A 115,343-nucleotide genomic window follows, 5' to 3' on the forward strand; every position below is an offset into this window, starting at 1 on the left:
GCTAACCCTTCTTTAAAGTAGAAGGGTTAGTTTTTATATATTAAATTCCTTCAGTAACCGCTTTCATTTTAGCCAGCCCGGTTTTAGCAACCAGCAACGCGTCCTGCGCGTAATAACTTTGATTAAATACTTCCAGCGATATAATTACCGGTTTCTCCGGGTTTTTAATAATTTGTAATATTTGCTTAAGCGGAGCAATACCATCGCCGGGGTAAACACGGTCAGGTTCTGATATTTTTGCAGGGGCTATGGCCGCCGGATAATCATTAACATGGAATACTTCAATAGCGGTTTTACCCACAAATGGTAAACTATCCAGGCTTGAGCCGCCTTTGTAGATATGGAAGGCATCTAAAAGTACAAGGGCGTTTTTATGCTCACTTTCTGTAGCTACGTATAATACCTGGCTTATTTTTTTTAAGTTTTGTGATGATCCCCACATTTCAATCATTGGTGTAACCCCTGTTTGATTGCCTATTTGTAGAATTGTGCGGTATCTATCGGTAATTACATTCAAGTCTATCAATGGCAATCCAGTGGCGCCGGATGGCGGTGCCGCAATACGGTGACAGCCAATTTGGGCCAACTGCTCCATTTCATGCTGTAACTGGTTTAATGCCGCTTTTCGGGTGGCTTCATCGTCAACCATCCATTTGGCAAAGCCTATGGCATTTTCAATCTTTATGCCTAAACCTTCAATTATCTTTTTGACTTCGGTTGTTGTGCCTCCATTTTTAAGATAGGTTTGAAAAGTATCTATCCATATCTCGACCGAGGTAAAGCCGGCTTTTGCAGCTACTTCCAGTTCTTTAATAAAGCCTAATTTCTGCCCGCGTATGGTGCTCATATTCAGCGAATACTTAAAAGTGAAATTAGACTTTTTAGCAGTTGTCATGGCTGATAATGGTGTGTTTAATAAAGAGGCACCAGTAGCCAAACCTAAAGTTTGTAAAGCTTGCCTGCGATTTAATGATAGGTTGCCCATATTTGGAAAAAGCATGTTTATAAAATGCGGTAAACAAAAATATACTATTTTAATAAAATAAGGCTTTGTAAATTGAAGGTAAAATCGTAAAATTGCAACCTGAAATTTAACAAAGTTTCTGCGCGCCTATAGCTCAGTTGGTTAGAGTAGAAGACTCATAATCTTTTGGTCCCTGGTTCGAGCCCAGGTGGGCGCACAAAGTGGAAATTTCCCACCCCCGAAAACCCTCTAAGTCGCTGATTTAGAGGGTTTTTTCATTTATTATCCCCTCAACAACCGTCAAGAAAGCCAAAGTTCTCGTTACCTATCCGACTACCTGTTTTTAATTTTTAACTTAGGTAACGCAAACCCATTCAATGGATTGACATACAGTTAATTACAGCGATAAAAGTTTGTTTTAAATCAGTCTTTTTAGACGATTCTGTGTTACCTTTTTGTTACCTAAAAACAGGGTGTTTATTGAGCATTTTAAACTTAAAAATTAAATTTTATGCAAACATCACAGTCATTCGGTATCCATTTTACCACGCGCCCGGACAAAGCCAGGGACGGAAAAGAACCAATTTACGCTTGCGTAACCGTAAATAAGCAAAGGGCTTACATTGCGCTCAAACATAATGTCGATCCAAAAAATTGGGATAGCGGTAAGGGAACAGCTAAAGGCAATAAGGATGAAGTTAAATCCATTAACAATTATCTGGGAGAGGTCCGTAACACGATCAGCAATAACTACAAGCAGCTACAACTTAAAGGTAAAATGCTTTCAGCCAAAGCAGTGAAAGATCTGTATTTGGGAGCTGAAGAGGAAGTTTATACCCTCAGCCGTCTTTTTATCTATCATAACGAAACTTCCACTACGGATTTGAAGTGGAGTACCCTTAAACATTATTATGTCACCCAGCGGTATTTGGTGAAGTTTCTGGACGAACAGCATCAATCGTCAGATATTTACCTTCATCAGCTCGATTTTAAATTTGTGAAAGACTTTGAAGTTTACCTACGTAACCATAAACCAAAGGACCACCAAAAGCAGATCAATAACAACGGCGTGATGAAGCACATCATTCGGCTTAAAAAAATGGTCAACCTGGCGATGAACTTGCAATGGATCGATAATGATCCTTTCGCGGCTTATAAGTTGAAGATACAGAAGGTAAACCGGGAACAACTCTCCGAAAAAGAGTTGGCTGATATGGAAAAGAAAGTATTTACCATAGAACGCCTTGATATGGTTAGGGATTTGTTTGTTTTTTGCTGCTATACAGGACTATCCTATGTGGATGTTATCAATTTAACACCCGGCCATATTGTTGCCGGTACTGATGGCGAAAAGTGGATCAGGACATGCCGTGAAAAAACAATGATACCGGTTAATGTGCCACTGTTACCGCAAGCACTAAAAATATTGGATAAATACAAAACCAATATACGATCACTATCCGGCGGTAAAGTTTTCCCGGTAATGTCCAATCAAAAAGTCAATAGCTATTTAAAGGAGATTTCAGAAGTATGTAACATTACTAAAAATGTCACCTTTCACTTGGCCAGGCACACTTTCGCTACTACCATTACACTCTCAAACGGTGTACCCATTGAAACAGTGAGCAAAATGTTAGGGCATACAAAAATTACCACTACGCAGATTTATGCGAAAGTTGTTGAAAGGAAACTGAAGGAGGATATGCAAAATTTGAAATCACGATTGGAAGAAAAACTGTAATTACAGTATTAAATTAGAGAAAATGGTGACATTGATCATCGCTATTATACAAAAGCCTATAATATCTACGGAATTTATTCAACAATAAAAACCCCCATGGAATCGCTCTTTGGGGAGTCTAACCTAAGTATTATGATTTGAAAAACACCCGGGCTCATAAAAATGTAGTACATAGATAATCAACGGAGGATATTTATGAAACAGAGAATTATTGAAGATGTAAACATTATGCCTCAATTGGACAGAGCCTGCGGTCTTGACATGCACAAGGATAAGATCGTTGGCTTTATCTCCGGGAAAGATGGCAGCAACCAGGAGTTCAGGGAATTTGGGACTTACACTTGTGAACTCAAAGAGATCAGAGACTGGTTGCAGGAGAATGATATTCAGCATTGCCTTATGGAAAGCACGGGTATTTATTGGATGAGTTTATACGCTATACTTACTGAAGCCAATATTAAAGTCATTGTGGCGAATCCAGTTCATATCAAGCAGATGCCTAAGCGAAAAACGGATCGAAAAGATGCCAAATGGCTTTGTACATTATTGCTGCACGGATTAGTGCGGCCAAGTTTTATGCCTGATAATACCCAGCGAATAATCAGGGATTATTGCAGAAATCGATTGTTCTATACGTGGCAACTAAACAGAATTAGGAACCGCCTGCTTAAGATATTAGAAAGTAATAACATCAAACTACGCTCTGTAATCAGTTCAATCCATACATTATCTGCTATGGATATGATACGATTATTAGCCAAAGGAGTTACGGATCAGGAACAATTACTTAATTGTGCCCGAGGTAAAGTAAAGTTGAAGAAAGAGCTATTGATCAAAGCGTTGGATGGTACGCTTCAAGGCTATCACCTTACTCAACTACAAATGCTGTTGGAAGATTATGATCATGTTCAAAAACAAGTCGATTTTTTAGATAAATCAATTACTGAAATAATCAGTGAACATTATGCACAGGCATTCGAATGCCTCGATAGCATCAGCGGTATAGGTATTAAATCAGCAGAAATCATTATTAGCGAGGCCGGAAAAGATATGAGCCGTTTTCCAACGGCTGATCATTTTACAGCTTGGTGCGGTATTGCGCCCGGTAACAACGAGAGTGCGGGTAAGAGAAAAAACACATCTATTAAAAAAGGTAACAGCTATTTACGAGTTGCAATTGTTGGCGCAGCGTGGGCTGCTGTTCGCATGAAAGATTCCTATTGGCATGCCTTATTCGATAAGCTACGCAAGCGCATGAAGGCGCAAAAAGCAATTGTAGCTGTTGCAAGAAGATTGCTTAAAGTGGTATATAACACATTAGAAACGCTAACTATTTACATAGAAAAGGGCATAGCTCACTTTGTTGACTTGCAAGCTAAAGCGGCATTATATCATACCGCGAAACTATCATGGCCTCAAAACAATATTGATTAAAAACACTAAAAGGACGGAAAAGGTAATAGAATAAAGAGTCTGAAACCTAAGCTGCCAAAACTGTAGATAGCACCCAGGCTTGTCCTTGAGAACGCAGAGGAAACTTATTTTTTTAACAGTTATTAAGGTAGCCATTTATAGTTTTAAACTATCTTTAATCCAAGTTATGCATTCATTCGCATCAACTATATTCCAGGAATGCGGATGCCGTGTGCCGTCTAAACGATAGCCTTTACCAAGTGCATTAATAAATTTTGCATTAGTATTACCTTGCAGAGTTAATTCGATAATCAATGCGGATTGGTCGGGAGCATTCATGTCATACAAATCGCGTTGCCTGTTCTTCATTGCCCAGTCGATATCGGGGTCTGAATAAATACGAAATGGAACATTATGTAAAAACTTTGCATTGCCACCTTGCTTTTCAGATCGGGAGTAAACAGAATTCTTAATATAGTTAGCAGGATTTTCAGACGGCGTGCCTTTGAAATACTTGCGCATCCCATCCAGATAATATTTGGCTTCATTTACAGCCATTGTGGAAACATTCTTTTCAATTTCTCTTTCGAACTGGCGGTACATATTTGCAAAATCGACAGGTCCGTCCACGCTATAGACGGCAGCAGGAATAATTGCAGTATGATTATGCTCAAAAGCTACCTCAGCATATCTGAGACTGATAATGCCACCGAGCGAATAACCTCCGATCACAAATTTATCTTTTGGTATTTGATACCGCTGTATAGCATCATTAAATACTAAATTCAAAAAATCCGTTACAGGCTCGTCAAGGTATATATGCATATTGGTTGACGGTACAATGACTACCAAGCCTTCCTTCAATGCAAGCTGACTTAGCTTCGCATTATTGTTTAATACGCTTTCAGGCCTTTCCCAAGTGCTGGGCAATAATACTAATGCACCTTTCATTCTTATTTGAGGGGTTAAGGCATAATAGAAAGGGGATTTGTCTGGCAAAAAGTTGTCGAAAATGTGGGTGCTATCATTTATCGCAATCGCATTTCTTTTGAGCAGTTTTATAGATGAGCTATCTAAACCTGTTACTTCTCCGTCAATGAAGTATCCTTTACTGCTTTTTCCTCCATTAAAGCTGAATATCCCGTATCCATTCTGAAGCCCTTTATTCATTTCTCCAGTGTAGCGGGCTACCTCTTTTCCTTCTATAAGCCAAGTTAAAGTACCTTTACCAGAAGCGAACCCTTCTACACAATTACCAGACCAGGTAGCTTTATGAGTCGGGGCATAGGCAACATCCCATATCTTGCAACCATTTTTACTGTCTGCAATGTATTGCTGAGCAAAGATTAAAGTATGGATAAATAGCAGGAGGGAAATAAGTGATAAGCGTTTCATGTGCCTTTTCTAACTGATTGACGAATCTAAGCATAGGCTTTCAGTGTTTAATTAAAACCCTTGTTAAATTAAGTTAAACATAGATCAATTTTATTGCTTCTAATGTTTTTTAGAGGAAACCTTATCACAAATAAGCAAGTAAGAATACCTGCTGATTGAGTTAATCAATATACAAAAAAAAGTTAAAATAAAAACGCAGAAAAAGTAAATTTTCAAAGATCCTTGATATGACTAACGAATTTTTAATTCTCAGAAAAATACACACAATAACAATCAGTAAGGTAAAACGCTTTGTTTAATTAGTCGTGCGATTTGACAGACAAAATGTTCATGACTTATAATCATTTTGAATAAAAAATTAGGATACTACATTTCAGTTAATATCGCCAGGTTCATCCATTTATCAGCAGATTGGATATTTTAACCAAAAATAATTTTCATAAAAACGCCTAAAAAACTCATTTGTCTAATGATGTCTCGACTGTTATCATTAACTAAACGTTTTCCTCCTCAAAGTCTAACCCCAGCTGTTTACTTGCTTCTTTTGCAGATTTATATTGTTGCTTGCTTTCATCCAATAAACTGCCATCGTTTGATTTAATCTTGAATTTTACCTCTATATCAATTTTATTTCCATTCATGGCGAATGGTGTAATAAAATAGTTGAACAGTTCAGTATAGCGTTCCAATGGAACTTTACCGGAAATTGTAATGGATTTGAAATGTTTTATAGCGTCTAATATATTACTCCCGTTTGATTGAACAGGTTGTGTGGCGCCTTCGGGCGGTGACAAAGGATCTGTCTTACCGCCATTCGGATCTTTTATTGGATCTTCGGGCTTTGGTTTTAGGGATTTATCCAGCAACCAGTATGAAATATCAGCAGCGTCAAAAAATGGAACGTTTTCACTTAAATAATATTTACTAAACGTTGTTCCGTCTCCACTTGCAACACAGTAATGCCCTTCATAACAGTATTTGGTAATACTTTTATTGATCGCCTCCAAACCTGTAATCATTGGTTTATCGTCAAACCTAATAAATGCTTCATATATATCTTTGGCTTTTATGGGTTGATCAATGGTTGGTAACAAATTATTATTTCGTAAAACATTCAATCCTACAGATTCCAATAACCACTCTTCCTCTTTTAAGGCACCGATTATATTTTGGTTGACTTGATTCTCAAATGTGTCTTTAAATTGCTTAATTGTCAATAATTCTATTCCGTTTTTAACGGAATACTTGGCTAATACTGAATATGCTGCAGCTAAGGCCCCGATGGCTTGCTTTTCTGCATCTTCCATTCGTTTCCTTACTTCTAACTTTTGATCTTGTTCTAATTGTCCCTGGTATTCAGAATATATTTTTTGGCACGCAAGGTAATCCCTAACATCAGCATTAAGTTTTGAAATGCCAACTTCCGAACATAATAGAAACAACAACGTATTTCGATAAATACGCTCACTGTTCCCTTTCTTTGTAGACAGTTTTTCAATTATAAAACTTGCTTGCTTACTTAATTCTTTTCCACCAAGAAAATACTTAGGACTTAGGATAAGTAATGTAGGTTTTTGTTGTTCGGGAATATCCTCAGATGGATCGATTAAGGTGTTGAAAAGTTGAATGTGTCTTTCCTTTTCCTTGGTTTTTTTAATTATTTCGGCTTCAATACTTTCAATTTTGATATCGGCTTTTGCCTGATTTATGAGAATGTTGATATTGGGTTTGGTATGGAACCAATACCTTTTCCCGTTCCCGCCAGACTGAGCATAGTATAAGTAATAGGCGTCATTTTCTAATTCGTCTAACGACCCATTTATGCTGTTATGGTTAAATCCGCCTGGGGTCAGTAATTGTAATTTTATTTCGGGAACTGATATTCCTTTATTTGATCCTTCATTGCCAAAGGAATTCATTAATATAACCGATGCAATGGACTTGGTAAGATTCCATAGTCCATATTCTTTTTTTTCAACGTCAATTTTAAAGGCATTGGAAGTAGAACCAGCAACGTCAGCGGTAATAACAGCGTCATAACCATTGCCATATAGCCTCTTTAACTGTCCACTCATGGCATCAAGGTTAGCAAAGTTGACTTCACCCGAGTGAATTAGTAAATTGGCACCTGGTAGCGTTTGCTGACGTTTCCACAAATCACTTACTATCGCTGCCAATAAACGTAAAGCGCCCCTTGTACGCTGAAAGTCATGATGACTGGCCCAACGTACTCTAAAAACATCTATCAATTCGGGATGAAACGGATAAGCTTTAAGCAACCGTTGCTTATACTCCATTTTATTAGCATTGCTCGGCAATTCGGTCCATGAACTTTGATACAGCTCTAAATATTTTGACGATACTGCCTCTATCATTTGTGGACTGCCTATATCTTCAAATAGTCGCCGTCTTATAACCTCATATATTTCATCATCAGCAACGGGTTGTGTATCGGCACCAACCCGACTAACACGTTTCTGAAGACTATTTAAAATTGATTGTGCTTCCGCCGTATTACCGACTTCTTGCGGGCTTGCAGGTAACGTAATTACGGCAACGCAATTGTTTGTTGCAGCTATGGCTTCTGTAAGTTCCTGAACAAAACTTATTGTTTGATCGGCCAAACTACTATTACCCGTCATCTTTGCAGAAGCTTTAACGCAATAGTCCGCAAGCTCATCTATTAAAATTAAAGCTGGAGTACATTGTTGTAATACTTTCTTAAACAAGCCGGCGGGGGCAATTAATTGTTCGTCGTTTTTACGAATTATTTCATAGGCCTTTGGTCCACCTAATTGATAAGCCAGTTCTCCCCAAATGGTTTGAATATGCAAATTTTCTGCGGTAGTTCTTCCGTTTGCCGGGTCATTTGTGGTGTTCGTAAATACAGCAATTCTCGCTGTATCAAACGTAGGATTGCCGGTATATGCTAATAATTCCTGCGTATATTGTGACTGAATGGATTGCTTACCCCATTTGCATAAATGGTATAAAGAAATTAAAGTGTGTGTTTTACCACCACCAAAACCTGTTTGTAGCGATATTATACGATTTTCCGCATCTTCATTACCGTTTAAACCATTGATAACAGTTTTTGCAATACTTTTTAACCCAGCGGTAAAGAAGGTTTTTGAAAAGAACACAACTGGATTGTTATATATTTCCCGTCCGGTATTTAAAGCAACTTCAGCGAGATTAGCAGCAAATACTGATTCATCCAATCGTCCCTGGCGAATATCCATATGTGGAGTTACGACTCTAAACCAAGGCTGTAAATCGCCCGATTGTTGAATTGGTGCTATGGGGTGTTGTATTGTTGCTTTTAATTCCTGCAACCCCGCTAACTCCGTCTCAAGCTCATCCATGTTTAGCGATTTTGCAATGCTTTTCATTTGGATGAACGTTTCAACGAATTCATCTACGGAAATTGCCTGAAAATGGGCCAATTTATTCCTTGTATCATATATAGTTTCTAATCTCGTAGCCAGTTTATTAACGTCCTTTCCAAAATCTACTTTTAATAGATCTTTGTATCTTAACGAAAAGGCTTTTAAATAAGGGTAATCAATAAGTGTTTCTGGCGACGAACCCGCTTTCAATCCCAAATTCCAACTGTCTTTCTGACCTGGGTATAACGCCTCTACAAACAATGCTGGCCATTTATCATCAGCCTCCTGTTGTAAAACACTCACAACGTACGGTCGAAATGCTTCAATGAACAAGCCAAATGCTTTGAATAAATTATCTTGTTGGTGTTGTGCTATTGCCATTATATTTTTTTATAGTTATAATTCGAGGGCTGTTTGCTCTGAATTATCCTTAATCACTGTTTTACTTTCCCTTATTAGACTTTCCTTATTAGCCTGTAGACCAAGTGCTTGTTCGTAATCTTGTGTATCTGTTGGTAGAATTTCGCAAAGCGAAGTTATAACTCGCCAAAAACTATCATCTGCATTAGGGGCTACATTACTGATATATTGCAGTAAAAGTTGCCTATTTGCACTCTTATACAAAGCCATCCCTCTATGAACTTTGTCGATTAAGATGCTTTTTGTTTGTTCACCAAGTTTAGTATTTATAACTAAACGAGCTGCAAATCCTCCTAAAGCTTGTTTATTGAATTTCTTAATTAGGATATGGGAAGAGAATAAATCCTGAACATCGATACTTAAGCCAATCCTACTAAACTTTGCGGCATCGTCAAAGTCAGTTTCCATAAAACCATAAAGTTGTAACCAACCAATATAAAACTTAGTAAATTCATCTCCTTCGAAACCTTTAAGCAAAGCATTAAACGCGCTTTCTCGTGCCATTTCTAATAATTCTGCAACAGTTACTTCGCTTCCATCTGCTTTTTCGACCTTTTCGTATTTACCAAATTCGCTAACTGCTTGGCCAAAGCAGGCGGTTAATAAATCTGCACCTCTAAAACCTAAGTGATATAATTCATCAACCTCTTTGGCTACCGTTTTTTCTATCGCTTTTTTTACTTGTTTATATTCACCATACCCTTCTCGGATCATTGGACGACACGATACAGTAACTGACGATTGCAAGGCAGCGTTGTCCATAGCGACCATCCTGGCACCCATTTCTGTATCAATAGCCCAACTTCCGGTAATATTCATTCTTGAGTCTAATATAGAATTACATAACGTTGTCCATGCTTCTGTACTTTGGTGAGCAAACATAATACTGACGATATTCTTAGTTTGCTTCTCAATCGCCGAAAATATCTCTAATAGTTTTTTTTCAAAATGATGTTTGGCTTCCCCCATATTTCCATTATGATGATGTTTCAATGCAGTGCATTCATCCGTTTTGGGAGTTTGCGGAACCGCAAAATTTAAATAAAAAACATCTCCAATCATTTTTTTTAACCAAGTGTAGAAAAAGTCAGACAGGTCAGCATAAGCAATTGCATCGTAATAAGGCGGATCGGTTACAACACAATCTAAAAATTTGGGAGGAAACTGAGATTCATCTCCACTTGTTGCATTTTTCAAAGTTGTTTCAAACGGATGGTTACATTCACTTTCAATATACCTTGTAATCCAATCTAACTGATTTAGTGCACTTCCTGTAGAATTAGAAAATGGATTAGATTCAGGAAAATCAAGCATGAAAGGAATCGCTTGGCGACTAAAAGGTGTTTCTAATTTTTCTCCTGCTACATGCCATCGCCCAAACGCTGTATTAACGGCAGCTATTCTGTCAATAAAGATTGCCAAATATGTCAAAATCGCTTCATGATAAAGTGAATTCTCAAATATATTAATCTTGTAAATTGCTAATTTAGAAACTAAGGTGTTCATGAGCATTAATTGTCTTTCTGTAAACATATCTGCCCATTCTTCAACCCCCCAGCCCATACAATGTAAATCTCTGTTATTCCCGATTGGCATTTTACCTATGGGACGGTCAATGTTTGTTGGCAATTCATTTAATATGTCAATCTCCGCCGTTGTGGGTAGCCGATAATTTTTTGAATTATTACCTTCTTCAATAACTGCAATTAAGACTTTTTTAGGCTCTTTAGCATTAAATTGCCTTTTTAATTCACCAATACTTGTTATATTACCGCATACTGGACATTTTAAATTCTTTCTTTGAATCCATGTTTCGGCATCATATTTCCCATATTTAATATCGAAAGAAATATTCTTTTCATTTATTATGGGGTTTAAATAGACTTTTTTATCAGGTTTATTGACTAAATAAAATTGCTTAATCAGGGGAACCTTGGCTTTGCAGGATGGGTTGGAACACGTGCCTTGGTAAGCCCAATAATAAGCAACCGGCTTTTTTCCTTTTTCGTTTGCTGGATAAAATGATCCTATTTCCTTTTCAGCAAAACTCAGTAACTGTCTAGCGTAAAATGCAACATCAAATGATAATCTATTTGAGATTTTTATAGCTACTGCTTCGCCATCGATTATAATCTTGGAAATTTGTTCTTGACGGTTCCATTCATATTCTCCATAAAGTTTTACGAATTCAGTCTTAGTGTAAATAATTGGTTTCCCAAATTTCTGTGGATATGATAAACTCCCTTTTTGAATAATATGCGCAACAGGGTTTATATCATTACCGAAACTTCGACACCCTAATCGTGCAGCTTCTAATGGGATAGCACCGCCACCAGCGAACGGATCGAAAACTTTTGGCATTCTATCTAAAAAGGCGTCTATTACCTTCTGCAACTCAATTTCCTTTTCTTTAACTTCTTGACTTTCTAAATGTCTATTTGTTAAGCTATATAATCGATATTCAGCAGTTTTTATTGCTTTGTTTAATTCGTCAAATTCAGACAATAATACAGCGCAAGATTTATTAGTATTTGCGTTGTGTGATACCCATATTAACTTACGTGCTTTTTCAAGTATGACTTCATTATCCTTATTATCCCATTTAATTAGACTTGCATCATTTAATTTATCCTTTGAAAGCGTTTTCTCTCCCAATAATGTATACTTATCTGAAAATTTTCCTATGAACATCAATAACCTATTACGATAATTATCGTCCATTTTGTCAATCGATGCGGTATAAGGTATATTTATGTAAGGTTTATAAGGATCCCCTAAATTGTTTTCTTTTCCTAATAAGATACCAACTGCATCTATAAATGCTGTTGGACAATTATCATCTAAAGGGTCTGGTACCAAACTTGCAAACACTACAGCACGACAAACAGGTAGAGGTCTCCTGGCCCACCAAATGTGTAAAGTGGAAATATGGCCATGCCTAATAGATTTATCTCTCACACTTTCAGCCGATATTTCTTTTATCGGCATTGCTACTTCTATGAGTTTTTTTGGTTGCCCCATTAATTTATTACTTTATTTTCCCATTCTGCCATAGGCAAAAAGTATTGTATTCCCTTTGTTTTTAATTCAAAATTCAATTGTTTTGCAGGGTTTTGAATTCGATAAATTTCGGGAGTACTTTTACAATTCATTATTATATATAACCAGGCCGCATCGCCCAATTGAGCTAAACGGTTCATTTCATTTTCACTCAACATTACACTTCCATCAGCTCCGCTTCTTCCTTTTACTTCAATATATCGCTTTAAATTTTCGGGACTAATGCTCCTAATATCATAGCCTTCATTGTTTGCAGAAACGTCTTGTGGCTTCCACCCTTGTTCTTTTTCAAATTCCATCGCTTTTTGCATAGCAATGGCTTCAGCTTCGTCATCACGGCTCATGCCGTAATGGCCCAGATATTCAATTTTTGACAAAGGTACAACATATGCACAACCCAATATCTCAGGTTCCTTTGGACTTAATTGCTCCATCAGCGCTAAACTTTCTAACCTGAGTGTCTTTTTCTCAATCTTATCGTCAATGTGTTTCTGCAATTTAGAAATCTTTTCCTGCACCTTAATATCGCCTATAAGGATCTTACCCTGTAGCTCCTGCATTTGCTTTTGCAAATCCAATATCACTTGGGTAAAAGCCGACTCCAAATATTTTTTACGATCAGTCGAGTCTTTTTTTACGTGCGCTTTAGTATCTTCAAATTGCTGAATGGTTATATTCTCGAAGCTCCACTGCACTACATTGTTGTTGTTTACCACTTCAGGCAATTCAATAGGCTTGGTAAAATCAGCCGGGGCATGTAAGTCGATAAATTTCGCAGGAGATGTTACATGAAATGAACCATCCCTTGTTTGAAAGACCATTACTAACCGTTCGTCGGCAATACTATCTTCTTTCTTACTCTCCCTATTGTCAACAATTTGAGATTTCACAAAGAAAGCAAAGTAAGCTTCGGAGTCATCCGGAGAAATCAGTATAGTTCCTTTCAACATATCCTCACGGTATTGATGGCGAACTACTTTTATTAAGCTATCAAAAACGGGGTTACCCGGGTTTATATAATGAACCTTCCCCAAATCGCCAACATTCTGATAATCTAAAAAAACCTGTTTGTCAAAGCAGAATTGAATTTGTCTTAAGTTATCTGCATATATCGTATAATCCTTCCGCAAGGTTGCTGATATTAAATCCGGTAATTTGTCAATTCGGTAAATGGATGGTCTTAATTCTGTAAAATCACCACCTATATGCTTAAATGCTTTTTCAAAAAACAACCGAATGTAAATTGGCTGAAGCCGTTTTTCATCCGAATTCTCTTTGAGGATACGAGCATCCTTGTAATCAACAACGCTGTGCGCTAATTTCTCCTTTTGTTCCTTTATTTTTTCAGAGAACTTAAGTTTTAAGATTTCATTATCCTGCGCCAAAAATTCATCCAAAGCAGATTCTTTTCCATTGAAAACCGAGTTGATAACAGCATCAAGGCTAACATTTTCTAAAACGTCCTGTATTACGTCATAAACCCTGTCATCACCCATTCCTTCCCGAATAATGTCCAATTTGGTGAGCAGCCTTTCTAACACTTTCCCCTCCTTAGTATTGCTAGCCACCATATTAAACACCAACACATCCGCTTTCTGGCCATACCTATGAATACGTCCCATACGTTGCTCTAAACGGTTAGGGTTCCAGGGTATGTCCCAATTAATTAACAGGCGGCAAAACTGCAGATTTATACCTTCACCAGCGGCATCAGTGGCAATCAAAATTTGCGTATCGGGTTTAGCAAAATCAGCCTGTGCTTTTCTGCGTTCATCAACTTGCTTGCCGCCATGAATGGTAGCCACGTTGTAGCCTCCACTTTTGCTTAATCTGTCTTCAAGGTAAATTAATGTATCCTTATGTTCAGTGAATATTACAAGTTTCTCCCCGTGTTCTAACACACCGTTTGATTTTAACAAATCCTGTAATTGCTGAAATTTCTTTTCTTCCTGTTTGCGATTATAAAGTATTTCGGCCATTTCGAACAGCCTCTTAACTTCTCTCGCTTCCTGGTGAAGTTCTTGAGGATTTTTGGCAGTAGTGAATAATCTGAATTTTTTAGGGTCAGATAAGATCCCTTCTAATGCCTCTCTTTCATCATCTTCTAAATCTTCAAAATCATCAATATCGTTTATTTGATTAAAAGCAGCATCCATTTTATGCCGCTGGCTCCAAAGATTTGGATTTAAAGCTAAGTCATCCACAATACTTTGCAATGCTTTCCACCTTCTTTCCAACGTGTTTTTTATAGCATAAATGGAGCTTACTAATCGACGTTGCATTACCGTGAGTGCCAATGAAACGTGGATGTTTTTGGATTCGGAAGCTTCTTCCTTTTTTGTAGTCAGATATTTAGTTACGGCATCATACAAATCTTTTTCTTCAGGGGTTAGTTGGTAGGCTACTGTTTTTGTAAAGCGTTCTTTAAATAATGGCATTCCTTTCCAATCCTTCATATCTTCCTTTAAACGGCGTATAAAGAACTTATTGATACCATTATGTTCAAACTCCTTAATTCTGGTCGATGCAATTTCATCAGTCGCAAAAATATCTGGATCTAAAAGTTGAAGGAGTTTTTTAAATGTATCGGCGCGGCCACGGTGCGGAGTCGCGGTTAGCAATAAAATATGCTCGCATTGTTGTGATAATACTTCAGCGGCCTTATAACGTTGAGACAAATATTGCTTTGCGCCATAATCATAAGCAGAAAGCTTATGACACTCGTCAAATACGATCAAATCCCAGTGGTTGTTACTTGCAGTATTTAAAACATCCTCCCTTGAAATAAAATCGATCGATGTAACTATTCTTTTTTCAGATTGAAAAACATTAGGATCAGAAGCGAAGCGCGCGCGATTTACAAGCGTAAAATTAATATTGAACTTTACGCCCATTTCGTCCTCTTGCCATTGTTTAGTTAAACCACCTGGAGTTATTATTAATATCCTCTCAGATAGTCCACGCATCATTAGCTCTTTTATTAACAAGCCGGTCATGATTGTTTTACCAGCACCCGTATCATCTGCTAAAAGGAACCGAATTTTTGGCAAGGGTAATAAAAACTTGTAAACAGCTTCAACCTGGTGAGGGAGCGGGTCCACAATGCTACAATTAACTGCAAATAACGGGTCAAATTGGTAAGCTGAATTAATACGCTCGGCCTCTGCAAACAAAGCAAACTTATTGGGATCTCCTTTAAAATTGAAAGTACCTTCTTCTGTAAGTATTTCTAACCGGTCAAAATCCTCAATAGAAATAACTTTTGAATTAGCGCGATTAGAATTTACACCTGTAAATTTCAGGGAGACCATATTTCCCAATGGTTGAATTCTATCTACAGTTACAGCTTCAGATGGAATTAGGTTCTTTACAATTTGACCAGCTTTTATAGGCATAGGGTAATCGAAATATTAGGGATTGAATTAATCGTCTAATATAGTATAAGCCAACGGAACAAATGGGAGAATCTTGAAAGTTTTTGTTTTCATTTTAATGATAAAAGATGCCGTAACGATACACAAAATCCTTAGATTAGTTTAGCACCTTTTTAACTTCAAGACCATACTCCTTGATCTTGTTTCTCAGTGTATTAATAGAACCGTAACCGAGAACTTTAGACGCTTGATTTTGATTTCCTTTAGCAATTATTAATACTTTCGCGATAAGCTCTTTTTCAACGTCCATCCATTTCATGGAATTTTGCGAATCGGGTTTCAAAATCCGCTCTGGCAAATCATTAATTGAAACATCTCTTTCAAAAAAAACATATAGCTGTTCTATTAAATTTTCCAATTCCCGTATATTTCCAGGAAAATTATATAATAACAAGGCCTTACGAGCTTCCTTTGATAGCTGTATCTGATGATCCCTTTTAAAAAGTGATTTTTTGGATTTTATAAAATATTCGATCAATTGTAACTTGTCATCAAGTCCTCTTTCATTTAAAGATGGGAGGCTAAGTTCGGTAACTGTAAGCCTATAATAAAGGTCCCATCTAAAATGACCTTGACGACACATTTCTGCTAAATTTTTATTGGTAGCAGCGATAATTCGCACGTTAATTTTAACAGGCTTGTTAAACCCTAAGGGTAATATTTCCTGCTCCTGAAGAACGCGAAGTAAGCTTTGTTGCATATAGGTTGATATATCTCCGATTTCATCCAAGAAAATTGTACCACTGTCGGCTTCCTCAAATAATCCTTTTTGATCCTTATCTGCACCGGTAAATGCATTTTTCTTAAACCCAAACAACCTTGCCTCTAATAGATTCTCATTAAAAGCGGAACAATTAACAGCGATAAAGCTATTGTTGTGCCTGATGGAGTTATCGTGTATATATTTGGAAAGATGCTCTTTACCAGTACCGCTATCTCCTATTATAAGTGTTGTTACTTTATCTGTTTGGGCTATTTTTAGCGCTTTGTCATAAGCCGGTTTAATACCGTCGCTTATCAAATATGAACTGTCGGTCTTTGCAGCATTTGAAATATTTTGCTCACGAATTATGGCTGTAACAGGTACAGTTGAAAACGATGTAGATATTTCTAAAAATTCTGGCTGTTTTGACTTTGAGAATCGCGCAGGTCTAGATTGGATTAACTTCGTTTTTAACCCTAAAGTTGTGTGGCAAATATACCATGATACCTGCATTGCCGAGGTGCCGGGTGAAAAAAAGATATCAATTTCATCGTCCTGAAGATTGAGTAATACTTTTTCTACTTTGGTTTTTATCAAATTAATATCTATTACGTCCTTCACGTCCATGTATTTAATCTCTAAATGACCTTGGCGAGACGGGAATTCTAACAACAAGGCATTAAGTAATTTTTCAGCCATCAAATTGCTTTCGGCTGCAGTACTTAATATAATGTGTTTGTCGTAATTATAATTATATCGGTGATAATTAAAAGTTGGCCCATCCAATAAAACTTCACTGTTAGTAAAGTCGTTGTTAAAGGCAAGCCAAGATATTAATATTCTCATATCATTATTTGATATATATAATCAAATAAAGATATTAAAATGTAATGAATTATGCATTTTTTAATATAAAATATCATTGGCAAGGTTTTGGCCTAAGCAGAATATCGCTAATTAAAACATTGATTATGGCTAATTTGAATTACACACGACGACTTGAAAACTTACAAAACAGAAGGTATGACCCATTAGAACATCGGGTTGTTAATTTATCAGAATCTTTTTCTAAGGCTTACATACCTGAAAATCTGAAATACCTAATCGAATCTATGCGGCCGATTGATAAAAAGTATAACGATAAAACGTTAGAGGCGGCAGATAATGTAATGGGGCATTTAGAACGTGGTCTGCAATTATCATTTAATAGGGACTATCGAAAACAAGGCTCCGTTATGGCTGGCACCCACATCAAGTTATATAGTGATGTTGACTTATTAGCTATTATAAATGACTACTGTTTTCTTGAACCAGCGCTGTGTCCTCCGCAATCGCCATATCAAGGCGTTCCCAGCAGCGACATAGAAAGTTTACGTACTCAAGCCACGGCTATTTTAAAGCGGCAATACGATGATGTAGATGATAGCGGCACGAAATCAATTGCCATTTTCAATAAAAACCTTCGTAGAAAGGTGGATGTGGTTTTTAGTTTTTGGTATAACACTACGGAATATGAGCAACGCCGGAACGAGTACTTTAGGGGCATTTATTTGTTTGACTTTCCGAAAAAGAGCAAAATATTAGATTATCCTTTTGCGCATATTAACAACATTAATCAAAAGGGTGACAGTACCAATGATGGTTCCCGTAAAGGGATTCGCCTCCTAAAAACTTTAAAAGCTGATAGTGAGGCTGATATTAAACTGAATAGTTTTCAGCTTACAACCATAGTTCATAACATCGACAATTCATCATTGTATTATTACACAAGTCGCGAGTTAGATATTGCTAAAGTTATGTCTTTAGAAATGAATCGACTTATTACCGATTCCACCTATCGCAAATCTGTAAAAAGCCCGAACGGCATTGAAAATCCATTATCGGACGATGCTTGCATCACATGCCTAAAAGCATTAAAACGTGATTTGGATTTGCTAATTGAGGACTGTAATGGTGAGGCAAAAAATTTATTCTATTAACTTATTAACATGGATTTAAAACCAAGGATTTTTATAGGTTCTTCAGGGGAAGGGCTTGAGGTAGCCAAATATGTTAAAAGCTATTTGGATCTCGATTTTGATTGTTATTTATGGACAGATGATATCTTTAAATACAATGAAAGTGTTTTAGAAACTTTGCTAAAAGAAGCCAGTTTATTCGATTTTGGGCTATTAATTGCTACTAAAGATGACTTTCTTCAATCTCGAAACAATGCGTTTGATGTTGCGAGGGATAATGTTGTTTTTGAATATGGCTTATTTCTGGGTAGGGTTGGTTCGTCAAGGGCGTTTGTCATTCAGGAAGAAGGAACTAAGCTTCCATCAGATTTATTTGGTATAACAACACCGCGATTCAAAAAAGAAATCGACTTATCGCAATCGCAAAGCCTAAACAACGAACTACGTAAAATACGCAATACTATACTGGAAAAAATGTCTTTGGGCGAATTAAGCTTATTGCCGTCCACCGCTTTGGCGATTGGGTATTTTAACAATCTTGTTGCTATAACTTGCGAAACACTGTGCTCCAAAGGAAAAGTTGAAGTAAACGGTAAGATATTCAACCAATTTGAATTTAATATTGTAATGCCTGGCGATTTGGATGCAGATATTAAAAAAAGAGCGGCTTTGTTTTTTCGTAAAAACAACCTGCATCAGGTTCCCTTAGAAACGCATGGCAGGAGCTATCCGATTTTTGTTACTTATGGTGACAACCAAGATATTTTAAAAATATACGATATGCCAACAACCTTGAATGGCATTGACAAAGCCATTGAAATGTTTATGCGTAAAGGGCATATTGGCAAATCTGCACAACAAAAACTACTTGAAGAAAGGGAGTTAAGGAACTTTCAGCGAACGCTTCAACTATTAATCGATAATGATGCTTACTGCAAGCATATAGTTAAAATAATAGACGAATAATAAACTAACCTATCAAAAAGACCTGAATGGGGGTATAAAGATTATGGCAAGAAATGCACCAACTGATGATGGACATAGAATTGGAGATGTTAAAGATCGCGTAGAAGTATTCACTCCAGGTAATGAAAAATGGACGAAGATTGATACAAATACAAACAAGTTTATGGATCAAAAATCAGACGAAACCCCTTTTAAGGGTGTTACCCAAAAGTAAAAAAAAGAGCCGATACGGATAAAGAGAAAATACCGATGGCGTTTAATTAATTTCTCAGAGGGTTTATGTGTTCCTGCCCTAATTCAACAAGGAGAATTAACACTTATGAGTTATGAAAAGCCCAATAGGTACTACAGCAAGTACCGGTCATTCATGTCCTGAAAGTGGTGTGTGGCGCGTAGTTGATACTCCTACGACAACTGCACCGATTGCTAAAGGTAACACTATGCCCCCTTATGCTGGCAAAGCTGTAACCTGGCGATTAGAAGCTTATGCTTAACCCGATAATGGGGAGATTCCATATCTCCCCATTATTTAACATTTAATCACTTTATCCCCTTACTATAGTTTATTTAATTTCCATATTTGCAATAAATTTACTCTTCGCTTTTGATTCTAATAAATATGTGATATTTATTGCTGTAATATTTTTTATTTTAAAAATTTAACTATTATTGCATGAAACTAAATCACTTTTCTTAGGCATGTCGATTTTAACTACTAAATCAGATGAAAGTATTATTGCCTCAAACAAACTCATTAAAGCTTCGTTGTTCTCTTCAAGTATTCATTGTGCATATTACGGATGTGTACAATTAATGCTGCACTTATTACGTTCGCATTTTGGGAAGACTGAATTGCAAATTTATAATGAAGGCAAAACCGGATCAAAAGAAAGTGGTTTCCATATTTGGTTACAAAATGAAATTTTTGTAGAGTTTATGAGACTAAATGGCACAGATGCCGCAAAATTTAATTCAAAAATAAGAAGCCTTAGTACAGCACGTGCTAAAGCTGATTATAGAAATGAAACAATTATAGATAATGAAGCTCTAAAAGCGTACGATATGTCAGTAGACGCAAAAAGGCTTTTAGTTAAACATTTTGTATTATGAACTCAAAGGAATATATAGTATCTCGAATTGATGAATTAGCTGAAAATTTCCCACTGGTGAAATTTAGCTATCAGTTAGATAATTATAGTGAAACTCATTTTATTGAGGTATTGCCGAAGGATTTTTTTGAGCTTTATGATGATAGTTTTGTAAATCAGCAAAACAAAATTGTATTGGCTTTTATAAAAGAGTTTCCAGATGAGGCATTGGCTTTTATTACTGAGGATGACCTTTTCAAGGTTGACCAGCCTTCTTATGTAAAATGTGGTGCAGCCTATAAAAACTCATTGGAGAACTTATCATGGAATCATGAGAATTTGAATGATTTGCTGACCGATTTCACGCCAGATATTCAAAACTCATTTGTATTTAAACAGGAAATCCGACAAATTAAACAAAACCCGGTTAATTGTACTTTCAGTTTTCATGAAAATCTTGAGCATACCGATTTTCAGTCATTTACAAATAACCTCCCATCTGAATCAAAAAATACAGATACTGTTATCAATGACGGAATTACTGATGAATCAACGTACTATTTAGCGGCGTAATTATGGCAGGCCAGTCTATGTTCCGATTGTCAGAAATTTATTTATTGGAAAGTATATTTAAACGAGTTGCAAATGTTGATTTTAAGGAGCCGACTTTTAAAAACAGTGCTAATATTTCTGTTGAACATCAGGTTCTTGAGAACGACTCCCTGCAAATCACAGTGACATTAGATTTCAAAGCTGGTAAAAGTCGTGTAAAAGAAATTTCTGCAAAAATAAAAATGATTGGTATTTTTATATGCGATACAGACCCCATAATACCAATTGATCAATTTGCTGTAGCGAACGGTCCAGCAATAATGTTCCCTTTTTTGAGAGAACACCTGGCATCAATAACGTTAAAAGCCGGGATCAGTCCCATTTTGCTCCCATCCGTTAATTTTATAAGGCTATCCACAGAAAATAAAGCTAAAAAGAAGCTTCCTAACGCGTAGGTAATATATCAACTAAAGTATAACTCCAAAGTTCATCAGAATTTCCTCATACACACTTCGTAATAATAAAAACACCTACCTCGTACATGAGGTGTGATAAACATATTTTAGCCTTCCCCACATTTGCCACAGTAAAATTTAAGCTATGGCAAATTACAATGAAACTCAGAACGACTTTCCAAAAGTTCACAGGGATCAATTGATAACTGTTCAGGACTTGATTGATTTTAAACAGCAACTTATTGGCGACATTAAGAAATTGCTAAAAGAACAATCCGGGCATCCGGGCCACCAATGGCTCAAAGCTTTTGAAATTAAAAGAATGCTACGCTTGTCGGAAAGCAAGCTTCAAATCCTACGGGATAAAGGCGTTATTCCTTTCAAAAAATTGGGTGGTGTAACGTACTATAATCTGGAAGAAATCGAAAACCTGATGCACTCAGGGACATTAATTGATCAGATGAAAATGGCATGAAGCGGAAGGCAAAACGGATCATTCAGCACCTACCAAAAGCGTCCCAGGCTAACTTCAAAATCAGGGGTCAAGACCCGAACGGATTTGGTGTCAATGTGCCTCCGGACAGGTTTGTGGTACACGTCTATTTTGATCAAAAAGATTTGGCGGAATGTGCAGAGGTGTTCTTATCGGAGCAGGAATTATTGCAATGGAAAACGATCAAAGGCGCGCCAATTCGGAACTGGAAAGTCTGTGCGGCTGACTGGATTTTTGATCATCGGCAGCGAATGAAGCGGAGGTCCAGACTATCGCCATATTATTGCGAATCAATATGAGTAGGGATGTTTAACAAATCCAATCGAGGACTTTGAAAAGAGGAGATTGCCTCTTTCAGCAATCAGCAAGATGTACGTTTGTAATACAAACGAAATCTTGCCCTCCCTTCCGAAGTCAGTCCGGGACATGGAAAAATCCTCCGAAGTCGGATTTTTAAAGATTTTGATAATGGAAAATCAAGGAGAAAATAGGTCAAGAATATTGCTAACGAGATTGAAACCGGCAGAGTTTACTTTGCTGGACAGCCGGTTTAAGAAGACACGGTTCCGAAAGTTAAGTGAGTATATAAGGAGCGTGTTACTCGAAAAACCGATAACCGTAACCTACCGCGATAAGTCAATGGATGAGGTGTTGGAAGAGCTTATTTTGTTGCGGAAAGAACTCAACGCTATTGGTAATAATTTGAACCAGGCGGTACGTAATATCAATAGCGCCCACGGCCATGCTGACACCCGGTTGTGGGTCAATTTGCTTGGTGTAATTAACAGTAAACTGGAGCCGTCCATCATCCAAATTAAAGATCGGATGAACAAATATGCAGATATATGGTCGCAAAAATTATAAACGGAAAAAGTCTTGTCGGCGCATTGAATTACAATGAAAATAAATTGCGAAATGATAAGGCGCAGCTTATTGAGGCGAGCGGGTATTTCAAGGATTTGGAAGATCTGAATTTCTATGACAAGCTGTTACGGTTGACAGATTTGGCATCAAGGAATGAAAGAACTAAAACCAATACCGTCCATATTTCTTTGAATTTTGCTATCGGTGAGCAGCTTGAAAAGCACCTGCTTCAGCAGATTGTTAGTGATTATATGGAGCAGATCGGGTTTGGTAATCAGCCTTATTTGGCCTATCAGCATTCTGATGCCGGGCACCCACACGTTCATATTGTTACCACCAATATCAAAACATCGGGCGAACGGATAAGCCTGCACCTGTTGGGGAAAACCAAATCAGAAACAGCAAGGAAAGCGATAGAAATTCAATATGGCTTGCAACAGGCCGGCAACAAATCCAATGAGCTAAGGCTGCCGGAAAGGATACCATTAAAACAGGTTAGCTATGGGAAAACAGAAACTAAAAGGGCCATAACCAATGTGGTTAGTGAGGTAATGAAAAGTTATAAATTCACCAGCATACCCGAATTAAACGCAGTACTTAACCAGTTTAATGTAACCGCAGACAGAGGCTCTAAAGATTCAAGGATGTATGAAAAAAACGGACTTGTTTATTGGATACTGGATGAAAAGGGCAACAAGCTTGGCGTACCAATAAAAGCCAGCAGCATTTATGGGAAGCCCACTTTAAAAACACTGGAAGATCGTTTCAGGCTAAATGAAGTATTACGCAAACCATTGAGGGAGCAATTAAAAAATGCCATTGATGCAGTGTTGTCTAAACCTATTAACAAAGCAAAATTCCGACAAGATCTTCATCAAAAAGGGATACAGGTAATATTCAGGCAAAACGAGGAAGGCCGATTGTATGGGGTAACTTTTGTGGATCATCAAACTAAATCTGTTTTTAATGGCAGTGATCTCGGTAAAGCCTATAGCGCGGCCTCATTTATAGATCGCTTTGCCAATACAGATAACCTCAAAAATCAGCCTTCTACCGTAGCTAAAGATACTGGTAGCAGTAATGACAATATGAATACCATAAAAGATAATTCAGGCAGCCAGGGCGACTTTAATTCAGGTAATACATTACTGGATAATCTCTTTCAGGAAGAACATCAGGATATGTCTGCTTTAGGACGGCTACAACAAACAAAAAGGAAGAAGAAACGAAAAGGACACTCACTATAATTCAATTATTATGCAAACAGGTGAAAACGAACAGGCACTAAGAAAGATCATTGATTTTACCAGGCTACTGAGTTTAGGGGTATTGCTGATCCACTTCTATTTAAGCTGTTATCCGGCATTTATGCAATTGGGGCTAACAAAACCCATAATAAATCACGTACTGCTGCCCATTTCTAAAATGTTGATTTTCAGGGAGGTGATGTATGCGAAGCTTTTTGCTTTGTTTCTACTACTGGTTTCATTAGTGGGCAGTAAGGGTAAAAAGGATGAAAAAATCAGGACAAAAACGATAATTACGTATTGCATTACCGGGTTGTTGTTATACTTCATCAGTAATCTAATATTGACATTAGATTACCCGGCTTATACTATTGCCATCCTTTATATTGGTTTGACTTCATTAGGATATATTCTCTTGCTTTCGGGTGTTAGTCTGCTTTTTAGAATGTTGAAACTGACCTTAGGTAAAGATATTTTCAATAAGGACAACGAATCGTTTCCCCAAGAAGAAAGGCTACTTGAAAATGAATACTCCATCAATCTACCGGCTATCTATAATCTAAAGGGTAAAAGCCGCAAAAGTTGGATCAACATTATAAACCCTTTCAGGGGAACGTTAATTGGCGGCAGCCCAGGATCGGGGAAGTCATATTTTGTAATCCGGCATGTGATCACGCAGCATATTCAAAAGGGTTTTACCATGTTGGTATATGATTTTAAGTATGATGACCTTTCTAAGATCGTTTACAATGCCCTGCTAAAATATGGGCACCTGTATAAAGTAAAACCATCACAATACATCATCAACCTGGAACAGATCATGCACCGTGCGAATCCGTTAGAACCGGAAACCATGCTTGATATAACCGATGCGATAGATTCCAGCCGTACTATCATGCTGGGCCTTAACCGGGAATGGATAAAGAAGCAAGGCGACTTTTTTGTGGAATCACCGATCAATTTTATTACCGCTATTATGTGGTTTTTAAAAAAGTATGAGGGTGGCCGCTATTGCACCTTACCCCATGTTATTGAACTGGCAGAGGTCGAATACCAAGAACTTTTTGAAGTTTTATTACAAGAGCCTGAAATTGAGGTGTTGATCAATCCCTTTGTTTCAGCATGGAAAAATGAAGCTTACGAACAATTGGAAGGTCAGGTGGCCAGCGCGAAGATCAGTTTGGCCCGATTGTCCTCACCGCAATTATACTACGTATTGAGTGGTAATGATTTTTCATTGGATATTAATAACCCCGAGGAGCCTAAAATAGTTTGCCTGGCGAATAATCCGGTAAAATCACAGGTCTATGGTGCCGTTCTGTCTTTATATATCAACAGGATCAATAAGCTGGTCAATCGTAAGAATCAGCAAAAGTGCAGCATGATCTTCGATGAGTTCCCTACCATTTATTTTAACGGGATAGATAATCTCATCGCGACAGCAAGATCAAATAAAGTCGCTGTCACATTAGCTGTACAGGATTACAGCCAGTTAAAAAAGGATTATGGGCGTGAACAGGCAGAAGTAATCTTAAACATCGTAGGTAACGTGATTTTTGGTCAGGTAACAGGCGACACCGCAAAACAACTGTCAGAACGATTTGGCAAGATCAACCAGGAGAAAGAAAGTATTTCTATTAATAGTTCGGATACCTCTGTTAGTAAATCTGTGCAATTAGATTGCGCTGTACCAGCTTCTAAAATATCAGGGCTTTCATCGGGTGAATTTGTGGGGATGGTTGCTGATGACCCGGATAACAAAATTGACCTTAAAACTTTTCATAGTGCTATTCAAAACGACCACGATGCCATAAAAAAGGAAGAAGAATTGTATCAGCCGATCCCATCGGTGAGGGAGGTAGATCAAGCAGAGGTCTTAGCCAATTACCACCAAATTAAAGAGGACATTAAAGTGTTGGTAGAAACGGTTTTAAGTCAGCTTTGTTGAATAAAGCAAATATTTCGCTTATATATTCACAAGCAAGAAACCCATAGTACTTGTCTATTTCCGATATTTAATTCAACTATGAATTCTTTAATAGGTCCTATCGAGAAGGAATAATAATAAGTCATATTCATGAACGAATCCTAGCTGCCAAAACGAAAAGATCTTACAGTAAAATAACTTACCATTTAAATCGTTAATAGTCAGTAGTTTATTCATGTCTTGAATAACTTCCACTTTGCAAAGCAAGATTATAACTTAAAGGATTACTTTCCTCCCTAACTCGTAGTCTTTTTATTTATGTTAAAGCATATTAAATATAGAGCCTATAGCATCAGACATTACTCCATATAATATTTCTTTCACCTGATACTATTATCTATGAGAAAATTTGCGGAGCGGTTAAATAGCGCACTTGAAAACCAATTAAACGAGGTTTCTTCAAACGGGGAAACATTAGCAGAGCGATACAGGGCTTCTATTATGCTTTCAAAAAAAGCGTTAGCCAAGCTTAAGAACTATATCCATAGCTATTCCTTTGAAAATACAGAGGACGAAATTCATTTCTTTAAAAAAGTAAAACCTCAGTTTTATAACCGGTACATTTATTTTATAAATGTATATAATCTCATTATGCAAAAGCCGCTTGGTGGAGATGAGATCTTGAAAGAATACATCAACATTGAATTGACTGATTTAAAACGGTTTTTTGACCACAATCAAGCATTTTATCAATATTACAGGTCCGGGTCATGCAAAATGGATGAAGTCTATTTTACCCGTGGTGGATTCGATGTTCATGTGGAATTAGATGATTTTGAAGATGATGAAGTTTATTCTACCAGTCATGATTATAAATTATCTAAGATCATAGCTAACGAAAAATATCAGGATTATCTCAACCTTGAACTGGTGAATATAAATAACAATGTCAATCATGCACAGGATATCACTCTTGAACTTCCCCTTACGTGGACTTCTAATAAAACGGACATGGTAGAGCTGATCTATGCTTTGGTTGCTTTGGGAGTATTTAATAACGGGAATGCGGAAATTAAATCAGTGATCAATTTCTTTCAGCATATTCTACAGGTGGACCTCGGGGCCTATTATCATAAATACACGGATATTACCCGAAGGAAAAAAGAACGCACTTGCTTTTTGGATAAACTCAAAGTTGCACTTTTAAGGCGAATAGATGAAAAATTCGCCCTTGATGAACCCATTCAGCAATCAATGCACTTTAATTAAAACCTAATTGCCATAAAATAGTCGGTTTAATAGGTTGATCTAAGCATAATCTCCTAATATTTCAAATAAAAAACACCTACCTCATGTACAAGGTGTGAATTTTAAAATGTTGACGGCCGCACCTTTGTTTCCAGGTTACCGCATGGAGTGGCAACTTTTAAACTAAAATCCTATGTTGTCTTCAATTTCCTGGCAGCACTATTTGGCAGCCATAATTATTCTCGCCCTCATTTATTACGGGTATGTAGTACTTCGTTATTACCAAAAAGAAATTAGCAACTTGTTTAATCGCAAGCAACCTGCCACTGCATTATTCTCAAATGCTCAAACCGGCTCCTATCAGGTTATGGGCAATGCGAAATTAGATAATGGAGTAACCATAACCGAATCTCAGGACTTGGTTTTTTCCGAACCGTTAGAGGATCATCCGGCAGCAGGTGCAACCAGTGCAGCGGACATTACCCCATCGCAGGAATTAGCGGTTGAGGCCGGTAATTTAATAGACGCTTTTAAAGAGATTGATAACAAGCCGGAGTTTATAACCCTGCTTCGGATATTGATCGGATCTTATAAAAGATATAAGGATGAAATTGATTTGCCCACAACGCTAAACCGAGTTGTGGAATTATCCAAAGAAAAACTAATGTTTCCTATTGCCTTGACGGATTTGCAAGTTAGCTGGGCATAACGCTTATTAAATCTATAACCCATTTAAAATTGATCATTATGGAATCTCAAAAAACAAACCTCCGTTTTAGAACGGTAGCCTTTTTCAAGCAGGTAATAGCAATAATCTCCTTTTTACTGATTAGCCTGTCACTTTACGCTCAAGATGGTAACGCTGGCATAACCCAGGCTACGACACAGGTTAAGGGTTATTTTTTAACCGGCACCAGTTTAATGTATGCTATCGGGGCGATCATGGGCTTAGTTGGTGCAATAAAAGTTTTCAAAAAATGGAATGATGGTGAGCATGATACGGGCAAGGTAGCTTCCAGTTGGTTTGGTAGCTGTATTTTCCTTGTGTTAGTGGCGACAGTTTTAAAATCTTTTTTTGGAGTATAAGCTAAATAATAGATTATGGCAATGTATCAGATCAACAAGGGTATTAACAAACCCTTAGAGTTTAAAGGACTTAAAGCACAATATATTGGTTATCTCGCAGTAGGGCTGGTTATACTATTAATTGGTTTTGCGGTCATGTACCTGATAGGCGTACCTGTTTACTGGTGCATTATTATAGTTGCTGGATTAGGGAGTGCCTTATTTTACCAGGTATTCAGGTTAAGCCATAAATACGGAGAGCATGGTCTCATGAAGAAAGCAGCCAAACATTATCTGCCCAACCATTTAAAATTCAGCTCCCGGAGGATTTTTTTACGATTAAAACAATAATCATGGCTTCACATAGCAAAGCGGAACAAGTATTCCCGATTTATAAAGTTGAACATCAATGTATGATCTCAGCGCAAGGCGATTTGACAATTGGTTACAAAGTCAATCTGCCGGAGATATTTACATTATCTAATGACGAGTACCATGCTTTCCATGAGGTATTGATCAAGGCCCTGAAATTGCTTCCTAAAAACAGCATTTTTCATAAACAGGATTGGTTTATAAATGACCAGTATGAAGCCGTCTTTTCACAAGATAGCCAGGAAAATGTTAAAACATTTTTATCTCATTCGAGTGAGCGATATTTCCATGAAAGGGCGTATTTACATCATCATTGCCATATCTATTTGACTAAAAAGCCGGATAAATTTAAGCGGTATTCAAGCGGGGTGAGTTTGCTGATGCGTAAACGCATTGTTCCTGTTCAAACAACTTGTGAGGAGTTGTTTAGGGATTTTGAAGACAGCGCAGGTCAATTCATAAGAGTTTTGGAAGATAGTGGGTTAATATCCTTAACAAGGTTAAATGATGACGAACTGACCGGAACGATGAAGGTGCCCGGAATTTTAGAGCAATATTGTTTCCTATTGAATAAAAATCAAGCCCCTGTTTTAAAGGATATTCATATCGAGGACGAGATCAGGATCGGCGATAATCATTGCCAGCTTTACACGCTAAGTGATGCGGAAGACTTGCCCGCGCTTTGCGGCCCGAGGATAACCTATGATAAATACAGTACCGATAAAACGAAATTCAGTACCGGTTTTGCTACACCTATTGGCACCCTGCTTAGATGCAATCACTTGTATAACCAATATATCTTTATTGGCGATAGCCAACAAACCTTGAAAAAACTGGAATCCAAAAAGCTTCGGCTTCAATCCCTGTCAGCCTATTCGCGGGAAAATGCGATTGGACGCGATGCTACACACGAATTTTTAAATGAAGCAATTAGTCAGCAACGGTTACCTGTTAAAGCACACTTTAATATTTTAGCGTGGACGGATAACCCGGCCAATTTAAAAGATCTTAAAAATAGGGTGAGTTCTTCGCTGGCTCAAATGGATGCGCAGCCGAAACAGGAAACAGATGGAGCGGCGCAGATCTGGTGGGCGGGATTACCAGGTAATGAGGCCAGTTTTCCAATGAATGACACCTTTGATACCTTTGTTGAGCAAGCTACCTGTTTTCTTAATCTCGAAACTAATTATCAATCCAGCATTAGTCCTTGCGGTATTCGCCTGGGCGACCGCCTATCAGGTAAACCTGTTCACGTTGATATTAGTGATGCCCCTATGACCAAAGGGATAACCACTAACCGCAATAAATTTATTTTAGGTCCATCCGGCAGCGGCAAATCATTTTTTACCAACCACATGCTGCGCAGTTATTTTGAACAAGGCTCCCATGTGGTTATCGTAGATGTTGGACATAGCTATCAGGGTTTATGTGAATTTGTGGGTGGCTATTACTTCACCTATACCGAGGATGAGCCGATCAGCTTTAACCCATTCTATGTTCCCGAAGGCGATACCCTGGACACGGAAAAAAGAGAAAGTATAAAAGCCATGATCCTGGCCTTATGGAAGAAGGAGGACGAGGATGTGCAAAGGTCTGAATATGTAGCTATATCAGATGCGCTGTATCATTATTATGAAAAGCTAAAAATCGAAACGGACATATTTCCTTGCTTCGACAGCTTCTATGATTTTTTATCAAATGAGTTTTATGAAACAATGAAGCAATCAAAAGTGAAAGATATTCGTTTTGATATTGACAATATGCTGTTTGTATTAAAACCATACTATAAAGGTGGGGAATATGCCTATCTGCTAAATGCAAAAGAGAACCTTGATTTACTACAGAAACGCTTTATTGTCTTTGAATTAGATAACATTAAAGATCATCCAATTTTGTTTCCAGTTGTTACCCTAATTATCATGGAAACATTTGTTTCTAAAATGCGGAAACTCAGTAAGGAGACCCGCAAAATGATTTTAATTGAAGAAGCCTGGAAAGCGATTGCACGGGAAGGCATGGCAGAATATATCAAATACCTGTTTAAAACAGTCCGCAAATATTTTGGTGAAGCAATCGTGGTAACACAGGATATTGAAGATATCATAAGTTCACCGGTAGTTAAACAAGCCATTATCAATAACAGCGACTGTAAAATATTGCTTGACCAGCGTAAATATCAAAATGACTTTCCTAAAGTTCAACAGCTATTAGGGATCACGGATAAGGAAACAGCGTTAATAATGAGTATGAACAGGAATAACGATGAGAAACTACAATATAAAGAGGTATTTATTAGTCTAAATGGCCAATTATCCAAAGTTTACCGTACTGAGGTAAGCCGGGAGGAATACTGGACTTATACAACGGAATCGTCTGAGAAAGCAAAGGTGCAGGCCTACACTAAAAAATTAGGAAATGTTCGCTTGGCTATCGCAGCCATTGTAAGAGAAGAATTAGAAAAAGCAGCTTAATTAAAACTAACCATTATGAAAATATCAACCATTTTAATCGTCCTTACAACATTGTTATTTTACAGTTGTAGCAGTAACAATACAGCAACTGACATTTCAGGCACTTATGTTACACATTTCAAAAACGAATTTAATATTACCGATGACACATTGATTGTAAGTACTTATAGCCTACAAGACAAAATTTATAATATAGAATCCCGTACTGGTTTCCATAAAATAAGAAATGGTTCAGTGCAACCTAAGCAATATCAAATCGAAAATACCAAAGCAAAATGGGATGTGGATAAGAAAGTTTTGGAAGAAACGGAATTAGGTCACCAAATACAATTTATCGCACAAAAATCCATTTTATTGATTGGTAATACTGAATACCATAAAATAAACTAACACATCAATTATTTTCTTTAAACAATTGTTTATCCATGTAATTATGGATGATTAGGGAGGTCTATATGAAAATTTTAAAGATAAAAATCGTTTATGGGCTTGTGTTAATGCTCTTATTTACAACGATTAATACAGTTAAAGCGCAATTTGTAATAGGCGAAGTAATTAAGCTAACGGTTACTAAAGTGATAAAAGCGATTGATCTGAAAGTACAGCGTATGCAGAATAAAACAATATGGTTGCAAAATGCTCAAAAAGTCATTGAAAATCAGTTGTCTAAAACAAAACTGAATGAAATATCCGGCTGGACAGATCAGCAAAAACAACTATATAGTAATTATTATACCGAATTATGGAAGATCAAATCAGCCATATCCTATTACCAGCGCATCAAGGATGTCACTTTAAAACAGGCATCGTTGGTCGCAGAGTATCATCAGGCCTGGGGCCTGTTCCGTCAGGATAGCCATTTTAATGCGCAAGAATTGAATCACATGCAGCAGGTTTATTCCGGGATATTAGATGCCAGCGTTAAAAATCTCGATGAAATATTATTGGTGGTCAATGCTTACAAAACGCAGATGACAGATGAACAAAGGTTAGAGCTGATTAATCACGCTGGCGATCATCTGGATGAGAATTATAGCGACCTACACCAATTTAACAATCAGAATATCCAATTGAGTTTGCAGCGCAGTAAGGATTTAAATGATACACACTCAATCAAAAGGCTTTATGGAATCAATTGATCTGGCCCGTATTCGGGCTGATGAGATCCGCCGGAAAACTAAAAAACTGCTTGCTTTTACTTTAATGACCGTTGTTGCCTCCGCTTTTGCTGCCAAAGTACAAGCACAGACTTTTGCGGAATGGTTCAATCAAAAAAACACGCAAAAGAAGTATTTATTACAACAGATAGCCGCCTTACAAGTGTATTCCACCTATTTAAAGAAAGGTTATAATATTGCTCATAATGGGTTAGGTTCAATATCCGGCTCATTGAAATCGGAAAATGGTTTGCACACAACCTATTACCACAATAAGATTAATATTAATCCTGTAGTCAGAAATAACAAGCAGGTGAATTATATACTGCAATGGCAGAAGGACATTCTTACCCGCATGAGCGATTTAGATAAAATCGCCAACATAACCAATGATGAAAAAAAGTATATCGTGCAGGTGAAGTTTGCCCTGCTTAAGGATTGTGACGAACAGATCACTGAATTGCAAAATGTGATAACGGACAGCAAACTACAAATGAGTGATGAAGAAAGATTGAACCGTATTGGCAAAATACACCTTGCGATGCAGGATAACTACCGTTTTTCAGCTGCTTTTTCAAATCAGGTAAAAGTATATGCCGTGCAACGGGTGCGGGAAAGTAACGATGCGGCAACGGCGAAAAGTTTATATGGTATTCAATAATAAAGCAGGGTTATGAAAAAGTATTTAAAATATATCATAGGTGTGCTGGTCGTACTTGTTTCGGTTAGCAATGCTGTCAAATGCAAGGCGCAGGCACAGGAAATGCAGCAATTGATTTTGAATATCGAAAAGCTGACCCAATTAAAAGGTATCCTATCCGATATGAAAACAGGCTATCAAATCTATCAGCAAGGGTACGGTTCAATTTCATCCTTATCTAAAGGAAACTTTGACCTGCATAGCGTTTACCTTAACGGCTTATTAGCCATTAGTCCGGCAGTTAGAAATTATGGAAGAGTTGCCGAAATTCTTATACAGCAAGCCAGCCTGATTAGTGAATATAAAAGTGCTTATAGCAGGTTTAAACAAAGCGGTACTTTCAGTACAGGTGAATTGAACTACATGAGCGATATTTATGTACAGTTGGTCAAACAAAGCCTTGAAAACCTGGATGAACTGGCCAATGTGCTGACTGCCGGAAAACTCAGAATGTCCGATGATGAACGGCTGCGGGCAATTGACCGCATATATGGCAGTAGTTCAGAAAAGCTTCAATTTCTTCGGCACTTTAACCGGCAAGGGGCCTTGCTTAGTATCCAGCGAAGTAAAGATATAGGCGACACGCGAACGCTCAAACAGCTTTATGGTATAATTAACTAATTCGAATTTTTATGAAACCTCCATTTTTGGAAGCTTCATCACCTTAAAAAAACAATCAAATAAGATGAAAAACAAGGTTTATTTAACCGCAATTATTGCGGTAACGGGGATTGCTTTTCCTTTATTTTCCAAAGCAGAAGGGCTTGCAACTGATATTCAAGGCCTTCAGGGAACACTAAACGGCGTATATAATGATATGCTGCCGATGTGTAGCCAGTTGATCGGTGTAGGCCGGGCAATAGCTGGTTTTGGTGCACTATGGTATATTGGCAGCCGTGTTTGGCGACAGCTTGCATGTGCCGAACCCATAGATTTTTATCCTTTAATGCGCCCCTTTGCCCTGGGGTTGGCTATTCTTTTATTTCCGACAGTGATCGCCGTTATCAATGGCATTATGCAACCGACCGTTAGCGCGACAGGTGGCATGGTACAAAATTCAGATAATGCTATCGCTGCCTTACTGAAAGCAAAAGAGGCGGCAGTAGAAAAAACAGATACCTGGCAAATGTATGTGGGTTCTGATGGTGACGGTGACCGGGATAAGTGGTATAAATATACGCATCCAAAAAGTGAGGATGGAAAAGGCGAAGGCATCCTGGAAAGCGTAGGCAATGATATGAAGTTTGCTATGTCAAAGGCCTCTTATAACTTTCGCAATACGGTTAAACAATGGATGTCAGAAGTATTGCAGGTGCTCTATGAAGCTGCCGCCCTATGTATCAATACCATTCGAACGTTTTATTTGATCATTCTCGCCATTTTAGGGCCTATCGTGTTTGGGCTGGCGGTTTTTGATGGTTTTCAGCATACACTCACCGTATGGCTGGCAAAATATATCAATGTTTTTCTCTGGCTGCCTATAGCTAATATTTTCGGTGCCATTATTGGCAAGGTGCAGGAAAATATGCTCAAACTGGATATTTCACAGGTTCAAAATGCAGGTGATACCTTTTTTAGTGCAACAGATACGGCCTACCTCATTTTTTTAATTATTGGAATCATCGGTTATTTTACCGTACCAAGTGTAGCCAATTATGTAGTTAATGCGGGTGGTGGCAACGGGTTACTGCAAAAAGTAAACAGTATCGTAAGCAGCACTAGCCAGTCCGTTGTTGGCGCGGCAAGTGCGGGCGGCGGTATGGCCGCTGATGCTTTTGGTAATCAAAAGGAAAATACCAGCCAAAGCATGGCATCTGGGGCCGTTTCAAAACCTTACTTCCAGGATAAAGGGCAGGCGGCAAATAGTTATCAAGCCTCAAAAATTGACCCTCAAAAATCTTAATTAAACTCATCTCTTAATCTCAGTCTTATGTTCGCACATCTCAAAAATATTGAAACAGCCTTTAAGCATATAAAGCTGTTTAGCTACTTGTTCATAGGGGCATGTACCTTAATTTCCTGCTTTGCTCTTTTTAAAAGTTACCAGGCGGCAGATCTTGCCGGAAGGCATATATACATATTGGCCAACGGGAAAGCATTAGAAGCTTTTGCGGCAGATCGAAAAGATAATATCCCTGTAGAAGCAAGGGATCATATCAGGATGTTCCATCACTATTTCTTTACGCTTGACCCGGATGAAAAAGTCATTGATGCCAATATCGGCAAAGCCTTATATCTCGCCGATGAAAGTGCTAAAAATCAATACAATAACTTAAAGGAAAAAAGCTATTACAACAACCTGATTTCCGGCAATATCAGCCAGGAGATAACCGTAGATAGCATTCAACTGGATATAAATCAATATCCTTATTATTTCAAATGCTTTGCTACGCAAAAGCTGATCCGTTCTACCTCAACGGTGAACAGAAGCTTAATTACACAGGGATACCTACGCAACGTTACCCGTTCCGATAACAACCCCCACGGCTTTTTGATCCTGCATTGGGAAACATTAGCCAACCGGGACACCACTATTCAACACTAATGATGATGAAATTATTTAAAAACAACAGATCAAAAGAGGCCAGCGATAAAGTCAGTGACCAAATAGCGGCAGTATTGGCAAACCGACTTATTAAAATACAGTGCCGCATCGCCCAATGCCTGAATGCCTGGTTTAATGCCTATTCGGTTAATCAAAAGAAATGGATACTGGTTTCATCGGGATTATTGGTAGCCGGACTTTTAATAACAGGCGTATTCAGTTCATTTTATAGTATCCCGCTTTGGTCGCAGGGTAATTATACATCCGCTCATATCGGCATGGCTTCCGAAATACCCAAGCCAAATTTTAGTAAACATCAATTAATAGATTCTTTAACCATAAAAAAGTAGATCATGGAAACACAACAGGTAAGCGGCCAAACGCCGCAGCACTCGCAGGAGTTTTTAAAAGAACGCAAATTTTTAATGATTGTCCCTTTATTGATCCTGCCATTCTTAACAATGGGATTTTGGGCGTTAGGAGGGGGTAAACAGGTAAACGGCCCGTTTGATACTTCAACTGTTAAAGGGCTGAATACCTCGCTGCCCCAGGCACAGTTTAAAGATGAGAAAGCTGAAAATAAAATGGGGGTCTATCAAAATGCCAAACGGGATTCAGCAGGGTCGGAAAATAGCGGGGTTAATCAAAACTTCGTCCGCTCAATGGGGTTTGATGCCGCGAAAGCCAACCACATAGATTCTATGGGTAAAGGGAATGTGATCAATCCCGGCGAGCCACAAAATATGGCAGATGCCAACGAGTTGAAAATTCAAGCCAAACTTGCGCAGATCAACCGCCAAATCAGCCAGCCGGAGGCATCGCAATATTCAGTCGGGGTAACACATGACCAGCAATCGGGGCCGGATGTAAAAAGGTTGGAAATGATGATGAAAACAATGAACAGCGGTGGCAACGACCCGGAAATGCGGCAGCTCAGTCAAATGTTGCAGCAGATCAATGATATTCAAAATCCGGGGAATGAAAATAGCCGCATACGCAGCCAATCCTTAAAAAACCGTCAACGGGCATATCCGGTAATGGCCGCTAAAGAGGATGACGAAGATGATAACGGTGTATCAAACGATCAGCTATCCGTTAGCTATGCCTCTTATGATGGCGGGGGTAAAAGTAAAAAACGTCATACCGCAAATACGGGGCAGGCACCGGGTAATACCATTCAGGCGGTGGTGCATGAAGATCAGACACTGGTAAGCGGCGCGGTTGTCAAACTACGTTTGGTGGACGGTATTTATGTTAATGGCCGGATGATCCCCAAAGGCAGCTTTGTATATGGGACTTGTGGATTGAATAATGAACGGCTTATCATTAAGATCGCAAGCATCCGCTACTTAAATAATATACTCCCGATTGCACTTTCTGTATATGACCTGGACGGCATGGAGGGTTTATATGTGCCGGGTTCTATTGGCAGAGATGCCGCTAAGAACGGTGTGGGCGATGCTGTCCAATCCGTACAGTTAATGTCCATGGATCAGTCCGTAGGCACACAAGCTGCCGGGGCTGGTATTGAAGCCGCTAAAGGTCTATTTGGCCATAAAGTAAAACAGATCAAAGTTAAAATTAAGGCAGGTTACGAAGTGTTGCTAAAGGATAGCAACGAGAGAGACAATTAAACAGATCATCATGAAAACATTAATCATCATCATATTTCTTGCCACCATAGGGACAGTTTCCTTCGCGCAGGATACCGCATACATTAGCCGGGATAAAACAACGGCCTTATTTTTCAAATCATCCGTTAAGATCATTGGGAAAACACCACCGGATTTTGAAGTCAGGCAGGTTGAAAACGGCTTAATAACGCTAAAGGCGATAAACCCTGATTTCAAATCCGTTAAGCTGAATATACAAGATCAAAATACAAATCAGGTTTATCACATACCAGTGGAGTATTCTTATGGTCGGGCTGGACGGAGAATAGACGTTGCCGGAAGCAGGTCCATAATTACAGTTATCAGATCCCCTGTAAATAACTATGCAGCCATTGGAAGTCAGCTTGCATCCGGCAAACGCTCGGATGTGGTTGACCGGAAAAAGACGGGGGGCGTTAAAGTTTGGGTAAACAAATTATCGCTTGCAAATAATAAGGTGTTTTTCAGGCTGGATGTTCGCAACCGCTCTAACCTGCCTTATGATGTCGATTTCATCCGTTTTTATATCAGGGATTTAAAGACCGTTGCCCGGATGGCAACTCACGAGCAGGAAATTGTCCCTATATATTCAAACCTGAACAAACGCACCACCATATTAAAAAGTAAAGAGATCGCTAAAGTATTTGGCTTCCACCGTTTCTCCCTATCGGAAGATCAGGCATTGAATATTGAACTCTACGAGCGGAACGGCAATAGGCACCTCTATCTTCAAATCAAACAAAAAGACCTGGACAATCTGGAAACGATCAATCCGGCTCCGCCAGCAGCAGCGGTTATACTTGCTGCAAACTAATCAATTAACAGTAAATATTAACTTAAAACTAAGTGAATTATGAACAAGCAAAATTCTGAATTTTTGAAAAAAAGCTTGCTGAACCTGGGGTTTGGCGACAAATTAAACGCTGACCTGGACAAAGAAATGGAGGCGAAAACACCCGAATTTATGTTGGGTATGCAGCAGGAGTTTAACCAGAAAACGATTGATTACACGCTTCATTTCAAGGCTGGCGATAACCAAGATATGTATTTCTTTAATAAATACGATGCGACGATCAGCCACAAGGATGATCCGGCCAAAGATGTAAACCAATCATTTTTTATCAATAAAGGTAGTGGTATCACCGCAAAAGAAGCCTTTAATTTAATGGAAGGTAGAGCGGTTCACAAACAACTGTACAACCTGGAAGGGAATAAATACCAGGCATGGTTACAACTCGATGATAAGAACCTGACCGATAACGGCAATAAAAAAATTAAGCACTACCATGAAAATTATGGCTATGATATAGATAAAGTGATTGCCGGTAAAGGAATAAAAGAACTGAACGACCCGAAAGGTAAAGAAGAATTAATGCGCTCACTCAGAAAAGGTAATGCCCAACAGGTTACCGTTGACCGTGATGGCTCCGAGCAAAAATATTTTATGGCCGCCAATCCGCAATTTAAAACAGTAGATCTGTACGACCATCAAATGAAAAAGATAAAACGGGAAGAAATATTGCAGCCGGAACAGAAGGCAACTAAAAGTTTAAAACAACGTGAGCAGCCAACGGAGGAGCTGCTAAAAAAAAAGCAATCGCGTAAAGCGAAACTGAAAGTTTAATTTACATAAAGAAACAGGTCAAATTTGGCCTGTTTCTTTTTTAAACTTATCTCTGTGAATTTTACTCAAATGGCAATATTAATAGCAACAGCTTTTTAAAGAAGGTAGTACCGAAAACTTGTCTAAAAACATGATGGCTAAAAAGCAAAAACACGAAATCGTATTAAGTTTTACCTCCATACATCATCCTGATAAAGGCGGGGATGATAGACATGATTAATTTTCTATAATATCTTCCGGTAATTTAGAAAATGAAAAAAACATATGATAAACATGGATCACAGTGTTGTCAGCCCGTTTGTGGGAACTTAAAAAGCTACTTTTAATATGAGGCAGCGTTGATGAACTAAAGTCTGATTCGATGTAGTCATACGTTTTTACCGAATTACTTAATGTGGTTAAAATGTTATCCTCTTTGTTTGAGGTAACAAACCCGATCATCCCGGCAAATTCATCCCCTTTACTATATTTTGTGGAAGTAAAGCGGGTTAAACCCTCGTCAAAATATTGCTTATCAGCGAATTTCAGACGTTTGCACTCTATTATAAATTCGAAGCCTGTAATTTTAAACGATATATCTGCCCGTGCTAAGCTCAATTCCGGGGTAAAAACCCAATTTTCCCAATTTAGGTAGATGACCTTTAATTGCAACCAATTTTTCAGCGTCGAATCAATAGTGTAAAGGTCGAGCATGAAACGATCCCTGATGTCATTCTCGGTCGAAACTGTTTGTTCGACCCTATGGTAACTTTCTGCAATAGATTTTAAATAAAGATTTTCGATTAAATCTCTTTTAGATGTAAAACCTAATGCGGATGTGTTTGCCTTGATAAAATCTGACTGAGAAGACATTTATTAATCCTTAAGCTGTTTAATAAATTGACTGACTTCTTCCCTCGCATCTTTTATAGCTTGCCTTACCGTCCAGTCTTTGAATTGATTACTTTTAATAATATAAATCTTGTTTTCTTCATAAAGCTTAACTTTCCCCTCATTCAATACATTAAGTGCATCAGCATTTTGCATTTGCTTCGATTTTACGAAGTTTAATATCTTCAAATTTTCGTCTACAGCTATCGTAGACACTTTATTTACAGGAACAATAGATGCGGATATGATAGCCCCAAAATTTGATGAGATGTGATAACTAAAATTCAGGGTATGTGCATCTGACAAAATCAGCGAAAATGTCTTTTTAAAATTGGCAATGTAATTCTCAATGTCCTTGTGATTGGCTACAGACCTTGAATTGTTGGCTCTTTCAACCCGTATCTGATAAAACTCGTTAATGATCTCCTTTTCATAATCCAACAGATTACTGTTAGAAAGCAGGTAACTGTTAATATGTGCATCCAGATTACGAACATCCACCTCGCTATCCGCTGTATTGATCTTACCTATCAATTTGGAAAGATTAGCTTTTAGGCTGTTCGTTAAGATCAGATCGTAATTAAACGCTTTAATGTCATAGGTCCTTAAGGCTTCTCTTTTTAAGCCCCCATCCCATTGAGACGATATATTATAAATAAAATAGCCGAATAATGATGAGTTTAATAGCGCCAGGTAAGGAGTATGATCTGTGACACCTTTATATTTGAAGCAAAGGACGTCATTCCTAAAAACCATATCTTCGATTACTTTTATACACCTGAGCCTAAAATTATCTTTCCGCCCTGGTCTATAGGCAATGAGTATCCTATCGTGATTAAATAATTCGTTTTCAGTTCGTCTACGTAAAGTTTGATTCCAATTAAATACGCCCAATCTTTTCTTGATCTTGTACCGATCAAAGTCTTCTGACTTGATTAAAGTCCGGTTATGAGGAACTTCACTGGTAGCAACCATATTTTTAGATGGTTCAAAGCCCCTGCTACATATAATGTTTTCATTCGTGGATTCGTTTCTTAATTTGCTTATTAACTCAAAATCCTCATATTCCCCATCAACCAATACCTTCCATAAAAGGTCATGCTTAATAAATTCTGTTTGGTGTATCTCGAATTTATCGCGGCTGGTAAACTGGATAAGATCAAAATTCTCCGCGAAAGGTGTTAGTTTAGGCGAAACATAAAACATATTAGGATCGCTATTTTTATCACTAAACGGGGAAAAAACTAAAACGGCACAAGGCTCACTGGCACCTAATTCTATCTTCTGATCGCCGATGTAACCTATTTCTGTCTTCTTAAATAGAATTTTATTTAAATGCGATAATTCATAAAAAGTATCAATTTTGTATTTTGTCAATAATTCCCGCCTAAAATCTAAAGCATTATCAGTTAAAAAAATGGAATTTTTAACGACCATAACAACCTCCGTTAAAGGGTTGCACCAGCGATTAACGCCTATCAAAAAAGCTTGAGACCGCTCGTAGTTAGCTACATTTTTATATTCAGGATAATCTTGTTCTATGTTATCAATAGCCTCCCTTTCTTTCCTGTTTTCGCCGTTCTCCCCTTCCAAATCTTCAGTGGTAACAGGTACACTTCCCCAAGGCGGGTTCGAAACGATATAATCAAATGTTTGAGCTGAAAATAACTTATCCGTGATTGCATTGCCGTGGATAAGGGTTTTACCTATTAAGCTTGGCAGTATAGGGTGGGCGTGCTTAATTTCGTCGCGAATAAACACCGGGTCTTCTGTTTCCAGTAAAGCAAGATAAAGGCTAAACGCAGCTATTTGAAGCGCCTTGCGGTCAACATCTATACCAAATAGCTGATGCTCTAAAATCCGCTTCTTATCCTCAAAACTCAATGGCCCTTTGTGCGACCTTTGTATTATTCTGAAACTTTCCACTAAGAACGCCCCCGAACCCACGGCGGGATCAAGCACCGTAAGGTTTGAACTTAGATCAGCGTTTGCTTCCAGCGTTTGGGAAAGCATGAACCTGACCAGGAAGGGCGGGGTATAATATATTCCTTTACTTTTCTTATTATCCTCTTTTAAAAACGCTTCATAAACATGGCTTATTAATTGAATGGGTATCTGATCAAACTGATAGGGGAAAAGGTATTGCTGGCCAGATCGGTAATCTGATTCAAAAAACAGCGCAAGTTCGGTAAGAAATTTAGGCAGGATACTGTCCAGTTGAAATTCATCGTATTTGAATACATCGCCATTGATCTTCTTTATCTCGTCAAAAGCCGCCGATAAATTCCCCGGCACTCCGCTCTTTAGAATATTCAGCAGGTAATGCTTTTCAAAAATACCCCTATCCTCCAGGTATTTGATAAACAGGCATCGCAATATCAGTAAATGTATTATATCCTCGTTCCCTGCCCCAGCTAAATTGTTTTTTAGTGCTAATAAGTTAAGTAACAAATCTTTATCTACCTGCTGCCCCCGCTTTTTGAAAGTACTTATAAAATTGAAAAAGTAAGCTGAATCAATATTGGTTTTCGTTATTTCCGATGGAATAACATTTTCAAAGCCAAGTGAGTTAATGCCATAATCAAATGTTTTTAAGCATGTGCTTTTCTTTAGCGGTTGGTTGATGTCCGGCTTATCGTTTACATTGATTAAATAAGTCTTATGATCGGATACTGCTAAGAAAACATTATCCTCACTTTTGTTCCACAATAGCTTGTGGGCGTTATAAACATCCTGTTTAGTTAAGGTTAATATATATTTTACAGGAAGTTGTTTTTTACTATCTGTTGCGTACACGAAAGTACTGTCATCAATACTACCTGATGAAATTTCACTTTGTGTATACCCCAGGGTATTTAAATAGTTATAAAAGTTATTTCTTGGCATTTAATTTTCTACTTACATTAAGTAAAGTTTGAAGCCCTCAATACCTATAAATGTATCAAAAATCGCCGCAAACGTAATCATTAATTATCAACATGTTAGACTTTGGCTGTCCTATTCAGCCGTGGTCAATATATTTACCGGGGTCGCAATACCCTACTTTTATTTCAGCATCAATTGTTTTTTCATATCCATAAGCATTGTTTTTAATTCATCCATCTCGGTGGGTTGATGTGGTAATTCCTGGCTGATAAATCGTTCAAATTGCCATATCTCCAAAACGGCGGAAACATGAACGGTATAAGGTTTATATAGCCCATTATTCGATTCCAACAATAGAACACCATCCGATTGCTGCGTTATATTTTTAAATACAAAATCCTGTTCGCTATTGAAAATAACGATACACGGCGTAGCTTGTTTAATGGTTGTCCAATCGCCTACATAGGAAGCCAGTATGTCGCTACCTTCGGGAATAGGCAGCATCGAATCGCCTATTGTTGGAAACATTCTGAATGTGCGACCTTTCGGCAAGCCGGGAAAGCTATATTTAGGCAAAGCTGCTATAAATTCAGGATCGTGGCAGCCCGCCCGGTATCCCGCTTTTGCTTTGACCGGCACATATTCAATGTTTTCCTTGTTTTCTCTATCAATACTTATCGCCAGCACCCGTAAATTATTACCTTTTGTATAAGGTTCATTCCCTGCAATAAGTTTGTTCAGCTCATCAACCGCCAGTTCTCCAAGTTTTGTCTTTAATAGGTCGTCAATACTGATTCCAAAATAATCCGAAAAGGCAAGTAGGTCTTCTACTGGTGGGTTCACCGTGTGCCCATTTTCATGCGCATTCAACTTTGACCGGCTAATGTGCAATTCCTGCGCCATAGCATCCTGGCTTAAGCGCCGGTGCTTACGTAAAAACCTTACATTATTGCCCCAATTTACCATCAGTCCACTTTGATACCTATGGTATCATTTTAATTTGATACCATAGGTATCAAAAGTAATAATTGTTCTATATATTACATCATTGTTTGAAAAAAAATATCACTAATACTATCAATTTCTTTTCAAGCGAATATGTTCTGATAGTGGTACTTTTGCGATAACCAATCATTCATCATGAGTAATATTTCATTGCTATTAGGTGCTGGGTTTTCCGTTAACAAGGGATATCCTACGGCAAACCAACTAAACAACAAAATCACTTCGTTAAGGGGAGATGAGTTTACGGTCGCACAACAAGGTTCGGTTTGTTGGCTGAAAAAAGGCCAGGTTGACCCGTATATACACGATGCGTCTCACACTTATAAATTGTTCACGCTCGAACTGATCGCATTTTACGTCGCTAACCACGAGTCTTTCAACTATGAAGAATTTTTTGATTACTACACTAACGTCAATCAACCGGGACAAACAGACGAAGCTTTTGAACAATTATGTAATGCCTTTAGAGAGAAGCACAACATCGAAAATGAAAACATTGATTTAATTGGCAGGCACAACAGCATTTTCAACCAGTTAATTTCAGGATTTCTTGTTGATCGTGACGGCACTAAGTTCTATGAAAAGATTCACCACATGGGGCCATACGCCGGTTACAATGGGTTTTTGGGGTGTCTACAAAAATGGGGTAATGAAAATATTGTTCATATAAATACGCTGAATCACGACTTATTTTTAGAATCATTAAATCATACTGATGCCTTACATGGTAATTTATCTGATGGCTTTCAGGAATTAGGTTCGCCCTTTTATGGCGGAATGGAAGACGGTTCAAAAATCAGATTATCATATTTTTCATGTGAATACGACACAAATTTCAGGCTTTATAAATTGCATGGAAGCCTCGACCAATACCCATTTCATCTGATGAATGGTGGAAAGATAGATAGCTATATCAAAATAAAACCGGGCATTGGAGTAACTGATCTCTACAAAGAAGTAACTGATGAAGATGGTAAATTGGCGTATATAAATGATTTCATTAATTACTTTCCTGATTTTCTATCAGGTACCACATCAAAAATATTGCGTTATAGTGATCTCATATATTATGAGGGGATATTCAAGGCTTTCGAAAGCAACTTACAAGCTTCGGATACGTTGATACTTATCGGTTATGGTTGTGGAGATCAAGAAATCAATAATATCATTTTGGAGAATTTTAAAGGTAGGATTTACGTGGTAGACCCTTTTCCCCAACCGGCAACGTTTGAATTTTGCGAGAAGGCAAAAGCTGTACTGGTTCAAAAAACACCGGAGCAAATTGGGTTGGATGATTTTAAAAAATGATAAGGTTATTTAACGACCTCTTATTCAGAATTCTTGAATTTATTTTCAAAATAATTCAGATTACTGCAACAAAGCGGTGATCGTGAGTATAATTCTTTCTTAATTATTACAATATGAAGGAATTACATGATGAAGTAAGCCAGTTTAAGAAACTGGTTGCAAGGCTGACAATGTTTTGCGTGGTGTCAAAAAATCTACGGGATGGTCAAAATGGCTTTTTCCTTAAAAGAATGAAGCGGTTTAAACAACGGCTGCTGGCTGAAATTAACGGGAAACCGTAAGCCCGTTAAACAAATAGAGGCCCGCTAAAAGCAGGCCTCTATTTTCCCCAAAACAATATTGTAGATTATTTCGCGCTGGTTTTTTTAGCGGTTACTTCGGTGCGGATTTCCTGGGCAAGGTTTTTCAGGTCTTGCATTCCTTTGCGGACACGGGTTCCTGCTGCTGAATTGGCATGGTTATAAAATTTTTCCGCGTCTGCTTCTATGGCAGCTACTAACTCTTTTACTTTTTTGAATGTTTCCATTTTGATAATTTGTTTAAGATTAATATATGCTCAACTTAAAATTAAGGTTTAAAGATATTAATTTTTGTTAGACGGACATGCCTTTGCTTTTTCCGGCTTTTTTTGATTGGGGTTTTGTCTTTGCTGACGGCTTTGTCCAGTTTTTGGCTTTGGGTCTGATCCTTCTTTTCTACTTTTTCCCGCTTAACAGTGTTGCCTAATTCGTCCTTAATGTTGAGGGTTCTATACCAAATAACAATACTAATTAAGGGTTATAATGATTGTTTTTTACATCATTAATGGATAAATAAGGACTTAATGATGGATATTTTAAGCATTAATGTTTTCTGATTCGTTTTTATGCTGTCCCTACGGCCAGGCTATACGCTATATCTTTCTCTGAAAGGATGCCACTGCTATCCTTGACAGGGGATTTTAAAAGATGGCCTGCTTAAAGTTCATGCTCCTGCATTTTTGCTATGCTGCAAAAGCATCGCTTTGGTAAACCTGCCGGAAGATGCAATTAAGAGCATCATTCAGGGCTGCACTTGTTTACCCGCTCCATTGCATTACGCCGGGAAAAGCGGCGCTTGCCTTCTCTCTGCACTTAATTTATTGCTAAAAGATCAGACACTTTAAGTAGCTATTTTCCAATCGAAACGGAGAAAAAGGCAGCTAAGGTTTTGCCCGCATTACTAAAAGACTTCTAAAACATCCGCAAAAGACTACGGCATAATGAATTAGCTCGTCCCTCGCCAATTCACCCTGCGGGACTTATTCCGTTTCCTTTTGCCTGCTGCGGGCAACTTTTAATTGCTTTCTTTTTTTCCGTTTTTTCTTTTGAAAAATAGCTTTTTAGGAAAGTCTTCGGGAAAAGGGGGAAACAAGAAAACAAATTTTTAACCCTTTAAAAGCAGTAAAAAAATGAAAACAACAGAAAAAAATGCAACCGCAGTACAAGGTACAGCAGCAAAAAACAACCAAACAGCAAACCGAGTTGAAAACCGCCCAAGCTTAACCCAAAAGGAAGCCAAAGAAGATGAAAACGCTAAAAATCAAACACCTGCCCAAACTCCGCAAGTTGAGGCAAACAACGCCAACGAGGTTAAAACCAATAGCCCCGCTACAATGGATAACCAACCCGTTCACATTGACGGGCAACCCGAAAAACCCGAATTGAAAGAAGAACCAAAGGCAGAGGCGGTAAAAGCGGAAGAACCAACAGCGGAAGTAAAACCCGTAAAATTCGCTTTGAACTTAGAAAGTACCTTAAAAGTGGTGGATGATTTGCACCGCAGGAGCATCCAACGGGTAAACCTGATTGCCCGTATCAACCAGCTAACAGCCTTTGAGGTGGCGTTAACGCAGGAAAATGACGAGTTGGAAGATAACCCGTATCAGGGCTGCAAACTGATTATTAAAGATGATAAGAACCGGGAATTTATTACCACCACACCGGGCTTGATCCGTTTGGTATCCCAATTCATTTTTGATGCTTGCAGCGACAAACTGGCGGACATTGAAGCCAATATCGTTTTTCCTAATGCCTAACCAGTCTAATGCTCCCGGTAGCAAGCCGGGAGCATTTTTAATTTTCACCTTAAAAGATAATCCGATGTACGAGCAATTTATAGAGTTAACCAACCAAATATTTTGGGAAGGTTACGCAGAGCAATTAGCACAGGAAAACCCGGTAAGGTTTCAATTCGAGTTAAACGATTTTATAAACACCTATCAAAATTAAGGCGATGGAAGATACAATCTTTTTACTACTGAAAATAACCATCAAAACCACCCATAAGGATATACATGAGGCAATACGAGAACTGCAAACGAAAACGCAATTAACGGTAAGCAGTACCAAAAAAGTTAAGGTTTTGAAAACAGAGATCATGCAGTTAAAAACTAAAACCCTTTAAATTAAAATTATCATGGCACATCAAATAAATTTCAATCAGAAAACAGGCAAAAACAGCTTTATGAGCGTAAAAGAAAAAGCCTGGCACAATCTCGGGCAGGTGATAGACCGTTACCCGACCAGCAGCGAAGCCATACAACACGCCGGACTGGATTATATTGTTGAGAAACGACCGCTCTTTACGTATGATACAGATAATTATCTCGGCACTGCTGAGATAATTATCCCTGAAATAGCCGTACCTAATTTCTTTGCGACCGTTAGGGCCGACACGGAACAGGTTTTGGGCGTAGTGGGCAATGATTATGAAGTGGTGCAAAACCGGGATGCGTTTTCTTTTTTCGATGCTATCGTAGGCGGTGGCGAGGGTATTTTATACGAAACAGCCGGGGCGTTAGGCAATGGCGAACGGGTTTTTATAACCGCTAAACTACCCGATTATATCAAAGTAGGAAGAAAGGATATGATCGAGCAATACCTGTTTTTAACCACCTCTCACGATGGTTTAGGGAGTATTACAGCCGCTTTTACCCCCATAAGAATAGTTTGCAACAACACGCTTAACGCTGCCATGCAGAGCAATAGCAACGCCATTAAAATACGGCATACCGCATCCGCAGGGGAGCGTTTAAAACAGGCGCATACGCTTATGGGGATCAGCCACGTTTTAGCGGGTGAAATGGAGGGCTTATTTAACGAATGGGCAAAGGCGCGTATCACCGATACCGAAGTGAAAAAATTAATACAAATTGCAATGGCACCTAATAAAGAAGTGCTGACCAACTTAGCCGAAGGTAAATTAGACCTGTTATCTACCCATTACACCAACATCGTAGATAATGTGTATGAATATGCTTTGGCAAGCCATACCCAGCAATTGGAAACTACCGCCGGAACGGTGTTTGGTGCTTATAATGCGGTAACGGGCTATTTTCAAAATGTGCGCAGTTTTAAAAGTGATGAAGCAAAGTTTAAATCCATTATGGATGGAACTGCCAAGCAACGGGCGCAAACCACTTTTGATCTTTGTAGCGATTTTGTAAAGCACGGAGGCGAAGCGCTGATTTATAATTGATAACCAAGGGGGAGCGATCCCCCTTTAATTTTTATAACATGAGTATTTTAGCAGATAAAACAGATTTTAAGGTTTTGAAAATCATATCAAAATGCCTTAAACAGCTTGATGAAATAAATAATCTAAATTTAAACGTGACCAAAACGGATGATTTTGAAATTAGCCTTGCAACAAATATGCTAAAAAGCGTAATTGATAATAATGAGCAGGTTATAAATATAAATCCTGCTACATAGATCATTTTTCCTTAAACCTATTACAGGGGGAGCAATCCCCCTTAGTGTGAAAATTGCCCGGCGGCGGGCTACGCCCGCCCGGAAGAACACCCCCTGTTTTCCTATTATTTGATGATCTTTGGTGAAAACAGGGGGTGGTTTGAAGTAAAAGGCTATTAAATTAAACAAGCAATACATAATAAGATAAATCAATTATTAAAAACATAAATTTATAAGGGGGGATTTTGAAAACCAGTTTAAATGTGTTAGGTTTAAATAACCAATCCTATACCCAAATCAAATTGAAAAAGATTGATTTACACATTCACACTAAATCTTCAATAAGTGACGCCGCATTTGAATTTAGCCTTGCAAGTCTACAGGGGTACGTTACCAAGTCTGAAATTGACTGCATTGCAATTACTAATCACAATTTATTTGATTTAAGGCAATTTGAGGAAATCAGATCCAATTTACGTATTAAAGTATTTCCTGGTATTGAAATCAATCTTGAAAGTGGGCACTTACTATTAATATCAGATATTGTTGCCTTGGAAGAATTTGAGATTCAATGCAATATGGTTGAAGCTGAGATAGTAAACAAGAACGATTCTATATCTGTTGAAACGTTCAAAATAATTTTTCCAGACTTAAGTAAGTATTTATTAATCCCACACTCCGATAAGAATCCTATTATTTCAAAAGAGACTATTAACAAGTTAAGTCCTCATATCTATGCAGGCGAAGTAACAAGTCCTTCCAAGTTTAAAATGTGTATTCAAGATGTCACTAAGCTAACGCCAGTAATATTTAGTGATGTTAGAATTATTGAAAATATGTCACCCTATCCTACTAAAGCTACTTTTGTAGACATCGGCGACTTAACACTGATGGGGCTAAAATTTTGCCTTCGAGACAAAACAAAGGTGTTTCTTTCTAAAGATGACGGTAACGAACGTTTTCAAGCCACAGATGACGGTTTATATTTGTCCACTGGTTTAAATGTAATATTAGGCGAAAGATCTTCTGGAAAATCATACACGCTAAATAAAATTAAGTCTGCGTTCACAGATAATATTAAATATATCGAACAGTTTGCTCTATTGCAAAATGACGAGGAAAAGTTTAAAACGTTAATGTCAAATCGCAATAGCGATGTTAGTGAGCGATTCCTGAAAGAATTTAAACATGTCGTTGACGATGTTATAAATATTGACTATACAGCTAATAAATCAGAAATAGGTCAATATCTTGATAGCTTAATTAGATATGCCTCGGATAGTCATAAACATGATAGCTTTTCCCGCGCGAGACTTTTTGATGAAGTACAGTTTTCTATCTCAGAGTTAAAAGGTCTCAGTGACTTAATCGAGGCTACGGCAAAATTAATTGATAATACATCCTATAGTCAAATAATAGTTAAGCATTTAAATATTGAAAATCTTAAAAAGTTAATATGTGAATTGATTGAAAACTACATTGATAGTTATGAATTGAATTTGAAAAGAAATTGGGTCAATGAGTTAGTTAATAAAATAAAAGATGATTTAAAACTTAAAACCACAATTGTTCCACCTAATGAAATTGATTTATATAACAGCATTTGGGAAAATTATAAAGTCAAGAAATTTATTAAAATTGTGGATGAAATTAGGAAAGAAAGAGAAATTGAGCGGAAAGAATTTGGTTCATTTAAGGTAGTTGTTTCAACAAAGAAGTTTACCGGTGCTCAAAGAATGAAAACAATAAGCAAAACCCAATTAACATTTACGGAAGCATTTAACAAGTATAATGGTCCCGGTTCATTTCTTAAAGCTCTCAAAGAAACGGGACTACCACCTACAGAAATTCATAAATTCTTTGTGGATATTGATTACATAACCTTAAATAGAGATAACTTTTCTGTCTCTGGTGGTGAGCGTTCGGAATTTAATCTATTGCATGAAATAAAAGATGCTATGCGCTATGAAATGTTATTAATAGATGAGCCTGAATCCTCATTTGATAACTTGTTCTTAAAAAGTGAAGTAAACAAATTATTAAAGGACATCTCTGCGCATATCCCAGTAATTCTTGTAACACATAACAGCACGGTTGGAGCGTCAATAAGTCCTGATTATATTGTTTACACTCGTAAAAGTGTTAGTCAGAGTGTAGTAAAATATCAGGTATTTTCCGGATACCCATCCGATAAACAACTAAAATGTGTTGACGGCGAAGTAGTAGACAATTACGGAGTGATGATGGCCTGTTTAGAGGCTGGTGAGCAACCTTACGAAGAGAGAAATAAAACTTATGGATTACTTAAAAATTGACGATAATAAAGCTTTCTTTAATAGAAGAGAGAACGATAAAGATTATTGGCACTCAATCGACGAAATTAACAAGGAGGATTTATTTAAACTTTTGAACTTAGCTGTTGAAAGCGATTTTAAAATGGATGAATATGACGAGAAATTATTGCAAAATAAAGCGCATCAGATTATATACAAACACCTTCATGCAAAATTCGCTGAGATTCTATTAAATAAAAACAAGTTTAAAGATGATAGCGAGAATCTATATAAAGAAGCATGGGAAAAATATAGGCAAACGGAAAATGTAAATGGATCTTCCGAAACTCCCGGCCAAGCTGTTTAAAACACTTTAAATCATTAAGATCCGAAGTATATTAAATATAAAGATAGAATAACAAATCAATATTCGCCTTGCGGCATATATTTTAACGAGCGGAATAGATAATTATGAGCAGGTGATACTTATAAACCCCAATCAATGTCAGGTCAGAGATATTTAACAAAATCCAAATTAAAACTTGCATTAGAATGTCCAACTAAGCTTTTTTATAATTCAAAAAAAGAGTATCCTGATAAAAAGATCCAGGACACTTTTTTGGAAGCTTTGGCCAATGGTGGATTTCAGGTCGGTGAACTTGCGAAATGTTATTTTCCAGGCGGAATTAAAATCGACGAACTTGATTATGACAAAGCACTTCTAAAAACCAATGAACTGTTACTTTTAGATAAGGTAACCATTTATGAAGCTGCTTTCTGTTTTGATTTGTTTTTTATCAGGGCAGACATCGTTGTCAAAGACGGGAACAGCCTGAAATTATTTGAAGTTAAGGCAAAATCATACGATCCGACAAACTTAAAAGCATCAATTTTAAATGCCAATGGAATTTCTCCAAAATGGCAACCCTATGTTTATGATGTTACTTTCCAAAAGTATGTGATCTCCCGTTCCAGGCCCGATTTAAAGGTTAAGGCGTTTTTGATGTTGGCAGATAAAAGTAAAAAGACATCGGTTGACGGTCTGAATCAACATTTTCATATTCAAAAGAATAGGGATAATAAAGTTTCAGTCAAGGTATCAGGGGATGTTTCACCCGCAGCTATTGGACAAGAAATCCTTTGTCGTGTCAATATAGATGAACTGGCAGATATGCTGCTAAAAGATGACCCGTTGTATAATGATGATACCAAATCGTTTAGAGAATGGATTGATTTTTTTGCCCAAAAATATAAATCTGATGAACGCATACAGGGCAAAATAAGAGCGTATTGTAAGACCTGCGAGTTTCGCGCTACGCCGGAGCAAGAAGCTTTAGGTTTAAAAAATGGGTATAAGGAATGCTGGAAAAGCGTCAATGGCTTTACCGAGGAGGACTTTTTAAAACCATCTATACTTAATGTTTGGGACTTTAGGAAAAAAAATGAGTACCTGGATAATAACATATTTTTTCAATCTCAATTAAGTAGAATTGACTTGGAAGGTCAGAAACCCCAATTTAATACTGAACCAGGCCTAAGCCGGGTTGATCGTCAGGAATTACAGGTACAGAAATCAAAAGACAAGGACTTATCGAACTATTTTGATGATGAAGGATTTAAGCAGATTTCTTCAACCCTTACCTATCCGCTACACTTCATAGATTTTGAAACCTCTGCTGTGGCTATTCCATTTAACGCGAACCGGAGGCCTTATGAACAGATCGCTTTTCAGTTTTCACATCATGTGCTTCATCAGGACGGCACTATTGAACATAAAGGGCAGTGGCTAAATACGGAGGGCAGCTTTCCCAATTTTGAATTTATCAGGAAACTTAAAGCGGATCTTGATGGAGATAGCGGCAATATTTTTCGGTATGCTGCCCATGAAAATTCTATACTTAACGCTATTCACCGGCAGCTAAGAGAATCATCTGAACCGGATGCCAATGAATTATGTTCATGGATTGAAACAATTAGTAAATCCACGGGGGACAGTACCGTAAAATGGGAAGGCACCCGGAACATGATAGATTTATTGGATTGGGTTAAGAAATTTTATTATTCTCCACTCACCAACGGATCAAATTCCATTAAAGATATTTTACCAGCGATACTAAACAACAGCCCATTCCTTCAGGAAAAGTATAGCCGCCCCATCTATAAAGACAAAAATCAGAGTTTAAATTTTAGTGAAAAGGTATGGATCGACCTGGATAACCAGGGTAAGGTAATCAGCCCTTATAAACAACTGAAGTCTATATTCGCAGGAATAGATGAATCCTTATTAGACGATTTGCTGATGGATGAGGAGGCTGAGTTAAGTGATGGAGGTGCAGCAATGATGGCTTATGCCCAAATGCAGTTTACAGAAATGAAACCGGAGGAAAGGAAACCTATCCATTCATCGCTTTTAAAATATTGCGAACTGGATACATTGGCAATGGTGATGATTTGGGAAGATTGGCAACAACAACTTAAAGTTCGCGAAGCAAACGTTAAGTTATAAAATAGGAGGCATTTAACTGACTCATGTGTTGTGTTTTTTGTGGTTTTAAATCTCCATGCAAACTGACAAAGAATTTGAAATTGACATTCAGGGGCTAAAATCCCTTGTTTCCCTATTATTTGATGCTCTTTGGTGAAAACACGGGGCGCTTTTAAGACATTTTGAAGGTGCGTGAATATTTGAAGAATGACATCATCTTTTAATCCAAAAGCGAATCGTTTTCAAGTTCTTTTTCTAACTTTTCAAAAAAATCCGCTTTGGAAATTGGCTTGAGAAGATATCCCTTTAATACAGGATAATTTGAAACCCTATCTAAATCAAATTTACTGGTAGAAAATGTACAGATGTAAATGGTTATCAATTCCTTTTTAAAGTCATTTACCATAAATTTATCTAGAAACTGCCACCCATCCATGTAAGGCATATTTAAATCTAAAAACACTAAATCAGGTATTTTATCCGGTTCGTCCTTGTTTTCTAAAAAATATTGAATGGCTTCTTCACCATCATGAAACTGGAGGATGTGTTCGACCTTGTTGCTTAACTCTAACGTTTTTTTTGTAGAGAACTGAAAAAAGGCATCATCATCAATAATACTTACTATTTCGATTTTTTTCATTGGAATAATTTTTAAAGACCATTTAACGACATAACTACTATTTTAATTGGTAATCTTCAGTTCAACACAACTGGTATGTTTCACTAATGTAATGTGGTTTGGTAAGCTCATTGTTTTTGAAGACTTTACAGTTCAATTGTAAATGTTGTTCCAATGTTCGGCTCGCTTTCAACACTGATACTTCCACCAAACGTTTCTATTTGTGTTTTTGTCATAAAAAGGCCAACTCCCTTGCTATCAAATCCCCTATGGAATATTTTATTTAATTTAAACATACTGTTTCCATGCATAATTAAATCTATTCCAAGTCCGTTGTCACTAAAAGCAAGTATAACTTTATCATTCGCGAAGCGGGAAGTAATCCTGATTTCCGGCGGAATGTCGGCTTTACTATACTTTAAGGAATTACTGATCATATTATAAAATATGCTTTCCAGATAGATTCGGGGAAATTTCATTGAAGGCGTTTCAAAGTCAGTAGATATCTTTGCATTCTTGGAAACAATTTGCCCCGTTAACATGGCTTCAACTCCGGCCACTATTTCTGTTAAATCACAATGATCATAAGGCAAAGTATTATTATTTCGGACTTCCAGTACCTTCATTAAGTCATTTAGTGTTTCGTTTAGGGTGGCACTTGATTTTTCCAGCATCCCAAAAAGTTCCGATTTTTCTGTATCAGATTCAGACTCCGCCATCATGGCTAATATCATTTGAATACTTCCTGCCGGCCCGCGTAAGTTGTGTGCAACTATCCGATTAAAATCTTCAAATTGGGCAATTCTCTTTTGCAGTTCTATCGCTTTTTTATACTCATCAATGTCAATGCTTGACCCAAACCATTTAATAATTTCACCATCTTCATTTTTCATGGGCTGCGCTCGCCCCAAATGCCATTTATACATACCATCAGAACCCCGTTTAAGCCGATATTCACTTTCAAAGGATGTGCCTGTAGTAGATGATTCCGTCCAGGCCGTTAAACATTTTTCAATATCATCGGGGTGCATAACAGATACCCATCCCTGGTCTTTTGTTTCCTGCAAAGTCATGCCAGAATAAGTAAACCAGTATTGATTATAATAATCAGCGGTTCCATCAACGTTGGTGGTCCAAATAATTTGAGGAATAGAATCCGCTAAAAATTTAAACTCCCGAATTTTCTCAATGGTATGATCTTGTTGTTTAACATGTTCAATTTTTTCAATTAATGTATTATTTAGTTTCTCTTGCGTTTCAATAGATTTTTTCAAGTCTACGGTTCGTTCAATTACGATTAATTCAAGATTTTCGTTGTTCAACCTGATCTCATTTTCCGCATCTTCTCTTTGATGGTCTATTTTATTCAATAAAGTTGCGGTGTCCCAAATTAATATGAGGCCGACAAAAGTAAATGACAATGCAAACAAAACGATTCCAAATTCCACTCCAATTACCTGGTATCTGTACGCCTCAATCCGCAAGAAAGCAAGGACAAATATTGCAATGATCATTTTTGGAAATAGTCTTCGGGCCATTTGGTTGCCTATCCTGTCTCCTGTAAATAAACCTGTGATTCCAAGATATGGATTGACCATTGATACCGCTACCGAAAAAATAAATAAAGCGATAGCCGTATGCACAGCCATAGATGGCAGATAGGGCAATTTATAAAGTGTTGGAACGCTAAAAAAATAGCCAACAACAGCAATAAAAGTGATTAGTGAAACAAAATGAAGTATATACTGACCGAAAATGTTCCATCTCTTGTTATTCAATATGAATAATGAAGGGGCTATAAGGAAAAAGCAAAATGCAGTGGTAGGAGACATTCGGCCAGGATGTAAACTATTTTTCAATAAATTGCCTTTATCTGCTATTAATAATTCATCCATCCCAAAATTGATATTAAAAATATCCTGTAAAAGGGAAAGAAGGCATAAAAGAAACACAAAGCCAGCCGATATCAAATAAAGGCTACGGCTCTTTCCTGTTAATATAAGATTTAAAGCCATTCCCAAAGCGATAAAACAAAGGGCAGTATTGACTTTCATGGTTGTAAAGCCAGGCAACACAGCTTTAAGGATGAGGATATTAAAAATCCAGCCAATCACCACAAGAATACCAAGGGATGTGATTAAATAGCTAATTGCAATGAGTCCGTTTTTAGGTTTCATATATGGCAATGCTAAATAAAAAACAACATCAATAAAATGATAACAGTCATTTTAACTAAAATCTTTATTGAGAATAGCTTGTCAGTTAAAGCAATTATTGAGAATTAAGTTATAAAATACATTTTTACAACCATGCAGTCCTGCCGTAGCTATTTCAGCTTTTAATCGCAAATATTTGATTTGACCCCATTATTGCTAATCGCAAATTTTTGCATATATTCGACAATTAGTCGCAAAAAATTGCTCAAATAAGGGTTTAGCGCTGATTAGCCGTAAAAATTTGTAAAGGTCAACCTGTTATGGATAAAAACATCCCACTACACCTGCAAGAGATCATTTTTTCATCAAGTGATCCCGGAACGAGCAGGGCAATATCAAAACTTGAAAAGGACGGTAAGATTCGCAAGATCGCCGCCAGGGTATTTACCCCGAACCTGGATGAAGATCCTGCCGTTATTGTCAGGCGCAATGTTTTCAAAATTATAGGGAAATTATATCCCGGAATCGTGTTAAGCCATCGTTCGGCATTGGAGTACAAGCCGACATCTTCAGGCGACCTGTTTCTAACCTATACACATGACCGCAAGATCAAACTTCCGGGCGTGACTTTGAATTTTTTTAAAGGGCAGGGGCCTGTACTTGGGGACATCTTGTTTTCCGATGGCCTGTATGTTTCGCAACAGGAACGCGCCTTGCTGGAAAATTTCCAGGAATCCCGGAAGCCAGGCCCGCAATCGAAAACGTTGACGTTACCCGAAATCGAAGAAAAGATGGACCAGGTCGTTAGGGTCAAAGGGGAAGATGGATTAAATATGTTGCGTGACACCGCCCGGCAGCTCAGCGAAGAACTCAGCATGCAAAAGGAGTTTAACAAACTGAATCGGCTGATCAGCGTCATCCTGACCACTAAACCATCGGATATCTTAACTTCGCCGGTCGCTATCGCCAGGGCATTTGGGCACCCGTATGACCCGCAACGTATCGTTCTTTTTGAAAAACTATTCGTGGAATTGCAACAGCGCGAGTTTGCCGACGTGCCTGAAAACAATATGACGCTGAAATCATTTAGGAATTTTGCATTTTTCGAGGCCTACTTTTCCAATTTCATAGAAGGAACTAAATTCAGTATTGAGGAAGCAAAACAAATCATTGAAACCGGCAAACCGCTGCCTGCAAGGGACGAGGATTCCCATGATGTACTTGGTACTTATCAAATCGTGAGTAACCGGACAGAAATGGCCATTACCCCCGAAAGTCCTGAACAGCTGTTGCAGATACTACAATACCGGCACAAAATCATGCTGAGCGCCAGGCCGTCCAAAAATCCAGGCGAATTTAAAGACAAGAATAACCGCGCCGGGGATACGGAATTTGTTGATCATTCTCTGGTCAGGGGTACGCTCATTCAGGGCTTTGATTTTTATAGAGGCCTGCAACATCCATTCTCCAAAGCAGCTTATATGATGTTTATGATCAGCGAAGTACACCCTTTTCTGGACGGCAATGGCAGGGTCGCAAGGGTAATGATGAATGCGGAGCTGGTCAAAGCCGAACAAACTAAAATCATCATTCCAACGGTATTTCGTGAAGACTATCTCGGTGCACTAAGGCAATTAACCAGGAGGAACCAAGCTGATATCTACATCCGAATGCTGCAACGGGCCCTTTTATTCAGCGCCACGATTACCGGCGAATCTATGGAAGTTATGCAACAAGTATTAATTCAGAGCAATGCTTTTAAAGAAGGCAATGAACATATCCTTCAAATTGTTACCCCGGAAAGAAAACCCTGACAATGTGATGATGATGATCAGGAACCTGTCAGGGATATCGGGCGTCAATTATGCATTAATAACCGAGACTAACCCAATTGTATTACCCAACCAACCGCTAATGGCTTAGCGGTTTTTTATGTCCGGCCCGTTTCCACTATCTTACTTTCGTTCATCATTTTGTTTTGTTCACGTAACGTGAATAGTCATAGTGAACATGCTATTAATAAACAAGTGGTTATATTGAAGCCAGCGGCCAGTTTTTATTGACAATGGTCTTGGATTATATGCGAAAAAACGTTCCTGTTCGCAAAGTCTTGGCAGCCGATCCTTCAAAAATCAAAATTAGAGATTTCATATTGATGTTGATTTAATTCGTTTTTTTACCTTCTAACTGCCGCCCCGACACGTATATAGTTACCTTGTCCACCTTGCCGGTTTCATCATTTTCAAACTTTATTTGTGCCTCTGCCTCTTTCGAAAAGAAAAAATTAGTTGTTTGTGCGAACATTTTTTCTTTGGGCCTCCCTGTTGTCTGTATCCATAGTTGCCCGTTTTCAATCGTAACCTCCATCGAAAAATTCGGAGTAACATAAATACCAGCGTATTTTTTAAGTATTTCTTCATCTATTTTTATTTCCCGTCTTTTAACAGGCACGGCATATGGTTTATCGTAAAGAACAGAAAGTATATCCCTTGTAACCTCGCCTCTCATCTCTTCATCCTCAATATTGTTGAGCAGGATAACGCATACGTCATCGTCCGTTATACGGGCTATATTGGTTTTAAAACCCCATATATCTCCGCTATGAGATATCACTCTTTTATCGTAAAGCGAATCAATCTGCCAACCAAAACCATAATGGTTTTTAACGGGCGTATAAGCCTGGTCAAGCGATGCTTTACTAATAATTTGATGGTCCTGAAGCCCTTTATGCCATTTAAACAGATCGCCGATAGTCGAATAAATTGAGCCGGCTGAAAAAGTCTCAACCGAATCAATAATAGAAGCTTCCTGGCTGTTGTTTTTTGATGGGTAGGTATAATAGCCTGTTGCTTTGTTGCTGCTTTTCAGGTGTATAAAATCAAACCCGCTGTTATACATATGCAAAGGGATAAATATGTATTTTCTCACGGCCTGATAGTAAGTCATTTTAGTGAGTTCTTCAATAATTTCACCTAACAACTGGTATCCCTGATTGCTGTATTTCCAGTTTGTACCGGGCGCGAAGTCGGCCTTATTGTATTTAATCAGCGCGTCAACTATACTTAGTGGTTTGGCTTGTTTATGCACTATATCTTTCATAAATACAGAATCCAAGGTATAATTAGGTATACCGGCTGTATGTGTTAAAAGGTTATAAATGGTAATATTTTCGCCATTAGGATAATTAGGGTAGTATTTGGTGAGTTTATCTGTTAACGCCAATTTATGCGCCTCTATTAGCTTTAATATAACTGTAGATGTAAATTGCTTGGTGATTGAAGCTAGCTGGTAAATGGTATTGGCATCATCTAAAGTTTGGGCTTTGAAATTTTTAAAGCCATAGCCTTTTTCCAAAACGATCCGCCCGTTTTTAGCTACCAATACCGAGCCATTAAACTTATGTACCTGTGTATAGCCATTCATCAGCGAGTCTAATTTTTTTGCTGTTGTTTGGGCAATAAGAGTTTGTACCGGCCAAAGGGCCAGTGCCGTTAAAAGTATTTTTTTCATGTTATTTAGTTGTTTTTGATTATTTTTTTGATGTTCTGCAAGTAGGCCTCACCTATGGGTATCTCTTTTTGATTTATCCAAACCGTTCGTTTATCTATTTTTCGGATGTGTTTTTTTGAGACGATATAAGACCGGTGAATACGTACAAAGGCGGAACCCGGCAAGAAAGCATCTGCTTCGCCCATCGTCAAACGTGAGGTAATATTCTGTTTCTCCTTTACAAATTGCACATAATTGCCTACGCTTTCTACATATAAAATATCATCCAGTTCAACCCTAATGTGTTCATAACCACTTTTAATAAACATTGCCGGAGCCATCGGTTGAACCATCTGGTGATTTTTCCTTAATTCAAATTGCTCGAAAGCTTTATTGCAGGCTTTTAAAAAGCGTTCTAAAGAAAATGGCTTTAATAAATAATCAATGGCATCAAGTTCAAAGCTTTGTACAGCATGTTCACTATAAGCTGTTGTGAAAATCACCAGTGGAGGATTACTAATAGTTTTTATAAAGTCTATACCTGACAGGTTTGGCATTTTAATATCCAGGAAAAGTACGTCTACTTTGTTTTTTTGCAGATAGCTTGTCGCAGCTAAAGCATTAGTAAAACAAGCCATCACCTCTATAAAAGGCACTTCTGCCGCCAGGTTTTTTATAATTTCCAGTGCAATGGGTTCATCATCAATCGCTATAGCTTGCAACATATCTCAATTAGTTATTAGCATTGTGTCAATAATCAGTTCTGCAACAAACTCTGCGTTGTTTATTCCGTAATTCAATTGATACTGATCGATATAAAATAAATTCAATCTTTCCCGAACATTTTGCAGCCCAATGCCGGAATAATCTTTTTCGGGGTCATTATCAGTAGTGGGGAATACACTGTTGCGTACTTCAAAATGTATTTGTTGTTGGTCGCAATTCAGATTAATTTTAATCCATGATTTTTCAAGTGGGTTTATACCATGCTTAAAAGCGTTTTCTACGAATGGAATAAGCAGCATAGGTGCAATAAGATGCCTGCAATTGTCTTCATTAATATTTGTTTCAATTGTAATATTTTCGACTATCTGGATTCGCAATTTTTGAAGCGAAATGTAGTTATTCAGATAGGCTATCTCACTGCTCATCGGAATAAAATCAAGATGATTATCACCCAACATAAAGCGCATCATATCCCCAAGTTTTTGTATGCCTTCTGCCGTATCTTTCGCTTTTTCTCGCAAAGCAGTGCCATATAAAGTATTTAATACGTTAAATAAAAAATGAGGGTTGATTTGTGAGCGCAGAAACTGAAGATCAGCTTTTGATTTAGTTAGTGCTTTTGCTGCACCGCTTAATTGTAATATTTTATCTTTCCGCTGCTGATAAAGCAACCATGTAACAGGCGTTACAACCAATAGTTGGAAACCCCAACAAAGGGGTAATAAATTACCATTGAAACCAACATGTGTAAATAATACCCAGAATACTGGCCCGATGAAAGTGAAAATAAAAGTAATCACTATCAAGCGCCCAACAAATTGAAAATTGAAACTCACTACTTCTTTTGCCGGGAATAGCCAGTAAGTTAATGTAATATAAACTATAATGGTAGGGCTTACAAAAACAAAGTAAATAAGATAAATAAAGTCATTGTTTATAAGATGGAATGTCAATGCTAACGCCGGTACAGTGAAGAAGATGACAAGTAATGTAGTAATTTGATTAGTAATTAAAATCCGAAACGGCTTTTTGGTGCCGGATTTATCTATTTTATAGATGATATACTCTCTTATGCTTATGTAAGTCAAATAAATACCTACTAAAATAAGGGCCCTATCAAAGCCAAAAAATAAATGTTTCAATGGCTCATCGTTATAGCCGAACATGGCAAAAGAACCAAATCCGCCATAATTAAAGTAATAAGGATGTGCATAGTATGTTGCTGCATTTACACCCAGGGCCAATAAATAGCTTAATGTAACCAGCTGTAAGGCAGCTAAAAAATAAGCAATGATTTTTGTTTTGTTTGATTTTAAAAATGTGGGAACAGTAATAAGATTCAGCCATAAATATATTAGGTAGAATACAAGTAAAACGCCTGCTTGAGGCAGCAGAACGTTGTTGCTGTAGCTAAAACGAATATGATTATCATTAAAAGCTTTAATACCTTGGTCTATAAGAAATTGTCCGGTAAATTTTTTATTATATAATATATCGCCTATGGCTGTTAAGCCTACCAGCATTGAGACGATTATGATCTCGTGTTTTCTCCACCTAACCTTCATATCCTATTTTTTATCAATATTACCACATCTGCTAAAGCGTTTTTTAAAAATGTGACGGATACGCTAAAAAATGTGATAGAACATGAATTTATGAAGAATTTTGGCTATGGCAGAGTTTGATTCCCTTGTTACTATTAATAAAGGGTAAATCAAAGATTATTAACCCATCCTGTTAAAACTGAAATTTCATTAACAGGGGTTTTACGGTGACTATGCCTAAAATGCCTGGGCCGCATATCCAACATACATTGAACATACGGTAAGCCAAAAAGTATCCAGGGCGGGAATCGAACAACTGGTTTGGATTATCATGATCTTTATAAAAGAATCATAAAAATTGATATATAGAATATCGAAATCAAACAATGTTCACTATCAACAAATCATTACAAATTACTATATTTGACTATCGGCAGGGCGTGTTACCTATGTAACTACCTCAAACGACGAAAGCTTTATAATTCATTGATTATCAGTTGATAACAAAGATAGGTTCGAGCCCAGGTGGGCGCACTTAAGGCCTCTTAGAGCAATCTAAGAGGCTTTGTTGTTTTAAGCTGAAAAGTGCCTCTATAAGCTTGAAATGCAGTTTTTGAATCTATTAGTTAATAGAATTGAGTTGTCTGTCGTTCTGTTGAAATTACTTTCTGTTTCGTATTTTCTGTGTTATTATTAGGATTTGGCGCACTTTTTGGCACACTTTGGCGCAAAAAGTTATACTCAAACGTAGTGTAATTTGCCTTCAATTGAATGTCTGTCCATAAATAATATGTTTAAGTGAATAAATAATTATTAAGCCTACTCAGGTTTGGTGCGATCAAGTGCAAAAGGAAAAGATATAAATGGATAGTGCGTTGGCCTTGCGGGTTTATGCTCGGTAAGCTTTTGCACGCTTCGGAAGCACCAGTCCTAACTTAGCTGTTAATTATGTATTCTCCCCACTCATTTCAATCCAAGAAATATGAGATTTCTTACTTTATAGGCATGGTGTAAATCTTGGATAGCAATTCAAGAATATTGAAATTTTAATGTTTATACCAGTAGATGAAACCCTGAATTGAATATCCAAAAAACATTCAAAATACTTTGTAATAGGGATAATAACTTTTTGGATATGATTATGGGTTTTATTGTGGGGCTTAGTTACAATCACTTCTTTATAAGGTAAAATACTTATGTGTAATATATTAAACCTATAAATTCTATAGAATTAGTATATTAATTAAAAAACTCTATATTTGCCTCATAAATGAAGTTTATGAAAACACGTTTACATTTTTATGAGATAGCGGCAAAACCTGTTTGTATAACAACATTGCGTCCAATGTACTGTTGTTGCTGAACTTTTCCTTCAGCATAATTAGTTGTTTGCTAAACGCTGCAACAGTGATTATGCCATCCCAACACCCATTTATTGCTTACCATACAACAGAACAGATATGACATAAATAATTGTGCTTAAATAAAATTACCGGCAAGGAAGCCTTGCCGGTAAGTACATGAAAGACCAGAGAGACTGCGAATCACATACTGATCTTCATACAAGTTTTACTAACGAATTAATCATTAACATAAAACCAGTTAAATATATGGAAATATATAGACATTCCGTTTTTGGGAGTGGATCAAGATTTCTAAAATACCTATTCTTTTTGCTCTTTTTATTTATAATAATCAGTAGTACAGCCAAATCAGAAAGTCCTAAAAAATTACCCGGCAGGCACTTTTTAAAGCAGTTAAACCCCAAAATAGATACTGCAAGAGATTATGAAGACAGGAACTTATCAGGCACTGTACTTGATGAAAACGGGCAAGGATTGCCGGGGGCGAGTATCAAGATAAAAGATGCCGGAACAGGCGTAACTACCGATAAGCAGGGTACTTTCCATTTACCAGCGCCGAACAATAATGCGACTATTGTAGTATCATTTATAGGTTACCGTCCACAGGAATTATCTATAAGAACCCACAAAAATCTTATCATCAGGCTTGAACCCGATCATAATATATTAAACGATGTGGTTATTGTTGGATATGGTACACAAAAGAAAAAGGAGCTTACCGGCTCTATTTCATCCGTTGCGAAAGAGAACTTAAATCAGGGCGTTTCTTCTGCTGATAATTTGCTGCAGGGGGCTGCTCCTGGTATACAGGTTACCCAAAGCTCCGGGCAGCCGGGCGCATCTGCTACGGTAAGGATAAGGGGCGGAAATTCCATCACCGCGGGCAATGAGCCTTTATATGTGATTGACGGTTTTCCATTTTACAACGACAATACCAGCACACAGGGTAGTGTAAACCCTAATAGCAGCGCTCAGGGATTAAATGCGTTAGCAACTATTAACCCTTCGGATATTGAGTCTATTGAAGTCCTCAAGGATGCTTCTGCAACAGCCATCTATGGATCAAGGGGCGCAAACGGCGTAGTGATTATCACCACAAAAAAAGGAAAAAAAGGGCATAATGATGTAAGCTATAGTGTATACGTGGGGCAGCAGCAGGTACGTAAAAAATTGCCTCTTTTGAATGGAAGCCAGTTTGCTCAACTGACAAATGATATCCAGGCGAGCCAGAATTTACCCGCCTTTTATACAAGCAACCAGGTAAGTTCATTTGGGACAGCGGCCGACTGGCAAAGTGCGGCTTTCCGCAAAGCGCCTATTCAAAATCATTCAATTTCTGTTTCAGGAGGGGATGATAAGTCGGTTTATGATATTTCAGGTAATTATTTTGACCAGGAAGGGGTCATACTCAATTCGGGTTTCAAACGGATATCTGTACGAGCCAATTATGCCCGGAATGTCTCTGATCAATTTAAGATCGGCCTGAATGCTACCGGAAGCCAGTCGTACCAAAATGGTAGCTCGGGAACTAATATCGCTTCTATCCTTTACACCGCGCCCACGGTGCCTATAAAAAATGCTGATGGATCATATAATACAATCAATCCTTTCACATCCACGCCCGGCAACCCGATACAGGATCTGTTAATAACCACCAATGAAACCGATGCATTTCGTGTATTAGGTAATTTTTATGGCGAGTATGAAATTATCCCCGGCTTAAAAGCGAAAGTCAGTATTGGTGCCGATGTGATCAATACCAGGCAGAACCAGTTTTTACCTTCAAACACTACTTCGGGTTATGCTACAAACGGTATTGCAAATATAGGCGCAAATAAAGTAGCTACCTGGGTAAACGAGAACACCCTTACCTATAATAAAGTCTTAAATGAGCATTCGTTTAATGTATTAGTTGGCTACACAACCCAAACATCTACAGGTATTTTTAATACGTCGGGATCGCAAAATTTTATTTCTAACCTTACGGGATATAATAGCTTGCAGAGTGGATCTGTTCCGCTAATTCCTACTTCGGGTCAATATAGCTGGACCCTTAATTCATGGCTGGGTCGTATAAACTATTCTTTTTTACATCGGTATAATTTTACGGTAACCGCCAGGGCCGACGGCTCATCACGTTTTGGAGCAAATAATAAATGGGGCTATTTCCCATCGGCAGGTTTTTCATGGAACGTAAAAGAGGAAGATTTTCTTAAAAATGCACCAGCCATTTCCAATTTAAACCTGCGTTTAAGTGCAGGTACAACCGGTAACCAGGAGATAGGGGAGTATCAGTCTCTGGTAACCCTTAGCCCAACCAATTATTTCTTTAACGGAACTGTTCAAACCGGCTTTGCTCCAACCAGTCTTGGTAATCCTGATCTGAAATGGGAAACGACAGCGCAATATGATGTGGGCGTAGATCTGGGTTTATTGGACAACCGGGTAAGTATTACAGCAGATGCCTATTATAAAAGAACAAGCAACCTGCTCATCAGTGTGCCTGTTCAGCTTTCATCTGGTTATGCTGCTGAACTGGAGAATGCAGGCAGCGTGGAAAATAAGGGGCTCGAAATCGCATTAAATACGGAAAATATAAAATCAGGCTCTTTTAAATGGAAAACTTCCGCCAACGTTTCCTTTAACCGCAACAAGGTATTGAGTCTTAACGGGCAGCAATCATTTTATGCGCAAATCGCCGATGCATACAGCGATCCGTTGTATAAACTTTCACCAGTAGTTGTAAAAGTTGGTTCGCCACTTGGTACTATTTGGGGCTATAAAACAGCTGGGATCATACAATCAACTGATAACATAAGCCAATTGCCAACGCTTGGTACTGAGCAAGCCGGCGACCGTAAATATGTGGACATTAATAAAGACGGTGCCATCAACGCTAATGATAAAACCAATCTCGGTAGCGTGCAGCCGAAATTCATTTATGGTTTTTCGAACACGTTTACTTACAAAAATTTTGACCTGTTTGTTTTCTTCCAGGGATCTTATGGTAATAAAATTTACAATTTATTGCAGGAAGAACTGGAGCTGACCAACCTGGGTCAAAATGCATCAACAGTATTGCTGCAACGCTGGACACCAACCAACCCAAGTAATAGCATACCACGCGCAAGTTATAGTCCGGTGGCGCAAGTGATTGACCAATATATGCAGGACGGCTCTTACTTGCGGTTAAAGAATATTTCGCTGGGTTATAATTTCAGCCCGGCAGTGGCCCATAAAATATTGGCCAAACAATTAAGAGTGTACGTTTCGGCCCAGAATCTGCTCACGTTCACCCATTATACAGGTTACGATCCGGAGGTAAATACGTTTGGACAAAATAACCTGTTGCAAGGAATAGACTTCGGCACTTACCCAAGTTCTAAAACTTTCCTGGCGGGATTAAACATCACATTTTAAGTTATGAATATCATGAAAAAAATAGGACTTTTTTTATTGGTGACAATTGCCTTTTTGTCCTGCAAAAAGCTGAATGAAGATCCAAAATCGATCATTGTGCAGGGCCAGTTTTATCAATCAGAAAACGATGCAATATCAGCAGTAACCTCTGTTTATAGTTCACTTAATACCGATCCGGGCGGCGATTTCCCGATGTATGGCCGCCAGCTTTATTTTATGGCGGACGCGGCAACGGATGACGAAACGGAGGGCAATGCCGCCAGTAATGCCGATGTGAGAGCGATGGGCAGTATTACCTATATAGCCAATAATAACCGCATACTGGGAAACTGGACGCAGCATTATCGTGGAATAAACTGGGCCAATGTAGCTATTGATAATATATCACCTATGCAACTGGATACCACGATCAAGAACAGGCTTGTGCGCGAATCAAAATTTATAAGGGCTTTACTATATTTTAATCTGGTGCGCTTATTTGGTGATGTTCCTTTGGTGCTGCACCAGGCCGCTACCATAAGCCAGACTACTGTTGAAAGAACACCTGCCGAGGATGTTTACAAACAGATTATTGCAGACCTTACCGATGCCGAAAATCTGCCTGTCAGTTATTCCGGAAATGACATTGGCAGGGCTACTTCGGGTGCCGCAAAAACCTTGCTGGCAAAAGTATATCTGACAAGAAAGGATTGGAAAAATGCCATCGCCAAATCTCTTGAGGTGATCAGTGGCCCTTATGGCTATGGACTTTTCAATAATTATGCAGACGTTTTTAATAAATCGACCAAAAACGGGAAGGAACATATTTTTTCAGTACAATTTCTTTCTAACTCGGGTGCAAGCAATAGCCGGGACCGGATCATGACTGATGTGTTTTCGGGATTTAGTACTAAAATTCCACCTGACCTTCCAGCTGACAGCAATTTGTACCGATCATTTCTGTCTACCGACACCCGCAAAGCCGTTACTTACTTTACATCGTTGGTTAATCCAACTACCGGGCTTTCGTATACATTTAAATACATCGGACTCAGAAAATTTGTAGATACGACCCAATTGCTTACCCCTATTGAATCCGGCATCAATTTCCCGGTGCTGCGTTATGCTGATGTATTGCTGATGTATGCTGAGGCGCTGAACGAGGATCAGGGCCCTACAACTGCGGCCTATGCAGCCATTAACCAGGTAAGGGAAAGAGCAAAAGTGCCTGATATTACACCGGGACTGTCCCAATCTGCTTTCAGGGATGCAGTTTATCAGGAACGACGTTTTGAATTTGTACAAGAAGGCCAGCGCTGGTTTGACCTTGTACGAACCGGACGGTTGGTTACTGCAGTAAAAACGGTCAAGGCAAAATTCGCTGTGAGCGATAAAGACAATTTGTTTCCCATTCCGCAGGCCGAAATAGATATCAACCCAAAAGTAACGCAGAACCCCGGGTGGTAGTAAACTAATAAGTAATCATTCATCAAAACTCATATATAACTATGAAATTCATATCAAATTTAAAACGAATAACAGGTTACATGTTAACCCCGGGTTTGTTGCTTTTTGCATTTCTACAGCATGCTGATGCGCAAACGGATACAGCAGAAACCTTTAAAGGTAAAATAGGAAAAACCTTTAGTGAATCAAAAGAGTGGTGGCCCGAAAAAAAGCATGCACCAAAAGGAGCACCCAACGTAGTTCTGTTTTTAATTGATGATGCCGGCTACGGTACATCAAGCGCGTTTGGCGGTTTAATGGAAACCCCTACGCTGGATAGCCTGGCCAGTCATGGTTTGCGCTATACTAATTTTCACACAACAGCTATTTGTGGCCCAACCCGTGCCGCACTGTTAACGGGGCGCAATCATCATTCGGTGCACATGGGATACTTTAATTATAGTGCCATGGGTTTCCCGGGTTACGATGCCCACATGCCCGGTGATAAGGCAACTATAGCCCAGATATTGCACGAGAACCATTACAATACATTTGCGGTCGGGAAATATCACCTGACCCCGCTTAACGAAATCACCTCGGCAGGGCCTTTTGACCGTTGGCCTACAGGGCAGGGCTTTGACCATTTTTTTGGATGGCATCTTGGCCATACAGATCAGTATCACCCAAATCTATATGAAGATAACCAGGTAGCTGATGTGGAGCCCAATACCAAACACGTAAGTACCCTGCTTGCAGATAAGGCCATTAAATATATTGCCAATCAAAGGTCAGCCAATCCGGATAACCCTTTCTTTTTATACTTTGCTACGGGCGCTATCCATGCGCCTCACCAGGCAGATAAAAAATTTATAGATCAATACAAAGGAAAATTCGACAAGGGGTGGGACTGGTACCGTGAAGAAGTATTTGCAAGGCAGAAAAAATTAGGTATAATTCCTGCCGATGCCATTTTACCGGATCGCGATCCAACAGTGCCAGCCTGGGACAGTCTTACCCCTGATCAGAGAGAGCTTTATTCAAAGCACATGGAAGTATATGCAGCTATGCTTACCCAGGCTGATTATGAATTTGGAAGGATTGTAAACTATCTTAAGGAAACAGGCCAGTTAGATAACACGATCATTTTGGCAATGATAGGCGACAATGGGTCGAGCCACAGCACGCCGAACGGTAGTTTTAATGGGCATATTACTGGCCTGCCCGGCAAAGAACAGGTAGCCGAGGCTTTAAAGCATATTGATGAGTTTGGAACATCAAGTTCAGACATGGATGCACCTTCCGGATGGACACAGGCAACAAATACGCCATTTCGCTTATGGAAAGCAGACGCTAACTCAGAAGGGGGTACGCACAACCCATTAATTATTTTTTATCCTAAAGGAATAAAAGAAAAAGGTATCCGAAATCAGTACAGTCATATTATTGATATAGCGCCTACCATTGTTGACCTTACCGGCACTACCGTTCCTGATGTGATCAACGGATATAAACAGAAGCCATTCGAAGGCTCTAGCCTTGTTTATAGCATCAAGGATGCTGCTGTAGCGTCTCGTCATACCATTCAATATTATGAGCTAAGAGGTAAACGAGCCATTTACAAAGATGGCTGGAAGGCAGAAGTGTATCATCAAACCGGGACCGACTTTGCTAATGATGTATGGGAATTATATAATCTGAATAATGATTTTAATGAAAGGATCGACCTCGCAAAAAAAGACACGGGAAAGTTGAAAGAATTAGTGGACCTGTTTGACCATGAAGCAAAAAAATATAATGTTTATCCACTTATTGATGGTTCTCAGGATGGAGGAATAGGCGGCAGAAAAAGAAGTGCATTCGGATTTTCGAATAAAATTGTGTTATATCCAGGGGTCGATCAGTTTTTAAGTTACAGCGGCCCGCAATTAAGCAAACAATCATTCTCAATTACTGCACAGGTAGATGCTTATTCAAAAAATGACCAGGGGGTATTATATGCAAATGGAGGCGACTTTGACGGCTTAAGCTTGTTTATTAAAAATGGAAAATTTCAGGTGGCGCATAATACCGGAACTATTGTCAAATACCTTGAATCAAAACCTCTGCCCGAAGGGAAATTAAACCTGCGGTTTGAATTACATTATATTGCTCCTAAAGCAAAAGAGGGTGATCAGGATGCGGTAGCCGGTCAGAAAGTTAAAGCAAACCGAAACGAAAATGCTGGAACAGAGTCCATTTATGTAAATGACGTAAAAGTAGCCGAAAGGGACATAGTTGCCGACGAAATAAAATACATTGGGGGCTACATTGATGCTATTGATGTGGGACAGGATCTGAATTCAGCAGTGTCTGATCATTATAAAACCCCTTTCAAATTTACCGGACATTTGAAGAATGTCACAATTGAATATAAATAATGATGAGAACCTGCTGCAGCAATTGTTGCAGCAGGTTTCATTTATCAAATGATGATGAAAAAAGAATTTCAAGTAATAAAGTGGCTGCCGATATTGATTTTATTGCTGGGCATAAGTCTTGTATGGTCATCGTGCAAGTGTAAAGCAGACCAGGCAACCAGCGTAGTTACGCCTGTTAAAGCAACAAGGGCATTATGCTGTGAATCAAATATTCCGAAACGTTTTGTTTCGTTGCAAACAACGATCACCAATGTACCGGAATTTAAAACAGGTGAATCTCATAAAGGAATGATCTGGATAAAAGCAGGCACATTTATAATGGGTGCCAATAATAAGCAAGCCTCGCCGGACGAATATCCAACACACAAGGTAACACTAAACGGCTTTTGGATGGATGTAACGGAGGTTACCAATGCTGAGTTTGCCCGGTTTGTTAAAGCTACCGGATACATAACCACTGCTGAGCGTAAGCCAGATTGGAACGAGTTGAAAAAACAAGTTGCCCCAGGCACACCTAAACCGGATGATAGTTTATTGGTTGCGGCATCACTGGTATTTGATCCGCCAAAAACTCCTGTTGACCTGAATGATTATACACAATGGTGGGCCTGGAAAAAGGATGCTGATTGGAAACATCCGCACGGTACGGGTAGCAATATCAAAGGGAAGGACAATTATCCTGTGGTGCATATATCCTGGTATGATGCTGTTGCCTACTGTAAATGGGCAGGTAAACGCCTGCCTACTGAGGCTGAATGGGAGTGGGCCGCAAGGGGAGGGTTGCAGAACAAAATATACCCCTGGGGTGATGAACCGGTTGATCAGGGTAAAGTAAAAGCTAATACCTGGCAGGGGCATTTTCCAGATCATAATACGTTGAGAGACAAGTTCTATGGCCTGGCGCCTGTTGCATCATTTACACCGAATGGTTATGGCTTGTATGATATGGCGGGAAATGCCTGGGAATGGTGCGCCGACTTTTACAATAACCAATACTATTCAACTATTGCAAAAGGTGCTTTAAACCCCAAAGGGCCGGCTAATAGTTATGACCCTGAAGATCCATACGCTAAAAAACGGGTAATAAGAGGGGGATCCTTTTTATGTAATGACAGTTATTGCTCGGGTTATCGTGTAGCCAGGCGCATGAAGAGTACAGAGGATAGTGGAATGGAGCATGTTGGATTTAGATGTGTTCAGGATTAACAACTAATCGCTCTATTAGATGGCATGTGCAAAGTTATTACATAACAGTACAAACTTACCTTAGCTTTTCTAGTCCATACGTTAAGGTAAGTTTGCCAAAATCTGCAAATCTCTGGGGAAGTGGTTCGAGAACCACCCATTAGGGCGCACAAACGACCTTTACGATATTGTAAAGGTCGTTTTTTTTGTTTTGACCAATTTTAAAACTTGTGTTTAAAGCAACCAGCGGAACATTTTGGGTCAGGTCCACTTGTTGCATGGATAACTTTCCCGGTATTGCTAAAAAGAAAACTGGTATTGCAATACCAATTGTCCTTCCCTCGAGGCATTTCTTGTCAAATTATTGGCAACCAAAGAATAAACCGGCCTGTTTTGATAATCGAGGGACAGTTTGCTTGTATTTCCATTGATAAGCCAATTGATACCCAAATCAAATACTGTCATTCGTTTATCAAGGCGATCATAGCTTGCGGTTTGCAAAGTGGCATAAGGCATAAGCGTACCATTATTCTTTCCCAATAAATCCTTATCTAATAAATAGCCAAATTGCGAATAAATAACGTGCCCAGTGCCAAACGTAGGAAAAGCATTACCCTGGCTGCCGGCAAGATAGGGGGCTGATGCAGTCAGCCCATCGGCTGGGGGCATTATCCCAACATAACGTAAATAACCCGGGCCATAATGAGTATCAAAGTATCCAAGATATGCATTTAAGGCAGTTTCTTTTTCTTTATTTAAAGGAGCGTCGTAAAAGACAGCAACCGACCAGCAATTTAGCGGATGATAATTAACAGTTTGGCCGCCATCCGGGCTGGACCATGTTGCGTTTTTTTGTTCAATAAACCCAGCCTCCAAGTTCAAGACTTTTTTTTTGCCATAGTACGTTCCCGGCATATAGGCTACTACGTGAGTTTCCCTGTCAAAGAAATTCCAGATTAAGAGCCCTTGATATTGTAAATGATTTCCTTGTTGAGCAAAATTAGAATAGGAGGAGGTAGGATTTCCGGTTGGAAGAATCGTACCGCTTGTAGTTATAGGAAATGGGTTGCTGAGAATTAAACGGTAATCCAGTTTGCCAACCTGGCCCCGCGCATACATACTTAATTTGCGTCCGGCCTGGTCGGTGAGGTCAAAGGTTGATTGTGTAAAAAGCGGTATATCCATCGACATGATATTGGCGACCTGGGGCTGGGAAAAGCGTGATAATCCGCCAATAATACTGAGACCGCCGCCAAAAATCAATGCCTCACTTCTTTTCTTAACCTTGTATTCGGCCAGAGCATCTTGTATAAAAGGCGTAAATTTTCTTGGTGAAAGATAGTTGAAGTTATCCTGTCCAAAATAGAAATAAAAAAAAGTATGATCTGTAAGTTGCCCATAAAATTGGAATCGTGCTCTTCGTATTCCGATATCAAAAGTTTGGGCGGTTGGTTCTTTCAAAACAGTAGTTCCCGGATTGCTCTCATTGTAACGAAACCAAAACTGGCCCAAAATTGTAAGTTTGAGATAATGGCTTCCGTCGTCATTTAGCTTTAGCCTAATTTCATCAATATCCTTCTTTTTATTACTTGTTTGTTCCTGGGCCAACAAATCCGAGGAAAAAATTAAATTAAGAAGTATTAATACTGCAATGCATTTCAGCATGATCTGGAACAATTGGATTTCCATTTTTTTTGTTCCAAAAATGATTGTATTCCTTTTCATTATGGTTGATATTTGGACAAATAAAAAATTGAATTAATATATTTAACCTAAAAATATTGGTCGGCATAACAATCAATTCTTAATTTAAATTAATCCTATTGGGTATGTAACCTAAATGAGTGGTTGGGCTATTTCAAAGGGTATTTGGGAGCAATGAGATAGAATTATAACAACCTATCTTACAATAGGTTTTCAATAATATCAATAATTAGAGGTAATTAAAACAGAAAGAGGTTGTCACGAAGTAATATTGACAATCCTCTTATAGCATAAGTGGACATTCTGGAGCAATTGACCACCCCATTCCAGAATAACAAACAGTTAATTCCGTAACACTTTGACCATATTAATTTATTAATAGCGATTATCTTAATGGCTTACACAATTCGGTGCTCCAAAGCGCACGGATCAGGCTGGTCAAGCCTCCCGGAATATCTAGCTTGCTGCTTGATTTTCAATCGCTAAACACGTTATTTTATTATTAATCCTGCATTCTTATTTCGCAACTATTCATTGGCTTTTTTTTTCGTGGTCACGCGCGACAGGAGCGTATTCGTGTTTTGGATCGACACAGCTTAGATCAAATGGGCGCGGATCATCCAGGCCATACCTTCATGTGTTTCCATCAAGTCTGTAATATAGTCGCTTATTCCCAGGACATAATATTCATCAGCGAAAGCAATGATGTTACCCTTTAAAAATGCTATTATACTTTCATGGTCCTTCAATAATTCCTTCAGGTAGCCCAGGCTATCATTTTCCCTTTCGCTGTAATCAGTCAGTTGGGAAAGTTGCAGCAGTTGTGCCAAAGTGCCCGGCGCGTAATGGCCGATCATGCAGATGCGTTCTGCAACACTATCCATCAATTCGTCCAGTTCTTCATACTGCTCTTCAAAAAAGAGGTGTATACAATCAAAGTCCGGTCCTTTTATGTTTAAGTTGGCGTTACGGGTTTTGGTGTATAGAACGAGTTCATCTGCCAAAAGTTTAGCCAATTGATCCGCTATGGCTTGTGTTTTTTCTTCTTCAATTTCAATGTTCGCTTCCATCTTGATTTTTATAAATAGTTGATAAATAAAAAATTATATCCGTTGTTAACGGTGGTTTCGTTTTGCTATGTAAAATTAAACTAAGCAGCAAAAAGCACTATCGGGTATTCGTTGAATAGGCAAAATGGATCGTTGAAAAAGGATGGAGTTATGGCCGGCACCGAAATGTTGTTCATCCATGGAATAGAAAAGGAATTTTTTATTTTCTGCCAATACATTCAATAATTCTAATCTGTTTTTCAGATGCACAAAAGGGATTCACATATCGCGAACCCCTTTTTTTACGTTCATGTGTGGACATATGTTTGGATGAGCAGGAAGCCATGTTTGAAAAAATCGATAAAAACAATTTTCAATTTTACTTCCAGAAAACAATTAATACAGAATAAATAGATAAATCGCACAAATTTAAATTTTAAATAAATAACAAATTACAGCTATGAGCATTTTAGAGTCTTTGCACTGGCGTTATGCCACAAAAAGAATGACGGGAGAAAGAGTTCCGCAGGAGAAAATTGATATTATTTTAGAGGCTGCAAGGATGGCGCCGACTTCCAATGGGATACAGCCCTTCACTATACTGGTTATCACGGACAAAAAATTGATGGAGAAAATCCAACCAATCGCCTATAATCAACCGCAAATTACTGAGGCTTCACATCTGCTGGTTTTTGCCGCCTGGGATACCGTTACCTCCGAAAAGGTCGACTATGTTTTCGACCAGGTAATCCGCGAGCGCAACCTTCCGGCCGACGCCTTAACAGACTATATAAACCAGATTAAGGGTATGTTTTCAGGTTTTACGCCGGAGGAACAGTTCAACTGGGCAGCTAAACAAACCTATCTTGCCTTTGGAGTTGCTACTACAGCAGCAGCTATTGAAAAAATAGACGCTACACCTATGGAAGGATTTGTAAACTCAGAGTTAGATAAACTATTGGGGCTACGGGAAAAAGGGTTACGCAGTGTTACCATGCTGCCACTGGGCTATAGAGACACGGCTAATGATTGGCTGGCAAACATGAAAAAAGTTCGTCGCCCTAAAGAAGAATTGATCCTTGAATTAAACTGATTTATTATCCAGCCTTAACTAAGGTAATTTTTCAAAATAACTTCCTTATTGTTTCATTATGCTACAATTTGAGGAAGTTATTTTTTTTAAGATAAGCTGTCCCGGTTCGCACCAGGTGGGCGTACAAATCATACGCCTGCCTTTTTACTATTAAAGCTATCCACATTTGGAGGAACCACAGTCTTTGCAGGTTAAACATCCTTCCTGGTACTGTAGGTTGGCGGAATTGCAATTCGGGCATTGTTGCTTCTTCGTTTCTGTGCCGTCCGGCACATATCTTTTAAGCGCGCGGGCTACGCCGTTTTTCCACGTATTAATAGCTTCATCCAGCTGCAGGCTGTTGATCAGATCAACCACTTTTTCAATAGGCATACCATGTCTCAGGGTGCTTGAAATTAACTTTGCGTAATTCCAGTACTCCGGATTGAATTTATAGGATAAACCTTCAATGGTTATTTTATGCCCGTGTTTATTCTCATATTGAAAATCATAACGTGATCCTCCGTCTGCCTCCCTGCTTTTAATAATAAGACCATCGTTAACCCATCCCGGGATCAGGATACCGTCCTCATCGTCGGCAAAACCGGTAAAAATTTCATAAGGTTTGCCTTCAACCAATCCGATAAACGCGATCCATTTTTCTTTGCTGTTTTGAAAACGAACTATTTGGGCATCAAGCACAGGCGGCCTGGTGGTTGGAAATACCGGTTGACCTCTCTGTTCCGCGTTGGGCTTGGATTCGGTATTCGCGATCAGTACTCCGGATCGTGATCCATCCCTGTATACGGTTACCCCTTTACAGCCGGCTTTCCAGGCGGCCATGTATAATTGCCCCACAACTTCTTCCGTTACTTCTGCGGGCATATTGATCGTTACACTGATGGAGTGATCAATCCATTGCTGGATTTCTCCCTGCATCTGTACCTTTTTCAGGTAATCCACATCATTGGAGGTCGCTTTATAATAAGGTGACCGGGCCAGGAGGTTATCTAACTGTTTTTGCGAATAATTTTTAGTCAGATCATGACCCATCACTTCCATCCATTGCTTAAAGCGATGATGAAAAACCACATATTCTTCCCATGAATCGCCCATTTCATCCACAAAATCAACGCGTGCATTCTTATCATTTGGGTTAACTTTTCTTCTGCGTTTGTAAACAGGCATAAACACAGGCTCAATGCCTGAACTGGTTTGCGACATCAAACTCGTTGTCCCGGTAGGCGCTATGGTGAGCAAAGCAATATTTCGCCTGCCATGCTCCAGCATTTCATAATAAAGCTGCGGATCTGCTTTTTTCAAACGAAGTATGAAAGGATTGTTTTTTTCACGGTCGGCATCAAATAGGATAAAAGCGCCCCTTTCTTTCGCTGCTGTTACAGATGCCCGGTAAGCTTCAATAGCAATTGTCTTGTGTATCTGTACGGCAAACGCTGATCCTTCGTCACTACCATAGCGCAAGCCCATCGCTGCCAGCATATCGCCTTCGGCTGTAATACCAATACCAGTTCTTCTGCCCTCATTAGCTTTTGTACGGATGTTGATCCATAAATTAGTTTCGGTACGCTTTAATTCTGCCTCCTCGGGATCATCCGCAATCTTTTGTAGGATAGCGTCAATCTTTTCCAATTCGAGGTCAATAATATCATCCATGATGCGCTGAGCCGAATGAATGTGCTTGTTGAATAATTCCCAATTAAAGGTCGCTCCGGCAGTAAACGGGTTTTCAACATAGCTAAACAGGTTTATGGCCAGTAAACGGCAGGAATCGTACGGACAAAGCGGAATTTCTCCGCAAGGATTGGTAGACACTGTTTTAAACCCCAAATCGGCGTAACAATCTGGCAGCGACTCACGAATTATGGTATCCCAAAATAAAATTCCGGGTTCGGCAGAACGCCAGGCGTTATGTACAATTTTTTTCCAAAGGACCGCAGGGTCGATTTCTTTTTTGTAAAGCGGCATTTTACTGTCAACAGGATATTGCTGCTGGTAAGATCGCCCGGATGCTACAGCTTTCATAAACTCATCATCAATACGTACCGAAACATTGGCTCCGGTTACTTTACCCTGATCCATCTTCGCATCTATAAAATCTTCGGAGTCGGGGTGTTTGATAGCCACGGAAAGCATCAATGCACCCCTTCTTCCGTCTTGGGCAATCTCACGGGTTGAGTTTGAAAAACGCTCCATAAAAGGTACAATACCGGTAGATGTTAACGCGGAATTTTTAACCGGCGAACCTTTCGGGCGTATATGCGAAAGGTCATGGCCCACGCCGCCGCGCCTTTTCATTAATTGTACCTGCTCCTGGTCAATTTTCATAATGCCGCCATACGAATCGGAATCGCCTTCATTGCCAATTACAAAACAATTTGACAGGGAGGCAATTTGATAAGGATTGCCAATGCCCGTCATCGGGCTGCCCTGCGGGATGATATATTTGAAGTTGCGGATCAGTTCAAAGATATCTTCGGCGGTTAACGGGTTAGGATAGCGTTGTTCTATTCGTGCAATTTCGGCTGCGATCCTGCGATGCATATCATCCGGGGTGCTTTCATAAATAACCCCATAGGAGTCTTTCAACGCATATTTATTCACCCAAACCCTTGCTGCTAAATCATCCCCTTTAAAATAGTCAAGAGATTTTTGGTAGGCTTCATCAGAAGAATAAGCGGGTACTATATTTGATTGGTCGGCGACTTTCATATTTGAAATTTAGATGGGAGTGACGTTTCCAGTGATATTAAGCTATGATTTTGAAGACTTTGCTCATTTTTTAATTGTAAATCATAGCGGACAAATTTCCCTTTTTTTATCCAATCCAAAAGTGATTCCTGTCACATTCAGTGATATTAAATATTTTTCACCTTGCAAAGCAGCAATATCCCAACTGGTAAAAGCAACAGGAGCGGTATACAACATAGCGGCTGGTGTATTATATCCTGTTAATGGCTTTATTGAAGCCAATGATCGGTTGCCCGCGAACTGAATCTTAATGAGGTAACCTGAAAAATAGGTTATAGCAGCAGCGCGGCTATAAATTTAAAACGGAATTATATAAAAACGCTGACGGTTTATTCCTTAAATTTGTTATCGTAAATGAAGGTCAAAGCGCTATTTCTGCTATTTGTATTCCTGCTCAATTCAGCGGTGGGTTTGAATTGTGTGCTGCAAAAAGACGATGACTGCTGTAAGGAAGTGAGCATACATCACTCTGATCCATCTATTCAACTTCAACAAGACAGGCAACACCCTATACTTTCAGCTGAAGAAGATCCGTGCTGCCAGAATGCGGTTAATAACTTTGCAGCTCTGGCTAAGCTGGTGCCCCAACCTCTAAAAGTTTTAATGCCGGCTCCGGTTGCTATCGTACGGTCTGTATACGTTTATGCTTTTGCTTCGGCGCGTGTTATTGAAACAGCCCATCAAAGCCAGATCGATGAGCGACAGCGCCCGCCAACACCTGATATCCGCATCGTTATACGAAGCTTCCAGATTTGATTGAGGTTATTCCCTGTGTTGACCATGGCTTGGCCATGGTTTAAATTATGGTATAACATTTAATTAAATAATCATGAAAAAAATATTTTTATTGGTTGCGATTATCGCCACCACAATTACCCGATCACTTTTTGCACAGGATGTTAAGGCTTCTGCACTTACACCGTTGCTTACTTCGTACTATGGTATTAAAAACGCTTTAATCCAATCAAACAGCGCAGATGCCGCTACGCACGCGGGGGAATTTTTAAAAATTGTTAACGCCGTAGATATGAAATCAATTCCGGCAAAGGATATGAGTGCTTTTATGGCTGCGCAGGCAAAATTGGCTTTTGATGCGAGGCATATCTCAGAAAGCAAGGATATTGACCATCAAAGAGAGCATTTCGCTAATTTTTCAGCCAACTTTTTTAAACTGGCCAAAGCCATTAAACTAACCGATAAGCCGGTTTATTATGCTTACTGTCCGATGAAAAAAAGTTATTGGTTATCGGCTGAAGCTGCGATCAAAAATCCTTATTACGGCAGCCAGATGCTAACCTGCGGCAAGGTTACTGAAACGCTTAACCCTGGAACCAAATAATTTATTTCTTGCTGCCGGGTTAGCCCGGCAGCTTATTTCATTTTCTATGAAACAATACTTGTTCCTTTTATTATGTTTTTTCCTGTCTTTCTCCGGATATGCGCAGCATATAACGATGAAGATGGAAAGCAAAGAACCGCGTCAGCCATTTTATACTAAAATAGGCAAACATGAGATCTATCATTTATATATCACTGATACCCTGGTTAACTATACCGGCAGATCAAGACCGGGTATGGCCATCAACGGAAGCATACCCGCTCCGGCACTGAAATTTACCGAAGGGGATACCGCCGAGATTTATGTACACAACGGCATGATGATGGAAACTTCTATCCATTGGCATGGGCTGGTATTGCCTAACCGTTACGATGGCGTTTCTTATTTGACTACCGCACCGATCAAACCCGGCGAAACGCATTTTTACAAATTTCCGCTGGTACAGCATGGTACTTACTGGTATCATTCGCACACCATGACCCAACAGCAGAGCGGAATGTACGGTGCCTTTGTGATTCATCCTGATAAGAAAACCCCGCAAAAAGAATACACCTTATTGCTAAGTGACTGGACAGATGAGAATCCCGAACAAGTGGAACGCTCTTTACACAACCAAACCGATTGGTACGCCATACGTAAAGGCAGCACCCCAAATTATGCTGAGGCTATCGCACATGACCACTTTAAAACCAAGCTGACCAACGAATGGAAAAGAATGGTGGCGATGGATGTAAGTGATGTTTATTATGACCGTTTTTTCAGTAACGGCAGAATGACTGACCGGGCCCCACAATTTAAAAAAGGCGACAAAGTAAGGCTGCATATTATCAATGGTAGTTCATCTACCTATTTCTGGTTAAAATATGCCGGCGGCAAAATAACCGTAGTTGCTAATGATGGTGAGGATGTGCAACCCGTACAGGTTGACCGGATGATCATTGCCGTGGCCGAAACTTATGATGTTATAGTTACTATACCCAAAGACGGCAGCTATGAGTTTTTGGCAACTGCCGAAGACCGCACCAAATCAACCTCATTATTATTAGGTAACGGGCCGGAAGTGAAGGCCAAGCCCTTGCCCCGGCTGAGATATTTTGAGGGCATGAAGATGATGAACGGTATGATGGGCATGGATGGCAATATGAAACAAATGGATGGCATGGCGATGGCCAACCAGGTGATGGATATGAATACAGTGATGTACCCTGAAATGAACGGTGACAACCCGATGAAAAAGGATATATCAGCTCCCGATCAAAAAATGGCGGATATGCCGGGTATGGATATGGGGAATAACGGTGGTATTGTCACTCTCAACTACGGTATGCTAAAAGCGATAAAGCCCACTAATTTGCCGGCCGGTCCGGTTAAACTATTGCATTTTAACCTGACGGGGAACATGAACCGCTACGTTTGGACAATCAATAATAAAACAGTTTCAGAATCGGATAAGATATTGATCAAAAAAGGTGAGAATGTGCGTATCATACTTTATAACAATACAATGATGCGTCATCCCATGCACCTGCACGGTCATTATTTCAGGGTATTAAACGGCCAGGGCGATTATTCGCCATTAAAAAATACCCTGGATATTATGCCAATGGAAACGGATACCATTGAATTCGCGGCAACCGCAAGTGGCGACTGGTTCTTTCATTGCCATATCCTGTACCACATGATGAGTGGCATGGGGCGCATTTTTAGTTACGAAAATTCACCACCCAATCCCGAAATACCCGACCCGGCAAATTCTATCAAAAAGGTGTACGCCGATGACAGGCGCTTCTTCCCGATGGCTAAGATCGGCCTGGAGAGCAATGGCAGTGATGGCAACATTAGTTTTGCTAATACCCGCTGGAAATTCCAGGAATTATGGCATTTGGGCTTGAATGATACCAAAGGATATGAAAGTGAAACGATGTTCGGGCGGTATTTCGGGCAGATGCAATGGTTATATGCCTATGCCGGCTTTGACTATCATTATAAAGTGGGAGTACCGGAAACCAACTTATTTGGACAAGCCAGTGATAAGAATAACCGGCATGCCGTAATTGCCGGATTGGCTTATACTTTACCGATGCTGTTTGTTGCCGATGCCAGGATAGACGGAAACGGGAAATTGCGCTTCCAGTTGGGGCGTGAGGATATCCCGCTAACCAGCCGTTTAAGATTCACTATAATGGGTAACACAGATAAAGAATACACTGCCGGATTAAGATACATTATCACCAAATATTTTTCTGTTTCCAGCCACTATGATAGCGATATGGGTTTGGGTGGCGGATTAACTTTGACTTATTGATGCAAATAAAAAGTGCCGCCGAACTCGTTCGAGCGATGCGGGGAAAAAAGCAAAACTCTTTGACTTTTAAACGCGAGTGTCCCGGTACAGAAGTCAGACGAATCATAAGAGCGTCATAAAAGTATAAAAAATGAATTAGTAGTAAACTTAGTTGACTAATATAGTCAACTAAGTTTACATTTGTCCTGTTAAAATTTGAAGAAATGAAAAGGACAAATCAATTCATTAATTTAGTGAATAAAGTATTATTTATATCACTTGTGCTGGGGCTAAAAACTGCATCTGCACAAAATGATTGGAAACTGAGCACCGAAAAAGATGGCATAAAGGTCTATACCAGTATAATGCCAGATTCAAAAATAAAAGCCATCAAAGTGCAGCGCGACTTAAATGCAACATCATCCCAGCTGGTTGCGCTGCTTATGGATATTAATACCGCCCCTAATTGGGTGTACCACGTTAAGTCGGCTAAACTGATTAAACAGGTATCCCCTGCCGAACTTTATTATTATTCGGAAGTTAGCTTGCCCTGGCCTACCCAGAACCGCGACTTTGTGGCCCATTTAATAGTTAGCCAGGATCCGGATACGAAAGTAGTGACTATTGATGGCCCGGCTGTGCCTGGTTTTGTTCCTCTAAAAAAAGGTATTGTAAGGATCGACAATTCTGTCGGCAAATGGATTATCACCCCCATAGGACCAGATCAACTGCACGTTGAATATTCAATACATGTAGATCCGGGTGGTTCCCTTCCTGCCTGGCTGGTGAACCTTTTTGCTACAGATGCTCCGTTGCAGATTTTCAGAAACCTGAAAACACAATTGCAAAAGCAGGCTTATAAAAACACCTCGCTTGCATTTGTGGCAAATTAACAGAATTCATAGTGTCGCGCTATAGTGCTATTAAAACTTCTCCGGCATTAGTCTTTGTTTAGAAAACAGGGGTTAGTTTAGCACTTTTATCATCCTTATGTCTGTTGTATCACAGCAGCGTCAAAAAACAATCAAAAGCAAATTTTAGTAAACTTAGTTGACTAAAATAGTCAACTAAGTTTACCTTTGTACTGTTAATTAAGTAGTATGAAAACGCAATGTATCAATCTCAGCCAAACATTTTTAGAGAAGATTTCTAATTTGATGGTTACCGGTGTAAAGAGCTTTACTATGAATGGGCTTTTTTCAGTACCTAAATTCTCAACCGATAAAGTAGGTTACTATCTGCTTCCGTTAGTTAAGCAACTTTTTAGGGACAACTTTATGGGTTCGGATATGGAAATGGGGATGCTGCTGATATTTCTGAAAGGGTATTTTACAGCTACTGCTGAAACCATCAGAAATAATGCGGTAACCGACCTGTTCAAAAAAATGAGAGTAAGTACAGACCCGATTGCAGTATTAGATACTAAGAGAATTACGATTATCAACAAGCTGCCTGAAACCACAATTACAAACTTAAATGTCATGAAAACAAACCATACTTATAACCTAATTAAAAGCTCGCTTACGCTATTGCTGGTCTTATTATCCAGCATGCTGATGGCACAGCAAACAATCATAAAAGGAGTAATTACCGATATGCGTACCCACGAGACGATGCCGGGTGTAAGTGTTTCTTTTGATGGCACTACTATCGGAAGCAGCACTGATATGCAGGGAAATTACAGGCTGAGCAGCGACGGAAGCTATAAGCGAATTAAAATATCCTCTATCGGTTATAAAACAATCTATAAAGATATTGCTCCAGGCACCGTACAAGCTATCAATATCACTTTGAACGAAGACCGAACAACATTGAATGAGGTGGTAATAAAAAGTGGAAAAAAAACCAGATATACCAATAAAAACAACCCTGCTGTTGAACTGATACGTAAGGTGATCGCCCACAAAGATCAAAATAGGATTGAAAACTACAATTACGCCGAATATCAGCAATATGAACGAATGATGTTCTCGCTGAGCGACCTGTCAGAAAAATTTAAAAGCAAGAAAATATTTAAAAACTATCAATTCTTATTTACAGAACAGGATTCTGCTGCCATTGGCGGTAAAAACCTGCTGCCGGTGTACATGGAGGAAAAGCTCTCTGACAACTATTTCCGCAAGTCGCCGTATGCTAAAAAACAAGTAATAGAGGCCAATAAGCAGGTGAAATACGATGAAAACTTTGTAGATAACGAAGGATTGAAAGCTTACTTCAATCGCATGTATATGGATATTGAGATCTACGATAATAATATTCCGTTACTGGGTAACCAGTTGCTGAGTCCGATTGCCGATGGGGCACCGTCATTCTACAAATTCTTTATTACGGATACCATCAAAGATGTGAGTCCGCAATTGATCGAGCTGAGTTTTACCCCGCGCAATACTACAAATATGCTGTTTGAGGGTAAGATATATATTACTATGGATGGCAATTATGCCGTGCAAAAGGCAATATTATCGGTAAATAAAAACATTAACCTGAACTTTGTACGCCAGATGCAAACCACCCTGGCCTTTGAAAAAACCGAAGGCGGACGGTACCGGTTGAGCCAGAGTGATTTGAAGATGGACTTTGGCCTGAGCAAAAATAAAGGCGGCGGCGTTTATGGCGAACGTGTGGTGATTATTAACAACTTTGCAGTTAACAAACCACGTCCCCAAGAAGCTTATTCAGGTCCGGCACAGATGATCGCCTATAACGCAGCCGAAAAAGGGGATGAGTTCTGGAAAGCTAATCGTCCTGATACACTAAAACCAGGACAGGCAAACATATATAAGAATATTGATAGCCTGCAAACCATCCCTTCCTTTAAACGGACAATGAAACTGGTTACGCTTTTTGTTGCAGGGTATGATAATTTAGGCCCTTTTGAAGTGGGGCCGGTAAATACCTTTTACAATTTTAACCCAGTGGAAGGTTTTAGGTTGAGGCTAGGCGGGCGTACAACCACTGAACTTAGCAAACGCTATTACTTTGAAACCTATGGTGCTTATGGCTTTAAAGATGAAAAGTTTAAATATTTTTTTAGTGGCACCTATTCGCTGAACGATAAATCAATCTATTCTTTTCCCCAGGAGTATTTAAGAGCCAGCGTACAGCGCGACACCAAAATACCGGGACAGGAACTTCAGTTTGTTCAAGAGGATAACTTCCTGCTCTCATTTAAGCGCGGTGACCATGGCATTTATACTTATAATGATATCTTCAGGCTGGATTATGTACATGAGTATCTGAGCCATTTCTCCTACAAGTTTGAACTGAAAAGCTGGAACCAGTCTCCAACAGGCGAATTGTATTTCCAGAACAATGTTGCGGGCCAGCCAAATATTATAAATGATTTGCAAACCACAGAATTATCGATGGAACTACGGTATGCGCCTCATGAAAAGTTTTACCAGGGGAAATTATATCGTACACCTATTCCTGACAAGTATCCCGTTTATACCTTGCGTTACCAGGAAGGTATAAATGGATTTCTTAATGGTGGGTACAATTATCAGAGTGTTACAGGTAACATTACCAAGCGCTTTTACCTTTCTCAACTGGGTTTCGCAGATGTTGCGGCAGAGGGGGGGTACATCTTTAATAAGCTGCCTTATCCCTTGCTGGATATTCATCATGCTAACCAGAGTTATGCATTGCAATTACAGTCATATAACATGATGAACTACCTGGAATTTGTTAGCGACCATTATGCCAGCATCAATATTGATCAGCATTTTAACGGGTTCTTCTTTAACAGGGTGCCCTTGTTGCGCGAGCTAAAGCTAAGGGAAGTAGTTTCGTTTAAATCATTATGGGGTGGTTTAAGGCAAGAAAATAACCCCGCCAATGACCCATCCTTATTACAGTTTCCTGTAAACGGCGACGGGAAACCTATTACTTATATGCTTAACAACGGCCCTTATATGGAAGCCAGCGCAGGTATTGAAAATATCTTTAAGGTATTGCGTTTAGATCTGGTTAGAAGACTAACTTACCTTGATCATCCGGACGCGCCAAAATGGGGTGTTAGGGTATTTGTTAAATTGCAGTTCTAATCACGCCGATATATAAGTTAATTGTAAAAAATAAAGTTAATTTGTAAACCAAATTGACTTTATTCAGTCTGATATCAATATCTATTGATTGAATATTAAAAATAAGATTATGTTAAACGAGAATGCAAACAGGATGACCTGTAGATTGCTTTACCTTTTGAAACGATTGTCTGATAGTTGGTATTGTAATGAGCTTTGTTATGAAAATATACAAGGATTTAATCATTCACATATACCGCTATTCATGAGTATCGGTACAAAGGGTATTTCAAATAGTACACTGGCATCAAACTTAAGCATAACCAAACAGGCAGCCAGTAAAGTAATCAAGGAGCTGGAGGAGATTGGCCTGGTATGCAGCGAAAAGAGCAGCACCGATGGCCGTTCGGCAATGTTGTATTTGACGGATAAGGGTACTAGCTTTTATGGGCATGTTAAAAGCCAAATGGAAGTTCTTGAAGAGGAGTACAAAAAGGTGGTTGGCGCAAAGAATTATGAAACCACTATTAATGTTATGTTAAAGCTTGTGGAATACCACGAACATTTGAACAAAACGGTAAAGGTTTAAATATTGCCGTTCACTCCGCATGCGACAATATTGTAACTTGGTCTGTCTAACTAATAATTAACAGATTTAATCTCTAAAAAAGGATTATTTCGAAACTTTATAGATAACAGATTGGTATGGTTTTAAAATTAATTCATGTTCATCATTTAGCCGGGGTTTATCCGGGTAATTGTTTATTTCCAAATCTAAATGGTCATATTTAAAGCTAACCGTAAGGATAGATACACGCGGTTTAAAATTTAAAACAACTAAATATCTATTACCGTTTAACTCGCGGGTGTAAGCATAAACATCTGGATTGTTTTCATCGACCATATGATATGAACCATAAATAAGTGTCAAATTATTTTTTCTTAACCCAACCATTTTTTTAAAATAGTTTAACGTTGAGTTGCTATCTGCTTCTTCAGATTCAACATTAATATATTTATAATTAGGGTTTATCTTTAGCCAGGGAGTTCCTGTTGTAAACCCCGCATTTTCGCTTGTGTTCCATTGAAAAGGGGTTCGGCCATTATCTCTTGATGATATTTTCATATCTTCCATGAATCTTTTTAAGTCACCGCCTTTTTGCTTAACCTGCATATAATTTGTAAGTAGTTCGATGTCATTATAATCATCAATTTTATCAAACTTTATGTTATTCATACCTAATTCGTCGCCAAAATAGTAATAGGGTGTAGCTCGCATACTTAAAATAAAAGTTGTAAGCATTTTAGACGACACTTCTCTAAACTCCGGCGTATCATTGCCCCAACGTGTAAGCATCCTTGGCTGGTCATGATTACCTAAATAAATGGTACCCCATCCTTTAACTGAAAATGCACTGTCCCATTTTGAATAGATGTGTTTAAATTCAAGTAAATTATATCCATTAGGATCAACTCTTTTATAAACGTTAGGTAAATAGCCTAATTCAACCCCTTCAAAATGATAAGCCATATTAAGTTCATGATTTGCAGGATCAACAAACTTTATTACTTTTTCTACAGATCCTTCAGCTTCTGCAACGGTAGCTACATCATATTTACTTAATACCTCTGTATTCATTTCTTTTATATAATCATGCAGGAATGGACCGTTTGCATAATAATGTGCCCAATTTCCATTATACTCCGGGGGTAGCAGCGGGAATTTTATGTCTTTAGATATAAAAGCTATTGCATCCATCCTAAATCCATCTATTCCCTTATCCAACCAAAATCGCATCATTTTGTAAATTTCCTGTCGTAATACCGGATTTTCCCAATTCAGATCAGGTTGTTGTGCTGCGAAATAATGTAAATAATAAGAGTTAGTTTCTTTATTATACTTCCAGCCGTTGGCATTTTCATCAAAAAAACTAATCCGTTTAGGTGGTACACCATTTTCGGCAGGCCACCAGTGAAAGTAATTGTAATATTTACTGCTACGTGATTTTCTGGCTTCCTTAAACCATTTATGATTACTGCTGCAATGGTTAACCACCAAGTCCATTATCACTTTTATTTTACGATCATGAAAACCCTTTAACATTTTATTAAAATCGTCCATGGTACCAAATTCGGTCATAATACTTTGGTAATCACTTATGTCATATCCATTATCATAGTTTGGTGAGGCGTAAATTGGGTTTAGCCATACAGCATCAACGCCTAATTTTTTGATATAATCAAGTTTTGATATTATGCCTTTTATATCGCCTACGCCATCCCCATTACTATCCTTAAAACTTCGCGGATATATTTGGTAAAAAACAGCTTCTTTCCACCATTTTCTATCTGGGATAGATTGGTCATTTTGCATCATAACTTGAGAATCGGCTTGTTGTGTTTGCATAATAAAAAAAGTCAAAAGGATGATGTACTTGGGTACCTTCGTTAATATCTTCATGAAAATATAATTTGATGGTGTTTACGTCAATTAATCATTGCTGCAAGTTAAATCTGTAGCGTAAACTTTGAAGGCAATTAAGGCTCACTATTGTAACAAACGTTTGCGAAAAGCTTTGCGAAAAGCTTTGTTGTTGAAATTTAAAACTATAAAAGCTGCAACATTGTAGTGATATTGATAAAGGCCATTAAAATAGTTTATATGGTTAAAAATCAATTAATATCGATACTAATCTTAGCAACAAAATCATGAGGAAAAATCTAATTTGTATTTTACTTTTAATTTGTACAGCCGTTTGTTTTGGTCAGGTTACACCGCAAAAATTATATCCGGGTTTGTTTGAAGCCGTACAATCAGCTGCCCTATTTCCAGACAATAAAACTTTTGCGGATGCAGTGCCTAAGTCATCCCCATCTGTAATCATCAAGGCCTATAATTATCAAAAGAATAGTACAGGTTTTGATTTAAAGCAGTTTGTTTTAGCAAATTTTCAAATCCCTGTTACAAACAACGGTGGCTTTAAAAGTGACATCAAGCAGGGAATAAGAAAACATATAGATACCCTGTGGCAAGTGTTACAACGCAAGCCTGATAAGGCTCTCCAATCCTCACTTATCCCGTTGCCTTATCCTTATGTTGTTCCCGGCGGCCGTTTTAGGGAAGTATATTACTGGGATTCATATTTTACCATGCTTGGCCTGCAGCAGAGTCATAAAATAAAGGTTATTCAAAATATGATAAACAATTTTGCTTACTTAATTGATCATGTCGGGTTTATACCCAATGGCAACCGTACTTATTATTTAACTCGTTCACAACCCCCATTTTTTTCATTAATGGTTACGTTATTGGCAAAGCAAAACGGTAATAAAGTTTACAGCCAATATCAACCCCAATTATTAAAAGAATATAATTACTGGATGTCGGGATCGGCCCATCTAAAAGTGGGAGATATTAACCGGATGGTAGTTTGCCTGGGAAATGATGAATTGTTAAACCGGTACTGGGACGCAGGTAACGAACCCCGGGAGGAGGCTTACAGTAAAGACATTGCAGCCGCAAAGGCAACCACACAGCAACATGCCGCATTTTACAAGAATCTGCGCTCGGCGGCCGCATCGGGGTGGGATTTTAGCAGCCGATGGTTCGACGCCGACAAACAATTATCGTCCATAAACACTACAGATATGGTTCCTGTAGATTTAAATTGCCTGCTTTATAACCTTGAACTTACCATAGCACACAGTTACCATTTACAAGGTAACACTGCTTTATATGCGTATTATAGCAATAAAGCCTTAATTCGTAAAACTGCTATATTAAAGTATTGCTGGAATGAAAAAACCGGTTGGTTTGTTGATTACAACTGGAAATCCAAACAAATGTCGCCAGTACAAACTTTAGCGGGCGTTTACCCATTAGAATTTGGGATAGCTTCGCAGAGTCAGGCGCAAAAAGTAGCAGATGGGTTACAGAAAAACTTTTTAAAACCTGGTGGCCTTGTTACAACCTTGAATAAAACAGGGCAGCAGTGGGACGCGCCAAACGGCTGGGCCCCGTTACAATATATGGCTATTGATGGTCTTAGTAAATACAAAATAGATACGCTCGCTCAAGCTATTGCTAAAAGATGGATACGTCTAAATCTGCGTGTATTTAATCAAACAGGAAAATTGCTTGAAAAATACAATGTTGAAGATATAAATTTAACTGCGGGTGGTGGCGAATATCCTTTGCAAGATGGGTTTGGTTGGACTAACGGCGTTTTATTGACGTTAATGAACAAATATAATATTGAAAATTAAGTAGTTAATGTCTAGCATTATCCAATACCAAACGGTTTGTACAGCTTTTAATAGGGCCATACAAACCGTTTGATTTGAAATAGTATTTAGATATGTGTTGTATAATCAAATCTAAAGTTTAAAACTAACGCCAACGTTAATCACGTAGTCTGCAAAAGCGGCGTCGCCATGTGCATATACACCGGTTTGCTGTGTTTTTAAAATATCAGGTACACTTTGCGTACGATCACGTATCAATGCCCATGGAGCAAACACATATACAGTAAATTTTTTAAATGCATAGGTAACACCTGGTTCTACAGACAATATATACCCAGGCCTTCTAAAGCCATTACTGCCACCAATAAGGTCGTGTACCGGCAAACATTCATCTCTTAAACCTGCAGAAAAAGTAAACTTATTTATGTTGGCACTGGCACCGGCACGCCACATATATTGATCGGGTACGCTCATTACGTCGCTACCATTAGCAATTGTGCTGGCACTGGCCGTGCCTCCGCGCGCAGTAGAAACACCATTTACCTCGCGAGGGTTAGATAGGTAATAAAAATTGCCGTAAAGATTAAAAGTTGATGTTAAATGGTAAAAGGTATTTACTTCCAGAGTTATGCCGGTTCCGCCATCGCCTAATTGTATAGATTGATCTACCGGACCCAATAAATTAGTGCCCCCGGGGCCGGTAGTTTTAAAATAATCTTGATAATTGTAAGCGCCGGTGGCAAATTTAATGCCGAGCCCAGCTTGTATGTTAAAATTTTTCGTTTTGGCTGGATCAAGTAACCAGGCATAAGTAGTTATTCTAATATCGCCCAGACCAAAAGACGATGTAGATGCCCGGGTAATGCCCCCATGCTCATATAATGAAGAACGAGTGTTAGCCAGTATCGGAATATCAATACCAACCGCCCAACGGCTGTTAAATACACGGGTTAATGCCATGTCCTGGGTGTAGGCATGATTAATTACATTAGTGCCCAAAGCTATCCGTTGGGTTTGTTCCTGTCTGCCTATAAAGTGTTTGTATGAACGATAATAGCGGTTGTTTGAATTGAATATCCAGCCGCCATGAGCGTTAGTGCTATCCGGATGATCTAACATAGAACAAACCCCACCAGTACTGCGTATAGCAACACAGCCCTGTGAAAATACTTTAGCAGAAATTATGGTTGTTAGTATTATGATAAAAATTTGCTTTCTCATTTTTGTTGTTTTAAAATTGAAGGTTATAAACTGATTGTTTTGCACGTGTAAAAGTTATTTACCGGCATCTTTTTAATAATGTTACTGGAACATCAACCTCCTTATTTTTTCATACGCAGGCGCATTACTATCAGGTCGCCCACTTTTTTTCCGGCTTCGTTTGCTACTATACATGAGTTATGAAAGTGCAAGCCGCCATAAAAACGTGCCCAGTTATTTTCGGCAGCGGCTGCTCTGAATGAAGGGAAAGACCTGCTTTTTATACCAAACTCAAGTTCTGATGTATCTTTAAACGCTAGCTTATCACCAAACATACTTGTTAGTGCTTCGGCTGCGGATGCAGATATCGTTGAATGGCCGCATGTATATTCCGGGAATGGCGGAGTTTGTAAGCGGGGGCGCCAATCTGCATTAAAAAATTTATTGATAACTGTTTCAGGCCTTGCGGTATTGTATTTGTATTTGGCAGACCAACATTGAATAAAGCTATCAAATAACGCGATTGATGTTTTGGCGAAAGCACAAACGGTGGTTCCAAAATCGGCTTTTGCCTGGCCGGCAGCAATTCCGGTAATACTCATCCAGTGTCCTGGTGGAGAAAACTTTTTTGTAATGTATTGCACGTGGCCAATCACATTGAGTTTGCCCGGATTATCGTCCCAAAAATCAGCTATCTGTTCTTGTTCAGGAGTTAAACTGCCGGTTGCCTTTATTATATAGCTTACCTCTGCGTAATACTTGCTTCCTTTATCCGTTACATTAAAATCAGGTGGTGGTAAAACGGCGAATTGATTTGCACTATCCATTACCATGGGCCTTATTTCCTGCCAGTGAGGTTCTACCGCCGCCGCGTAGGATGGGGGCGTAGGTATCCATCTGCCAGCCATGTTTTTGACAGAAAATTTGGATGCGCTGCGTGTTTTAAAATAATTATCGCCTTTGCTCCATTTTATTATTGATTCTGAAACCCTTTTAGCAAAATCTTCTGATCCAGATATGACCACTCCCGGCATCCCGTGAGATACTGCCAAGTCATGCAGACTATCAATATAATATTTCATGCTTCCTTCAGGAAAAGTAACTGCCTGTCCAACTTTGCAAAAAGCCAGTAGTGAAGCATATTCATAATCTATTTTTTCATTTGCAAATGGTTCGGCTACCTTTTTTAGCCCGTTTAGTTGACCAACTAAAGATGTATATTGTTTGGGGTAACCCGCAGCTATTACTTCATAACCGGCAATGTTTGCGTAAGAATAATTTCTGGAGGCAACTACTGGTGTAAAATTATTACCCATTACCACCTGGTTTAATTCATGAACCGTACTGCTGTAAAGCGCAGGGTTATGGAATATTTTTTTATAGTCAATATTTTGGCACGCTGGTAATAAAATAACCAACCACGTCAATTTTATAAAAAGTCGTCTCATTTGTAGTAAATATTAAGTAACATAAATTGTGTTTAACAATCGTCAAACAACAGTTTTAACTTATAATTTACTAAACCTCGGGAGGGATCTCTGCATTTTCGGTAAATCCGGACGGGTATATGCTTTTACCGCCAAACTTAATTGTTTCTTTTACCTCTATGTACACATCGACTGTCTTATCCAATTCCAGCCGACAATATTCATCTTGTTTTTGTTGTTTTTGAGTTTGCTTTTTTGTTGATCCATTGCTAGCCAAGTCATTTACCTTTTTAAAGTAATCATCACTTTTATTGCTGATGATGGTTTTTTCTTTAAAGTTGACGCAAACCAATTCCAACGAATCATTGTATATTTTTCTCTTAAAGTATTTATAGGTAACCCCTTTATAAGTCATTTCACCGTCCACTCTTTCGTAATTGCGCCAGTTGACTTGATAGGGAAGATTGATGGGTATTTTTATAGTTATAGTTTCATGCCCGGCTATTTTCATCATATCCAGGTTCTGCTCCAATTCTTTATTGGCGCTTTGCTCCATATAATAAAACATAGCCTTGTAACCTATAGCGTTAAATAGGAACAGAACCAGTAAGAATATGGAGAATGTTTTTTTCACTATTTTACTGTATAAGTTTGTTTATTAATACCAACACCAGTTATGGTTAATGATTTCCATTTAGCAGGTAATGTGCTTTTGAGCTGGATAATGCCTTGGCCGGTAATATCAAGACCACCAAAACCCATTAAAACACTTTGTATTAAACCACCAGCTCCCGTTGCGAAATATGGATTTGTGCCGCCTTTAGTTTCAGCGATTACCCTAAATGGCGGTAACAGGTTTAGATCGTAAGCTCCTTTAAAAAAATGATAAGCTTTTTCGCCATCGCCAAAACGGGCATATAGCAGGGCAAAAATGGCCTCGGTCATAGCTGGTGTACCTTCCGTGGGTACCCGTTTTTCATAATATGCCAGATCTTTTTTAATTTGTTCTGTATTTGTAATTGTTTTAAGTGGATATGCCAATAAATTAACATCTGCTTGTTTTATTCCTTCGCCCTTGTATGCGGCATGTTCTTTAGTGACGCCATCGCTAAATGCCAGAATTGGAATGTTGCCCGCAACAATTGCCCAATTACTATCAGGTTTTATATCTAAAATTTTGGCAGTATTTACAGCATTTTGAAGATTAACTTGAGCGGCTGCGTTTGTAAATGCGTCATTGTCAATATTCTCTGCCCATTCATCTGCGGCAACAACATTTTTTATGTCGAAATGGCCAGGACCGTTCTGCTCAACCCTGCTAACCCAAAAATCTGCAGTAGCCGATAGTATGGGCCAGCCCTTTTCACGCAGCCATTGTTTGTCGCCTGTAACACAATAATATTGCCAGGCGGCAAGTGCAACACAAGCGGTTATATGATGCTCAAACGGGCCGCTTAGTGCCCATACCGGTGTTTCTTCTACACCTGTATCTGCACTTTCCCAGGGGAACATGGCACCTTTGTATCCATGAGCAAAAGCATTTTGCCTGGCTTCGTTTAACCGATTGAATCGATAGTCAATGAGTGATCGGGCAATTTCAGGGTGCAGCACCAACAGCGCGGGAAACATCCATAGATCAGAGTCCCAAAAAACGTGGCCGTTATATCCCAATCCGGATAAGCCCATTGGGGATGGAGCATAAGCCGTTCCGGCTCTTGAAAAGGAGTATAAGTGATATAACATGCTATGTATATCCTGTTGTACCTGCTTGTCGCCATCAATAGCAATATCACTTTTCCATAGATCGGCCCACGCGTTTTCATGAAATTTTATTAAGCGGTTAGTGCCTTCAAGTTTTGCAAAAATGGTTAAGCGTTCGGCTTCATTTAAAGGATCGGGGTGGTGGGATGATGTTACCGATGAACCGGCAATAGCAAACTGATAGGTTTGGCCACTGGATACGTTTTTATTGAATTTTGCAGAATGCATATTATTATCCCACATTTCATGCAAAACCCGCGGCTCTTTCCCATGCTCTTCAGTAAATAAAAAAGTAGTAGAAGCGCTGATTTGAAGCTTACCTGTTGGGCTTTTTGCCGTTGAGGTAAGTAACTGTATAGAGGTATGCGGGCGGTCTATTTCATTATAATAGTTTTGCACCTCTTTTAATTCGTCGGGTGCCTCCATAACACTGGCTGCGGTGATATGAATATCTTTTTTTGCTGTTACCGATACGTTTTCTAGCACGGTAAATGGTAATTGCCGTAACGAGTAATAAGTGCATGTTATAGTTGCTTTGTCGGCGTAATCAAAAGTGGTGGTAAAACATGCATGTTGCATGTCAAGCTCCTGTTTAAAATTGCTTACGTTTTGATTATTAATACGATGGCCGTCAATTTCAAGATACATATTAAGTAAGTTGAAACCGTTTAGGAAATTGCTAACTCTGCCTCTGCCGTAAAGGTCATAAGCGCCGGCAAACACTACGTTTTTAACTTTAAAGGGCTCGGGAGAAGAAACTATACCAATTATTCCATTAGCAACTGTAATTCCGTAATAATTTGCAGGATTAATATTATTAGCTTTTAATATCCACGGAGATGCATCTTGCCCGGAGCTTTTGCCGGTTAAGCACAAAAATTGAACACATAGTAGCGTAAAAAATCTCCTCATTAATCATCTTTTATTAAGAAGCCATCCATTTCTAGAGCTATAGCCTTTGCTTCTTTTATAATTGGCAGCTCTAATGTATAGAGCCGGGCCATTCAATTTGCCTTAAATGCGACTTTAAACACTGCAAAGCTTATCGCAAACGTTTGCGGTAAGCTTTGTTGTTTACAAAAAAAAACAGATACTAAATCGGTATTATTTATATTGGTAGTAAACAGGTAGTGATTCTGGCATCAGGGCCAAAAGCAAGTTTGTTTGCCCTGATACTCAACAATTCATTTGGAATTTAGCTTTATAAACATGATTAAAAAAATATCTTTTGCACTATTGGTAATAGTAATAGCATTTTTTATAAGAGCATTCTTTGTACTGCCTACCGGGAGTTTAACTAATCAGGAAATTATTATAGCCACAACAGAAGGACATGTATTTGATTTTTTAACTAATAAAGGAAAGTGGCCGATGTGGTGGCCCGGTACTATTAATTCTACTGGCCAGGAGTATTGTTTTAACAGCAGTAGGTTTGCCATAAAAAAGATAAGCAATAGCGAAGTCTATTTGGCAACGTATACCAACAGCTCACAGATAAATACAAGAATTTCCTTTATAGCAGCCGATAAAAGCAGAGTAAAGGTAAGGTGGCAAGGCGAGACAGCGTTAAGTTACAATCCAATAAAAAGGGTAATGCAGATTAGGGATATTGACGTTACGGAACGGCAGATAACAGCTATTTTAAAACACTTAAAAGAATTTTTGGAAAACGACAAAAATGTATATCACATTGATGTGAAATTAACCAGGGTTAAAGATTCTGTGGTTTTAGCAAAACAGATTATCATGAATGAGTACCCCGGTGCGGATAAGATTTATCCGATGATAAATATTTTAAAGAAACAAATCAAACAGCACGGTGCCGTTGTAATTGATTCGCCCATGCTTAATATAAATCAAACAGGTAAAAACAGTTTTGCCGTAATGGTAGGTATACCAATTAATAAAGAGATAGTAGCCGGCAATGGATCGTATATTAACAAAATGGTTTTAGGAAATATCCTTATAGCATCAGTTAACGGCGGCCCTAATACGGTGAGGAACGCCGTTAAGCAGCTTGCAAATTACCGAAGAGATTATGGGTTAATATCGCCAGCAATGCCTTTTGAATCTTTAGCTACAAATCGTATAACTCAGAAAGATACAAGCAAGTGGGTTACAAATCTATATTATCCAATATATTAAGTACGAAAAGTTAGGCTATTAGTTGGCCATAATTAGCTTTCCATCATAACTAACCATGAGCAAACTGCTTCCATTGATGGTTTTGATATATTTGGCCCAGGTAATTTCCTGGAAATTAAACAGCGGATTAACCCAATAATTGGGGATATGGAAATCTTTATTGTTTTTATCAAAAGTTAAACTTGCTAATCCAAGTGCATCATATCTGCCTTCGTAGGGTACAACACCTGCAAAATTGCCGTTAACTAACAGGCTGCCATCAGGTTGTTTTAGTATAGATTTTATAGGAGCTTGCTGGTAAGTATAAGGCAAATCTTTATATTTCTTAGCATGTAGTACATCGCTAATAAAAATACTTGCGAATATGTTGGCTGTTAATTTTTTACTATCATCCAGTTTATCCTTTAAAATTTCGCCGGTAGTTTTATCAGCCATTTTTTGATAACTCAAATATTCTTTTTTCAAATAAGGCAACTCCTGTTCAAGGTCATTTTTGGGCCTGAACGGGTAATACTTTCCCTGGTAATTGTATGATAAAATCAGGTCATTTTTACCATCGTTATCAACGTCGCTATTATAGGCGTACAAGGGTGTTTCATTAGTTACATTGTATTTATTGTTTAGGCCCCAGTTACCTGCTACCAGGTCTGGCTTGCCATCATTATCTAAATCAACAATTGTTGCGCATTGCCACCATCCCGCCAACATATCTAACAATGGAGATGAAAATTTAACAAACCTATTACCCTTGTTAAATAAAATTGAAATAGGCTGCCACTCGGCTGTAATTACTAAATCCGCTTTACCATCTTTATCAACGTCAATAGCTTCAATATGGGTTATAAATTTTATTCCGGTAAGATCCGGGCATAAACTTTTAGCTGCCGGTTTAAAATCCCCTTTACCATTATTTAGTAAAATAAGCGATGTTGAAGGTGCCGTGTAATTTCTATATGATACACTTGCTGTCAATAAAATGTCGGGCAATCCATCGCCGTTAAAATCAAAAACAAATATTTTTGAATAACGCGAAGTGATTTTAGGCAACGCTTTGTATTCAAATTGGTTATTGCCTTTGTTAATGTATAGGCGCGGTTGGATCAATTTATCTGCATCAGCAAAGGGGTGATTAGCGCCCATCACTAATAAATCAGGCAATCCATCGTTATTTACATCTACCCATTGTGCATCCTCATCAGCAAAATCAGCTTGTTGATTAAACGCGGGCACTTTGAGTTTGGTAAACCCACCTGCTTTATTTCCCAGCAAAATATATTTTTCCTCGCCTGCAATACCCCCAACATAGATATCATCTAAACCATCTTTGTTAATATCTACCGTAGCAATTGCCGGTGTATGTGACAAATAGGTATGCGGTAGTAAATAGTAATAATTAAAGTCAGGCGTGTCAAATGTTTTTATGTTGGCTATGGTATGCGCATTTGATTGCTTACTATCAAACTGCTTTCTGTTATTTAAAAAATCACTAACCACGCCGGCGTTATCGCCCGGTTTATTTAAGAGTTTTGAATTATAGGTAATAATGGTTTTTTGATTAAACTTGAAGTTACTAATGGTTTGGCTTGTATTGTCTGGCCATATAATAAGCAATTGTGTTGGAGCATCATTTGGCAAAAAAGTAAAGAGCAAATTATTGTTTTGACTGCTTTCGAATGCATTACTGGTTTGCACTTCCTGATGGTCAACTTGTTTTTTAGATTTTAGATAGAACTTTGTGCCTATTCCGTCAATATTGCCGTTTTTATACTTTACTTCGTACCTTAAAAATTTTGGTTTATTATGCATGTGCGCTTCCATTGTCATGTTGCGATATATTGATGCCGGCGCATCCATATTATTTGCAATTATTTCAAGATCCCCATCATTGTCCAAATCAACTGCTATGGAACCTGCAGAAATGGTAGGATCGCGCATATCGTTATTCGCGGAAACATCAGTAAATTTAAGATTAGCGTTGCCTTGATAAAAGAAATTATGAACTGCCCCATCGGGCATCAAATTAATTTTTTTTCTATCAAAGTGTTTGCTGGATTTAAATTGGCTGATAACGCCAGGATTACCAAGATATTTAAGGTAATCCATATCATTTAAGCGTTTTTTTATGCCATTAGAAAAAAACAAATCTTTTATACCATCCATGTTGAAATCTGATACCAATGGCGACCAGGTCCAATCGGTTGCAGCTACGCCTGCATACAGCCCCATATCCATAAATTTCTTGCCGTTGGCAACGTTAATTTGTAAGCAGTTTTTTGAATATTGATAATAAAATCCGCTATTTACTTCCTGGTTATAAATATCTAATGGTTCGTCATTAATAGTAGATCTTAGTGCTTTTATATCTTCCGGCAGCATATCAGTGGATATAACATCAAGCTGGCCATCCTTATTAATGTCACTCATGGTATTACCCATTGAAAATAAGCTGGTATGCCCAAAAGCGCTTTTTAATTGTTCCTTAAAAGTTCCGTTATGTTGATTTACATAATAGTAATCTTGCTCAAAAAAATCATTACTAACGTAAATATCATCCCAACCATCATTATTTAAATCGCCTACGCTTACGCCCAAACCATAGCCAATAGGTGAGGCATAAATGCCTGAACCCGCAGTTACATCTGTAAAATGCCCGTTATCGTTCCTGAACAGATGATCGCCGGCATTGTGGCTATATTTGAATCTTTGGGTTGAATCACCATAGGTGTCATTACTATGTACAGACGAGGTTAGTAAAAACATGTCCAGATCACCATCTTTATCATAATCCGTAAATGATGCCTGCGTAGAAAACCCCGAAAAATCCAATCCATATTTGGCCGCACTTTCTGTAAAGGTCATATCCCCGTTATTGATATAAAGCTGATTCTTTCCTTTAAAACCATTGTAACCCGCTACAACAGTAACATAAATATCTTTTAAACCATCCCCGTTAATATCAACTATAGTTACCCCGGTTTTCCAATCGCCGGTGCCTTTTACTCCAGCTCTGTCAGTTACATCCTCAAATTTAAAATTCCCTTTATTTATATATAATTTATTTGAACCCTGGTTGGATACAAAATACAAATCAGGCAAACCATCGTTGTTGAAATCTGCGGATGCTACGCCGGCTCCGTTGTAGAAATAAAGATAATCAAGAATATTTGCCGAGTTTGACTCGGTGTTTTTATTTATAAAACCAATATGTGTTTGATTTGGCGGCAATAATTTAAAAACACTTTCCCCTTTCTTTTCCTGCCTGCATGAGCAGAAAAGACAAATGCCTAATACCGTAGCTATTAAAATTATTTTTTGCATTAAAGTTGGTGTTATAAAGAGGTTACTTATTGCTCATGAAAAGTTTAAGTGCATTATCATTTATGCCAAACAAGTAATATTTAGCACCGTTCGCGTTTTTAATAAGTAACGATGATCTAACCTCGCCATTTAATGTTATGCCGCTTTTTGATGGTTCCAGGTATTTAAATCCTTTATCGCTGTAAGTATAAATAAGGCCGTAACTGGCATCAAGCCGACCTATCTCTGGTTTAAAACCAAAAGAGTTTCCACCCATAATTATTGCAACTTTGCCATTGCCTGTAAAATCATCACATAATATGGTATTAATGGGTGATAGTTGAGCCCTGCCAGGAAAGGGTTTGCAAATAAATTTACCTTTTCCGTCATTTAAAAATATTGCCGATTGGAGGTAATTAATTTCGTGTATTTCCGCACTGTCAATTATGTCATTAGTAAAAACTTCATTAAAGGGTTTGCCTGCATATTCGCCATATTTTAAAAATCGTTTTTTAAATAAGGGCATTTGGCCAACCAGGTCTGGTTTCATGTTAAAAGTATAATTTACATGGTCTGATTTATACATTGACGTAATGCATTCTTTAGTGCCGTTCATATCAAAATCTTTAATGTAAATCTTCATTGGTTCAGTAAACGAAGCATGGAACTTAGAGTTGAGACCTAAATTGCCGGCAATAATATCAGGTTTTCCGTCGCCATTAATATCCGTAACCTGCAAGCTGCTCCACCAGCCTTTATAATTTGCCAACTGCTTGTCTTCTTTAAATTTTCCATGATAATTCATGAATATTCTAATGCCCATCCAATTGCCTGTTACTACCAGATCAGGGTAGCCATTGTTATCAATATCAACCCACTTTGCAGCGGTAACCATGCCCAGATGAGTATCGGCACCAAACATCTCTGTTGAAACATCTTTGAATTTACCCTTGCCATCATTATGAAATATATATGATTTTGGCGAAGACCCATATAAACCGGGGACGCTTCTACCACCTATAAACAGGTCAAGACTACCATCTTTATCATAATCGCAAGCTTCAATGATGGATGCATTTACAGCCGCGTGTATTGTTTTATCCGGATTGCGCTTTAAATTACCCTTGCCATCATTTTCAAAAAAGCGCGGGAAATATACGGGCGTTCCAGCCTCATCAGCATTGCCGCCAACGGTAACAATTAAATCTTCGTCGCCATCATTATCAAAGTCGCCAAAAACAGCTCCTGCATTTTCCAGGTAAACTTGCTTCTTAAAATCTTCGGGAACGTATTTTTTAAATCTTCCGTTTTTTTGCTGCATATAAATTGCTGCCGGTGTCCCTTTTGAACTCCCAAAATAGAAATCTTTTAAACCGTCTTTATTTAAATCGCCGGCAGCCATGTACGGATTTTCGTTTGATAGCTTTTGCAGCATTAGTTTTTCATTATCAAAATCAATAAAATCGTCTTCAACATGGTGTGGTATACTATCAAACAAACTTTTGGCCGATTCTTTAAAGGTGGTTTTTTTTGCAGTTGTTATAAAATTGTATTTGCGGTTAGCGTCAGTAGTTTTTAAAATATACCGTTTATTAACCGCCAAGTTTTTTAAAAGCTGGTAATTGCCACCGGGCCAAATAATTTGCAATGAATCAACTTGTTTGTTTTTACCGAGGCCGATTGTAATTAAATTAGGGGAGGTACAACTTTGGAAACCTCGTGTAGGCTGGTTATAATAAATTTGCGATGTGTTTTTGGTAAACATTTTTATTGTAGCACCTATACCAAATTTATTTAATCCTGCGCCCTGAAGTTTAATTTGTATAAAATGATTATCGGCCGATTTAGTATTGTTTTTGTAAAAGTACGATGGCATATTTACATTGTTAACGATGAGGTCATTATCACCATCGTTGTCTAAATCCGCATACGCTGCCCCGTTGCTGAATGAAGGATCTGCTAAACCAAAATCTGTAGCTTTATTGGTGAAAGTAAGATCATGATTGTTTAGAAATGCATAATTAGAAATAGGTGTTGAGCGCATTTTCTGCGTAAAATCCCGGTAATCAAATCGTTGCTTTTCGCTAAGTTTTTCTAAGTTTTCGCGGTTTCCTAAAAACTCTATATAGTCTTGATCTGTAAGATCTTTGTAAATGCCGTTTGAAACAAAAATATCTTTCCACCCATCGTTATTCATATCAAACATTAATGCCCCCCAACTCCAGTCGGTGGCGCCAATGCCGCTATAAAATGCAATTTCAGAAAATGTATTATCACCGTTGTTTAGCTGTAAGCAATTTTGGCTATATTGATTAAAGTAGCCATCGTGTTGCTTTATTTTATTTACATCATACGATTCAAATGATGTCATTCTTTTTAACCGCTCATCGCCTTCAGGCAACATTTCTGTTGTGAAAATATCGTATTTTCCATCGTTATTAATGTCGGCAATATCAGACCCCATCGAAGCCAGGCTTAAATGACCTGTTTCGTTTTGAATGTCTTCCTTAAATGTTCCATTTTTTTGGTTGATGTATAAATAGTCGCGTTCAAAAAAATCATTAGAAACATATATGTCAGGGTAACCGTCCTGGTTTATATCTACAACAGAAACACCAAGGCCAAACCCAATATCGCTTGAAAAAATACCGGCCGTTTTTGTTACATTAGTAAAATGGCCATTGTCATTTCTGTACAAACGCGCCCCGCCTAATTCGTCAAATACATCTCGCAGGCTTTTTGTAAAGTCAAAACTCCCGATGGGCCTGAATGAGTTGTTGAGTATAAAGCAGTCAAGATCGCCGTCATTATCATAATCAAAAAATATGGCTTGGGTTGAAAGCCCGTTATCTTTTAAACCATATTTTTCAGCTTCTTCTTTGAAAGTACCATCATGCTGATTGATAAATAATTCGTTACCACGCGTTTCGGCCGAACCGTTACCGCTATGGCAAACATAAATATCAAGCCAGCCATCGCCATTAATATCAACCATGGTGGCTCCGGTGCTCCAATATTTAGTTCCTTTTACGCCCGCTTTGCTGGTAACATCATCAAATTTCCAATTGCCTTTGTTTATATAAAGTTGATTGCCGCCCTGGTTGGAGGTTAAAAATACATCGTTTAATCCGTCATTATTGATATCGCCGATAGCTACGCCGCCGCCATTATAAAAATTACGAAACGTAAATACATTTGTTTTTTCCGATTCGGTTACCTGATTGATAAAGCTAATGCCAATTGTAGTATTATTTTGGAGCGTAAATAGGGTTTCCTTTTTTTTATAATTACAAGACCAGAAAATAACACAAAAACCAACAAGGAAAGAGTAAGCAGCTTTGTTTGACATATTTATAAAAAATCAAACGTAGCGAATAAAATCCGCTACGTTCTTGAAATTAAACCAATTGTATTAGAAAAAAAAATAAATCAATTAATAACCTGCATTTTGTTTTAGGTTAGGGTTTGTATCAACAGCTCGTTGAGGTATTGCATATATTGTACGTGTAGGATCTGTTTTTGCCGAACGTTGATCAACCGGATTATTGAATGTACCAAATCTTATTTGATCATTTCGTCTCCAGCCTTCATAATACAATTCATGTCCTCTGTCTGCTAGTAATGATGTAGCAGTTACTGTTGTTGCCAGGGTTGCTCCACGTTGAGCTCTAAGCGTGTTTATAATACCCAGCGCAGTTTGTGCGTTTGGATCTGTGCCGCCTCTAAAAATGGCCTCTGCCTTCATTAATAACACGTCCGAATAACGCAGTAAAATATAGGTGTTGGTTGCGTTATCATCATTTACAGATCCATCAGCTGCCGGGTGCGGAAGATACTTTATAACCCTTATTCCCTGGGCCTCTGTAGAGTAATTCAGATCTACATTTGGGGTAAATATTAAAGGGGCGCCGCCACGTGTGGTTAAGGCTTTATTACCTGGCCCAAATTGCTGGCCAATTAAAAATCCCGTTTTTAATCCATTTAAGTCGGTCATGCCGGCATAATTTCCGCCAATACGCTCATCCGTTTTCTCAAAAGAATTGTAAAAATCAGCAAGTGTAGTAAAGCCGTTCCAACTACTTGGCGATTGATTGTAGTGCATGCCCATACGCCATATAAAGTGTGTATTTGCAGGCGCATTAGTTGCGCTGTTTAATAAGCCAAAAATTATTTCTTTACTTATTGTAGTATTATTCCAGGCAAAATTATCAAAGTAATGGCCCGGGCCAGATAGTTGATAACTGCCATTAGCTATTACGGCATTGCAATAAGTAATTACTTTAGTCATATCAGCCGGGTCAAAAGTGAATGGCCCGCCGATAACTGCTGCTTTGTAAACTGCTTTATTTAAATAAACTTTAGCAAGTAGTGCTTCGGCCGCTGCTTTGCTGGCTACACCAACGGTTGCCGCAGGCCCTAAATTAGCTTCAGCATATACAAGGTCGGTAATGATAAAATCAGTTGCAGCACTGCGGGTTAAAACAGTGGGATTGGTATCTGGCGAAGAAGCCGGATCACGCATTGGTTGCTGTCCAAATAAATCAATAACCTGGAACATAAAATAAGCCCGTAAAAAGCTGGCTTCTGCTTTAACTTGCGTAGAGGTTGATCCAGTAATTACCTGAGTTGCGCGGTAAACCCCGGTATTTAAATAGTCCCAGGTATCGCTTATTTGCTGATAAGAAGCATCCCAGGTATGGGTGTGTAGCTTGCGCCAGGTGCCAAAATCTCCCCAGTCAGTACCGCGTGTTGGGCCCATCATTTCATCTGATGGATGCTCTTGTAAAGCAAACGTGTTTACTTGTGTTGCTATACCATTAAGCTGGCTGTAAACACCTAATAAATCTGATGTCGAACCTCCCGTTGAATTATCAATTACCTTAGAGCCGTAAAGTTTTTCGTCGAGCTTTTTACAACTACTGCTTGAAAGTAGTGCCACTACCGTGATAACTACTGATATTTTAGTTTTAATATTTTTCATTTTGTTGATTTTTTAAATTAAAAGCCTGCGTTTAAACTAAATGTAAATGTGCGCGCCTTCGGATATGATGCATAATCAATACCTCTTGATGGTACATTGTTTAAAGCTTTATTGGTATTAATCTCTGGATCTAACCCTGAATAATTGGTAATAAGTGCAAGATTTTGACCACTTACACTTAACCTTAATGTTTTAATTGCACGTGGCTTAATAAGGTCGAAAGTATAACCGAAGGTTACATTTGATAATCTTACAAAATCACCTTTCTCAAGGAAACGGGTTGATAACTGGCCTGAGTTAAGCACGTTTTCACTGCTTGCTGCAACCTCAGGGGTTACGTTGTGACCGGTCACTAAGTTGCCTCTGTAAAAGTATGCGTTGGCAGTATTGTTATAAACATAAAAGCCTGTTGCTGCATTTATAAAAACACTTGCATTAAACCTACCGTAGGTGAAATTATTGGTTAAACTAGTGGTAAATTTAGGTAATGCGCTTCCTTGTAATGTGCCAATGTCAATGCCGTTTGGATAGATAGCAAAACCATTAGCATCAAGTCCGGCATATTGCGGTAATTTAAAGGTATATAATGGATAGTTATTGATTATTACCTGGCCGTAAGCACCTGATAAACCCTGGCCATTAATAGCGCCGGTATTTACGGTTGAATTTCCAAAATTTTCAACCTTGTTGCTCAAAATGGTCATGTTGTACGCTATATCCCATGAAAATATTTTGTGTCTGACAGCAGCAAGGTTTAAGCCTAACTCAAAACCTTTGTTTACAATGTTTCCGGGTAAATTAACCCAGCGATGGGTGTTTGCTGCAGGTTGTGCATAATCTTGTAAGAAAAGCAGGTCCTTGGTGCTTTTGTTAAAATAATCTAAGGTACCTGTTAATTGGCCACCAATTAGTGCAAAATCAATACCTGCACCGGTTTGTGTTACTGTTTCCCATTTCAAATTAGGGTTTGCATTTGTAATTCTGGATTTACTTCCATCTAAATTATATTGTGTAATTTCTAATGAAGCATACGGAGGTAATTCCTGATTACCGGTTTTCCCATAATTTATTCTTAAGCTAAAATCTTCAAAAATATTTTTTGGTGCAAAACTTTCATTCATTATTTTCCATTTTACCGCTAAAGCCGGAAAGGTTGCATACTTATTATTGGCACCAAATTTTGATGAGCCATCTCTACGTACTGTAGCAGTAACTAAATACCTGTCTTTATAAGAATAGTTGATCCTGCTATAGTATGATTGCAGTTGTGATCTTGTAGTATCACCATAAATTGGCAGGTGGTTTTTAAACGCGTCGATGCTTTTTACTAATGTATTTGCTGTGGTTGTATTCCAGCCAACCTGGTTCCAATTATAAGTATTTGATACCTGATAAGAATAACCAGCCAATACTGTTAAAGTACTGAAGTCGCGAAATTTCAGATCATACGTTAATGTATGCTCAGTTATCTGTGATGTTTGTTTAACGTTTTGGATCTGGCCGCGGCCGTTTCCTGATATTTGCGATAGCGTAAGTCCGCGCACATTATCGGCATCTGTATATCCGGCAAGTTTAGGATCATAATAAGTTGTCCTTTTACTCATACCGTAATCGTTTCCAAATGTAGCCCTATACGTTAAGTTATTAGTAATTTTTAACGAAGCACCTAAATTTCCCAGGTAGCGGTTAATGTTATCCTTATCATCTATTAAATTAAGCATAGCCACCGGATTACGATTGCTGCCATCAAAATAATAAGTACCATCTGGATTGTAAATTGGATAAGTGGGATTGGCGCCTATAGTTGCACCAATTAAACTACCCTGATAACCAGAATTATCTGCAATTGGGGCGTAGGTATTTTTTATATTAGAGGCTAAAAAAGTAAGGTCAAATTTTAACTTGTCGTCTAAAAATGATTGCGATGCATTAATGCGGCCTGTTAATCTTTTTAACCCTGAGTTTTTAACCGTGCCATTTTCATCATCATAACTAAATGAGCTCCTGTATGTAAATCCATCTTTAGCACCACCAAAAGCCAGACCTGTGTTTTGCGAAACCGCGGTCCTGAATATTTGCTTTTGCCAATCAGTATTAGCCTTCTGGTTAACAGCATTTGCATCTGCACCTGTTGCGGCAACAGCAGTTAAAAATTGCGATGCGGTAAGCAAATTATATTTCTTAGCCACCGAGCCGACAGTTGTGTTTGACGTGAATTGAATTCCTTGTCCCCGGGCTCCTTTTTTGGTAGTTATTAAAATTACACCGTTTGCGCCTCTTGAACCGTAAATAGCAGATGCGGACGCATCTTTTAATACGCTGATGTTTTCAATGTCGGCAGGGTTAATAAATTCAAGCGGATTACGTGCCGAAGATGATCCTAATGAGCCCGTAGTTGGCCCTGAATTAGAGGTGCCCCCACCTTGAATTGGTACACCATCGATAACATACAAAGGATCGTTACCTGAACGTATAGAAGAAGAACCACGAATATTAATAGTAGAGCTTCCACCAGGTTCGCCGTTTGATGGCGTTACCTGAACGCCGGCAATACGGCCTTGTAAAAGTTGTTCTGGGGTAGAGATAACCCCCTTATTAAAATCTTTATTGCCAAGTGAAGCTACAGACCCGGTTGCGTCTTTAACACGTTGGGTGCCGTAACCAATAACAACAACTTCGGTTAATTCGCTGATGCTTGCTTCAAGGCTAACATCAATTTGTGATTTGCCTGCAATATTGATTTGCTGTTTAGCAAAGCCTGTGTAAGAAAATATTAATGAAGTAACATCAGCGCCTACTGATAATCGGTATTTACCATCTGCATCTGTTACTGTGCCGGTTCCGGCGTTAGTACTCGCTACAACGGTTACTCCGACCAATGCCGAGCCATCTGTTTTGTTGGTAACTCTCCCGGTAATTACCTTATTTTGTGCCGACGCCTGTACAGCAATAAATAAGAATAATCCTAGGAAACATAATTTGGATAAGTGTTTCATATAAGATAAATTTAAAATTATGGTTTATAAGAGGTGAAAAAAAATAATGTGTTTCGTTCTATTTCATAGTGGGTTTAAGTTTAATAAAGTGAACTGAAGCTGCTGCTAGCAGTAGTAATATTCCGGCAAGCATAATGGCGTTTTCGGGATTGTTTCCCAGCCATGATTCATAATATAAAGGCATTGTTATGTTTTGCAATAGCATTGGTACAACTATAAACATGTTAAATATGCCCATGTATATGCCGGTTTTTTGAACGGGTATATTGCCTGCAAGAATTATGTAGGGATTACCCATCATGCTTGACCATGATAAGCCCATACCCACCATCGGCAGGAAAACCCAATATGAATTATGTATATAAGGTAAAGCTAAAAGGCCAATTCCGGCACAGCACAGGCATAAGCTATGGGTTAATTTATTGCCCGCTTTTCTGGCAATCCAAGCCAGACCAAAGGCTGCAACAAAGGCTATGAAATTGTAAAATGCTCCCAACTGACCGGAAAGCAAATCAGCATCTCTAAAGCCAGTTGGATGTGTGGCAGACGAATGGAATACTGATAATGATAAACACTTTGCTATATATATCCAGTAAATAAACATGGCATACCAGCTAAAAAACATCATGGGTATCATTTGTTTCATTACTATAGGCATTTCGGCTATTGCTTTACCTATTTCTTTAACTCTTACCCAAAAACCTTTTGGAGAACTGCGTATTTGGTGAACTTCATCGGCAGTTAAGGGTATTTCTTTTGTTGTTATAAGCGTATACAAAATGGCACCGGTAGATAACACCGACCCAATAGTAAAAGCCATTATGGTAGTTAGCGGTATATTGTTTTCATTAACAGCCAGTTTACTTATCCCGAAAAATATAAGTAGGGTAGGTGTTAAATATGACAGCGTTTGTCCGAGGCCGGTAAACGCGCTTTGCATAAAAAAACCTAAGGAATGCTGTTCTTCATCCAACTTGTCACTAACGAAAGCGCGATATGGTTCAAGGGTGATATTATTAGCAGCATCAAGTATCCATAATGTACTTGCAGCCATCCAAACCGAACTGCTATGAGGCATTATAAATAGTGAAATACTGCAAATTAGCGCACCTATTAAAAAGTATGGAGTGCGCCTGCCAAATTTGCTTGTTGTTTTGTCGCTAAAAGCACCTACAATAGGCTGAACGATTAAACCGGTTAATGGCCCGGCTAACCACAAATAGGATAGATTGCTTTCATGCGCGCCCAGATAGGAATAAATTGGGCTCATGTTGGCCTGTTGTAATCCAAAACTGTATTGTAAGCCAAAAAAGCCTACGTTCATGTTCAATATCTGCCAAAATGATAGTTTGCCTTTAATTGCTTTTATTGCAGCAAAGGCAGTATTTATTTGAACAGCTGGTTTTTCTAATATTGAACCTGTATAATTCATGGGCTGCTTTTAGGTTGTCAAATTGTGTTTTACTATTGCAAATGGGCTGTCAACCTGCCGAAAAGAAAATCCATTAAATAAATATGCTTTGTAAAATTTAATCATATAAATAATATAGGCCGTGGGCGATAATTGATTTGATAAATTTATAGGTTAACAGGAGGCTATTTATTGAAAATCAGGCAAATGGAGCTGCAAAGCTTTTCGCAAACGTTTGCGAAAAGCTTTGCAGTTAATAAAAAAATAATTATATGTAAATAAAATGTTACATTCACTGATCCAATTATTAAACCTACTTATGTCTGAAGTCACTTTAAAAAAGCTTGCAGGTATGCTGCAATTAAGCATTTCTACAGTATCACGAGCATTAAAAGATCATCCCGATATTTCCATAGAAACTAAAACCAAAGTAAAAGAACTGTCGGTTTTATTAGATTATGAGCCAAATACGTTTGCTATTAACCTACGTAGTAATCATTGCAAGGAATTTGGAATTATAGTGCCAACTATAACAAATGATTTCTATCAGTCATTTATAAGTTCGTTGGAAAATGAGGTTAGGCAATATGGGTATTCATTGATCATATTACAGTCTGGAGACGACCCAATAATAGAACTTGCAAACCTGAAACTTTGTAAGCAAAATAGGATGGCTGGTATATTTGTATCAATAACCTCAAAAACTACCGATATAAATAATTTCCTAAAGTTAGATGAACATCATATTCCGGTGATATTTTTTGATAAGGTACCGTCTTTTGAGGCTTGTAACAAAGTATGTGTTGCTGACGAGGCTGCGGCTGATATGGCAGCAAAAGAATTAATGTTAAAAAAGAAAAAGAACATACTTTCCATTTTTGGTAATCCGGAGTTGTTGATTACGCAAAAACGACTTAAATCTTTTGAAGATACCGTTTCTGGGTATGGGTTAAGCACGCAGCTTTATATTCATTACGCGCTTTCCTCGGATGAAGCCAGGGAAATAACAATGAATTCTTTTAAAAAGGTTATTAAGCCCGATGCGATATTTTGTATGACCGATGAGATTTTGATGGGAGTAATGAAAGCTATACAGCAATTAGAATTGCGCACCCCTCAAGATGTTGGTGTTATTGCAATAAGCGACGGATTTAAACCTACATTATACTATCCTGAAATTACTTACATTGAAACAAGTGGCTTTAAGTTAGCTAAATTAGCGTTTGCCAGAATGTTGGCATGCCTGGGTGGTAGTTCGTACGCACAGGAATTAAGAATTGAATCAATAGTTGTAAGCGGTGGATCACTGTAGTTTAACAAGAACCCTTTGTTATATAATTGTGACTACTCCATATCAAGGGCTGCCAATGTGATTTTGTTACACGCGAGTGTGTAACAAAATGTAACAAGTGAAACAAGATTTTGACTTAAAGTATTGTTTATAAGGAAATTGATAAAAAGTGATGTAACAAAATGTAACAACTTATTCGTCAGTTTTTTTAAGTATAATTTTGTAGTTATATATTGATAATAAGATAGTTGCAATTTGCCTGATTTTGGAGTGATGAAACAAGATAATGAGTCCAACAAACTACCGGGGTAACTATATATATCGCTGCACATCCGGGTCAACCTTTTTCTCAAAAACCTCGGGCTGAATGATAACGAAGCGCATCAACCTATATTCTTTTTTTATTTTTTCGCGAATGCGGTCAATGGCGTCGTTTATCTGGGCAGTATCCAGGTTGGGTTTAAAGGATACAATAAGCATTAACAATATTTCGGTAGGCGATTGATAGGTAGATAAGATATGCATCAGGCTTAATGTTGCCTCGTCATCCTCAATTATTTGTTTGATGCGTTGTTTGGTATCTTTACGTATACCTTCGCCCATAAGCAGACTGCGACTTTCTCTTGCCAATATAAGCGATACACCTACCAGTATCAACCCAACTAATAAAGAGGCAACACCATCCATATAAGGCTTATTTAAATGGTGACTCAGGTACAGGCATATCGCTACAATAAATAAACCAACAACCGCGGCGCTATCCTCAAACAATACTAAAAAGGTTGATGGATCCTTGCTTCTGATGATGGCATCCCACCAGCTCTGTCCCTCACGCAGTTTATTAAACTCAATTGCCGCAATAATCAGCGAGGAGCCTTCAAAGATTACAGAAATTGCCAGTACCACGTAGCTCCAGGTAACATCACCCAGTTTTTCGGGATGAATGATATGCGTTATACCCTGGTATATGGATATGCCGCCACCCAAGCCAAATATCAATATTGATACCACAAACGACCAAAAATACAGCTCCTTACCATAGCCAAGGGGCCGATGCTTATCCGGTTTCTTTTTACTAAGCTTTAGCCCCAATAATAGTAATACCTGGTTAATGGTATCCACTACCGAGTGTATGCCCTCGGCAATCATAGACGCGCTGTTGCTTATAGCGCCGGCTATAAATTTGGTAACCGCTATGAGCAGGTTTGCTAAAAGCGCCGCGTATATAGACTTGTTTGCTACTGCCATATTTATACAGTAATAAAAAGCAGGGCATTATGTTTTGGATGATGTTATTTAGCGTAGTGGTAGTTGCAGTTTAAGAAGTAATGTTATGCATTTTATTTATCGTAAATCAATAAATAATTAGTTTATATCAATAATAAATTATTTATTTGCGATGTATTTAATCATAACATAATGAAAGCCAAATTTAAACTAAACCCCGCAGCAGTTATTATTATCGCCTGTATTATTATTAGCGTAACCGGCATTATATGGATATTGATAAATGACATGGGGTACCGGGATACTACCCAGGATTGGAGCAACAGGATAATAAAACCTATTGATGGGTTCAAGGGGGGCGAAACTATCGTTGATATTGAATACAATGCAAAAAAGGATAGCCTGGCAAGCATGCGCGATCTGAAAAACGGCGACGGCTTTACGCATAACTGGCGTGAATTTGCCTATTTAGGCACGCAAACTAGCCTGGCGTGCGATACTTGTAGTTATAAGTGGTTAATAGATAAGAAATTGGCTCTGGAAATTAATGGCACCGGCTGCGACACTTGTGCAAATAAATTGTATGATGGGCACCTTCAAAATTACATTAAGCTTTATGCCTGGACCCTAAGAAGGAAGCTTGACCACTATGATGATGATAGTGTATTCTATGTGAAAAATTCCCAGGGCTATATACGTGAATGGTCTGATACCAGTAAAAACGTCTACATCAGTAACTTTGCCGATGTGCCGGTTAAATTCAGGTACAGCCATATGGATAATGCATTGCTTATACCGGTTAATAAAAGTAACGCAAGTTTATTCAGGCTAATCTGTCGCCTGTTAGAGGGTGTATATATTATTGGAATGATAATAGTATTGTACCTGTTTGCAAGGCTCATTTTTGATCTTTCAAAAGGGTTTTCATTTACCCGCAAAAACGTAATTCGTTTAAGATTTATCGCCATTTGTATTATAAGTTACCCTGTGCTAGTATTGTTGCTTAATTTATTCGTGAAACTGATATTTCATAATTACTTTACTGTAGATATTATGATGAGGGATGAGCTATGGATTGACGCATGGGATACTTTACCCGTGGGGTTATTATTCTCTTTATTATACCTGGCATTTAGCCGCGCTGTGATGTTACAGGAAGAACACGATCTAACTATATAGCCACGCCCATAATAGTAAACTTAGATGTAATGATGGCGAAGAAATAAACCTAAACCAATTTTGATATGAAAATCAAACTAAATACTAACCTGGTAGTGAATATAATCATTGTTTGCATAGGTATATACTTGTGCTTTCCTATCTTGAGGTTACCAAGTATCCATTTATTCGGGGACGGTAACACAAACGTATATAACAGCTGGCAAGCGCAGCATATAAAGCCAATAGATAATGTTGCGCTCGATGAAAATTTGCCTCATAGCCAATATGTAAAATTAAAAGATAGTATACTTACCATGCGTAATTTAAGAAGTGGTAATGCTTCTCTTGTAAACAGGGGCGGGTTGCCATTTATCAGTATTACCCATAGTTTAGCTTGTGATACCTGTAGTTTTAAATGGTATAAAGAGCATGCCTATCTTAACACTATTTATGAGCATAGTCAAAGTTATATTACACTAACGGGGTGGACCCTAAATACACGCAACTATTTGGGTTACGTTGATGAGGGTAAGTTTTATGTAGAAAATGGACAAGGCTATGTGCGCAAAACGGTACTTGACACATCTATAAAAAGGCCGGATGGGTCGGTGTATAATAAAATCCATGTAGCCGATGTGCCGGTTAAATTCAGATATAACCACTTGGATGGATCGTTATTAATCCCTGTAAGCAATAGAGGCGCCCATATCCTTGCTATCATAATTCGGGTGACAGGTGTTTTATTCTCTTTATATGTGTTATACCTGATCAGTATTTTTTTAAAATTTGCCATTGATATTTTTAAAGGACAAACCTTTACGGCTAAAAATATCTGGCGATTACAGCTTATTGCGTTTAACTTGTTAGGTTACTCGGTAATTATTTACCTGATGCATTATTTAATGAAATTTGTATTTCGTGAATATTTTATCCCCAGCGTTATATTAAAAAGTAATGTTCAAATTGGTTCGTGGGAAATTTTAGGCTTAGTAATTATATTTTTGCTGTCGTTTAGGCAGGGTAAAAAATTAAAAGAAGAACACGATCTAACCGTATAGCTATGCCCATAGTAGTAAATTTAGATGTAATGATGGCGCGGCGCAAAATGTCGCTAACCGAATTGAGCGAAAAAGTGGGGATAACTATGGCCAATTTATCTATACTAAAAACAGGCAAAGCCAAAGCGGTAAGGCTGGAAACGCTGGAAGCTATATGCCGTGTTTTAAATTGCCAGCCCGGCGATATATTAGAATTTGTTGAAGAATAACAACTAAAAAAGCTTGCTAAATAGATATGAATATTTTATTATTATTGTATATAGCAACTATTTAAATAAGGTACACGTAATATATTGTAATAATATAGGGCCAAAACCTTCAACCATAAATATTGTTTAAATTATAAAAACCTTTATATATGAAAGCAAACCTTTATTCCAACATGTGCAGATGCTTATCAATTTCAATAATTGCTTTGTTGTTTGCCTTTAGTTTTTCTTCCTGTAAAAAAAACACAACTGTTACAGCATCATCAGCGTTAAATATTATTAATGCCGGGGAAACATCGCCGCCGCAGGACTTTTTTGTAGATGATGCCAAGGCAAATACTACCCCCATTGCTTATACACAAAGCACCGGTTATTTAAGCGTAAGTGGCAGTCATACTTGTAGTTTCAGAACATCGGGTACCGGCACGGTAAATAATACGTTCCCTGTAGCATTTGCTCCCGGCGCATATTATAGTGTGTATTATGCCGACGATAAATCTGCTCTAGGTATACAAGACGATAAAACAATACCACAAACAGGTAAAGCCAGGGTGCGTTTTATTAATTTAAGCACCACTATGACAGCAAACATTGATGTTTATATTGCCGGTGGCGCAGCAGTAGTTACCGGTTTGCCCTATGAAAATTTTTCTGATTATTACGAGATCAACTCTTCTACAGCGCTTACTGTAAATGCTGGAGGTTCAACTACAGCACTGGTAAATATACCCGGTAATATACAAGCCGGAAAAATTTATACCATTTATATTTCGGGGGCAACAGCGCTTAGCTACCATGTTGTAACAGAAAACTAATTTAATTAACATATAATAAAAGCCCTGCCCAACTAAATGCTGAGCAGGGCTTTTTTGTTGTTTGATGAATTATTATTTACTTAGGGCCATGTTAAAAATAATGGCCCTGG

The 115,343-nt window shown here is 38.4% G+C and carries 86 protein-coding genes and 1 tRNA gene; 58 read left to right on the top strand and 29 right to left on the bottom strand.

The window, feature by feature from the left end:
* Window positions 1-40 precede the first annotated feature (40 nt).
* Window positions 41-1,000: a sugar phosphate isomerase/epimerase family protein gene (locus tag JWP71_RS16735; protein ID WP_299502348.1), complete on the bottom strand. Its 960-nt coding sequence runs from the start codon at window positions 998-1,000 to the stop codon at window positions 41-43.
* 107 nt (window positions 1,001-1,107) lie between these two features.
* On the opposite strand from JWP71_RS16735, the gene JWP71_RS16740 reads away from it, so the two are divergent.
* The 3 genes from JWP71_RS16740 to JWP71_RS16750 all read left to right on the top strand — a co-directional run bounded on the left by JWP71_RS16740 (window position 1,108) and on the right by JWP71_RS16750 (window position 4,139).
* Window positions 1,108-1,181, top strand: a tRNA-Ile gene (locus tag JWP71_RS16740).
* A 294-nt stretch (window positions 1,182-1,475) separates the two neighbouring features.
* Window positions 1,476-2,705 (top strand): site-specific integrase, encoded by a 1,230-nt coding sequence (locus tag JWP71_RS16745; RefSeq protein ID WP_299502351.1) that lies wholly within the window; start codon window positions 1,476-1,478, stop codon window positions 2,703-2,705.
* 195 nt (window positions 2,706-2,900) lie between these two features.
* On the top strand, window positions 2,901-4,139 hold the full coding sequence (locus JWP71_RS16750; protein WP_299502354.1) for an IS110 family transposase: 1,239 nt from the start codon (window positions 2,901-2,903) through the stop codon (window positions 4,137-4,139).
* Window positions 4,140-4,274: 135 nt separating this feature from the next.
* Here the strand turns inward: JWP71_RS16750 and JWP71_RS16755 are convergent, their stop codons facing one another.
* The 5 genes from JWP71_RS16755 to JWP71_RS16775 form a co-directional block, all read right to left on the bottom strand.
* Window positions 4,275-5,513 carry a hypothetical protein gene (locus JWP71_RS16755; RefSeq protein WP_299502357.1) on the bottom strand — a complete coding sequence of 413 codons (1,239 nt, stop codon included), beginning with the start codon at window positions 5,511-5,513 and terminating at the stop codon, window positions 4,275-4,277.
* Window positions 5,514-6,007: 494 nt separating this feature from the next.
* Complete coding sequence (locus JWP71_RS16760; RefSeq protein WP_299502360.1) at window positions 6,008-9,283, bottom strand: DUF499 domain-containing protein; 3,276 nt, start codon at window positions 9,281-9,283, stop codon at window positions 6,008-6,010.
* Between the two features lie 15 nt (window positions 9,284-9,298).
* Window positions 9,299-12,343: a DUF1156 domain-containing protein gene (locus JWP71_RS16765; RefSeq protein ID WP_299502362.1), complete on the bottom strand. Its 3,045-nt coding sequence runs from the start codon at window positions 12,341-12,343 to the stop codon at window positions 9,299-9,301.
* Window positions 12,343-15,777, bottom strand: a complete 3,435-nt coding sequence (locus JWP71_RS16770; protein ID WP_299502364.1) for a helicase-related protein — start codon at window positions 15,775-15,777, stop codon at window positions 12,343-12,345. The genes JWP71_RS16765 and JWP71_RS16770 overlap by 1 nt, the downstream gene beginning before the upstream one ends.
* Before the next feature lie 136 nt (window positions 15,778-15,913).
* Window positions 15,914-17,365 carry a sigma-54 dependent transcriptional regulator gene (locus tag JWP71_RS16775; RefSeq protein WP_299502366.1) on the bottom strand — a complete coding sequence of 484 codons (1,452 nt, stop codon included), beginning with the start codon at window positions 17,363-17,365 and terminating at the stop codon, window positions 15,914-15,916.
* 44 nt (window positions 17,366-17,409) lie between these two features.
* Here JWP71_RS16775 and JWP71_RS16780 point away from each other — a divergent pair, with 44 nt between their 5' ends.
* From JWP71_RS16780 to JWP71_RS16905, 26 genes are all read left to right on the top strand, one after another.
* The gene (locus JWP71_RS16780; protein ID WP_299502368.1) at window positions 17,410-18,498 is read left to right on the top strand and encodes a hypothetical protein; all 1,089 of its coding nucleotides are present in this window, start codon (window positions 17,410-17,412) and stop codon (window positions 18,496-18,498) included.
* Window positions 18,499-18,507: 9 nt separating this feature from the next.
* On the top strand, window positions 18,508-19,443 hold the full coding sequence (locus JWP71_RS16785; protein ID WP_299502370.1) for an STING domain-containing protein: 936 nt from the start codon (window positions 18,508-18,510) through the stop codon (window positions 19,441-19,443).
* A gap of 43 nt (window positions 19,444-19,486) precedes the next feature.
* Window positions 19,487-19,657, top strand: coding sequence for a hypothetical protein (locus JWP71_RS16790; RefSeq protein ID WP_299502372.1), 171 nt, complete (start codon window positions 19,487-19,489; stop codon window positions 19,655-19,657).
* 112 nt (window positions 19,658-19,769) lie between these two features.
* Window positions 19,770-19,937: a hypothetical protein gene (locus JWP71_RS16795; RefSeq protein WP_299502374.1), complete on the top strand. Its 168-nt coding sequence runs from the start codon at window positions 19,770-19,772 to the stop codon at window positions 19,935-19,937.
* A 175-nt stretch (window positions 19,938-20,112) separates the two neighbouring features.
* The gene (locus JWP71_RS16800) at window positions 20,113-20,553 is read left to right on the top strand and encodes a hypothetical protein (protein WP_299502376.1); all 441 of its coding nucleotides are present in this window, start codon (window positions 20,113-20,115) and stop codon (window positions 20,551-20,553) included.
* Complete coding sequence (locus JWP71_RS16805) at window positions 20,550-21,104, top strand: hypothetical protein (protein ID WP_299502378.1); 555 nt, start codon at window positions 20,550-20,552, stop codon at window positions 21,102-21,104. Before JWP71_RS16800 ends, JWP71_RS16805 begins: the two co-directional genes overlap by 4 nt.
* A 2-nt stretch (window positions 21,105-21,106) precedes the next feature.
* Window positions 21,107-21,538: a protein-export chaperone SecB gene (locus JWP71_RS16810; RefSeq protein WP_299502381.1), complete on the top strand. Its 432-nt coding sequence runs from the start codon at window positions 21,107-21,109 to the stop codon at window positions 21,536-21,538.
* A 145-nt stretch (window positions 21,539-21,683) separates the two neighbouring features.
* On the top strand, window positions 21,684-22,013 hold the full coding sequence (locus tag JWP71_RS16815) for a helix-turn-helix domain-containing protein (RefSeq protein ID WP_299502384.1): 330 nt from the start codon (window positions 21,684-21,686) through the stop codon (window positions 22,011-22,013).
* Between the two features lie 486 nt (window positions 22,014-22,499).
* A complete protein-coding gene (locus JWP71_RS16820; RefSeq protein ID WP_299502387.1) occupies window positions 22,500-22,895 on the top strand; it encodes a plasmid mobilization relaxosome protein MobC in 396 nt (131 codons plus the stop codon).
* Complete coding sequence (locus JWP71_RS16825) at window positions 22,877-24,142, top strand: relaxase/mobilization nuclease domain-containing protein (RefSeq protein ID WP_299502390.1); 1,266 nt, start codon at window positions 22,877-22,879, stop codon at window positions 24,140-24,142. Before JWP71_RS16820 ends, JWP71_RS16825 begins: the two co-directional genes overlap by 19 nt.
* Window positions 24,143-24,152: 10 nt before the next feature.
* Window positions 24,153-26,090 (top strand): conjugal transfer protein MobC, encoded by a 1,938-nt coding sequence (gene mobC / locus JWP71_RS16830; protein WP_299502392.1) that lies wholly within the window; start codon window positions 24,153-24,155, stop codon window positions 26,088-26,090.
* A 378-nt stretch (window positions 26,091-26,468) separates the two neighbouring features.
* Window positions 26,469-27,338 (top strand): RteC domain-containing protein, encoded by an 870-nt coding sequence (locus JWP71_RS16835; protein WP_299502394.1) that lies wholly within the window; start codon window positions 26,469-26,471, stop codon window positions 27,336-27,338.
* 172 nt (window positions 27,339-27,510) lie between these two features.
* Window positions 27,511-28,026 (top strand): hypothetical protein, encoded by a 516-nt coding sequence (locus tag JWP71_RS16840; protein WP_299502396.1) that lies wholly within the window; start codon window positions 27,511-27,513, stop codon window positions 28,024-28,026.
* A gap of 38 nt (window positions 28,027-28,064) precedes the next feature.
* On the top strand, window positions 28,065-28,403 hold the full coding sequence (locus JWP71_RS16845) for a DUF4134 domain-containing protein (protein ID WP_299502398.1): 339 nt from the start codon (window positions 28,065-28,067) through the stop codon (window positions 28,401-28,403).
* 15 nt (window positions 28,404-28,418) lie between these two features.
* Window positions 28,419-28,733: a DUF4133 domain-containing protein gene (locus JWP71_RS16850; RefSeq protein ID WP_299502400.1), complete on the top strand. Its 315-nt coding sequence runs from the start codon at window positions 28,419-28,421 to the stop codon at window positions 28,731-28,733.
* A gap of 2 nt (window positions 28,734-28,735) precedes the next feature.
* Complete coding sequence (locus JWP71_RS16855) at window positions 28,736-31,225, top strand: TraG family conjugative transposon ATPase (protein ID WP_299502402.1); 2,490 nt, start codon at window positions 28,736-28,738, stop codon at window positions 31,223-31,225.
* 15 nt (window positions 31,226-31,240) lie between these two features.
* The gene (locus tag JWP71_RS16860; protein ID WP_299502404.1) at window positions 31,241-31,615 is read left to right on the top strand and encodes a hypothetical protein; all 375 of its coding nucleotides are present in this window, start codon (window positions 31,241-31,243) and stop codon (window positions 31,613-31,615) included.
* 107 nt (window positions 31,616-31,722) lie between these two features.
* Window positions 31,723-32,364 carry a conjugal transfer protein TraI gene (locus JWP71_RS16865; protein ID WP_299502406.1) on the top strand — a complete coding sequence of 214 codons (642 nt, stop codon included), beginning with the start codon at window positions 31,723-31,725 and terminating at the stop codon, window positions 32,362-32,364.
* Window positions 32,351-33,043 carry a hypothetical protein gene (locus tag JWP71_RS16870; protein WP_299502408.1) on the top strand — a complete coding sequence of 231 codons (693 nt, stop codon included), beginning with the start codon at window positions 32,351-32,353 and terminating at the stop codon, window positions 33,041-33,043. Before JWP71_RS16865 ends, JWP71_RS16870 begins: the two co-directional genes overlap by 14 nt.
* A 12-nt stretch (window positions 33,044-33,055) precedes the next feature.
* Window positions 33,056-33,703: a TerB family tellurite resistance protein gene (locus JWP71_RS16875; protein ID WP_299502409.1), complete on the top strand. Its 648-nt coding sequence runs from the start codon at window positions 33,056-33,058 to the stop codon at window positions 33,701-33,703.
* 64 nt (window positions 33,704-33,767) lie between these two features.
* Window positions 33,768-34,985 carry a conjugative transposon protein TraJ gene (gene traJ, locus JWP71_RS16880; RefSeq protein ID WP_299502412.1) on the top strand — a complete coding sequence of 406 codons (1,218 nt, stop codon included), beginning with the start codon at window positions 33,768-33,770 and terminating at the stop codon, window positions 34,983-34,985.
* 27 nt (window positions 34,986-35,012) lie between these two features.
* The gene (gene traK / locus JWP71_RS16885) at window positions 35,013-35,627 is read left to right on the top strand and encodes a conjugative transposon protein TraK (RefSeq protein ID WP_299502414.1); all 615 of its coding nucleotides are present in this window, start codon (window positions 35,013-35,015) and stop codon (window positions 35,625-35,627) included.
* Window positions 35,627-35,977 carry a hypothetical protein gene (locus JWP71_RS16890; protein ID WP_299502415.1) on the top strand — a complete coding sequence of 117 codons (351 nt, stop codon included), beginning with the start codon at window positions 35,627-35,629 and terminating at the stop codon, window positions 35,975-35,977. The genes traK and JWP71_RS16890 overlap by 1 nt, the downstream gene beginning before the upstream one ends.
* Window positions 35,978-35,980: 3 nt before the next feature.
* Window positions 35,981-37,261: a conjugative transposon protein TraM gene (gene traM, locus JWP71_RS16895; RefSeq protein WP_299502418.1), complete on the top strand. Its 1,281-nt coding sequence runs from the start codon at window positions 35,981-35,983 to the stop codon at window positions 37,259-37,261.
* A 10-nt stretch (window positions 37,262-37,271) separates the two neighbouring features.
* Entirely contained in the window at window positions 37,272-38,093 is an 822-nt protein-coding gene (locus tag JWP71_RS16900) for a DUF4138 domain-containing protein (RefSeq protein WP_299502420.1), read from the top strand.
* A 39-nt stretch (window positions 38,094-38,132) separates the two neighbouring features.
* Window positions 38,133-38,903, top strand: a complete 771-nt coding sequence (locus JWP71_RS16905; protein WP_299502422.1) for a hypothetical protein — start codon at window positions 38,133-38,135, stop codon at window positions 38,901-38,903.
* Window positions 38,904-39,119: 216 nt separating this feature from the next.
* Here JWP71_RS16905 and JWP71_RS16910 read toward each other — a convergent pair whose 3' ends face one another.
* From JWP71_RS16910 to JWP71_RS16920, 3 genes are all read right to left on the bottom strand, one after another.
* Window positions 39,120-39,755, bottom strand: a complete 636-nt coding sequence (locus JWP71_RS16910; protein WP_299502423.1) for a hypothetical protein — start codon at window positions 39,753-39,755, stop codon at window positions 39,120-39,122.
* Between the two features lie 3 nt (window positions 39,756-39,758).
* Window positions 39,759-42,659, bottom strand: a complete 2,901-nt coding sequence (locus tag JWP71_RS16915) for an N-6 DNA methylase (protein ID WP_299502425.1) — start codon at window positions 42,657-42,659, stop codon at window positions 39,759-39,761.
* A gap of 159 nt (window positions 42,660-42,818) precedes the next feature.
* Entirely contained in the window at window positions 42,819-43,604 is a 786-nt protein-coding gene (locus JWP71_RS16920; RefSeq protein ID WP_299502427.1) for a helix-turn-helix domain-containing protein, read from the bottom strand.
* A 174-nt stretch (window positions 43,605-43,778) separates the two neighbouring features.
* Between JWP71_RS16920 and JWP71_RS16925 the strand changes: the two genes are divergently transcribed.
* Window positions 43,779-44,951: a hypothetical protein gene (locus JWP71_RS16925; RefSeq protein ID WP_299502429.1), complete on the top strand. Its 1,173-nt coding sequence runs from the start codon at window positions 43,779-43,781 to the stop codon at window positions 44,949-44,951.
* Between the two features lie 113 nt (window positions 44,952-45,064).
* Window positions 45,065-45,232 (top strand): hypothetical protein, encoded by a 168-nt coding sequence (locus JWP71_RS16930; protein ID WP_299502431.1) that lies wholly within the window; start codon window positions 45,065-45,067, stop codon window positions 45,230-45,232.
* Between the two features lie 65 nt (window positions 45,233-45,297).
* On the opposite strand, the gene JWP71_RS16935 is transcribed toward JWP71_RS16930, so the two are convergent.
* Window positions 45,298-45,477 carry a histone H1 gene (locus JWP71_RS16935; RefSeq protein WP_299502433.1) on the bottom strand — a complete coding sequence of 60 codons (180 nt, stop codon included), beginning with the start codon at window positions 45,475-45,477 and terminating at the stop codon, window positions 45,298-45,300.
* A 903-nt stretch (window positions 45,478-46,380) separates the two neighbouring features.
* On the opposite strand from JWP71_RS16935, the gene JWP71_RS16940 reads away from it, so the two are divergent.
* The 8 genes from JWP71_RS16940 (at window position 46,381) to JWP71_RS16975 (ending at window position 53,443) form a co-directional block, all read left to right on the top strand.
* Window positions 46,381-47,007, top strand: a complete 627-nt coding sequence (locus tag JWP71_RS16940) for a hypothetical protein (protein ID WP_299502436.1) — start codon at window positions 46,381-46,383, stop codon at window positions 47,005-47,007.
* Window positions 47,000-47,200: a hypothetical protein gene (locus JWP71_RS16945; RefSeq protein WP_299502438.1), complete on the top strand. Its 201-nt coding sequence runs from the start codon at window positions 47,000-47,002 to the stop codon at window positions 47,198-47,200. The genes JWP71_RS16940 and JWP71_RS16945 overlap by 8 nt, the downstream gene beginning before the upstream one ends.
* Window positions 47,201-47,204: 4 nt before the next feature.
* Window positions 47,205-47,375 carry a hypothetical protein gene (locus tag JWP71_RS16950; RefSeq protein WP_299502439.1) on the top strand — a complete coding sequence of 57 codons (171 nt, stop codon included), beginning with the start codon at window positions 47,205-47,207 and terminating at the stop codon, window positions 47,373-47,375.
* A 12-nt stretch (window positions 47,376-47,387) separates the two neighbouring features.
* Window positions 47,388-48,449: a DUF932 domain-containing protein gene (locus tag JWP71_RS16955; protein WP_299502441.1), complete on the top strand. Its 1,062-nt coding sequence runs from the start codon at window positions 47,388-47,390 to the stop codon at window positions 48,447-48,449.
* A gap of 38 nt (window positions 48,450-48,487) precedes the next feature.
* Entirely contained in the window at window positions 48,488-48,685 is a 198-nt protein-coding gene (locus JWP71_RS16960) for a hypothetical protein (protein ID WP_299502443.1), read from the top strand.
* 281 nt (window positions 48,686-48,966) lie between these two features.
* Window positions 48,967-50,979 carry a histidinol-phosphatase gene (locus JWP71_RS16965; RefSeq protein WP_299502445.1) on the top strand — a complete coding sequence of 671 codons (2,013 nt, stop codon included), beginning with the start codon at window positions 48,967-48,969 and terminating at the stop codon, window positions 50,977-50,979.
* Window positions 50,960-51,304, top strand: a complete 345-nt coding sequence (locus tag JWP71_RS16970; RefSeq protein WP_299502447.1) for a hypothetical protein — start codon at window positions 50,960-50,962, stop codon at window positions 51,302-51,304. Before JWP71_RS16965 ends, JWP71_RS16970 begins: the two co-directional genes overlap by 20 nt.
* Window positions 51,305-51,439: 135 nt before the next feature.
* Window positions 51,440-53,443 carry a DUF2779 domain-containing protein gene (locus JWP71_RS16975; RefSeq protein WP_299502449.1) on the top strand — a complete coding sequence of 668 codons (2,004 nt, stop codon included), beginning with the start codon at window positions 51,440-51,442 and terminating at the stop codon, window positions 53,441-53,443.
* Window positions 53,444-53,642: 199 nt separating this feature from the next.
* On the opposite strand, the gene JWP71_RS16980 is transcribed toward JWP71_RS16975, so the two are convergent.
* Together JWP71_RS16980 and JWP71_RS16985 are read right to left on the bottom strand one after the other, a co-directional pair.
* Entirely contained in the window at window positions 53,643-54,062 is a 420-nt protein-coding gene (locus JWP71_RS16980) for a response regulator (protein ID WP_299502452.1), read from the bottom strand.
* 125 nt (window positions 54,063-54,187) lie between these two features.
* Complete coding sequence (locus JWP71_RS16985) at window positions 54,188-56,218, bottom strand: PAS domain-containing sensor histidine kinase (RefSeq protein ID WP_299502455.1); 2,031 nt, start codon at window positions 56,216-56,218, stop codon at window positions 54,188-54,190.
* Between the two features lie 299 nt (window positions 56,219-56,517).
* On the opposite strand from JWP71_RS16985, the gene JWP71_RS16990 reads away from it, so the two are divergent.
* Window positions 56,518-58,011 (top strand): Fic family protein, encoded by a 1,494-nt coding sequence (locus JWP71_RS16990; protein ID WP_299502458.1) that lies wholly within the window; start codon window positions 56,518-56,520, stop codon window positions 58,009-58,011.
* A gap of 349 nt (window positions 58,012-58,360) precedes the next feature.
* On the opposite strand, the gene JWP71_RS16995 is transcribed toward JWP71_RS16990, so the two are convergent.
* Genes JWP71_RS16995 through JWP71_RS17005 form a run of 3 tightly spaced genes read right to left on the bottom strand, consistent with a single transcriptional unit; the run spans window position 58,361 to window position 61,977 of the window.
* Window positions 58,361-59,707 carry a serine hydrolase gene (locus JWP71_RS16995; RefSeq protein ID WP_299502460.1) on the bottom strand — a complete coding sequence of 449 codons (1,347 nt, stop codon included), beginning with the start codon at window positions 59,705-59,707 and terminating at the stop codon, window positions 58,361-58,363.
* Between the two features lie 5 nt (window positions 59,708-59,712).
* The gene (locus JWP71_RS17000; protein ID WP_299502463.1) at window positions 59,713-60,411 is read right to left on the bottom strand and encodes a LytTR family DNA-binding domain-containing protein; all 699 of its coding nucleotides are present in this window, start codon (window positions 60,409-60,411) and stop codon (window positions 59,713-59,715) included.
* Between the two features lie 3 nt (window positions 60,412-60,414).
* Complete coding sequence (locus JWP71_RS17005; protein WP_299502465.1) at window positions 60,415-61,977, bottom strand: histidine kinase; 1,563 nt, start codon at window positions 61,975-61,977, stop codon at window positions 60,415-60,417.
* A 1,589-nt stretch (window positions 61,978-63,566) separates the two neighbouring features.
* On the opposite strand from JWP71_RS17005, the gene JWP71_RS17010 reads away from it, so the two are divergent.
* From JWP71_RS17010 to JWP71_RS17025, 4 genes are read left to right on the top strand one after another with little or no spacing between them, the layout of a single operon-like run.
* Window positions 63,567-66,740: a TonB-dependent receptor gene (locus tag JWP71_RS17010; RefSeq protein ID WP_299502467.1), complete on the top strand. Its 3,174-nt coding sequence runs from the start codon at window positions 63,567-63,569 to the stop codon at window positions 66,738-66,740.
* Between the two features lie 12 nt (window positions 66,741-66,752).
* Window positions 66,753-68,186: a RagB/SusD family nutrient uptake outer membrane protein gene (locus JWP71_RS17015; RefSeq protein ID WP_299502469.1), complete on the top strand. Its 1,434-nt coding sequence runs from the start codon at window positions 66,753-66,755 to the stop codon at window positions 68,184-68,186.
* A 41-nt stretch (window positions 68,187-68,227) separates the two neighbouring features.
* On the top strand, window positions 68,228-70,582 hold the full coding sequence (locus JWP71_RS17020; protein WP_299502471.1) for an arylsulfatase: 2,355 nt from the start codon (window positions 68,228-68,230) through the stop codon (window positions 70,580-70,582).
* Between the two features lie 54 nt (window positions 70,583-70,636).
* Entirely contained in the window at window positions 70,637-71,788 is a 1,152-nt protein-coding gene (locus JWP71_RS17025; RefSeq protein WP_299502473.1) for a formylglycine-generating enzyme family protein, read from the top strand.
* 279 nt (window positions 71,789-72,067) lie between these two features.
* On the opposite strand, the gene JWP71_RS17030 is transcribed toward JWP71_RS17025, so the two are convergent.
* Complete coding sequence (locus JWP71_RS17030) at window positions 72,068-73,492, bottom strand: hypothetical protein (protein ID WP_299502475.1); 1,425 nt, start codon at window positions 73,490-73,492, stop codon at window positions 72,068-72,070.
* Window positions 73,493-74,067: 575 nt separating this feature from the next.
* Window positions 74,068-74,541: a DNA starvation/stationary phase protection protein gene (locus JWP71_RS17035; protein ID WP_299502477.1), complete on the bottom strand. Its 474-nt coding sequence runs from the start codon at window positions 74,539-74,541 to the stop codon at window positions 74,068-74,070.
* Between the two features lie 439 nt (window positions 74,542-74,980).
* On the opposite strand from JWP71_RS17035, the gene JWP71_RS17040 reads away from it, so the two are divergent.
* Window positions 74,981-75,613: an NAD(P)H-dependent oxidoreductase gene (locus tag JWP71_RS17040; protein ID WP_299502479.1), complete on the top strand. Its 633-nt coding sequence runs from the start codon at window positions 74,981-74,983 to the stop codon at window positions 75,611-75,613.
* A gap of 156 nt (window positions 75,614-75,769) precedes the next feature.
* Here JWP71_RS17040 and JWP71_RS17045 read toward each other — a convergent pair whose 3' ends face one another.
* Complete coding sequence (locus tag JWP71_RS17045) at window positions 75,770-78,322, bottom strand: adenosylcobalamin-dependent ribonucleoside-diphosphate reductase (protein ID WP_299502482.1); 2,553 nt, start codon at window positions 78,320-78,322, stop codon at window positions 75,770-75,772.
* Window positions 78,323-78,781: 459 nt separating this feature from the next.
* Between JWP71_RS17045 and JWP71_RS17050 the strand changes: the two genes are divergently transcribed.
* From JWP71_RS17050 to JWP71_RS17075, 6 genes are all read left to right on the top strand, one after another.
* Window positions 78,782-79,117, top strand: coding sequence for a hypothetical protein (locus JWP71_RS17050; RefSeq protein ID WP_299502484.1), 336 nt, complete (start codon window positions 78,782-78,784; stop codon window positions 79,115-79,117).
* 73 nt (window positions 79,118-79,190) lie between these two features.
* Window positions 79,191-79,700 (top strand): DUF3347 domain-containing protein, encoded by a 510-nt coding sequence (locus JWP71_RS17055; protein ID WP_299502487.1) that lies wholly within the window; start codon window positions 79,191-79,193, stop codon window positions 79,698-79,700.
* Between the two features lie 121 nt (window positions 79,701-79,821).
* The gene (locus JWP71_RS17060; protein WP_299502490.1) at window positions 79,822-82,005 is read left to right on the top strand and encodes a multicopper oxidase domain-containing protein; all 2,184 of its coding nucleotides are present in this window, start codon (window positions 79,822-79,824) and stop codon (window positions 82,003-82,005) included.
* A 203-nt stretch (window positions 82,006-82,208) separates the two neighbouring features.
* Window positions 82,209-82,877: an START domain-containing protein gene (locus JWP71_RS17065; RefSeq protein ID WP_299502492.1), complete on the top strand. Its 669-nt coding sequence runs from the start codon at window positions 82,209-82,211 to the stop codon at window positions 82,875-82,877.
* 207 nt (window positions 82,878-83,084) lie between these two features.
* Window positions 83,085-86,030 carry a DUF5686 family protein gene (locus JWP71_RS17070; protein ID WP_366143542.1) on the top strand — a complete coding sequence of 982 codons (2,946 nt, stop codon included), beginning with the start codon at window positions 83,085-83,087 and terminating at the stop codon, window positions 86,028-86,030.
* A gap of 133 nt (window positions 86,031-86,163) precedes the next feature.
* A complete protein-coding gene (locus JWP71_RS17075) occupies window positions 86,164-86,598 on the top strand; it encodes a MarR family transcriptional regulator (RefSeq protein ID WP_299502553.1) in 435 nt (144 codons plus the stop codon).
* Between the two features lie 84 nt (window positions 86,599-86,682).
* Here the strand turns inward: JWP71_RS17075 and JWP71_RS17080 are convergent, their stop codons facing one another.
* The gene (locus JWP71_RS17080) at window positions 86,683-88,416 is read right to left on the bottom strand and encodes an alpha-glucosidase (RefSeq protein WP_299502494.1); all 1,734 of its coding nucleotides are present in this window, start codon (window positions 88,414-88,416) and stop codon (window positions 86,683-86,685) included.
* 302 nt (window positions 88,417-88,718) lie between these two features.
* Here JWP71_RS17080 and treA point away from each other — a divergent pair, with 302 nt between their 5' ends.
* Window positions 88,719-90,275 (top strand): alpha,alpha-trehalase TreA, encoded by a 1,557-nt coding sequence (gene treA / locus JWP71_RS17085; protein WP_299502495.1) that lies wholly within the window; start codon window positions 88,719-88,721, stop codon window positions 90,273-90,275.
* 111 nt (window positions 90,276-90,386) lie between these two features.
* Here treA and JWP71_RS17090 read toward each other — a convergent pair whose 3' ends face one another.
* The 4 genes from JWP71_RS17090 to JWP71_RS17105 form a co-directional block, all read right to left on the bottom strand.
* Window positions 90,387-91,475 carry a hypothetical protein gene (locus JWP71_RS17090; RefSeq protein ID WP_299502496.1) on the bottom strand — a complete coding sequence of 363 codons (1,089 nt, stop codon included), beginning with the start codon at window positions 91,473-91,475 and terminating at the stop codon, window positions 90,387-90,389.
* 101 nt (window positions 91,476-91,576) lie between these two features.
* Complete coding sequence (locus JWP71_RS17095; protein ID WP_299502497.1) at window positions 91,577-92,902, bottom strand: vanadium-dependent haloperoxidase; 1,326 nt, start codon at window positions 92,900-92,902, stop codon at window positions 91,577-91,579.
* A 70-nt stretch (window positions 92,903-92,972) separates the two neighbouring features.
* Entirely contained in the window at window positions 92,973-93,515 is a 543-nt protein-coding gene (locus JWP71_RS17100; protein ID WP_299502499.1) for a hypothetical protein, read from the bottom strand.
* Window positions 93,515-95,554 carry a glycoside hydrolase family 65 protein gene (locus tag JWP71_RS17105; protein WP_299502501.1) on the bottom strand — a complete coding sequence of 680 codons (2,040 nt, stop codon included), beginning with the start codon at window positions 95,552-95,554 and terminating at the stop codon, window positions 93,515-93,517. Before JWP71_RS17105 ends, JWP71_RS17100 begins: the two co-directional genes overlap by 1 nt.
* Window positions 95,555-95,851: 297 nt before the next feature.
* Here JWP71_RS17105 and JWP71_RS17110 point away from each other — a divergent pair, with 297 nt between their 5' ends.
* Window positions 95,852-96,787, top strand: a complete 936-nt coding sequence (locus JWP71_RS17110) for a GyrI-like domain-containing protein (RefSeq protein ID WP_299502504.1) — start codon at window positions 95,852-95,854, stop codon at window positions 96,785-96,787.
* An 18-nt stretch (window positions 96,788-96,805) separates the two neighbouring features.
* Here JWP71_RS17110 and JWP71_RS17115 read toward each other — a convergent pair whose 3' ends face one another.
* The 5 genes from JWP71_RS17115 to JWP71_RS17135 all read right to left on the bottom strand — a co-directional run bounded on the left by JWP71_RS17115 (window position 96,806) and on the right by JWP71_RS17135 (window position 109,493).
* Window positions 96,806-100,105, bottom strand: coding sequence for a VCBS repeat-containing protein (locus JWP71_RS17115; protein WP_299502506.1), 3,300 nt, complete (start codon window positions 100,103-100,105; stop codon window positions 96,806-96,808).
* A gap of 22 nt (window positions 100,106-100,127) precedes the next feature.
* Entirely contained in the window at window positions 100,128-103,433 is a 3,306-nt protein-coding gene (locus JWP71_RS17120; RefSeq protein WP_299502509.1) for a VCBS repeat-containing protein, read from the bottom strand.
* An 84-nt stretch (window positions 103,434-103,517) separates the two neighbouring features.
* Window positions 103,518-105,065, bottom strand: coding sequence for a RagB/SusD family nutrient uptake outer membrane protein (locus JWP71_RS17125; protein ID WP_299502512.1), 1,548 nt, complete (start codon window positions 105,063-105,065; stop codon window positions 103,518-103,520).
* Between the two features lie 17 nt (window positions 105,066-105,082).
* Window positions 105,083-108,061, bottom strand: coding sequence for a SusC/RagA family TonB-linked outer membrane protein (locus JWP71_RS17130; RefSeq protein WP_299502514.1), 2,979 nt, complete (start codon window positions 108,059-108,061; stop codon window positions 105,083-105,085).
* Between the two features lie 58 nt (window positions 108,062-108,119).
* Window positions 108,120-109,493, bottom strand: coding sequence for an MFS transporter (locus JWP71_RS17135; RefSeq protein WP_299502515.1), 1,374 nt, complete (start codon window positions 109,491-109,493; stop codon window positions 108,120-108,122).
* Between the two features lie 298 nt (window positions 109,494-109,791).
* On the opposite strand from JWP71_RS17135, the gene JWP71_RS17140 reads away from it, so the two are divergent.
* Window positions 109,792-110,784 carry a LacI family DNA-binding transcriptional regulator gene (locus JWP71_RS17140; protein ID WP_299502518.1) on the top strand — a complete coding sequence of 331 codons (993 nt, stop codon included), beginning with the start codon at window positions 109,792-109,794 and terminating at the stop codon, window positions 110,782-110,784.
* A 291-nt stretch (window positions 110,785-111,075) separates the two neighbouring features.
* On the opposite strand, the gene JWP71_RS17145 is transcribed toward JWP71_RS17140, so the two are convergent.
* Window positions 111,076-112,011 carry a cation diffusion facilitator family transporter gene (locus tag JWP71_RS17145; protein ID WP_299502521.1) on the bottom strand — a complete coding sequence of 312 codons (936 nt, stop codon included), beginning with the start codon at window positions 112,009-112,011 and terminating at the stop codon, window positions 111,076-111,078.
* 171 nt (window positions 112,012-112,182) lie between these two features.
* Between JWP71_RS17145 and JWP71_RS17150 the strand changes: the two genes are divergently transcribed.
* From JWP71_RS17150 to JWP71_RS17165, 4 genes are all read left to right on the top strand, one after another.
* A complete protein-coding gene (locus JWP71_RS17150) occupies window positions 112,183-113,169 on the top strand; it encodes a DUF2975 domain-containing protein (protein WP_299502524.1) in 987 nt (328 codons plus the stop codon).
* A gap of 65 nt (window positions 113,170-113,234) precedes the next feature.
* On the top strand, window positions 113,235-114,209 hold the full coding sequence (locus JWP71_RS17155; RefSeq protein ID WP_299502526.1) for a DUF2975 domain-containing protein: 975 nt from the start codon (window positions 113,235-113,237) through the stop codon (window positions 114,207-114,209).
* A 2-nt stretch (window positions 114,210-114,211) separates the two neighbouring features.
* Window positions 114,212-114,418 (top strand): helix-turn-helix transcriptional regulator, encoded by a 207-nt coding sequence (locus JWP71_RS17160; RefSeq protein WP_299502528.1) that lies wholly within the window; start codon window positions 114,212-114,214, stop codon window positions 114,416-114,418.
* A gap of 149 nt (window positions 114,419-114,567) precedes the next feature.
* The gene (locus JWP71_RS17165) at window positions 114,568-115,233 is read left to right on the top strand and encodes a DUF4397 domain-containing protein (protein ID WP_299502531.1); all 666 of its coding nucleotides are present in this window, start codon (window positions 114,568-114,570) and stop codon (window positions 115,231-115,233) included.
* Window positions 115,234-115,343: the final 110 nt, after the last annotated feature.

The organism is Mucilaginibacter sp., assembly GCF_028287845.1.
Lineage (GTDB): Bacteria > Bacteroidota > Bacteroidia > Sphingobacteriales > Sphingobacteriaceae > Mucilaginibacter.

Coding starts and splice junctions, on each gene's coding strand:
- JWP71_RS16735 (WP_299502348.1), bottom strand. CDS start 1,000: ATGCTTTTTCCAAATATGGGCAACCTATCATTAAATCGCAGGCAAGCT.
- JWP71_RS16745 (WP_299502351.1), top strand. CDS start 1,476: ATGCAAACATCACAGTCATTCGGTATCCATTTTACCACGCGCCCGGAC.
- JWP71_RS16750 (WP_299502354.1), top strand. CDS start 2,901: ATGAAACAGAGAATTATTGAAGATGTAAACATTATGCCTCAATTGGAC.
- JWP71_RS16755 (WP_299502357.1), bottom strand. CDS start 5,513: ATGAAACGCTTATCACTTATTTCCCTCCTGCTATTTATCCATACTTTA.
- JWP71_RS16760 (WP_299502360.1), bottom strand. CDS start 9,283: ATGGCAATAGCACAACACCAACAAGATAATTTATTCAAAGCATTTGGC.
- JWP71_RS16765 (WP_299502362.1), bottom strand. CDS start 12,343: ATGGGGCAACCAAAAAAACTCATAGAAGTAGCAATGCCGATAAAAGAA.
- JWP71_RS16770 (WP_299502364.1), bottom strand. CDS start 15,777: ATGCCTATAAAAGCTGGTCAAATTGTAAAGAACCTAATTCCATCTGAA.
- JWP71_RS16775 (WP_299502366.1), bottom strand. CDS start 17,365: ATGAGAATATTAATATCTTGGCTTGCCTTTAACAACGACTTTACTAAC.
- JWP71_RS16780 (WP_299502368.1), top strand. CDS start 17,410: ATGAATTATGCATTTTTTAATATAAAATATCATTGGCAAGGTTTTGGC.
- JWP71_RS16785 (WP_299502370.1), top strand. CDS start 18,508: ATGGATTTAAAACCAAGGATTTTTATAGGTTCTTCAGGGGAAGGGCTT.
- JWP71_RS16790 (WP_299502372.1), top strand. CDS start 19,487: ATGGCAAGAAATGCACCAACTGATGATGGACATAGAATTGGAGATGTT.
- JWP71_RS16795 (WP_299502374.1), top strand. CDS start 19,770: ATGAAAAGCCCAATAGGTACTACAGCAAGTACCGGTCATTCATGTCCT.
- JWP71_RS16805 (WP_299502378.1), top strand. CDS start 20,550: ATGAACTCAAAGGAATATATAGTATCTCGAATTGATGAATTAGCTGAA.
- JWP71_RS16810 (WP_299502381.1), top strand. CDS start 21,107: ATGGCAGGCCAGTCTATGTTCCGATTGTCAGAAATTTATTTATTGGAA.
- JWP71_RS16815 (WP_299502384.1), top strand. CDS start 21,684: ATGGCAAATTACAATGAAACTCAGAACGACTTTCCAAAAGTTCACAGG.
- JWP71_RS16820 (WP_299502387.1), top strand. CDS start 22,500: ATGGAAAATCAAGGAGAAAATAGGTCAAGAATATTGCTAACGAGATTG.
- JWP71_RS16825 (WP_299502390.1), top strand. CDS start 22,877: ATGGTCGCAAAAATTATAAACGGAAAAAGTCTTGTCGGCGCATTGAAT.
- mobC (WP_299502392.1), top strand. CDS start 24,153: ATGCAAACAGGTGAAAACGAACAGGCACTAAGAAAGATCATTGATTTT.
- JWP71_RS16835 (WP_299502394.1), top strand. CDS start 26,469: ATGAGAAAATTTGCGGAGCGGTTAAATAGCGCACTTGAAAACCAATTA.
- JWP71_RS16840 (WP_299502396.1), top strand. CDS start 27,511: ATGTTGTCTTCAATTTCCTGGCAGCACTATTTGGCAGCCATAATTATT.
- JWP71_RS16845 (WP_299502398.1), top strand. CDS start 28,065: ATGGAATCTCAAAAAACAAACCTCCGTTTTAGAACGGTAGCCTTTTTC.
- JWP71_RS16850 (WP_299502400.1), top strand. CDS start 28,419: ATGGCAATGTATCAGATCAACAAGGGTATTAACAAACCCTTAGAGTTT.
- JWP71_RS16855 (WP_299502402.1), top strand. CDS start 28,736: ATGGCTTCACATAGCAAAGCGGAACAAGTATTCCCGATTTATAAAGTT.
- JWP71_RS16860 (WP_299502404.1), top strand. CDS start 31,241: ATGAAAATATCAACCATTTTAATCGTCCTTACAACATTGTTATTTTAC.
- JWP71_RS16865 (WP_299502406.1), top strand. CDS start 31,723: ATGCTCTTATTTACAACGATTAATACAGTTAAAGCGCAATTTGTAATA.
- JWP71_RS16870 (WP_299502408.1), top strand. CDS start 32,351: ATGGAATCAATTGATCTGGCCCGTATTCGGGCTGATGAGATCCGCCGG.
- JWP71_RS16875 (WP_299502409.1), top strand. CDS start 33,056: ATGAAAAAGTATTTAAAATATATCATAGGTGTGCTGGTCGTACTTGTT.
- traJ (WP_299502412.1), top strand. CDS start 33,768: ATGAAAAACAAGGTTTATTTAACCGCAATTATTGCGGTAACGGGGATT.
- traK (WP_299502414.1), top strand. CDS start 35,013: ATGTTCGCACATCTCAAAAATATTGAAACAGCCTTTAAGCATATAAAG.
- JWP71_RS16890 (WP_299502415.1), top strand. CDS start 35,627: ATGATGATGAAATTATTTAAAAACAACAGATCAAAAGAGGCCAGCGAT.
- traM (WP_299502418.1), top strand. CDS start 35,981: ATGGAAACACAACAGGTAAGCGGCCAAACGCCGCAGCACTCGCAGGAG.
- JWP71_RS16900 (WP_299502420.1), top strand. CDS start 37,272: ATGAAAACATTAATCATCATCATATTTCTTGCCACCATAGGGACAGTT.
- JWP71_RS16905 (WP_299502422.1), top strand. CDS start 38,133: ATGAACAAGCAAAATTCTGAATTTTTGAAAAAAAGCTTGCTGAACCTG.
- JWP71_RS16910 (WP_299502423.1), bottom strand. CDS start 39,755: ATGTCTTCTCAGTCAGATTTTATCAAGGCAAACACATCCGCATTAGGT.
- JWP71_RS16915 (WP_299502425.1), bottom strand. CDS start 42,659: ATGCCAAGAAATAACTTTTATAACTATTTAAATACCCTGGGGTATACA.
- JWP71_RS16920 (WP_299502427.1), bottom strand. CDS start 43,604: ATGGTAAATTGGGGCAATAATGTAAGGTTTTTACGTAAGCACCGGCGC.
- JWP71_RS16925 (WP_299502429.1), top strand. CDS start 43,779: ATGAGTAATATTTCATTGCTATTAGGTGCTGGGTTTTCCGTTAACAAG.
- JWP71_RS16930 (WP_299502431.1), top strand. CDS start 45,065: ATGAAGGAATTACATGATGAAGTAAGCCAGTTTAAGAAACTGGTTGCA.
- JWP71_RS16935 (WP_299502433.1), bottom strand. CDS start 45,477: ATGGAAACATTCAAAAAAGTAAAAGAGTTAGTAGCTGCCATAGAAGCA.
- JWP71_RS16940 (WP_299502436.1), top strand. CDS start 46,381: ATGAAAACAACAGAAAAAAATGCAACCGCAGTACAAGGTACAGCAGCA.
- JWP71_RS16945 (WP_299502438.1), top strand. CDS start 47,000: ATGCCTAACCAGTCTAATGCTCCCGGTAGCAAGCCGGGAGCATTTTTA.
- JWP71_RS16950 (WP_299502439.1), top strand. CDS start 47,205: ATGGAAGATACAATCTTTTTACTACTGAAAATAACCATCAAAACCACC.
- JWP71_RS16955 (WP_299502441.1), top strand. CDS start 47,388: ATGGCACATCAAATAAATTTCAATCAGAAAACAGGCAAAAACAGCTTT.
- JWP71_RS16960 (WP_299502443.1), top strand. CDS start 48,488: ATGAGTATTTTAGCAGATAAAACAGATTTTAAGGTTTTGAAAATCATA.
- JWP71_RS16970 (WP_299502447.1), top strand. CDS start 50,960: ATGGATTACTTAAAAATTGACGATAATAAAGCTTTCTTTAATAGAAGA.
- JWP71_RS16975 (WP_299502449.1), top strand. CDS start 51,440: ATGTCAGGTCAGAGATATTTAACAAAATCCAAATTAAAACTTGCATTA.
- JWP71_RS16980 (WP_299502452.1), bottom strand. CDS start 54,062: ATGAAAAAAATCGAAATAGTAAGTATTATTGATGATGATGCCTTTTTT.
- JWP71_RS16985 (WP_299502455.1), bottom strand. CDS start 56,218: ATGAAACCTAAAAACGGACTCATTGCAATTAGCTATTTAATCACATCC.
- JWP71_RS16990 (WP_299502458.1), top strand. CDS start 56,518: ATGGATAAAAACATCCCACTACACCTGCAAGAGATCATTTTTTCATCA.
- JWP71_RS16995 (WP_299502460.1), bottom strand. CDS start 59,707: ATGAAAAAAATACTTTTAACGGCACTGGCCCTTTGGCCGGTACAAACT.
- JWP71_RS17000 (WP_299502463.1), bottom strand. CDS start 60,411: ATGTTGCAAGCTATAGCGATTGATGATGAACCCATTGCACTGGAAATT.
- JWP71_RS17005 (WP_299502465.1), bottom strand. CDS start 61,977: ATGAAGGTTAGGTGGAGAAAACACGAGATCATAATCGTCTCAATGCTG.
- JWP71_RS17010 (WP_299502467.1), top strand. CDS start 63,567: ATGGAAATATATAGACATTCCGTTTTTGGGAGTGGATCAAGATTTCTA.
- JWP71_RS17015 (WP_299502469.1), top strand. CDS start 66,753: ATGAAAAAAATAGGACTTTTTTTATTGGTGACAATTGCCTTTTTGTCC.
- JWP71_RS17020 (WP_299502471.1), top strand. CDS start 68,228: ATGAAATTCATATCAAATTTAAAACGAATAACAGGTTACATGTTAACC.
- JWP71_RS17025 (WP_299502473.1), top strand. CDS start 70,637: ATGAAAAAAGAATTTCAAGTAATAAAGTGGCTGCCGATATTGATTTTA.
- JWP71_RS17030 (WP_299502475.1), bottom strand. CDS start 73,492: ATGAAAAGGAATACAATCATTTTTGGAACAAAAAAAATGGAAATCCAA.
- JWP71_RS17035 (WP_299502477.1), bottom strand. CDS start 74,541: ATGGAAGCGAACATTGAAATTGAAGAAGAAAAAACACAAGCCATAGCG.
- JWP71_RS17040 (WP_299502479.1), top strand. CDS start 74,981: ATGAGCATTTTAGAGTCTTTGCACTGGCGTTATGCCACAAAAAGAATG.
- JWP71_RS17045 (WP_299502482.1), bottom strand. CDS start 78,322: ATGAAAGTCGCCGACCAATCAAATATAGTACCCGCTTATTCTTCTGAT.
- JWP71_RS17055 (WP_299502487.1), top strand. CDS start 79,191: ATGAAAAAAATATTTTTATTGGTTGCGATTATCGCCACCACAATTACC.
- JWP71_RS17060 (WP_299502490.1), top strand. CDS start 79,822: ATGGAAAGCAAAGAACCGCGTCAGCCATTTTATACTAAAATAGGCAAA.
- JWP71_RS17065 (WP_299502492.1), top strand. CDS start 82,209: ATGAAAAGGACAAATCAATTCATTAATTTAGTGAATAAAGTATTATTT.
- JWP71_RS17070 (WP_366143542.1), top strand. CDS start 83,085: ATGAAAACGCAATGTATCAATCTCAGCCAAACATTTTTAGAGAAGATT.
- JWP71_RS17075 (WP_299502553.1), top strand. CDS start 86,164: ATGACCTGTAGATTGCTTTACCTTTTGAAACGATTGTCTGATAGTTGG.
- JWP71_RS17080 (WP_299502494.1), bottom strand. CDS start 88,416: ATGCAAACACAACAAGCCGATTCTCAAGTTATGATGCAAAATGACCAA.
- treA (WP_299502495.1), top strand. CDS start 88,719: ATGAGGAAAAATCTAATTTGTATTTTACTTTTAATTTGTACAGCCGTT.
- JWP71_RS17090 (WP_299502496.1), bottom strand. CDS start 91,475: ATGAGAAAGCAAATTTTTATCATAATACTAACAACCATAATTTCTGCT.
- JWP71_RS17095 (WP_299502497.1), bottom strand. CDS start 92,902: ATGAGACGACTTTTTATAAAATTGACGTGGTTGGTTATTTTATTACCA.
- JWP71_RS17105 (WP_299502501.1), bottom strand. CDS start 95,554: ATGAGGAGATTTTTTACGCTACTATGTGTTCAATTTTTGTGCTTAACC.
- JWP71_RS17110 (WP_299502504.1), top strand. CDS start 95,852: ATGATTAAAAAAATATCTTTTGCACTATTGGTAATAGTAATAGCATTT.
- JWP71_RS17115 (WP_299502506.1), bottom strand. CDS start 100,105: ATGCAAAAAATAATTTTAATAGCTACGGTATTAGGCATTTGTCTTTTC.
- JWP71_RS17120 (WP_299502509.1), bottom strand. CDS start 103,433: ATGTCAAACAAAGCTGCTTACTCTTTCCTTGTTGGTTTTTGTGTTATT.
- JWP71_RS17125 (WP_299502512.1), bottom strand. CDS start 105,065: ATGAAAAATATTAAAACTAAAATATCAGTAGTTATCACGGTAGTGGCA.
- JWP71_RS17130 (WP_299502514.1), bottom strand. CDS start 108,061: ATGAAACACTTATCCAAATTATGTTTCCTAGGATTATTCTTATTTATT.
- JWP71_RS17135 (WP_299502515.1), bottom strand. CDS start 109,493: ATGAATTATACAGGTTCAATATTAGAAAAACCAGCTGTTCAAATAAAT.
- JWP71_RS17140 (WP_299502518.1), top strand. CDS start 109,792: ATGTCTGAAGTCACTTTAAAAAAGCTTGCAGGTATGCTGCAATTAAGC.
- JWP71_RS17145 (WP_299502521.1), bottom strand. CDS start 112,011: ATGGCAGTAGCAAACAAGTCTATATACGCGGCGCTTTTAGCAAACCTG.
- JWP71_RS17150 (WP_299502524.1), top strand. CDS start 112,183: ATGAAAGCCAAATTTAAACTAAACCCCGCAGCAGTTATTATTATCGCC.
- JWP71_RS17155 (WP_299502526.1), top strand. CDS start 113,235: ATGAAAATCAAACTAAATACTAACCTGGTAGTGAATATAATCATTGTT.
- JWP71_RS17160 (WP_299502528.1), top strand. CDS start 114,212: ATGCCCATAGTAGTAAATTTAGATGTAATGATGGCGCGGCGCAAAATG.
- JWP71_RS17165 (WP_299502531.1), top strand. CDS start 114,568: ATGAAAGCAAACCTTTATTCCAACATGTGCAGATGCTTATCAATTTCA.